This is a genomic window from Pseudomonas sp. AC172, assembly GCF_979258595.1.
On the sequence record NZ_OZ409868.1, the window covers coordinates 5,246,654 to 5,360,994 of the forward strand.

At 58.3% G+C, this 114,341-nt stretch carries 106 protein-coding genes (2 of these 106 running past the window's edge); 43 read left to right on the forward strand and 63 right to left on the reverse strand.

Features of this window, described 5'->3' with window-relative positions:
- Window positions 1–330, reverse strand: partial view of a putative bifunctional diguanylate cyclase/phosphodiesterase gene (locus ACZ0A4_RS23760; RefSeq protein ID WP_463576551.1) — the start only. Its footprint begins 2,541 nt before the window's first position; the window shows 330 of its 2,871 coding nt (coding positions 1–330); it begins with the start codon at window positions 328–330; its stop codon lies beyond the left edge, outside the window.
- Between the two features lie 257 nt (window positions 331–587).
- Here ACZ0A4_RS23760 and uvrD point away from each other — a divergent pair, with 257 nt between their 5' ends.
- From uvrD to ACZ0A4_RS23780, 4 genes are all read left to right on the forward strand, one after another.
- Complete coding sequence (gene uvrD / locus ACZ0A4_RS23765) at window positions 588–2,771, forward strand: DNA helicase II (protein WP_007912069.1); 2,184 nt, start codon at window positions 588–590, stop codon at window positions 2,769–2,771.
- A gap of 114 nt (window positions 2,772–2,885) precedes the next feature.
- Window positions 2,886–3,326: an EamA family transporter gene (locus ACZ0A4_RS23770; protein ID WP_123536736.1), complete on the forward strand. Its 441-nt coding sequence runs from the start codon at window positions 2,886–2,888 to the stop codon at window positions 3,324–3,326.
- Between the two features lie 176 nt (window positions 3,327–3,502).
- Window positions 3,503–4,378: a Tim44 domain-containing protein gene (locus ACZ0A4_RS23775; protein WP_463576552.1), complete on the forward strand. Its 876-nt coding sequence runs from the start codon at window positions 3,503–3,505 to the stop codon at window positions 4,376–4,378.
- Window positions 4,379–4,515: 137 nt separating this feature from the next.
- Complete coding sequence (locus tag ACZ0A4_RS23780) at window positions 4,516–4,923, forward strand: SMI1/KNR4 family protein (RefSeq protein WP_463576553.1); 408 nt, start codon at window positions 4,516–4,518, stop codon at window positions 4,921–4,923.
- Between the two features lie 21 nt (window positions 4,924–4,944).
- On the opposite strand, the gene ACZ0A4_RS23785 is transcribed toward ACZ0A4_RS23780, so the two are convergent.
- Window positions 4,945–6,708 carry a cation:proton antiporter gene (locus ACZ0A4_RS23785; RefSeq protein ID WP_463576554.1) on the reverse strand — a complete coding sequence of 588 codons (1,764 nt, stop codon included), beginning with the start codon at window positions 6,706–6,708 and terminating at the stop codon, window positions 4,945–4,947.
- 280 nt (window positions 6,709–6,988) lie between these two features.
- Between ACZ0A4_RS23785 and ACZ0A4_RS23790 the strand changes: the two genes are divergently transcribed.
- Complete coding sequence (locus ACZ0A4_RS23790; protein WP_003229693.1) at window positions 6,989–7,471, forward strand: acyl-CoA thioesterase; 483 nt, start codon at window positions 6,989–6,991, stop codon at window positions 7,469–7,471.
- Window positions 7,472–7,585: 114 nt separating this feature from the next.
- Here the strand turns inward: ACZ0A4_RS23790 and pdxY are convergent, their stop codons facing one another.
- Entirely contained in the window at window positions 7,586–8,458 is an 873-nt protein-coding gene (gene pdxY / locus ACZ0A4_RS23795; RefSeq protein ID WP_422608980.1) for a pyridoxal kinase PdxY, read from the reverse strand.
- A 117-nt stretch (window positions 8,459–8,575) separates the two neighbouring features.
- Between pdxY and ACZ0A4_RS23800 the strand changes: the two genes are divergently transcribed.
- Window positions 8,576–8,989, forward strand: coding sequence for a DUF3301 domain-containing protein (locus tag ACZ0A4_RS23800; RefSeq protein ID WP_026000521.1), 414 nt, complete (start codon window positions 8,576–8,578; stop codon window positions 8,987–8,989).
- 6 nt (window positions 8,990–8,995) lie between these two features.
- Here ACZ0A4_RS23800 and ACZ0A4_RS23805 read toward each other — a convergent pair whose 3' ends face one another.
- Complete coding sequence (locus tag ACZ0A4_RS23805; RefSeq protein WP_463576555.1) at window positions 8,996–9,961, reverse strand: CobW family GTP-binding protein; 966 nt, start codon at window positions 9,959–9,961, stop codon at window positions 8,996–8,998.
- A 30-nt stretch (window positions 9,962–9,991) separates the two neighbouring features.
- On the opposite strand from ACZ0A4_RS23805, the gene ACZ0A4_RS23810 reads away from it, so the two are divergent.
- Window positions 9,992–10,348 (forward strand): NADH:ubiquinone oxidoreductase, encoded by a 357-nt coding sequence (locus tag ACZ0A4_RS23810; RefSeq protein WP_463576556.1) that lies wholly within the window; start codon window positions 9,992–9,994, stop codon window positions 10,346–10,348.
- A 3-nt stretch (window positions 10,349–10,351) separates the two neighbouring features.
- Here the strand turns inward: ACZ0A4_RS23810 and ACZ0A4_RS23815 are convergent, their stop codons facing one another.
- Window positions 10,352–10,996, reverse strand: coding sequence for a DUF1826 domain-containing protein (locus ACZ0A4_RS23815; RefSeq protein WP_463576557.1), 645 nt, complete (start codon window positions 10,994–10,996; stop codon window positions 10,352–10,354).
- Window positions 10,996–12,201: a zinc metallochaperone GTPase ZigA gene (zigA, locus tag ACZ0A4_RS23820; protein ID WP_463576558.1), complete on the reverse strand. Its 1,206-nt coding sequence runs from the start codon at window positions 12,199–12,201 to the stop codon at window positions 10,996–10,998. The genes ACZ0A4_RS23815 and zigA overlap by 1 nt, the downstream gene beginning before the upstream one ends.
- Window positions 12,202–12,422: 221 nt before the next feature.
- On the opposite strand from zigA, the gene ACZ0A4_RS23825 reads away from it, so the two are divergent.
- Window positions 12,423–12,800: a glutamine synthetase gene (locus tag ACZ0A4_RS23825; RefSeq protein WP_463576559.1), complete on the forward strand. Its 378-nt coding sequence runs from the start codon at window positions 12,423–12,425 to the stop codon at window positions 12,798–12,800.
- Here ACZ0A4_RS23825 and ACZ0A4_RS23830 read toward each other — a convergent pair.
- Window positions 12,797–13,999, reverse strand: a complete 1,203-nt coding sequence (locus ACZ0A4_RS23830; protein ID WP_463576560.1) for an N-acetylmuramoyl-L-alanine amidase — start codon at window positions 13,997–13,999, stop codon at window positions 12,797–12,799. The genes ACZ0A4_RS23825 and ACZ0A4_RS23830 overlap by 4 nt on opposite strands.
- An 84-nt stretch (window positions 14,000–14,083) precedes the next feature.
- Here ACZ0A4_RS23830 and folE2 point away from each other — a divergent pair, with 84 nt between their 5' ends.
- From folE2 to ACZ0A4_RS23860, 6 genes are read left to right on the forward strand one after another with little or no spacing between them, the layout of a single operon-like run.
- A complete protein-coding gene (folE2, locus tag ACZ0A4_RS23835) occupies window positions 14,084–14,980 on the forward strand; it encodes a GTP cyclohydrolase FolE2 (RefSeq protein WP_463576561.1) in 897 nt (298 codons plus the stop codon).
- Complete coding sequence (locus ACZ0A4_RS23840; RefSeq protein ID WP_463576562.1) at window positions 14,977–15,645, forward strand: metal ABC transporter ATP-binding protein; 669 nt, start codon at window positions 14,977–14,979, stop codon at window positions 15,643–15,645. The genes folE2 and ACZ0A4_RS23840 overlap by 4 nt, the downstream gene beginning before the upstream one ends.
- Window positions 15,645–16,511, forward strand: a complete 867-nt coding sequence (locus tag ACZ0A4_RS23845) for a metal ABC transporter permease (RefSeq protein WP_463576563.1) — start codon at window positions 15,645–15,647, stop codon at window positions 16,509–16,511. Before ACZ0A4_RS23840 ends, ACZ0A4_RS23845 begins: the two co-directional genes overlap by 1 nt.
- 11 nt (window positions 16,512–16,522) lie before the next feature.
- Complete coding sequence (locus tag ACZ0A4_RS23850; protein WP_463576564.1) at window positions 16,523–17,398, forward strand: metal ABC transporter substrate-binding protein; 876 nt, start codon at window positions 16,523–16,525, stop codon at window positions 17,396–17,398.
- Entirely contained in the window at window positions 17,395–17,955 is a 561-nt protein-coding gene (locus ACZ0A4_RS23855; RefSeq protein WP_463576565.1) for a gamma carbonic anhydrase family protein, read from the forward strand. Before ACZ0A4_RS23850 ends, ACZ0A4_RS23855 begins: the two co-directional genes overlap by 4 nt.
- Before the next feature lie 3 nt (window positions 17,956–17,958).
- Complete coding sequence (locus ACZ0A4_RS23860) at window positions 17,959–19,290, forward strand: dihydroorotase (RefSeq protein ID WP_463576566.1); 1,332 nt, start codon at window positions 17,959–17,961, stop codon at window positions 19,288–19,290.
- Window positions 19,291–19,344: 54 nt separating this feature from the next.
- On the opposite strand, the gene ACZ0A4_RS23865 is transcribed toward ACZ0A4_RS23860, so the two are convergent.
- Entirely contained in the window at window positions 19,345–19,863 is a 519-nt protein-coding gene (locus ACZ0A4_RS23865; protein ID WP_034152149.1) for a DUF3617 domain-containing protein, read from the reverse strand.
- Window positions 19,864–19,994: 131 nt separating this feature from the next.
- Between ACZ0A4_RS23865 and cls the strand changes: the two genes are divergently transcribed.
- Window positions 19,995–21,434: a cardiolipin synthase gene (gene cls / locus ACZ0A4_RS23870; protein WP_463576567.1), complete on the forward strand. Its 1,440-nt coding sequence runs from the start codon at window positions 19,995–19,997 to the stop codon at window positions 21,432–21,434.
- Between the two features lie 49 nt (window positions 21,435–21,483).
- Here the strand turns inward: cls and cfaB are convergent, their stop codons facing one another.
- From cfaB to hflK (ACZ0A4_RS23910), 8 genes are all read right to left on the reverse strand, one after another.
- Window positions 21,484–22,671 (reverse strand): C17 cyclopropane fatty acid synthase CfaB, encoded by a 1,188-nt coding sequence (cfaB, locus tag ACZ0A4_RS23875; protein WP_463576568.1) that lies wholly within the window; start codon window positions 22,669–22,671, stop codon window positions 21,484–21,486.
- A gap of 85 nt (window positions 22,672–22,756) precedes the next feature.
- Window positions 22,757–23,545, reverse strand: coding sequence for an HvfC/BufC family peptide modification chaperone (locus ACZ0A4_RS23880; protein WP_463576569.1), 789 nt, complete (start codon window positions 23,543–23,545; stop codon window positions 22,757–22,759).
- Window positions 23,536–24,381, reverse strand: coding sequence for an MNIO family bufferin maturase (bufB, locus tag ACZ0A4_RS23885; protein WP_463576570.1), 846 nt, complete (start codon window positions 24,379–24,381; stop codon window positions 23,536–23,538). Before bufB ends, ACZ0A4_RS23880 begins: the two co-directional genes overlap by 10 nt.
- Window positions 24,382–24,446: 65 nt before the next feature.
- Complete coding sequence (gene bufA2, locus ACZ0A4_RS23890) at window positions 24,447–24,698, reverse strand: BufA2 family periplasmic bufferin-type metallophore (protein ID WP_141126001.1); 252 nt, start codon at window positions 24,696–24,698, stop codon at window positions 24,447–24,449.
- A gap of 110 nt (window positions 24,699–24,808) precedes the next feature.
- Complete coding sequence (locus ACZ0A4_RS23895; RefSeq protein WP_463576571.1) at window positions 24,809–26,716, reverse strand: heavy metal translocating P-type ATPase; 1,908 nt, start codon at window positions 26,714–26,716, stop codon at window positions 24,809–24,811.
- Window positions 26,713–27,762: a protease modulator HflK gene (gene hflK, locus ACZ0A4_RS23900; protein ID WP_463576572.1), complete on the reverse strand. Its 1,050-nt coding sequence runs from the start codon at window positions 27,760–27,762 to the stop codon at window positions 26,713–26,715. The genes ACZ0A4_RS23895 and hflK (ACZ0A4_RS23900) overlap by 4 nt, the downstream gene beginning before the upstream one ends.
- The gene (gene hflC, locus ACZ0A4_RS23905; RefSeq protein ID WP_463576573.1) at window positions 27,759–28,793 is read right to left on the reverse strand and encodes a protease modulator HflC; all 1,035 of its coding nucleotides are present in this window, start codon (window positions 28,791–28,793) and stop codon (window positions 27,759–27,761) included. The genes hflK (ACZ0A4_RS23900) and hflC overlap by 4 nt, the downstream gene beginning before the upstream one ends.
- The gene (gene hflK, locus ACZ0A4_RS23910; RefSeq protein ID WP_463576574.1) at window positions 28,790–30,751 is read right to left on the reverse strand and encodes a protease modulator HflK; all 1,962 of its coding nucleotides are present in this window, start codon (window positions 30,749–30,751) and stop codon (window positions 28,790–28,792) included. The genes hflC and hflK (ACZ0A4_RS23910) overlap by 4 nt, the downstream gene beginning before the upstream one ends.
- A gap of 211 nt (window positions 30,752–30,962) precedes the next feature.
- On the opposite strand from hflK (ACZ0A4_RS23910), the gene lpdA reads away from it, so the two are divergent.
- Window positions 30,963–32,363, forward strand: coding sequence for a dihydrolipoyl dehydrogenase (gene lpdA, locus ACZ0A4_RS23915; RefSeq protein ID WP_463576575.1), 1,401 nt, complete (start codon window positions 30,963–30,965; stop codon window positions 32,361–32,363).
- 129 nt (window positions 32,364–32,492) lie between these two features.
- Here the strand turns inward: lpdA and ACZ0A4_RS23920 are convergent, their stop codons facing one another.
- The gene (locus ACZ0A4_RS23920; protein WP_141126007.1) at window positions 32,493–32,966 is read right to left on the reverse strand and encodes an Lrp/AsnC family transcriptional regulator; all 474 of its coding nucleotides are present in this window, start codon (window positions 32,964–32,966) and stop codon (window positions 32,493–32,495) included.
- A gap of 144 nt (window positions 32,967–33,110) precedes the next feature.
- Here ACZ0A4_RS23920 and ACZ0A4_RS23925 point away from each other — a divergent pair, with 144 nt between their 5' ends.
- Window positions 33,111–33,740, forward strand: coding sequence for a LysE family translocator (locus ACZ0A4_RS23925; protein WP_463576576.1), 630 nt, complete (start codon window positions 33,111–33,113; stop codon window positions 33,738–33,740).
- Here ACZ0A4_RS23925 and ACZ0A4_RS23930 read toward each other — a convergent pair.
- From ACZ0A4_RS23930 to ACZ0A4_RS23955, 6 genes are all read right to left on the reverse strand, one after another.
- Entirely contained in the window at window positions 33,737–35,875 is a 2,139-nt protein-coding gene (locus ACZ0A4_RS23930) for a hypothetical protein (RefSeq protein ID WP_463576577.1), read from the reverse strand. The two genes, ACZ0A4_RS23925 and ACZ0A4_RS23930, sit on opposite strands and share 4 nt — an antisense overlap.
- On the reverse strand, window positions 35,862–37,046 hold the full coding sequence (locus tag ACZ0A4_RS23935) for a DUF3142 domain-containing protein (protein WP_463576578.1): 1,185 nt from the start codon (window positions 37,044–37,046) through the stop codon (window positions 35,862–35,864). The genes ACZ0A4_RS23930 and ACZ0A4_RS23935 overlap by 14 nt, the downstream gene beginning before the upstream one ends.
- Before the next feature lie 141 nt (window positions 37,047–37,187).
- Window positions 37,188–38,336 carry an acyltransferase family protein gene (locus tag ACZ0A4_RS23940; RefSeq protein WP_463576579.1) on the reverse strand — a complete coding sequence of 383 codons (1,149 nt, stop codon included), beginning with the start codon at window positions 38,334–38,336 and terminating at the stop codon, window positions 37,188–37,190.
- On the reverse strand, window positions 38,326–39,255 hold the full coding sequence (locus tag ACZ0A4_RS23945) for a class I SAM-dependent methyltransferase (protein WP_463576580.1): 930 nt from the start codon (window positions 39,253–39,255) through the stop codon (window positions 38,326–38,328). Before ACZ0A4_RS23945 ends, ACZ0A4_RS23940 begins: the two co-directional genes overlap by 11 nt.
- Window positions 39,252–40,556: a glycosyltransferase gene (locus ACZ0A4_RS23950; protein WP_463576581.1), complete on the reverse strand. Its 1,305-nt coding sequence runs from the start codon at window positions 40,554–40,556 to the stop codon at window positions 39,252–39,254. Before ACZ0A4_RS23950 ends, ACZ0A4_RS23945 begins: the two co-directional genes overlap by 4 nt.
- Window positions 40,550–42,130 (reverse strand): glycosyltransferase family 4 protein, encoded by a 1,581-nt coding sequence (locus tag ACZ0A4_RS23955; protein ID WP_463576582.1) that lies wholly within the window; start codon window positions 42,128–42,130, stop codon window positions 40,550–40,552. The genes ACZ0A4_RS23950 and ACZ0A4_RS23955 overlap by 7 nt, the downstream gene beginning before the upstream one ends.
- A gap of 416 nt (window positions 42,131–42,546) precedes the next feature.
- On the opposite strand from ACZ0A4_RS23955, the gene ACZ0A4_RS23960 reads away from it, so the two are divergent.
- Genes ACZ0A4_RS23960 through ACZ0A4_RS23995 form a run of 8 tightly spaced genes read left to right on the forward strand, consistent with a single transcriptional unit; the run spans window position 42,547 to window position 51,535 of the window.
- A complete protein-coding gene (locus ACZ0A4_RS23960; RefSeq protein WP_463576583.1) occupies window positions 42,547–43,461 on the forward strand; it encodes a GDP-mannose 4,6-dehydratase in 915 nt (304 codons plus the stop codon).
- The gene (gene gmd / locus ACZ0A4_RS23965) at window positions 43,458–44,429 is read left to right on the forward strand and encodes a GDP-mannose 4,6-dehydratase (protein ID WP_141126016.1); all 972 of its coding nucleotides are present in this window, start codon (window positions 43,458–43,460) and stop codon (window positions 44,427–44,429) included. The genes ACZ0A4_RS23960 and gmd overlap by 4 nt, the downstream gene beginning before the upstream one ends.
- A 3-nt stretch (window positions 44,430–44,432) precedes the next feature.
- Window positions 44,433–45,875: a mannose-1-phosphate guanylyltransferase/mannose-6-phosphate isomerase gene (locus ACZ0A4_RS23970; RefSeq protein WP_463576584.1), complete on the forward strand. Its 1,443-nt coding sequence runs from the start codon at window positions 44,433–44,435 to the stop codon at window positions 45,873–45,875.
- On the forward strand, window positions 45,876–46,673 hold the full coding sequence (locus ACZ0A4_RS23975) for an ABC transporter permease (RefSeq protein ID WP_463576585.1): 798 nt from the start codon (window positions 45,876–45,878) through the stop codon (window positions 46,671–46,673).
- Entirely contained in the window at window positions 46,673–47,926 is a 1,254-nt protein-coding gene (locus tag ACZ0A4_RS23980; RefSeq protein WP_463576586.1) for an ABC transporter ATP-binding protein, read from the forward strand. The genes ACZ0A4_RS23975 and ACZ0A4_RS23980 overlap by 1 nt, the downstream gene beginning before the upstream one ends.
- Window positions 47,923–49,290 carry a glycosyltransferase family 4 protein gene (locus ACZ0A4_RS23985; protein ID WP_463576587.1) on the forward strand — a complete coding sequence of 456 codons (1,368 nt, stop codon included), beginning with the start codon at window positions 47,923–47,925 and terminating at the stop codon, window positions 49,288–49,290. Before ACZ0A4_RS23980 ends, ACZ0A4_RS23985 begins: the two co-directional genes overlap by 4 nt.
- Window positions 49,274–50,404: a glycosyltransferase family 4 protein gene (locus tag ACZ0A4_RS23990; RefSeq protein ID WP_463576588.1), complete on the forward strand. Its 1,131-nt coding sequence runs from the start codon at window positions 49,274–49,276 to the stop codon at window positions 50,402–50,404. Before ACZ0A4_RS23985 ends, ACZ0A4_RS23990 begins: the two co-directional genes overlap by 17 nt.
- A complete protein-coding gene (locus ACZ0A4_RS23995) occupies window positions 50,405–51,535 on the forward strand; it encodes a glycosyltransferase family 4 protein (protein ID WP_463576589.1) in 1,131 nt (376 codons plus the stop codon). It begins immediately after the preceding gene.
- Window positions 51,536–51,599: 64 nt separating this feature from the next.
- On the opposite strand, the gene ACZ0A4_RS24000 is transcribed toward ACZ0A4_RS23995, so the two are convergent.
- From ACZ0A4_RS24000 to mnmG, 21 genes are all read right to left on the reverse strand, one after another.
- The gene (locus ACZ0A4_RS24000) at window positions 51,600–54,422 is read right to left on the reverse strand and encodes an HD domain-containing protein (RefSeq protein ID WP_463576590.1); all 2,823 of its coding nucleotides are present in this window, start codon (window positions 54,420–54,422) and stop codon (window positions 51,600–51,602) included.
- 133 nt (window positions 54,423–54,555) lie between these two features.
- Window positions 54,556–56,586 carry a pyridoxamine 5'-phosphate oxidase family protein gene (locus tag ACZ0A4_RS24005; protein ID WP_463576591.1) on the reverse strand — a complete coding sequence of 677 codons (2,031 nt, stop codon included), beginning with the start codon at window positions 56,584–56,586 and terminating at the stop codon, window positions 54,556–54,558.
- Between the two features lie 45 nt (window positions 56,587–56,631).
- Complete coding sequence (locus ACZ0A4_RS24010; protein ID WP_463576592.1) at window positions 56,632–57,258, reverse strand: glutathione S-transferase family protein; 627 nt, start codon at window positions 57,256–57,258, stop codon at window positions 56,632–56,634.
- 105 nt (window positions 57,259–57,363) lie between these two features.
- Window positions 57,364–58,290 (reverse strand): LysR family transcriptional regulator, encoded by a 927-nt coding sequence (locus ACZ0A4_RS24015; RefSeq protein WP_463576593.1) that lies wholly within the window; start codon window positions 58,288–58,290, stop codon window positions 57,364–57,366.
- Between the two features lie 10 nt (window positions 58,291–58,300).
- Window positions 58,301–59,500, reverse strand: coding sequence for a Fic family protein (locus ACZ0A4_RS24020; protein ID WP_463576594.1), 1,200 nt, complete (start codon window positions 59,498–59,500; stop codon window positions 58,301–58,303).
- A 212-nt stretch (window positions 59,501–59,712) separates the two neighbouring features.
- Window positions 59,713–61,545 carry a glutamine--fructose-6-phosphate transaminase (isomerizing) gene (glmS, locus tag ACZ0A4_RS24025; protein ID WP_463576595.1) on the reverse strand — a complete coding sequence of 611 codons (1,833 nt, stop codon included), beginning with the start codon at window positions 61,543–61,545 and terminating at the stop codon, window positions 59,713–59,715.
- A gap of 2 nt (window positions 61,546–61,547) precedes the next feature.
- Window positions 61,548–62,324, reverse strand: coding sequence for a DeoR/GlpR family DNA-binding transcription regulator (locus tag ACZ0A4_RS24030; RefSeq protein ID WP_110718201.1), 777 nt, complete (start codon window positions 62,322–62,324; stop codon window positions 61,548–61,550).
- A gap of 160 nt (window positions 62,325–62,484) precedes the next feature.
- Window positions 62,485–63,852, reverse strand: a complete 1,368-nt coding sequence (gene glmU, locus ACZ0A4_RS24035; RefSeq protein WP_463576596.1) for a bifunctional UDP-N-acetylglucosamine diphosphorylase/glucosamine-1-phosphate N-acetyltransferase GlmU — start codon at window positions 63,850–63,852, stop codon at window positions 62,485–62,487.
- A 118-nt stretch (window positions 63,853–63,970) separates the two neighbouring features.
- Window positions 63,971–64,396 carry a F0F1 ATP synthase subunit epsilon gene (locus ACZ0A4_RS24040; RefSeq protein WP_007911962.1) on the reverse strand — a complete coding sequence of 142 codons (426 nt, stop codon included), beginning with the start codon at window positions 64,394–64,396 and terminating at the stop codon, window positions 63,971–63,973.
- Between the two features lie 45 nt (window positions 64,397–64,441).
- Window positions 64,442–65,821: a F0F1 ATP synthase subunit beta gene (atpD, locus tag ACZ0A4_RS24045; RefSeq protein ID WP_016984062.1), complete on the reverse strand. Its 1,380-nt coding sequence runs from the start codon at window positions 65,819–65,821 to the stop codon at window positions 64,442–64,444.
- 27 nt (window positions 65,822–65,848) lie between these two features.
- Window positions 65,849–66,709 (reverse strand): F0F1 ATP synthase subunit gamma, encoded by an 861-nt coding sequence (atpG, locus tag ACZ0A4_RS24050; RefSeq protein WP_007911960.1) that lies wholly within the window; start codon window positions 66,707–66,709, stop codon window positions 65,849–65,851.
- Between the two features lie 50 nt (window positions 66,710–66,759).
- Entirely contained in the window at window positions 66,760–68,304 is a 1,545-nt protein-coding gene (gene atpA / locus ACZ0A4_RS24055) for a F0F1 ATP synthase subunit alpha (RefSeq protein WP_016984064.1), read from the reverse strand.
- Window positions 68,305–68,325: 21 nt separating this feature from the next.
- On the reverse strand, window positions 68,326–68,862 hold the full coding sequence (locus ACZ0A4_RS24060) for a F0F1 ATP synthase subunit delta (RefSeq protein ID WP_007911956.1): 537 nt from the start codon (window positions 68,860–68,862) through the stop codon (window positions 68,326–68,328).
- Between the two features lie 12 nt (window positions 68,863–68,874).
- Window positions 68,875–69,345, reverse strand: coding sequence for a F0F1 ATP synthase subunit B (locus ACZ0A4_RS24065; RefSeq protein WP_003229781.1), 471 nt, complete (start codon window positions 69,343–69,345; stop codon window positions 68,875–68,877).
- A gap of 59 nt (window positions 69,346–69,404) precedes the next feature.
- On the reverse strand, window positions 69,405–69,662 hold the full coding sequence (gene atpE / locus ACZ0A4_RS24070) for a F0F1 ATP synthase subunit C (RefSeq protein WP_003097235.1): 258 nt from the start codon (window positions 69,660–69,662) through the stop codon (window positions 69,405–69,407).
- A 133-nt stretch (window positions 69,663–69,795) separates the two neighbouring features.
- Window positions 69,796–70,665 carry a F0F1 ATP synthase subunit A gene (gene atpB, locus ACZ0A4_RS24075; protein WP_008084413.1) on the reverse strand — a complete coding sequence of 290 codons (870 nt, stop codon included), beginning with the start codon at window positions 70,663–70,665 and terminating at the stop codon, window positions 69,796–69,798.
- A 16-nt stretch (window positions 70,666–70,681) separates the two neighbouring features.
- Window positions 70,682–71,089 carry a F0F1 ATP synthase subunit I gene (locus ACZ0A4_RS24080; RefSeq protein WP_008084411.1) on the reverse strand — a complete coding sequence of 136 codons (408 nt, stop codon included), beginning with the start codon at window positions 71,087–71,089 and terminating at the stop codon, window positions 70,682–70,684.
- A 148-nt stretch (window positions 71,090–71,237) separates the two neighbouring features.
- Window positions 71,238–72,110 carry a ParB/RepB/Spo0J family partition protein gene (locus tag ACZ0A4_RS24085; RefSeq protein WP_034152184.1) on the reverse strand — a complete coding sequence of 291 codons (873 nt, stop codon included), beginning with the start codon at window positions 72,108–72,110 and terminating at the stop codon, window positions 71,238–71,240.
- A gap of 9 nt (window positions 72,111–72,119) precedes the next feature.
- Window positions 72,120–72,917, reverse strand: a complete 798-nt coding sequence (locus tag ACZ0A4_RS24090) for a ParA family protein (RefSeq protein WP_141126029.1) — start codon at window positions 72,915–72,917, stop codon at window positions 72,120–72,122.
- An 18-nt stretch (window positions 72,918–72,935) separates the two neighbouring features.
- On the reverse strand, window positions 72,936–73,580 hold the full coding sequence (rsmG, locus tag ACZ0A4_RS24095) for a 16S rRNA (guanine(527)-N(7))-methyltransferase RsmG (protein ID WP_463576597.1): 645 nt from the start codon (window positions 73,578–73,580) through the stop codon (window positions 72,936–72,938).
- Entirely contained in the window at window positions 73,577–75,475 is a 1,899-nt protein-coding gene (gene mnmG / locus ACZ0A4_RS24100; protein WP_008084400.1) for a tRNA uridine-5-carboxymethylaminomethyl(34) synthesis enzyme MnmG, read from the reverse strand. The genes rsmG and mnmG overlap by 4 nt, the downstream gene beginning before the upstream one ends.
- Window positions 75,476–76,047: 572 nt before the next feature.
- Here mnmG and ACZ0A4_RS24105 point away from each other — a divergent pair.
- The 3 genes from ACZ0A4_RS24105 to ACZ0A4_RS24115 all read left to right on the forward strand — a co-directional run bounded on the left by ACZ0A4_RS24105 (window position 76,048) and on the right by ACZ0A4_RS24115 (window position 80,055).
- Entirely contained in the window at window positions 76,048–76,554 is a 507-nt protein-coding gene (locus ACZ0A4_RS24105) for a sigma-70 family RNA polymerase sigma factor (protein WP_463576598.1), read from the forward strand.
- A complete protein-coding gene (locus ACZ0A4_RS24110; RefSeq protein WP_463576599.1) occupies window positions 76,554–77,501 on the forward strand; it encodes a FecR domain-containing protein in 948 nt (315 codons plus the stop codon). Before ACZ0A4_RS24105 ends, ACZ0A4_RS24110 begins: the two co-directional genes overlap by 1 nt.
- A 118-nt stretch (window positions 77,502–77,619) precedes the next feature.
- Window positions 77,620–80,055 carry a TonB-dependent siderophore receptor gene (locus ACZ0A4_RS24115; RefSeq protein ID WP_463576600.1) on the forward strand — a complete coding sequence of 812 codons (2,436 nt, stop codon included), beginning with the start codon at window positions 77,620–77,622 and terminating at the stop codon, window positions 80,053–80,055.
- A 43-nt stretch (window positions 80,056–80,098) separates the two neighbouring features.
- On the opposite strand, the gene mnmE is transcribed toward ACZ0A4_RS24115, so the two are convergent.
- The 5 genes from mnmE to rpmH form a co-directional block, all read right to left on the reverse strand.
- A complete protein-coding gene (mnmE, locus tag ACZ0A4_RS24120) occupies window positions 80,099–81,469 on the reverse strand; it encodes a tRNA uridine-5-carboxymethylaminomethyl(34) synthesis GTPase MnmE (RefSeq protein ID WP_463576601.1) in 1,371 nt (456 codons plus the stop codon).
- 79 nt (window positions 81,470–81,548) lie between these two features.
- Window positions 81,549–83,228 carry a membrane protein insertase YidC gene (gene yidC, locus ACZ0A4_RS24125; RefSeq protein ID WP_034152190.1) on the reverse strand — a complete coding sequence of 560 codons (1,680 nt, stop codon included), beginning with the start codon at window positions 83,226–83,228 and terminating at the stop codon, window positions 81,549–81,551.
- A 2-nt stretch (window positions 83,229–83,230) separates the two neighbouring features.
- Window positions 83,231–83,476 (reverse strand): membrane protein insertion efficiency factor YidD, encoded by a 246-nt coding sequence (gene yidD, locus ACZ0A4_RS24130; RefSeq protein ID WP_010465488.1) that lies wholly within the window; start codon window positions 83,474–83,476, stop codon window positions 83,231–83,233.
- Window positions 83,469–83,870: a ribonuclease P protein component gene (gene rnpA / locus ACZ0A4_RS24135; protein WP_463577626.1), complete on the reverse strand. Its 402-nt coding sequence runs from the start codon at window positions 83,868–83,870 to the stop codon at window positions 83,469–83,471. The genes yidD and rnpA overlap by 8 nt, the downstream gene beginning before the upstream one ends.
- Before the next feature lie 16 nt (window positions 83,871–83,886).
- Window positions 83,887–84,021, reverse strand: coding sequence for a 50S ribosomal protein L34 (gene rpmH / locus ACZ0A4_RS24140; protein ID WP_003213577.1), 135 nt, complete (start codon window positions 84,019–84,021; stop codon window positions 83,887–83,889).
- 566 nt (window positions 84,022–84,587) lie between these two features.
- Here rpmH and dnaA point away from each other — a divergent pair.
- The 4 genes from dnaA to gyrB are packed head-to-tail and all read left to right on the forward strand — an operon-like array spanning window position 84,588 to window position 90,798.
- Window positions 84,588–86,114 (forward strand): chromosomal replication initiator protein DnaA, encoded by a 1,527-nt coding sequence (gene dnaA, locus ACZ0A4_RS24145; protein ID WP_463576602.1) that lies wholly within the window; start codon window positions 84,588–84,590, stop codon window positions 86,112–86,114.
- 39 nt (window positions 86,115–86,153) lie between these two features.
- Window positions 86,154–87,257 carry a DNA polymerase III subunit beta gene (gene dnaN, locus ACZ0A4_RS24150; protein ID WP_007911887.1) on the forward strand — a complete coding sequence of 368 codons (1,104 nt, stop codon included), beginning with the start codon at window positions 86,154–86,156 and terminating at the stop codon, window positions 87,255–87,257.
- Window positions 87,258–87,271: 14 nt separating this feature from the next.
- Window positions 87,272–88,375 (forward strand): DNA replication/repair protein RecF, encoded by a 1,104-nt coding sequence (gene recF / locus ACZ0A4_RS24155; protein ID WP_003220208.1) that lies wholly within the window; start codon window positions 87,272–87,274, stop codon window positions 88,373–88,375.
- Window positions 88,376–88,380: 5 nt separating this feature from the next.
- The gene (gene gyrB, locus ACZ0A4_RS24160) at window positions 88,381–90,798 is read left to right on the forward strand and encodes a DNA topoisomerase (ATP-hydrolyzing) subunit B (RefSeq protein ID WP_007911885.1); all 2,418 of its coding nucleotides are present in this window, start codon (window positions 88,381–88,383) and stop codon (window positions 90,796–90,798) included.
- 183 nt (window positions 90,799–90,981) lie between these two features.
- Here the strand turns inward: gyrB and ACZ0A4_RS24165 are convergent, their stop codons facing one another.
- Together ACZ0A4_RS24165 and ACZ0A4_RS24170 are read right to left on the reverse strand one after the other, a co-directional pair.
- On the reverse strand, window positions 90,982–91,227 hold the full coding sequence (locus tag ACZ0A4_RS24165; RefSeq protein ID WP_463576603.1) for a hypothetical protein: 246 nt from the start codon (window positions 91,225–91,227) through the stop codon (window positions 90,982–90,984).
- A 55-nt stretch (window positions 91,228–91,282) separates the two neighbouring features.
- Window positions 91,283–91,669 (reverse strand): helix-turn-helix domain-containing protein, encoded by a 387-nt coding sequence (locus ACZ0A4_RS24170; RefSeq protein ID WP_463576604.1) that lies wholly within the window; start codon window positions 91,667–91,669, stop codon window positions 91,283–91,285.
- 198 nt (window positions 91,670–91,867) lie between these two features.
- Between ACZ0A4_RS24170 and ACZ0A4_RS24175 the strand changes: the two genes are divergently transcribed.
- Complete coding sequence (locus ACZ0A4_RS24175; protein WP_463576605.1) at window positions 91,868–92,293, forward strand: hypothetical protein; 426 nt, start codon at window positions 91,868–91,870, stop codon at window positions 92,291–92,293.
- A 43-nt stretch (window positions 92,294–92,336) separates the two neighbouring features.
- On the opposite strand, the gene ACZ0A4_RS24180 is transcribed toward ACZ0A4_RS24175, so the two are convergent.
- Window positions 92,337–93,056 (reverse strand): response regulator transcription factor, encoded by a 720-nt coding sequence (locus ACZ0A4_RS24180; protein WP_463576606.1) that lies wholly within the window; start codon window positions 93,054–93,056, stop codon window positions 92,337–92,339.
- Window positions 93,057–93,223: 167 nt separating this feature from the next.
- Between ACZ0A4_RS24180 and ACZ0A4_RS24185 the strand changes: the two genes are divergently transcribed.
- The gene (locus tag ACZ0A4_RS24185) at window positions 93,224–94,756 is read left to right on the forward strand and encodes a sensor histidine kinase (RefSeq protein ID WP_463576607.1); all 1,533 of its coding nucleotides are present in this window, start codon (window positions 93,224–93,226) and stop codon (window positions 94,754–94,756) included.
- A 167-nt stretch (window positions 94,757–94,923) separates the two neighbouring features.
- On the opposite strand, the gene ACZ0A4_RS24190 is transcribed toward ACZ0A4_RS24185, so the two are convergent.
- From ACZ0A4_RS24190 to glyQ, 4 genes are all read right to left on the reverse strand, one after another.
- Complete coding sequence (locus ACZ0A4_RS24190) at window positions 94,924–95,703, reverse strand: lysophospholipid acyltransferase family protein (protein WP_463576608.1); 780 nt, start codon at window positions 95,701–95,703, stop codon at window positions 94,924–94,926.
- A gap of 83 nt (window positions 95,704–95,786) precedes the next feature.
- Complete coding sequence (gene gmhB / locus ACZ0A4_RS24195; protein ID WP_463576609.1) at window positions 95,787–96,326, reverse strand: D-glycero-beta-D-manno-heptose 1,7-bisphosphate 7-phosphatase; 540 nt, start codon at window positions 96,324–96,326, stop codon at window positions 95,787–95,789.
- Window positions 96,327–96,330: 4 nt separating this feature from the next.
- A complete protein-coding gene (gene glyS, locus ACZ0A4_RS24200) occupies window positions 96,331–98,385 on the reverse strand; it encodes a glycine--tRNA ligase subunit beta (RefSeq protein ID WP_463576610.1) in 2,055 nt (684 codons plus the stop codon).
- Window positions 98,382–99,335 carry a glycine--tRNA ligase subunit alpha gene (gene glyQ, locus ACZ0A4_RS24205; RefSeq protein ID WP_025112261.1) on the reverse strand — a complete coding sequence of 318 codons (954 nt, stop codon included), beginning with the start codon at window positions 99,333–99,335 and terminating at the stop codon, window positions 98,382–98,384. Before glyQ ends, glyS begins: the two co-directional genes overlap by 4 nt.
- 81 nt (window positions 99,336–99,416) lie before the next feature.
- Between glyQ and ACZ0A4_RS24210 the strand changes: the two genes are divergently transcribed.
- The 3 genes from ACZ0A4_RS24210 to ACZ0A4_RS24220 all read left to right on the forward strand — a co-directional run bounded on the left by ACZ0A4_RS24210 (window position 99,417) and on the right by ACZ0A4_RS24220 (window position 101,215).
- On the forward strand, window positions 99,417–99,974 hold the full coding sequence (locus ACZ0A4_RS24210) for a DNA-3-methyladenine glycosylase I (RefSeq protein WP_158954107.1): 558 nt from the start codon (window positions 99,417–99,419) through the stop codon (window positions 99,972–99,974).
- Window positions 99,975–100,014: 40 nt separating this feature from the next.
- Window positions 100,015–100,902 carry a lysophospholipid acyltransferase gene (locus tag ACZ0A4_RS24215; protein WP_463576611.1) on the forward strand — a complete coding sequence of 296 codons (888 nt, stop codon included), beginning with the start codon at window positions 100,015–100,017 and terminating at the stop codon, window positions 100,900–100,902.
- Between the two features lie 73 nt (window positions 100,903–100,975).
- Window positions 100,976–101,215, forward strand: a complete 240-nt coding sequence (locus ACZ0A4_RS24220) for a PilZ domain-containing protein (protein WP_397483819.1) — start codon at window positions 100,976–100,978, stop codon at window positions 101,213–101,215.
- 1 nt (window position 101,216) lies between these two features.
- Here ACZ0A4_RS24220 and ACZ0A4_RS24225 read toward each other — a convergent pair whose 3' ends face one another.
- The 5 genes from ACZ0A4_RS24225 to def form a co-directional block, all read right to left on the reverse strand.
- Entirely contained in the window at window positions 101,217–101,531 is a 315-nt protein-coding gene (locus tag ACZ0A4_RS24225; RefSeq protein ID WP_463576612.1) for a tetratricopeptide repeat protein, read from the reverse strand.
- Between the two features lie 168 nt (window positions 101,532–101,699).
- Window positions 101,700–103,076: a Trk system potassium transporter TrkA gene (trkA, locus tag ACZ0A4_RS24230; RefSeq protein ID WP_077575169.1), complete on the reverse strand. Its 1,377-nt coding sequence runs from the start codon at window positions 103,074–103,076 to the stop codon at window positions 101,700–101,702.
- A gap of 22 nt (window positions 103,077–103,098) precedes the next feature.
- The gene (gene rsmB / locus ACZ0A4_RS24235) at window positions 103,099–104,409 is read right to left on the reverse strand and encodes a 16S rRNA (cytosine(967)-C(5))-methyltransferase RsmB (protein WP_463576613.1); all 1,311 of its coding nucleotides are present in this window, start codon (window positions 104,407–104,409) and stop codon (window positions 103,099–103,101) included.
- On the reverse strand, window positions 104,406–105,365 hold the full coding sequence (fmt, locus tag ACZ0A4_RS24240) for a methionyl-tRNA formyltransferase (RefSeq protein ID WP_463576614.1): 960 nt from the start codon (window positions 105,363–105,365) through the stop codon (window positions 104,406–104,408). The genes rsmB and fmt overlap by 4 nt, the downstream gene beginning before the upstream one ends.
- 58 nt (window positions 105,366–105,423) lie before the next feature.
- Window positions 105,424–105,930 carry a peptide deformylase gene (gene def / locus ACZ0A4_RS24245; RefSeq protein WP_122855361.1) on the reverse strand — a complete coding sequence of 169 codons (507 nt, stop codon included), beginning with the start codon at window positions 105,928–105,930 and terminating at the stop codon, window positions 105,424–105,426.
- Between the two features lie 160 nt (window positions 105,931–106,090).
- Between def and ACZ0A4_RS24250 the strand changes: the two genes are divergently transcribed.
- The 4 genes from ACZ0A4_RS24250 to ACZ0A4_RS24265 all read left to right on the forward strand — a co-directional run bounded on the left by ACZ0A4_RS24250 (window position 106,091) and on the right by ACZ0A4_RS24265 (window position 109,825).
- A complete protein-coding gene (locus ACZ0A4_RS24250) occupies window positions 106,091–107,116 on the forward strand; it encodes a LysM peptidoglycan-binding domain-containing protein (RefSeq protein ID WP_463576615.1) in 1,026 nt (341 codons plus the stop codon).
- Between the two features lie 80 nt (window positions 107,117–107,196).
- A complete protein-coding gene (gene dprA, locus ACZ0A4_RS24255; RefSeq protein ID WP_463576616.1) occupies window positions 107,197–108,297 on the forward strand; it encodes a DNA-processing protein DprA in 1,101 nt (366 codons plus the stop codon).
- A gap of 55 nt (window positions 108,298–108,352) precedes the next feature.
- Window positions 108,353–108,910, forward strand: a complete 558-nt coding sequence (gene tsaC / locus ACZ0A4_RS24260) for an L-threonylcarbamoyladenylate synthase type 1 TsaC (protein WP_038359601.1) — start codon at window positions 108,353–108,355, stop codon at window positions 108,908–108,910.
- 240 nt (window positions 108,911–109,150) lie between these two features.
- Window positions 109,151–109,825, forward strand: coding sequence for a hypothetical protein (locus ACZ0A4_RS24265; RefSeq protein WP_463576617.1), 675 nt, complete (start codon window positions 109,151–109,153; stop codon window positions 109,823–109,825).
- Between the two features lie 64 nt (window positions 109,826–109,889).
- Here ACZ0A4_RS24265 and ACZ0A4_RS24270 read toward each other — a convergent pair whose 3' ends face one another.
- Window positions 109,890–110,867 carry an NADPH:quinone reductase gene (locus ACZ0A4_RS24270; RefSeq protein ID WP_463576618.1) on the reverse strand — a complete coding sequence of 326 codons (978 nt, stop codon included), beginning with the start codon at window positions 110,865–110,867 and terminating at the stop codon, window positions 109,890–109,892.
- 150 nt (window positions 110,868–111,017) lie between these two features.
- Between ACZ0A4_RS24270 and hemF the strand changes: the two genes are divergently transcribed.
- Window positions 111,018–111,932, forward strand: a complete 915-nt coding sequence (gene hemF, locus ACZ0A4_RS24275) for an oxygen-dependent coproporphyrinogen oxidase (protein WP_463576619.1) — start codon at window positions 111,018–111,020, stop codon at window positions 111,930–111,932.
- A gap of 9 nt (window positions 111,933–111,941) precedes the next feature.
- The gene (gene aroE / locus ACZ0A4_RS24280) at window positions 111,942–112,763 is read left to right on the forward strand and encodes a shikimate dehydrogenase (protein ID WP_463576620.1); all 822 of its coding nucleotides are present in this window, start codon (window positions 111,942–111,944) and stop codon (window positions 112,761–112,763) included.
- A gap of 90 nt (window positions 112,764–112,853) precedes the next feature.
- Here aroE and ACZ0A4_RS24285 read toward each other — a convergent pair whose 3' ends face one another.
- Window positions 112,854–114,341: the 3' portion of a SulP family inorganic anion transporter gene (locus tag ACZ0A4_RS24285; RefSeq protein WP_463576621.1), read on the reverse strand. 81 nt of this gene lie beyond the right edge of the window; 1,488 of the gene's 1,569 nt are visible here — the last part of the coding sequence; its start codon lies beyond the right edge, outside the window; its stop codon occupies window positions 112,854–112,856.

A 114,341-nucleotide genomic window follows, 5' to 3' on the forward strand; every position in this document is an offset into this window, starting at 1 on the left:
GCCGGTCATGGTCGAGCCGAGCAGAAACATCCGCCGCCAGATCGGTTGTGCCTGCCGATCAGGGATTGCCGAGTCGAACGCTGCGACCTGAATCACCCGCAACGCGACCAGCGACAGCAACCACACCAGCCAGACGCTGACCACGAAATAGCGCTGCGGGCTCCATAGCAAAGCGGCGCAGACCAGACCATTGATCAACATGAAAAGTGTGGGCAGCAACGAGCCTTGATACAGCAGACGCGTGCGCTCGACCGCCATTTCGACGGCATAGTGCTTGCGGATAACCCGGGGTTCCACGGAGGGGCCCGACAGTTCGGAGCTGAGGGTCATGGGCAACGTTCTTGTTCTTATAAGGAGGGCGTGCGCCCGAAACGTGGACGGAGCATACACAAGCCGATCCCGTTGCCAAACTGCTCCAGATCATAATTTCAGCGAAACTTTTCCGTCCTTTGCCACCAGCCAAACCCTTGGAGCGCGGCGGGCCGATGCCTGTAGGCAGTGACCGACCGGTCGTCATCGACAGCAGTTTCATCGGCTAATGCAAAGCTCGGTTTGCCCGGGCCTGCGGCGCACCCTAGAATGCCCCGATGCGCGATGATCTCTCCCTTCTGCTGAACTCCCTCAACGATGCCCAACGCCAGGCCGTAGCAGCCCCCGTTGGCCGTCAGTTGGTCCTGGCCGGTGCTGGCTCCGGTAAAACCCGAGTGCTGGTGCACCGTATCGCCTGGTTGATCCAGGTCGAAAACGCCTCGCCCCACTCCATTCTGTCGGTGACCTTCACCAACAAGGCCGCTGCCGAGATGCGTCATCGCATCGAGCAGTTGCTGGGTATCAACCCGGCCGGCATGTGGGTCGGCACCTTCCACGGCCTGGCGCACCGCTTGCTGCGGGCACACTGGCAGGAAGCCGGCTTGAGCCAGACTTTCCAGATTCTCGACAGCGACGACCAGCAACGGCTGGTCAAGCGGGTGATCCGCGAGCTGGGCCTGGACGAGCAACGCTGGCCCGCGCGTCAGGCGCAGTGGTTCATCAACGGCCAGAAAGACGAAGGTCTGCGCCCGCAACACATTCAGGCCAGCGGCGATTTGTATCTGGCGACCATGCGCGGCATTTACGAAGCCTACGAGGCGGCGTGCCAGCGTGCCGGCGTCATCGACTTCTCCGAACTGCTCCTGCGCGCCCTCGACTTGTGGCGCGATCACCCGGGCCTGCTGGCGCATTATCAAAAGCGCTTCCGGCATATTCTGGTGGATGAGTTCCAGGACACCAACGCCGTGCAGTACGCCTGGTTGCGCCTGCTCGGCAAGGGCGGCGACAGCCTGATGGTGGTCGGCGACGATGACCAGTCGATTTACGGCTGGCGCGGCGCGAAGATCGAAAACATTCATCAGTACTCGTCCGACTTCGCCGACTCGGTGACCATTCGTCTGGAGCAGAATTACCGCTCCACCGCCGGCATCCTCAAAGCCGCCAACGCACTGATCGCCAACAACACCGGACGTCTCGGCAAAGAACTGTGGACCGACGGGGGTGATGGCGAAGCAATCAATCTGTACGCCGCGTTCAATGAACACGACGAAGCACGCTACGTTGTCGAAACCATCGAAAGCGCGCTGAAAACCGGCTTGGCTCGCAGCGATATTGCGATTTTGTATCGCTCCAACGCCCAATCGCGCGTTCTGGAAGAAGCCTTGCTGCGCGAGCGCATTCCGTACCGCATCTATGGTGGTCAGCGCTTCTTCGAGCGTGCGGAAATCAAGAACGCCATGGCATATCTGCGCTTGCTCGAAGGTCGCGGCAACGATGCGGCGCTGGAGCGGGTGATCAACGTGCCGGCCCGTGGCATTGGCGAAAAAACCGTCGAAGCGATCCGCGATCACGCACGCCACAGCGACGTGTCGATGTGGGAGGCGATGCGCCAACTGGTCGCCAACAAAGGCCTGACCGGTCGCGCGGCGGGTGCGCTGGGTGCGTTTATCGAGCTGATCGAGAACCTCGCCGCCAAGTGCATGGAAATGCCGCTGCACCTGATGACGCAAACCGTCATCGAGCAGTCCGGCCTCATTGCCTACCACGAAGCGGAAAAAGGTGAGAAAGGCCAGGCCCGGGTAGAAAACCTTGAGGAACTGGTCAGCGCCGCGCGCAACTTCGAGAACACCGAAGAAGACGAAGAACTGACGCCACTGGCGGCATTCCTCGGCCACGCTTCGCTGGAGGCTGGCGACACTCAGGCTGACGAACACGAAGACAGCATTCAGCTGATGACCCTGCACAGCGCCAAAGGCCTGGAATTCCCTTACGTGTTCCTCGTGGGTATGGAAGAAGGCCTGTTCCCGCACAAGATGAGTCTGGAAGAACCAGGACGTCTTGAGGAAGAGCGACGCCTGGCCTACGTCGGCATCACCCGGGCGATGCAGAATCTGGTGATGACCTATGCTGAAACCCGACGCCTGTACGGCAGCGAGACTTACAACAAAGTCTCTCGTTTCGTACGCGAGGTGCCGAAGGGTCTGATTCAGGAAGTGCGTTTGTCGAACAGCGTCAGCCGTCCGTTCGGCGGCAACCAGTCGATGAGCGGCAGCAACCTGTTCAGTGGCAGCGAAATCCCGGAAACGGGTTTCAGCCTCGGTCAGGCGGTGCGCCACTCGATCTTTGGTGACGGTGTGATCCTCAACTTCGAAGGTGCCGGCGCGCAGGCACGGGTGCAGGTCAACTTCAGCGAAGGCAGCAAGTGGCTGATGCTCGGTTACGCCAAGCTGGAAGCTATCTAAAAGCGAAAAAAGATCGCAGCCTTCGGCAGCTCCTACAGGGAATTGGGTGTATCTGTAGGAGCTGCCGGGGCTGCGATCTTTTGATCTAAACCCATCCGGAACAGGGCAGTGCAAATGGGCTCAGGCTTCTTTTCTTCCTGGACATTCTGGGCCCTGCTCTCGGCCACTTTCGCCGCATTGACGGCGATCTTCGCCAAAGTCGGCATCGAAAACGTCAATTCCGACTTCGCCACTCTGCTGCGCACCATCGTGGTACTGGTCAGTCTGGCCTTGATTTTGTACGCAACGGGCCAATATCAGTCATTAGGATCGATCTCCGCCAAGAGCTACCTGTTCCTGCTGTTGTCCGGACTGGGCACCGGCGCGTCGTGGCTATGCTACTTCCGCGCGTTGAAAGTCGGCCCGGCCTCGCTGGTCGCACCGGTGGATAAACTCAGCGTGGTGCTGGTGGCGGTGCTCGGCGTGATCCTGCTGGGCGAGAAACTTGATCTGCGCCAGTGGGGCGGTATCGGCCTTATCACCGCCGGTGTGGTGTTGCTGGCGTTTCGTCGCTAAACAGTTTTCGCACTGAATCTGACGCGATTTCCTACAGCCAAAAGTACATGGCCTTATTGCCCCGACCGAGCTGAACGTAACCTGTCAGGCAAAAGCCCGAAACACTCTCTCGCTAGCCAGTAACACTTCAGCTGTGCAACATGGCGCGCGTGTCTCCACAAACGGGAATTCCCTTTATGAAACGTTTTCTTAGCATCGCCATGGCGTTGTGCATCGGCCTGACGATGAGCCTCGACGCCAACGCCAAGCGCTTTGGTGGTGGCAAAAGCGCCGGCGCTGCGCCGACGCACCAGACCAGCCAGATGGCTCCTTCTTCTCCAGGTGTCGGCGGCGCTGCTGCGACCGCAGGTGCTGCCGGTGCCGCAGGCGCTGCCGCCAAGGCCGGCGGTGCTTCGAAATGGCTCGGCCCTCTGGCCGGTATCGCCGCCGGTGGCCTGCTGGCGTCCATGTTCATGGGCGGCGGCTTCCAGGGCATGCAGATCTTCGACATTCTGATCATGGCCGTGATCGCATTCGTGATCTTCCGCTTCATCGCCGCGCGTCGACGCAAGCAGCAGGAGCAATTCGCTCCGGCCGGCGCGCCGATGCAGCGTGAAGCGTTCGAGCACAAGCCTGCGGCCATGGGTTCGATCTTCGGTGGTTCGGCTGCACCTGCTGCCGCCCGTCCGGTGATCAACGCGCCGGCCTGGTTCAACGAGCAGAACTTCCTTGAAGCTGCACGCAGCCACTTCCAGTCGCTGCAGCAGCACTGGGATGCCAACGAAATGGACAAGATCGCCGAGTTCGTGACCCCGCAAATGCTCGAGTTCCTCAAGCGTGAGCGTGCGGATCTGGGCGACGCGTTCCAGTCGACCTACATCGACAACCTCCAGGTACAACTGGATGGCGTGGATGACCGTGCCGACAAGACCATCGCCACCCTGACCTTCAGCGGTGTGTCGAAGACCTCGCGCTTCGACCAGGGCGAAGTGTTCAGCGAAAGCTGGAACATGGAACGTCCGCAGGGCGACAACCAGCCTTGGCTGGTTGCCGGTATCCGCCAGAACGGCTGATCCCTCGCGCGCTTCACTTGCTGTAATAAAAACCCCAGCCTCGGCTGGGGTTTTCTATTTCGCGGTTGCATCTATAGCGAGCTACTGTATAAACCGGCCCATATAAACCGCGCCATTCAAGCAAGAGGATCCCGGACGTGGAAGAAATCATCGAACAACTGCGTGAAGCCAACGAACCCGTGCCGGTTCCTTTGGAATTGCCTGACGAAGACCAACTGGTGGAAGTCGAAGAAGAACTCTTCATCAACATTCCGTTCGTCTTCAAAGAGTTTTTGCTGACCGTCAGCGACGTGGTGTACGGCAGCCTGGAGCCGGTGACTGTCACCGACCCGCAATCGCACACCTATCTGCCGGAGGTTGCGGCCAATGCCTGGGACATCGGCGTACCGCGTGACCTGATCCCGATCTGCCAGGATGGTGAGAACTACTACTGCGTCGAGGAAGACGGCACTGTGGTGCTGTGGTCCGGCGAAGAAGAGCTGATCACCGAAGAGTCCTGGGAATCGGTGTGGCACTGGGCGCGGGACGTCTGGCTGGAAAGCTGATCGGCCAGCCGCCCCGGCAGGTCAGTGCCCCGACGACTCCTTGTGGTTGTCGAGGGTTTCCAGCAGCGCCACCTGCATCCGCGTGTGCACGCGGATGAACCAGCGCCAGAGCAGCGCCGCCACGGCGGCCGCGACCACGGCGATCAGGACCAGCAACTTGTTGGTTGGCAAGATACTGGCCGACAAGGCTGCCAACAGCAGGAAAATCACCAGCAGCGAGAGAATCGGGATCACTTCGGAGATCACCCGACGCACTCGCTGCGTGTGACGCCCGGCCATCTCTGGCTTCACCCCCATCTCCGCCAGCAGCATCGACAACGCCTTGAGCTTGCGATACGCCGCAATCAAAAACGGCAGAGAGACCAGCAACGCCCCGCCCCAGATCAACGCCTTCTGCCAGCTCGGATCGCTGATCCAGTCTTGCAGCGACATCGAGATGCGTTCGGCGAAATACGCGCCGGCGAAGAAGATCGCGATGACCAGCGCCAGATTGACCCCGACCTGCAGCAAGATTTTGCGAATGATTGAAGCCAGCATCGCGCCCTCGCCTTGCGGCTGGATACTGCGCAACCATTCGCCGTACATACCCAGCACGCGACCGAGACGCTTGGGCACGGCCGCCGACAACTTGATCGACAGCGGATCTGCCGCACGAATCAGATACGGTGTCAGTAGCGTCGTAATCACCGATACCGCGACGGCGACCGGATAGAGGAAGTTACTGGTGACCTGCAAGGTCATCCCCAGCGCGGCAATAATGAAGGAAAATTCGCCGATCTGTGACAGCCCCATCCCGACGCGCAGTGAGGTGCGTCCGTCATTGCCGGCGATAAAGGCCCCGAGGCCGCAGGACAACATCTTGCCGAGCACAACAGCGACGGTGATCACTGCAATCGGCCACGCGTATTGCAGCAGAATCAGCGGATCAAGCATCAGTCCGATGGCCACAAAGAAGATTGCGCTGAACAAGTCGCGAACCGGCTCGATCAGCCGCTCGATCTTCAGCAATTGCCGCGACTCGGCCATGATCGCACCGATCAGGAAGGCACCGAGGACCATGCTGTATTCGAGTTTGACCACCAGCAGGCAGAAGCCGAAACACAGGCCGAGCACGGTGATCAGCAGCATCTCGTTGCTTTCGAATTTGGCCACATAGGCCAGCAGGCGCGGCACCAGCAAAATGCCGATGACCAGCGCGACGATCATGAACAGCGACAGCTTGCCGACCGTGGAAAACACTTCACCGGAGCTGACGGTGCCACTCACTGCGATGCTCGACAGTAGCGCGATGATGCCGATGCCGAGGATGTCTTCGACGATCAGCACGCCGAAGATCAACTGCGCGAAACGCTCATTCTTCATCTTCAGGTCATTGAGTGCCTTGACGATGATAGTGGTCGAGGAGATCGCCAGAATTGCGCCGAGGAACAGCGAGTCCATGGTGTTCCAGTCGAACCAGCGGCCGATTTCGTAGCCGATCCAGATCATCAGGACGATTTCCAGGAACGCCGCAATAAACGCCGTGGCGCCGACCTTGAACAGCTTGCGCAGGCTGAACTCCAGGCCGAGGCAGAACATCAGGAAGATCACCCCGAGTTCGGCGAGGGTTTTGATGGTTTCTTCGTCGTGGATCAGGCCGAACGGCGGCGTATGCGGGCCGATGATAAAGCCGGCGACGATATAGCCAAGCACCACCGGCTGCTTGAAGCGATGAAACAACACGGTCACCACACCTGCGACCAACATGATCACTGCCAGGTCCTGAATAAAACTGATGGCATGCATGGCGTGGGCTCCCTGAATGACAAGGCTCGCGGGCAGACGTCAGAAAAGTCTGGGCGAGCTAGGTAAAAATCCGCTTTTGGTGTGGGAATTGCCCTTGAGGCGGGCTTTTGCAGGGTAACACCGCGACTTCCGCCTGGAAGGCGGTGCAATATATGGAAACAGATCGATTCCGGCGTGACGGCGGCCAGTCGCCCGGCGTCCCGATAACGGTGCTTTTGAAAAAGCGACCAGGCACCCGCAGAGGTGCTTCCAGCAACCAGCCTTGATCCGTGAGAACGTTATGGAACCCGGAAACGCCCAGCTGTCGATGACGGTACTGATGACCCCCGACATGGCCAACTTCTCTGGCAATGTCCACGGCGGCACCCTGCTCAAATACCTCGACGAAGTGGCTTATGCCTGCGCGAGCCGCTATGCCGGCCGCTACGTGGTGACCCTGTCGGTGGATCAGGTGATTTTCCGCGAGCCGATCCATGTCGGCGAACTGGTGACCTTCCTCGCTTCGGTCAACTACACCGGCAACACGTCGATGGAAGTCGGCATCAAAGTGGTGACCGAAAACATCCGCGAACGCTCGGTGCGCCACACCAACAGCTGCTTCTTCACCATGGTGGCGGTGGATGACCAACGCAAGCCGGCAGCGGTGCCGCCGCTGCAACCGCAGAACAGTGAAGACAAGCGTCGTTACATGCAGGCGCAGCAGCGTCGGCAGATTCGTCAGGAGCTGGAGAAGCGCTATCAGGAGATCAAGGGCGACGCCTGAGATTTTTAGCGCTCAGACCGCTTTCGCGAGCAGGCTCGCTCCCACATTGGTTCTGCGGCGTACACAAAACTAAATGTGGGAGTGAGCTTGCTCGCGAATGGGGGCAGCGCGGTCTTAAAGACTGATTGCAGTAGCCTCGAACTTCACCCGCGGATGCGCAATCCGATCCTGCGCCCGCACCAGTTGCAACTCATAACTGGCGCAGGCCTGAGTCTCCAGCAGCACCTCATGCACCGCCGCCGCCGTGAACTCAAACGCGGCCACCAGACTGTCGCCCAGCAGCACCCGCGCCAGAAACAGGCCGGACGTCAGGTCGCCCACACCGACTGGCTGACGCGGAAATGCCAGCAGCGGACGGCGCAAGTGCCAGCTGCCCTCGGCCGTCACCAGCAACATCTCAAAGCCATCGGCCGGTTTGCCCGGATAATCCAGATGCTTGACCAGCACCGCTTTCGGCCCACGTGCCAGCAACGCCCGCGCCATCGCCAGGCAATCGAACAGCGACTGCGGCTTGCGCCCGGAAAAGCTGTCCAGCTCCAACTGGTTGGGGCACATGATGTCCGCCACGGCCGCCGCCTCGTCCAGGAGGAAGTCGCTGACCTCGGTCGGCACGCTACAACCCTTCTCCGGGTGGCCCATCACCGGATCACACAGATACAGCGCTTTCGGATTGACCGATTTGATGCGCTCGACGCCGCTGAGAATTGCCCGGCCCTGCGCCGCGCTGCCGAGGTATCCGGACAGCACCGCATCGCAGTTGCCCAGCTCGCCAATCGCGGCGATGCCTTCGACCAGCTCGGGAATCTGCTGCGGCGCCAACACTTCGCCGGCCCATTGGCCGTACTGGGTGTGGTTGGAAAACTGCACGGTGTTGAGCGGCCAGACATTGACCCCGACCCGCTGCATCGGAAAAACCGCGGCGCTGTTGCCGGCGTGGCCGAACACCACGTGGGACTGAATGGCGAGCAGATGAGGCGTACGTTTCATTCGGGTCATTCCGTAAAACGATTGAAATTCAAGCCGCGCAGTATGCGACGAAACGCAGCCTGTACGACAGACCAGCGACGCAGTTAAGCTGACGCTATCTTTTGGAGTTCGATGTTGATGCTGACCCTGGAAAACATCTTCGTGCTGATACTGTTTGCCGCTGCCGGCGCATGGCTATGGCACAACCACGGCTTGCGCGAACGCGCGCTGGAGCGGGTCAAACAGCATTGTCTGAACGTGCGGGTCGAGCTGCTCGACGGCAACGTTGCACTGAAGAAGATCGGTTTCATCAAAGACGCCAACGGTCGCCGGCGACTGGCGCGGGTGTACAACTTCGAGTTCACCGTGACTGGCGAAACCCGTCATAACGGCACCATCACCCAGTTTGGCGCGCACAGTGCGCAGATCGAACTGGCACCCTACCCGGCACCGTTCGACGACACACCACCGGTGGTTGAAGTGCACAAGCCTCGAGCGGAAGTTATCGAGCTAAGCCAGTGGCGGCAGGAACACACCAAGTGGAAGCCTTGAGCTGACTCACTGAATCCGGCATAACGCCAAGCCCTTCTGCAATTCAGCGATATTGTGCAGATCGACGAAGATCAGCTCGATTCGCGAATCTTTCCGCCATTCGCTAGCCTGCCAAATCAGCTCTCTGTTATCCAAAGCATTCGCAGACACCCAGCCCTCCGAGCTGTGGATAACCAGTTTCGCCCGCTGCCAATTGAGGCTGGCTAGCCAGTCAGCCAAGCGCCGCTTGTCGAACGTCTGCCCCGGATGCCAACGCCAACCTATGCTCCAGCCCCCCTCCTGCGCCTGACTCAGGCAAATCGGCAGCGTCGGATCAGTCCAGACGGCCGGTATTTGTCCTGATCCCTTGGGTACAGCCAGGTTATCCACACCGTTGAGCGCTTTTGCGGCCAGGCCCGGCAATTCGCTAAGGCTCAATTGCGCCTCTCGAGTCCAGATCAACGGCACTGCCGGCAACTGGCTGGCGATTTTTTCCCTGGCCCTGTCATCAAGGTTTTCAGCCTTGTTCAACAACAGCAGACCAGCGGTTGCCAAGGCTCCCTGTTGCGCTGCGGGCAAGTCTTTCCCCGCTTCAAGCGCCTGAGCGTCCAGCACCAAAACACACGGCTGCACCGCCAGTACACCCAACCACGGCGCCTCATTCAATTGCTTGAGCAACTGTACTGGATGCCCCAGCCCGGACGGCTCGATAAACAGTCGGTGGGGCTTGGCCTTGCGCAACAAACGCCCCAGGCCAATCTGAAACGGCGCGCCATTGACGCAACACAGGCAGCCTCCGGCCACTTCGCCCAGTGCGATACCATCGGCATCACTCGTCAGCAGCGCGGCATCGAGGCCGATCTGGCCGAACTCGTTGATCAGCACCGCCCAGCGCTCGCCGGCCGGCCGCTGGGTCATCAACTGACGAATCAGGCTGGTCTTGCCGGCACCCAAAGGGCCAGCAATGACATGGGTAGGAATGTTCTGCAACATGGCCGGGAGCTTTCTTGGGAGATTCAAAAGATGCGTTGGATAGGATGGTCGTTGCTGTTGACGCTGCTGTCGAGCGAAGCGTGGGCTCAGGCCTGCGTAGTGCACAGTCAGGGCGAGCGGCTCGACGTCAAAGTCTGTCAGCAGAACCGCAATATTCCTGAAAAACTGTTCAACGACGGCTTCTGCCAGCCAACCCTGGCCGGGCAAAAAGTCGAGGTGCAATACGCCGATGAATGCCCGAGAGGCGCGTTTGGCGTGTGCAGCAACGCGCAAGTCGCCAATATGCCTTATCGCCAGGATATCCACTATTACGGCGTCGCCACGGATGCCGCGTATCTGAAGCCGTACTGCGAAGGCCAGAGCCAGGGTTCGTGGCTCAAGCCTTGAGCGTCAGCCGAGCCAGTCCAGGGTCAGTATCAAGCGACGCTCGCCTGCGGCCGGTTGCGGCGAACGGTGAATCAGACCGAAGCCTTCATTGCCGTGCCATTTCTCGCCTTTCAGTAAGGCGACGTCGCCGCTCTTGAGTTGCTGTATTTGCGCTTGGGGTTCGGCGTTGGCCTGCCCCAATTGACTGCGATCCATCGCGCCTTCCTTGAGCCATTGGCTGCCGGCGCCGGCGTAGGTCGTGATCAGCCGCACCGGCACATGATCAACGTGGAAGCGCGGGCACATGGCTTTATCCAGCACCCGCAGGCGCAGGCCGATTCGCCGCGCACCGAGCAAGCAGGCGAAGGCACTGACTAACCATTTCAGGTCGGCGATAAAGCCTTCGTAGCCCTCCAGATCGCGCAAGCCCAGAGCCAGACCGGCAAGATCAGGCTCCACGTCTTCATCTGGCAACTCCAGACACAGCGACTCCGCCAGAGGCTCGTTGAGCGACAGGAGCAAGTGGGCAAACTCGCTGATGTGCAAAGGCAGTTGACGCTGCCAGACAGCGAGGTTGGTGTCGTCTTCCAGAATCCGTGCCAGTGCTTTCGGCGTCGGATCTTGATGTTGATGGCGGTTACGGTTTTGCAGCAGTTTGAGTGCAAGCATCAGGCGGCCTCTTCGTGCCAAGGGCCGAATGGATCTGGCAACAATCGCCAGCCTTCGACACCTAGCGCCATTTCTTCATCGGTGAGCTGACAAGCATCGAGTTCGGCAGAGAGCTGCAGGAAATCAATGTTCTGCCCGATGAACACCAGTTCCTGGCGGCAGTCTCCTACGCTCGGCATCCAGTTTTCCATGATGGCTGCGGTGCTTTCCTGATCTTGTGGCCACTGATCCTTCGGTACAAAACGCCACCAGCGCCCGGCAAAACCGTGGCGCATCAGACCGCCGGCCTGCGACCAGCTGCCGGCATCGGTGGGCTTGCTCGCGAGCCAGAAGAAGCCTTTGGAGCGCAGCAACTTGCCGTTCAACCACGGACGGTCAATGAAGCTGAAGAAGCGTTGCGGATGAAACGGGCGACGCGCGCGGTACGCCGTTGAAGCGATGCCGTATTCGTCGGTTTCCGGCACGTGTTCACCTCGCAGCTCTTGCAGCCAACCCGGCGCTTGCGCGGCTCTTTCGAAGTCAAAACGACCGGTATTGAGGATCTTTTCCAGCGGCACCTCGCCCATCACCATCGGGATGATTTCGGCCTGAGCGTTGAGGCGCTTGAGGATGGCCGTCAGTTCTTCGCGCTGGCTTTGGCTGATCAGGTCGATTTTGCTGATCAACAGCACATCGGCGAATTCGATTTGTTCGATCAACAGATCGGTGATCGAGCGTTCGTCTTCTTCGCCGAGAATCTCGCCACGGGAGGCGAGACTCTCGGCCGCGTGGTAGTCCGGCAGGAAATTCAAGCCGTCGACTACAGTGACCATGGTGTCGAGACGCGCGATGTCGGAGAGGCTCTGGCCGTGTTCATCGCGGAAGGTAAAGGTTTCGGCCACGGGCAGTGGTTCGGAGATTCCGGTGGATTCGATCAACAAATAGTCGAAGCGGCCCTCACGGGCGAGTTTGCTGACCTCTTCAAGCAGGTCTTCGCGTAACGTACAGCAGATACAGCCGTTACTCATTTCTACAATTTTTTCTTCTGCGCGGTTTAAGCTGACATCACGCTGAACTTCGCTGCCATCGATATTGATCTCGCTCATATCATTGACGATGACGGCTACACGCAAACCCTTGCGATTACGTAGTACGTAATTCAAAAGTGTACTTTTTCCAGCGCCAAGAAATCCTGAAAGTACGGTAACGGGCAATTCGGCTGACATTGGATAATCCTCTTTAAATCGCAGCCGATTAGCGCTTTGCTGGCGCTTGGCGTTTTTGTGCTTCATGCGATGGTTTTCGCTGAAAGTAAACGCTTGGAATCGGCTTGCTCAGGCTCGGTCATCATTTATGTTATAGTATAACACCACTAATAAACCAGCCTTCCTCTTGTCTTGAGCGATAAACCGCAGGAAGCTGAGTCGATACCACTCCGGAATTCGTAATGAAGACTGCGCTGAAATGCTCGTTGTTGAGCCTTGGATTGTTGATGATCGGCCATGCATCGGCTCAGGTACCGGCGCTTGCGACCTGCACACGCAGCGCAAATCTGTTGGCCTGCGTCGATGTCGACGGCGACGCCTATAGCGTCAATACCGTCGGCAGCACCCTTTATCTGCGTGGGTTTGAAAAGGCTGGCCAGCGTTATTGGGCGCAAACCAATAGCCGTTTCGGCCAATTGACGTTCTTCACCGGCATCGCCTCTGACGGCGAAGCCTGGGTCGGCTACACACGACGCGTCGGTTGGACGACGATCAATCGCTTCTCCAGCTCGGGTGGTAGCAGCGCGAAGTTCACTTGCAGCCGGATTACCGGCTGTTAGACCTGCGCCTTATGCTGCTCTTGCTGCCAGGCAAGGTAGCTGTCAACGGGAGGATTCTTTTCAAAGTAGCGCTGTAACCCTTTGAACAACCCGTCTGCCACGGCTTGCTGATGCCGAGCGGTGACCAGACGCTGACTGTCGCGCACATTGGAAATGAAGCCGGTTTCCACCAGAATTGAAGGCACGTCCGGCGATTTCAGTACTGCGAATCCGGCCTGTTCCACGCGCTTCTGGTGCAGAGTCGTAATGTTGGCAAGGCTGCCCAGCACCGTGCTGCCGAGCTGCAAACTGGCAGCAATTGTCGCGTTCATCGACATATCGAGAATCACCCCGGCGAGCATCGGATCCTTATCTTTCAAATTGAGCAGGCTTGTCGCACCAAGCAGGTCCGCGCCGTTCTCTTGCTGCGCCATGAAGCGTGCAGTCGCCGACGTTGCGCCACCCTCAGAAAGGCAATATACCGATGCGCCAGATGCCGTCAGACGCGGCGCTGCATCGGCATGCACCGAGATAAAAATGTCGGCTTTGTGCTGACGGGCGATCGCCACGCGCTTGCGCAATGGAACGAAAAAGTCATCATTGCGTACCAGTTTTACGTCGAAGCCTTTCTCTTTTTTCAAACGCCTAGCCAGCATCTGCGCGATGGAAAGCACTACATCTTTTTCCCGTTCGCCCTTGGCGCCAACCGCGCCGGGATCCTTGCCGCCATGTCCCGGATCAACGACTACGATGATGTCGCGCTTCGGATGAGCGCTAATCTGCGGTGTTTCACGTGGAACCTTTGGGGCTACTGGCATCGGATTCGCGCTGACCAAATCCAATACCAAGCGATGACTTTGCCCGTCTTGCGGCGCCAAAAGGAAACTGTTCAGCAGCACGGGATTGCTTAGATCAAGAACAATCCGCGTATCACCCAGACCAAAAGGCCCGGATCGAATCGACCGTATAACCGAGCCATCCAGCGCTAACTGACTGAAATCGCCGCTCAAGCTAGCCCCACTCACATCAATGATTAGCCGTTCAGGCGCATTGAGTGTGAAGGTCCTGTAGCGAACCGGCCCGCTCAAGTCGAACACCAACTGGACTTTGTCCTCAGATCGCCAAAGTCGTGCCTGGCGAATTTGCGTAGCTGACACACTGAAGGGCAAAGCGAAAGCAGCGCTGGCCAAAATCAGATTGAGCACGTGACGTCTGTGCATATGAAAACCCGTTCATGAAAAAGACATCGTGATTCGCATTGTTATAATGTAACATTGAATTGAATCACCATGATGGTCCCGAACATGAATTCGCTTTCACTCCCGGATATCGCCGCGCAGACCGCTCGCCAAGTTCTGCCACTCGAATGGGTGGGCATGCACGGAATCGCATTACCTGTTTTATTGGAAGGCCAACACCTGAGTGCCAAGGCTGACGCCGGAGTGAGTCTGGATGACGGCGAGGCGCGCGGCATTCATATGTCGCGACTGTATTTGGCTCTGGAAGCGCTCGAACAGAAGCGCGTGACACCCGCTCTTCTGCACCAGGTGCTCAAGCGTTTTCTGGAAAGCCACGAAGGTTTATCCAGCCGTGCTTACCTGAATATTCACACTGATCTGCTGATGAAAAGGCCAGCGTTGATCAGTCCATTGGCTGGCTGGAAGTCCTATCCAGCGACGATTTTGGCCAGCCTGAAAAACAAAGTGTTCCACGTGGAACTCCAAATAGAAGTGCCCTACTCCTCGACTTGCCCGTGCTCCGCGGCACTGGCCCGGCAGTTGATCCAGCAGCAATTCATCGACGACTTTGCCAATAAAAGCCTTCATCACGCAGACGTTCTGGCCTGGCTCGGCTCCACCCATGGCATCGTCGCAACGCCTCACAGCCAGCGCAGCACCGCGCGACTGCATCTACATCTCGACGAGTTCATCGATGAGCTCCCATTGAGCGTGATTATCAATGACGCCGAAGCGGCCCTTGGCACCGCTGTACAAACCGCAGTAAAACGCGCGGACGAACAAGCCTTCGCCCTCGCTAACGGCCAGAACCTGATGTTCTGTGAAGATGCCGCGCGTCGGCTGAATCTGGCATTGCGTCGCACCCCAGGAGTCAGCGCATTCAACCTCCGAGTCATTCACGCCGAAAGCCTGCACGCCCACGATGCCGTCGCCGAAAGCCACTGGCAGCGTGAACAAGCATGATCCGCTGCCAATCCCTGAGTTGGGGCGCACCCGGCCAACCACTAACGACCCCGCTGAGTCTTGAGTTCGACAGTGGCAGCTTGACCGCCATTATCGGTGCCAATGGCTGCGGCAAGAGCAGCCTGTTGAAGGTCATCGCCGGATTGCAAAAACCTTTGGCAGGTAACGTTGCCCTCAGTGTTCCACGTCAAAGCGGATTGTCCTTCCTGCCCCAGCAACAGCATCTGGATCGCCAATTCCCCATCAGCCTCGAAGAACTGGTCGTCGCTGGTTTCTGGGGACGAAGACTATCGACTCAACTACGAAACCAGCGCTTCAAAGACGCACTGGAAAACTGGCACCTCAGCGGCCTTGAACAGCGTCCACTCATGGCCCTATCCGGCGGGGAACTACAACGTGCCCTACTCGCTCGTCTGAGTTTGACCGACGCTGCGGTGCTACTGCTCGACGAACCCCACGCAGCACTCGATGAGCTCGGCCAACAACTGCTTTGGCAGCACATCCATACCTGGCATGGCGAAGGTCGAACACTGGTCGTCGTGTGTCACGACCTCGCCGCCGTACGCCAGCACATCCCGCAAACCTTGCTGATCAAAAACCGCGAATGCGTGTTCGGAGCCAGCAACGAATTGATCCAGCAAACCCCTCACACGCAGGTGGCCTGATGCTCGCCGTCACTCACCTTTGGCAACCGTTCAACGAATTCGTGTTCATGCGTCGCGCCCTGCTCGGCGGTCTTGTATTAGCGTGCAGCACCGCGCCGCTCGGCGTGTTCTTGATCCTGCGACGGATGAGCCTGATCGGTGATGCAGTGGCCCACGGAATACTTCCCGGCGCTGCATTGGGTTTCTGGTTCGCCGGTCTGAGTCTGCCTGCACTGTCGCTCGGCGGTCTTGGGGCCGGCCTTAGCATGGCCGGCCTCGCCGCCTGGATCACCCGCCGCACAGGCCTGCGCGAAGACGCCAGTCTCGCTGCGATCTACCCCATTTCTCTCGCCAGCGGCGTACTGATTCTCGGCATCGCCGGCAAACGCCTTGATCTGTTGCATCTGCTGTTCGGCTCGGCGTTAGCCGTCGATGGCCCGACCCTCGCCGGCATGTTATGGGTTTCGGGATTCAGCCTGATCGCCATGGCGCTGATCTACAAGCCGCTGTTGCTCGACACCCTCGACCCGTTGTTCTTGAGAACGGTCAGCCGCCTCGGCCCTATCGCCCACGGCGTCTTTCTGACTCTGGTCGTACTCAATCTGGTGATCGGCTTTCAGGCCATCGGCGCTCTGATGGTGGTTGGACTGATGATGCTTCCCGCCGTCGCTTCGCGATTCTGGAGCCGCCGTCTGCCGATCCTGATTGCTATCGCGGCCGTCATAGGTTGCCTCTCGGTGTGGTTCGGCTTGCTGCTGTCGTTCTACTACTCGCTGCCCAGCGGCCCGGCCATCGTGCTGGTCGCGGGCCTCGGCTATCTGCTGTCCGTGGTGTTCGGGCCGGTTCACGGTTTGTTGCGCCGCCCGCCTTTGCTCACATCCCAATGAGGTGTTTCCCGATGCGCGCTCTACTCGTGTTGCTCAGCCTGATGCTGTCGATGTCCTTGTCGGCGGCGGAAAAATTACCGGTGGTCACCAGCTTCAGCATCCTCGCCGACATGGTGCATCAGGTCGGCGGCGAGCATATCCAGATCACCAACATGGTCGGCCCGGACGCTGACGCACACACCTACGAGCCGACACCGGACGATGCCAAAGCGTTGCTCGGCGCCAAACTGATCATCAAGAACGGCCTCGGGTTCGAGCCGTGGCTGGACCGGCTGGTAACCAGCACCGAGACCAAAGCCACAGTGGTCAGTGCCAGTCATGGCGTGATTCCCCGCTCACTGGATGAGGACGGCGAAACCGTTCCAGACCCGCACGCTTGGCATAATCTGGCGAACGCCGAGTTGTATATCGCCAATATCACCAAAGCACTCGTCGCTGCGGATCCTGCGAACAAAGCCGACTACGAACGCAACAGCAAAACTTACCTGAAGCAGATCTATGCCCTGCTCGCCGATGCCAAAGCCAAACTCGGGGCGCTGCCTCCGGGCAACCGCAAAATCGTCACCAGCCACGATGCCTTCGGTTATCTCGGTCAGGCGTACGGTATCGACTTCATGGCACCGCAAGGCCTTTCCACCGAACGCGAACCCTCGGCCGCCGAAGTCGCTGCGCTGATTACTCAGATTCGCCAAGCCCACGTCAAAGCCGTGTTCATGGAAAACATCAAAGACGCGCGCCTGCTCAAACAGATCGTCGACGAAAGCGGCGCACACATTGGTGGCACGCTCTACTCCGACGCCCTCGCCGCGAGTGGTCCGGCCAGCACCTTTACCGGTCTGTTCCAATACAACCTCAACACCCTCTACAACGCGCTGAGCCAACCATGATCCGCAAAAACCCATCAGGTGATTTGCCACAAATTGCCGAGTCAGCCTACGTCGACAATACCGCAATCATCTGCGGCAAAGTGGTGATCGGTGAGAACGTGTTCGTCGGTCCCTACGCGGTGATCCGCGCCGACGAAGTAGATGCCTCGGGTGAAATGGAGCCGATCACCATCGGTGCCAATTCGAATATCCAGGATGGCGTGGTCATCCATTCCAAGTCGGGCGCAGCAGTGACCATCGGTGAGTCCACGTCCATCGCCCACCGCTCGATCGTGCACGGCCCCTGCGTCGTTGGCGACCGCGTGTTCATCGGTTTCAACAGCGTGTTGTTCAACTGCGTCGTCGGCAATGGTTGCGTAGTGCGACACAACTCAGTGGTCGACGGCCGCGATTTGCCGGCCGCCTTCTATGTGCCCTCCACGACTCGCATCGGCCCGAATACCGACCTCTCGCAATTTCCACCGGTGAGTGTCAGCGCTTCGGAGTTTTCCGAAGACGTGGCGCGAACCAACGTCGATCTGGTGCGCGGCTACAAAGCCTTGCAGAACGAGTTCTGAACCATGAGCAGCGTGCTGATTCGCAATGCAAGGCTGGTCAATGAAGGACGTGAGTTCGACGGCGATCTATTGGTCAGCAACGGGCGCATCGTCAAGATTGCTCGCAGCATCGAAGGCGAAAGCGCCAAGGTGGAAATCGACGCGAATGGCCAATGGTTGTTGCCTGGGATGATTGACGACCAAGTGCACTTTCGTGAGCCTGGTGCGCCAGCCAAGGGCAGCATTCATAGCGAATCTCGGGCGGCGGTTGCCGGCGGCATCACCAGTTTCATGGACATGCCCAATACCAACCCGGCCACCCTCACCCTCGAAGCGCTGGCCGACAAAAAGCGCCGGGCGGCGCTCGGTTCGGTGGCCAATTACGGCTTTCACTTTGGCGTGAGTCAGGACAACCTCGACGCGGTTGCGGCTCTCAATCCCTGCGAAGTGGCCGGGGTGAAAGTGTTTATGGGCGCGTCCACCGGCAATATGTTGGTGGATGATCCGCAAATTCTTGAGCGACTGTTCGCCGAGGTGCCAACGATCCTGTTGGCCCACTGCGAACACACCCCGAGTATCGACGCAAATGCGGCCAACCTGCGTGAGCTGTTCGGCGAACGAATCCCGCCCGGTGCTCACCCGCTCATTCGCAATACCGAGGCGTGTTATCGCTCCTCTTCACTGGCGGTCCAGTTAGCCAAACGGCACGGTACTCGGCTCCATGTTTTGCACCTGACCACAGCGCGTGAACTGGCGTTGTTCGAGGACAAAGCGCTGGCGCAAAAACGCATCAGCGCTGAAGTCTGTCTGCATCATTTGCTGTTTGATGATCGCGATTACCCAAGCCTCGGGAACTTGATCAAGTGCAACCCGGCGATCAAGACTCAGACCGATCGCGATGCGTTGCGCGCGGCCCTGAACAGCAATCTACTGGACGTGATCGGCAGTGACCACGCGCCACATACCTGGGAAGAAAAGCAGCGAGCTTATGCGCAGGCACCTTCTGGATTACCGCTGGTACAACATGCGTTGCCAGCGTTAATGGAGCTGGTGGCGGATGGGGTTTTGCCAATCACCACACTGGTGGCGAAGACCAGCCATCGCGTCGCGGATCTGTTTGCGATTCCGGATCGGGGTTATTTACGGGAAGGGTATTGGGCGGATCTGGTGCTGGCTGAACGGCAAACGCTGGAGGTCGATCGACAACCGATTCTGTCGCAGTGTGGATGGACACCGTTTGCCGGGCGCAGTTTTCGGCATCGGGTGAATGCGACGATTGTTTCGGGGCAGATTGCCTGGCGGGAGGGCCGGGTGAATGAGGGTTGTCGCGGGTTGGCGCTGAGGTTTATGCGCTGAACGTTATGATGCCTTCGCGAGCAGGTCGAATCGTCGCACCTGCTCGCGAAGCTTTTAAGCCCTAGGCTTCACAGCGCCGCAATCCTGGCCCAGCCAAACTGCGCGAGTCTCCAGACTGCCCTTCTGATTGATCCCGATCGCGTTGAACGTGCCGTTGGCCACGGTGGTGAACTCACGATCACTGAGGAACGTTGCCACTCCGGTGCCCTGCGCTTTCGGGCAACTGAAACGGAATTTCCACTGGTTGCCCGTGCGATCGGTGATCTGCTGTTTGCAACCCGATTGCGGGTCGGCCAACGGGATATCATTGGTCGCCACTTGCTCCGGCGTCAGACACGCGCGGATGCCTTTGCCGCCGATATTGATCCCGTTCTTTTCCAGCGCCGCGCGTTGCTGCGGGGTCATCTGACCTTGCAGCTGGCCAAGGATTGATTGCACATCCATCGGCTGGTCATCGACCTTGACGTTGCTCGATGTCATTTCCCACAGCCCCGGCTGCAGCATCTGCGCCTGCGCAACCACCGGCAATGCCAAACCCAGGCCCAGCGCCAAACCCAGCAGACGAACGTTCATCGAAAAACTCCTGATCAGTAGTGGCCGTTAGACGTCGGCCGATTGCTTCGGTTCATGCACCAATTAAATAGCGACATTCGCGACAGAACATGGTCTGTTAAGCATTGAATCTTCCGGAGCAAGGCTGCCCCATGGATTATTTTGGACCGCACATTTTCGGTTATCTGATCGCCCTGATACACACCCTCGGCTTGATCGCAGCCGTTCACGCGGTGCTCACCGTACGCACGGCTCAAGGCTCGATCGCCTGGGCATTGTCGCTGATCTTCATTCCCTACCTCACGCTTATTCCGTACCTGGTGTTCGGCCGCAGCACTTTTGATGGTTACATCAAGGCGCGGCGTCAGGCCAACGAACAGATGCGTCAGGCGATCTCCGAACTGAACTGGCGCCCGTGGGTGGAAGAAGCCCTGACCGCGCGCGCCTCGAATGCCTACGCCTCGTTACGCGCGATGCCCAAACTGGGACGTATGCCGTGCCTGGCGAACAATGAAGTGCAATTGCTGATAAACGGCACGGCCACCTTCGAGGCGATTTTCCAGGCCATCGATCAGGCGAAAGAAGCGGTGCTGATCCAGTTTTTCATCATTCACGATGATCGACTCGGCCAACGTCTGCGCGACCTGCTGCTGAAGAAAGCCGCCGAAGGTGTGTCGATCCATCTGCTCTACGACCGCATCGGCAGTCATGCCCTGCCCCACAACTATGTGCAGGCATTGCGCGATGGCGGCGTTGAGGTCAAAGCCTTCGCCACGCGCAGCGGCTGGCTCAATCGCTTTCAGGTCAACTTCCGTAACCACCGCAAGATCGTCGTGGTCGATGGCGTGGTCGGCTTTGTCGGAGGGCATAACGTCGGCGATGAGTACATGGGTGAAAAACCACCGCTGGCACCGTGGCGCGATACCCATGTGAAAGTACGTGGACCGGTGGTCGCATGCATGCAGGAGTCGTTTGCCGAGGACTGGTTCTGGGCTGCGCGTACCCTGCCGCCGCTGATACTGCCGGATGAATACCCGGATGACGGCGTGCTCTGCCAATTGCTCGCCAGCGGCCCTGCTGATGCCTATGAAACCTGCTCGCTGTTTTTTGTTGAAGCGATCCATGCGGCGACCGAACGGGTGTGGATCACCAGCCCGTATTTCATCCCCGATGAGGCGGTATTCGCAGCGTTAAGATTGGCGGTCTTACGCGGTGTCGATGTGCGATTACTGCTGCCGTCGCGTCCCGATCACCGCATCGTTTACGCCGCTTCCAGCCTCTACGCCTTCGAAGCCGTGCGCGCCGGTGTGCGGGTGTTCCGTTACGAACCCGGTTTCCTGCATCAGAAAGTGGTGTTGATCGACAGCGAAATCAGCGCCATTGGCAGTGCCAATCTGGACAACCGTTCGTTCCGCCTGAATTTTGAAGTGATGCTGCTGACCGTCGACAGCGACTTCGCCGCCAGCGTGGAAAGCATGCTTATTGCCGATTTCGAACAAGCCTACGAAGTTGCCAAAGAAGAAAGCCGGGAGATCCACCGCCTGCAACAGGTCGGCATGCGGATCGCCCGGCTGATTTCGCCGATTCTCTAAAAACCCCTCACCCTGACCCTCTCCCAGAGGGAGAGGGGATTATTCAGTGTCAAGGGTTATAGATATCGTCGCGCGTCCATGGCAGTTCATGGCTGCCATCCGGATGCGCCTTCACCGCGAGGATCTGGTGCAAATTGATCCAGCCCCGGGCAAATGCATAAGCACAGCCGGCAAGGTACAGCCGCCAGATGCGCAGCGCCTGATCCGGCACCAGTTTGCCAGCAGCTTCAAGGTTGTCCTCCAGCCGCTCGCTCCAGTGATCCAGCGTACGCGCGTAGTGCAAGCGCAGACTTTCGACGTCGACAATCTCCAGGCCCGCTTCGCTGATCTCGGCCGAGATCATCGCCAGGTGCGGCAACTCGCCGTTGGGGAAGACGTATTTCTCGATGAAATCCCCGGCACCGCGTCCCACCGGTCGGCCATCGGTGTGTTTGGCGGTGATGCCGTGATTCATCACCAGACCGCCCTCCTTCACCGCGCCGAACAGGGTTTTGCAGTACTCGGCGAGATTGGCGTGACCAACGTGCTCGAACATGCCGACGCTGACTACCTTGTCGAAACGCCCGTCCTGCGGCAGATCGCGATAGTCGAGCAACTGCAGTTCGACCTGGTCTTCCAGGCCTTCGGCTTTTACGCGCTCACGCGCCAATTCCAGTTGTTCCTTGCTCAGGGTGATGCCAAAGACTTTGGCACCGAATTCCCGCGCGGCATACCGCGCCAGCCCACCCCAGCCGCAACCGACGTCCAGCAGATAGTCACCCGGCTGCAAACGCAGCTTGCGGCACAGGTGGCGGAATTTGGCTTGTTGCGCCTGTTCGAGGGTTTCGCTGCCCGTTTCGAAATACGCGCAGGAATACGCCATGTCGCTGTCCAGCCATAGCTGGTAGAACGCATTGGACAGGTCGTAGTGGTAGGAAATGGCTTTAGCGTCCGTTTCCTTGTCGTGCACCGAACGTACTGGCTGGCTGTCGTCATCTTCACCGAGCAAAGCGTTGCTCAATTCGTCGCAGACCCGGATGACTTCGCTGATCGAGCCCTCCAGTTCAAGTTTGCCTTCAACGAAAGCCGCTCCGAGCGCATCCAGGCTTGGATGGGTGAACTGGCTGACCATCTGCGGGTCCTTGACCACGATGGTGACGCTGGGCGCCGGCCCCAGATTAAACTCATGGCCATCCCAGAGTCGCAGGCGAAGCGGAAGCTGCAAATTCTGTAAGGCCGGTGGAAGTTGCGCGAGCATGGAAAATCCCCCCTTGTTTCAGACGTCAGATCTGAGGGTAGACCATCCCGGAAAAATAGCAGGCTATCGATTTGATTAGCCTTGACTATCGTTGCAGACGCTCCAGCAAACCTTCCTGAATCCACTGTTTTAGCCAGGTAACGGCTTGAAGTGGCGCGCCCTCACCATAAGTGACTGCCAACTCGGCGCACAGTTCGGCGAAACTCCAGCCTTCGTTGAGCAAGCCATCGAGGGCCGTGGCTTGCGCCGGATCGAGGCTGCGGTAACTGCAGATCAACTGGTTGCGCCAGATCAGACAGGTCTGTGGGATGTCGAGCTCCATGCTGTCAGGGAATTCCGACTCCTCCTTTACCGAACGCCATAGCGAAAGACTGTTGAAGCGGCATTCCAGGCACTGCAGCGATGGCGTTGGCTTCACCCGCAGCTCAGGCCATTCCTCTGGGGCCAGCGTCGCCATTGATTCCAGCGTCAACGGCTGCCCAGCCGGCGCATCGAACGCCAGTGTAAACGCCCATTCAAGCGAGGCCAGTTCGGCAAGTGGCGCGCTTTGTTCCGGCACCAGATGCTCACGGATAAAGCCTTCGAAGCCTTTGCCCAGCCAGCGCAAACTGTAATGCCCTGACGGGTAATGGCGGATGTAAGAACTGGCGAGCCGATCGAATTCGTCGTCACCCATCCAGTGCAAGATCGCTACGAAGTCATTGCGCAAAACTTCGAGCAGACGCGCCTTGTAAGCGTTGTAATAGATCGCCAGTCCCGTGCCGACATCGAGTGTCGGGCCACCGATCAGGCTTTTGCCCAAGCCCGGATTCGCCGTAGCGTCGTCGTCGAGCAGAAACGACTCGAATGCCAGTTGCCATTCTTTCAGGCGCATTGCTGCCTCCCGGCCAGAACCTTGTTACCCAGCTCACGTGCCTTTTGCAGTTCATCGAGCAATTCGTCGAAGGGCGGAAAATGATCGTCACGCTCCAGCAATGTGGCCAAGGGGCCGAAGTGTTCGAGTGTGCGTTGGTAAAGCGCCCAGACCGGATCGCTCACCGGATGGTCGTGGGTGTCGATCACGTAATCGCCGTAATCGCTGTGCCCCGCCAGATGCAGTTGGCGGACTTTATCGACGGGCAGGCTACTGATAAAGGCCCACGGATCGAAGCCATGATTGCGTGAACTGACGTAGACATTGTTCACGTCGAGTAGCACTTCGCAGCCGCTCACGCGACTAAGCAAAGCGAGAAATTCCCACTCAGTGAAATCATCCGAGGCGGCACGGACATAACTGGAGACGTTCTCCAGCACCAGCGGACGCTGCAAAATATCCTGAACCTGCATCACCCGAGCGGCAATGTAATCCAGGCTTTCTTCGGTGTAAGGCAGCGGCAGCAGATCATGTAAATGATGGGCATTGCCACGGCTCCAGCACAAATGGTCGGAGATCCATGCCGGTTTGACCCGTTCGGCCAATTGCTTGAGTTGTTTGAGATAGTCCCGATCGAGGGCATGCGGCCCGCCGATGGACAGGGATACGCCGTGCATCACCAGCGGGTAGCGCTCGGCGATAGCGTCGAGGTAATACAGGGCCTTACCGCCCTGCACCATGAAATTTTCCGAGACCACTTCGAACCAGTCGACGTCTGGCGACTGCTCAAGGATCTGCTGATAATAAGCGCTGCGCAAACCCAGGCCATAACCCAGGAAAGCAATAGAAGCAGACATGCGCGGACTCCTGATAAAAAGTGGCCGCAGTGGCGCCAACCACTGCGGCGACACTTGCCGGTCAGTTATTCGCCGACCTTGCCACCGGCTTTTTCGCATGCCGCTTGAGTCATCGCCTTGAAGCCCTGGCCTTTGCAGGAACCCATGCCTTTGCAGGCGTGGTCTTTGGTCTTGCAGTCGTTCTGACCTTTGCAAGCGTTCACGCCGTAGCAGTGAACATTGGCATCGGCAGCCATCGCGTTTGTGGCAACACCGGCAAACATCGTGGCGGCAGCCAACGCGAGAGCGGCACCGGCAGCAGCGGATTTGATCGTCATTTTTTTATCCTCGGTCATCGTCAGGGGTGTCGGCTGGAAGGTTTGTTCAGTCCCGACATAGCACTAGAGAGAGCCGCCCCAACGGCGTTACAGCGGATCGAAAAATAATTTCAAAGGTCTTTCTTGAGCTTCAGTAGCGGCTCTTGAAAGCGCAGCAACCGCCCGGCATTTCCGAGTACCAGCAAGGTACTGAGGTTATGCAGCAGCGCGGCAATCATCGCCCCTGCTGCACCCAACCAGCCGAATGCGGCAAACACCACAATGGCCAGCGTCCAGCCCAGACCGATGATCACGTTGACCTGCAACGTCCGGCGGCACTGGCGGCTGAGGCGCACGCAGGTGCCGAGTCGGCGCAGGTCGCTGCCAATCAAGACGATGTCCGCCGAGGCCAGCGCAATGTCTGCACCACCGGCGCCCATTGCCACACCGACCACCCCCGCCTTCAGCGCGAGCGAATCATTAATGCCGTCACCGACCACCATCGGCCGGAAACCATTGTCGATTTCCTTGAGCACGCGATTGAGTTTGTCCTCGGGCAAGGCCTGGGCTTCGACCTGATGCAAACCGACCTCTTTGGCCAGCGATTGAGCCACGCTGTGTCGATCTCCCGTGAGCAACAGTTGTCGTCCAAGGCCCAACTCACGCAATTCACTGAGGGCAAATCGGGCTTCCGGTTTGACGCTGTCAGCAAGCAACAGCCAGGCGAGGAATTCACCGTTCAGCGCCAGACCGGCGATGGGGCCGTCATGATCGGGAACCTGGGTCGTGGCAATGCCCAATTGCGCGAACAATTCTGGTCGACCGAGCGCCGCTTCGCCCTGCCCGGTCGTGGCGACTACACCGAGCCCCTGACGCTCGTGAATATCACTCAGTGTTAGATATTGATCCTGACTGACCAACCCTGCGAGTGCACGACTGACAGGATGACTACTCGCCGCGCCGAGGCTGGCGGCAAGCGCCATGACCGCAGACGACTCTGCTTGCGGGCTGTTGATCGCCTGCAAACGCAAGGTGCCGTAAGTCAGCGTCCCTGTCTTGTCGACGACCAGCGATGTCAGGTCAGCCAGTTCTTCGAGAAACGCCGAACTGCGGATAAGAATCCCGTGACGCGCTGCCACCGCGACACCGGCAATCGCCGTCGCCGGAGCAGACAACACCAACGCGCACGGACAAGCTGCGACCAACACCGCGAGCATTGCCTGCGCATCGTTGGTGATAAACCAGGTCACCGCCGCCAGCAACAACACCAGCACCATGTAACTGCCGGCATAACGTTCGAGCAATCGCGTGATCGGTGGCTTCGAGCGCTCGGCGTTCTGCATCAGCGCGATGACTTTGCCGAGGGTCGACTCATCGCCAGTGCGGGTCACTTCTATGCGCAACAAACCGTCGAGATTGATCGCACCGCCGAACACCGTCATGCCCACACCCGCCTCGACTGGCACTGATTCACCGGTAATCGAAGCCGTATCGAGACTGGCTTGACCAGACAAAACCCGACCGTCCGCCGGCACCCGGTCACCTGCTCGCACCTCAACGGTGTCGCCCGCTTTCAACGTGCCGTTGTCCACCTCGATGATCGTGCCGTCGGCCTGAATCTTGCGCGCATGGCTGCGGGTCAATTGGCCTAGGGCGTGAATCGCTTCCTGCGAACCGATGACGCTGCGCTCCTCCAGGACATGACCGAAGATCATGATGATCGGCAGCAATGCCGCCGTCAGCAGATCGCCAGTCGCCCATGCACCGAGCATCGCCAAGGCAATCAGCTGATCGGTGATGCCATGCAGGCTCGGATAACGCAGGCTGTACCACGCCGAACGCATCACCGGCACCGCGACCAACAAAGACGCAACACCCAACAGTAACTGGCTGACCCCGGTTTGCTCCGGGACCCGCCAACGCCAGATCAAACCCAGACCCAGAAGACCCAACGCAAGCATCGCCAAAGTCAGTTGCCGTGCGGCGCGGCGTTGTTCGGCCGAGGACAACAGGCTCGGTGCAGCGGTCGTCGCATTCATTTACTGGCTCCCTGAATGATCAGGCGGGAATCGTCTTTCGGGTCGACCGTTGTGACCGATCCGGCTTGGCCGAGGATCTTTGGCATACGCTCGCGGTAAAGGCGCAGGAGCATTTGCGGGTCGGCACTTTTTGCCAGACTCGTCACCGTGGCAGTATCGGCAGAGGCTTTGGCCAAGCGCTCACCGGCCTGCGCGTGAGCGACTTGCAGTGTGCGGTCGGCCTGTTCGTTGGCGGTCTGTGTGAGTTTCTCGGCGTCGGTACGCGCATTGGCCACGGCTTTTTCGGCCTGCTGACTGGCGGTCAATACCGCGTTAAATGCACTGACCGCAGGATTGGGCAGACTCGATTGCACATCGACCCGTGCCACTTCAATCCCGATGCCCTGCCCGCTTGCCTTCAACTCGGCCAAGCGCTTGTTGATGCCCTGCACCAGGTCACCACGGAGCTTTTCACGACGTTCGGCAGCCTGATTGTCGGTGCCGATCAACTCCGGACGAGCGACCAGAATGGTGTCCAGATCCCTGGCAGCGGTCAGTGCCACGGCGCTACGAGTGACCAATCGATCGAGCGCCGGCAGCACATGATCGGCCTGCAACACGAAGTCGTAAGGGTCAGTGACTTTGTAGAACACCCGCACATCCAGCTGCACGACGCCGGCATCACCGGTCAATAAATAACCAGATCCCGCCAGCGCATCGCTGATTGGTGCGGCAAAGGAAGCGACCCGATCAGCCTTGAGGGCCTCATCGCTGCGCAACAGGTTTTCCACCCGCCGCTCGATCACCCGATCCGCAGCTGGCAATAAAACCACCTGTTCGAACGGCTGAGGCCAAGCCAGCAACAGCCCCGCGTTCTGCACGCGATCCAGTGCACCAAAGTGCAAAACCACAGCACGATTCTGCGGATCGATTTGTCGCACATTGGAAAAAGCCCAAGCCAATGCGGCCAACACTGTCACCGCGTACAGGGCGAGAAATGCCAAACGACCGGCCTGAATCCACGGACTGTTCAGTGAATGTGTTCCACGTGGAACTTCTTCATTCATGGCTGCGATCCGGATTTACTGTCGAGTGTTGGCGGGCCGTCGACCAGCACGCGGAATGGCGCCGCGTCAGTGCGCAAGATCAGTTTGGTGTCCGGTGTGACGATGGTGCCAAGGGTGTCCAGCGAGCGCAGCAAGTTGTAGAGCTGCGGCGAACTGGCGTAAGCACGGCCATAAATCTGCGCCGCTTCGACGCGAGACTGCGCCTCGATTTCTGCTGCTTTCACAGTCGCATCAGCCTGCACGATTCGCGCATCGCGTTCAGCAGCGGAACGGATCTGCGCAGCCTCACGTTTTCCGATCGCCGTACGTTCGGTAGCGATTGTTTCACGCTCGGCGCGCATGCGATCGACCGTAGCGGTGAGTGTTACAGACGGCAAGGTCAAACGCTCAATGCCGACTTGCACAACGCGCACGCCATAGGTGGCGAGCAATTGCTGATCGATCTGCTGACGCAACTGCGCTTCGAATTCAGCGATATGCACCTGACTGGCATCGGTGTTCACCAGGTTCGCCAGATCGAAACTGCTCGCGGTGGTTTCCAACGCCGAACCGACAAATGTACGAATCTGCCGCGCCGCTTCGTCCGGCTGGTTCTGTACCGCGCGCATGAAGCGCTGCACATTGTCTGGATCACCTTGCACCTGCCACGCCACATAGGCCTGCACGATAATGCGTAAACCGTCGCGGGTGCCGACATCCTGCAAGCCGCTGGAGGTGGTGCGCAAACGCAGATCCACCGGGATCGCAGCTTCGAACGGCGCTGGCCAACGCCAGCTCAAACCCGGATCAAGCAGTACCCGCGATGGATTACCGAAGCGGGTAATCACAGTAGCTTCACCCGAGCGCACTTGCACCAGGCTCGCTGCCGCGATGGCAAAGGCCACCAGCAACACTGCCCAGCCCATGCGTCTCCACGGGAAAGGCCCCGCCTCTTCCGGCGCGCCGTGGTGATGGTGATGATGGTGATGTCCGCCGTGGCCATGATCGTGGCCGCTGTGATCATGCGGTTCGTGAGTATGCGACTGGCTCAATGGGCGACTCCTGGTTGAGCAATGGTGCGCGCGGGCGTCGGGTCAGCCGGCAGCGTGAAGGTCCGCAGGTCGATGGTCGGCGCATTGCTGCTGCCACCGAGACGATGATCGAGCACCAGCAATTTGGCTTTACTCAGGCCTTGGCCGAGCTGATCGAAATATTGCTCGAGCACGAAAGCCTGACCGGCACTGGCGTAAGCTTTTTGTTCGGCCGTGAACTTCAGATCCGCCGCCTGCGCGGTGGCACTGGTTTCCCGGGCATTGGCGCTGGCCTGATCGCGAGCAAGGCTGGCCTGCAATTGCGCCTGATTGCTCGCTTCGGCCGCCGCACCACGCTCCCGGGAAATCAACGCCTGGGCGCCGATCTGCGCGGCTTGCACGCTGTGATAGGCATTGGCGGCACCGGCCGGCGGGTGGATGGCTTCGACCACCGTGGCGAGAATTTCCACGCCACTGTTGAGTTGTTGCAGATCACTTTGCACCGCGCGACCGATCTCCTCGCCCAGCCCGACCCGATCTTCACCGAGCAAACCGTCGAGCGTGCGCGAGGCAAAGTCGTGCACCAGGATCCGGCTCGCCGTGCTGCGGATCAGCGTTGGCACATCGGCACTGTTATAGGTAGCGGCCAGCGCGGCCTGATCGGTCAAGCCAATGCGATAGACGAAACGCACGTCCATGTTGACGATCTGAAAGCTCTGTTGAGCGCCATGGCTGCTGGCGATGACTTGCGACTTGTCGTTGACATGGCTGGCGTCCCACAAGCGGTTGGCTGTAATCGGCGCCGGGCCCTCGGCGGGATCAACTTGCAGCGGCGCCGGGTTTTCGCCAACGCTGGTGGCCAATTCGCGCACCACGCCGTTTTCGACGATCAATACTCGGCCCAACGGCCACGGCAAACCTGTGTGCAATCCCGGGCCGAACACCTGCACCGGTTCGCCGAAACGCTCATAAATACCGCGACCCTGTAGGGGGATTTCATGGATACCGGTGAGCAACCAACCCACCGCTGCGACGAGCGCCAGCACTGGCAGAAACGCTCGGCGCATGTAGCTGAACGCCCAGATCTGGCGCAGATCGATGCCAAAGCGGTTGTGCAATTCGTGCTGCAACGCGAGTAAAGGCTGAGGTGGCCAACGCAGCATGTCGGCAACAAAACTGCGCGCCAGCAACGTTGGCTCAAGCTGGTCGCGACGAGGGCTGAAGACTGAAAGAACAGCGCGCAATAGCAACTCGATCGCGACCAATCCCGGCAAGATACCCATCAGTACAGAAACGCGAACTGGCCAAACGGCATTCTCGCCAGCGAACAACAAACACAGCGCGCCGAGCACCAGACTGATGATCGCCACGCGCGTCAGTTGCGCCAACGCGCCTGCTCCCGGCCATTGCGCCGGGTTTTCCTGAGCCAGTTGTCGCTCCAGCACCAACAAGCCGAACGCCAGCAGCAACGCCAACGCTGCGCCCACAGTGGCAGACAATCCAACGGCTGCGGCGGGCAGCGCCAGGCTCCATACCTGTTCGATGCTCAGTGCCACCAACAACGCCCAGCCACCTAACCACAGCGTCGCTGCACCGATCTGGCCAAGCACATGCAAACCACGCTGGCTGAGGCGATCCAGCAGGCGCTCGTACCACCCATCCGGCGCAGAGAACTCCTCATCGACGTTCGGCGCCAGCACAACAGGATTTATCACCCGCGCGCGCCATTGAGTCACCCACCACGCTGATTGCAACCCGGCGACCAACACCAGCAGCGCCGCGCTCTGATTAACCAGCAGCGGTAGCCACAATGATTGCGGCGCGAACAGCCCGACAAAAAACGCCATCACCCAGCCAGCCCCGGCCAATGAGCCGAGGCCCAAAGCCCAGCGCCGCAGACGTCTGCCCTGCGTGGCCGCCTGCTGAAAACGCGGCAGTGCGGTCACTTGCGTGCCTTCCACCTCCAGATCAACTTGCATATCACCCCAATATCATTGGCTCGCGGTTCATATCGTTACGATATAACGGAAAACGTGAAATATTCGTACACAATTACGCGTATTCAAAGATGCCCAACCTGTCGCTTGCCTGAAGCCTTGACCGAAATGCCTGGAAACGCACATATTACGTTCGTAATTTTTATTCAGAACTACTTTTAGCGATCCGCATTCATCCATCAGGAGCCAGTGCATGAGCAACTATGACCTAGTGATTCTGGGCGGCGGCCCCGGCGGCTATAACGCGGCGATCCGCGCGGGGCAGTTGGGCCTCAAGGCCGCCTGCGTGGAAGGTCGTGCGACCCTTGGCGGCACCTGCCTGAACGTCGGTTGCATGCCATCCAAAGCGTTGTTGCATGCTTCAGAGCTGTACGAGGCGGCGACGGGTGCGGAATTCGCCAACCTCGGCATCGAAGTCAAACCGACGCTGAACCTCGCGCAAATGATGAAACAGAAAGACGAGAGCGTGGTCGGCCTGACCAAAGGCATCGAGTTTCTCTTTCGCAAGAACAAGGTCGACTGGATCAAGGGCTGGGGCCACATCGACGGCCCGGGCAAGGTCACGGTGACCGACGATCAGGGCGGCAAAGTCGAACTGACCGCCAAGGACATCATCATCGCCACCGGTTCCGAGCCCACTCCACTTCCCGGCGTCGAGATCGACAACAAACGTATCCTTGATTCGACCGGTGCGCTTTCCCTCAGTGAAGTACCCAAACACTTGGTCGTGATCGGCGCCGGCGTCATCGGCCTTGAACTGGGCTCGGTATGGCGGCGCCTGGGCGCGCAGGTCACCGTGGTCGAATACCTCGACCGCATCTGCCCCGGCGTCGATGGCGAGGCCGGCAAGACCCTGCAACGCTCACTGAGCAAACAGGGCATTGCGTTCAAGTTGAGCTCGAAAGTCACCGGCGCCACCTCTTCCGCCAATGGTGTGCAACTCAGCGTCGAGCCGGCCGCTGGCGGTACGGCCGAGTTGCTTGAAGCCGATTACGTGCTGGTCGCTATAGGTCGTCGCCCGTACACCCAAGGCCTCGGTCTGGAAAACGTCGGTCTGAGCACGGACAAGCGCGGCATGCTCGCCAACAGACAGCACCGCACCGAAGCCGCCGGGGTCTGGGTGATTGGCGACGTGACCTCCGGGCCGATGCTCGCGCACAAGGCTGAAGATGAAGCGATGGCGTGCGTCGAGCAGATCCATGGCAAGGCTGGCGAGGTCAACTACGACTTGATCCCCAACGTCATCTACACCAGACCGGAGCTGGCCAGCGTCGGCAAGACAGAAGAGCAACTCAAGACCGAGGGCCGTGCCTACAAGGTCGGCAAGTTTCCCTTCACCGCCAATAGCCGGGCGAAGATCAACCATGAGACCGAGGGTTTCGCCAAAGTCCTCGCTGATGAACGCACCGATGAAGTCCTCGGCGTACACCTGGTCGGCCCGAGCGTGAGTGAAATGATTGGCGAGTTTTGTGTGGCAATGGAGTTCAGCGCGTCGGCTGAGGACATTGCGTTGACGTGCCATCCGCATCCAACGCGGTCGGAGGCGTTGCGTCAGGCGGCGATGAATGTCGAGGGGATGGCGACGCAGATGTAGGCTTCTGAAATCTTTATTGACCGGACTGCCGCTTTCGCGAGCAAGCTCGCTCCCACATTTGACCGTGATACGCCTGAAAGAGCGCGGTCACTGTGGGAGCGAGCTTGCTCGCGAAGGATGCGACTCGGTCTATAGAGGAAGATGTCCGAGCGGCAACGCCCCCGGCGTCTTCACCGTATGAATCGCAAAATTGCTGCGAATGTCACTCACCCCCGGCAGCTTCAGCAGGCATCCGCTGAGAAAACGGTCGTACGCACGCAAATCCGGCACCACCACTTGCAGCAGAAAGTCCGATTCTCCCGACACCAGAAACGCCGAGATCACTTCCGGCAACGCCGTCACTGCGGTGTAAAACGCCTCGGCCTGTTCATCGTTGTGGCGCTCGACCTTGACCCCCACAAACACCGTCAGTCCCAGCCCGACTTCATCGCGATCGAGATTGGCCTGATAGCCGCGAATCACCCCGGCCTCTTCCAGCATCCGCACCCGGCGCAGACACGGCGAGGCCGACAGGCCGATTTCATCCGCCAGCTCGACATTGCTCAGACGCCCGTTACGTTGCAGGGCCGCGAGAATCTTGCGATCAAAGGCGTCAAGTTTCATGTTTGGCAGATCCTGATAGTTGTTACATCGAAAGCCAGCAGGTTATGCCAAAACAGCAGGCTTTTGAAGCGGACTACGCAAGCACCTACCTCACCTTTCGGCCCTAGACTTGGCTCACCGAATCGACAACGAAAGGGGTGTAGCGTGGCGAGTCTCTGGCTGTTTTTCCTGGCGTTGGCGGTGGTCTATCTGCTGCCCGGCCCGGATATGATCCTGCTTTTGCAAACCGGTGCCCGGCAAGGCCGCGGCGCGGCGCTGGCCACCGCAGTCGGCCTAGGCGTTGCCCGTGGTTGTCACGTGGCGCTGGCGGCATTGGGGCTGGCCGCGCTGTTCAGAGCCGCGCCGTGGACATTCGAGGTGGTGCGATTGGCGGGGGCAGCGTACCTGTTGTGGATCGGCGTTCAATGCCTGCGCAGCACCCTGCTGCCGAACCTGAATGCTGGCGAGCCTGGCGATTCCCGCGGGCAATGGCGCGAAGCGATCCGCCGCGGATTGCTGACTAACCTTCTCAATCCCAAAGCGTTGTTGTTCTGTTCGGTGCTGCTGCCGCAATTCATCGTCAATGATGGTGCGCCGGTGTTAAGCCAGTTTGCCGTGCTGGGCATGCTGCTGGTCGGCGTTGGCCTGCTGTTCGACAGTGCTTACGCCTTGACCGGCGCAGCGCTGGGTCGTTGGCTGCAACACAGTCCAACGGCCCAACGCTTACAACAATGGCTGTTCGGCAGTCTGTTGATCGGTTTTGCCGTACGCCTGACCTTCGTCCAGCAGGCTTAGCTTTTGCGGGCCTTGCGCTGGCGACGGCTGATCAAGAGCAAGGCAGCGGCGGAGACCAGCACACCGGCACCGATCTGCACCGGCCACTTGTACGGCCTCAGCGACGAGCGCACAGCATCGGTGACTTGGGTAACGTAACGCTTGTCGGCGTTTTCGAAATCCGGGTACGGGCACTGATTGCCGAAGTCCACCGCCCACGGTACGAAGGGGCCTTCCTTGATGTAACGCTGATACAGCGCACTCTGATCTTCCAGGCTGCTGTTCCAGCCGGCAGCGTTGCACAGCACAGCCGCAAACGCCTGACTGGTATGCGGCAGGTTGTCAGCGGCGCGCCCGGCAAGCTCGGTCGCGACGAAACGGTAGTGATAGCGCTGATCCGGCTTCGCTGCACTGGCGCCCTGCCGTTGCACTTCGGCCTCGCTCACTAGCGGACCGACTTTCAACTCAACACTTTCCAGGCTGTAGTTGCCACCGAACGTGGCGTAGTCCGGCGCCATCTCGTAACCGAGAATGTCCATGCCCCACTCGCGAGCTGTCCACGCGGCGTTGTACAGCGCACTCGCACGTTTGGTCGGCCACCACGCGGCATCGGCCTTCAGCCGTTGTTCGCCGTAAAGTCGGGCCTTGTTTTGCAGGTCGGGATTATCGAAATAAGCGACCGCATCGGCGTAATGCCCTTCGCGCAGCAAACGCCGGCCGAGCAGATTGCGCAGGCTCGCGGCGACCGGCAACGGTACGTAGTTGTCACGCTCCTGCTGAGTCAACGCGGGCGGAGCCGGGACGTTTTCGTCGACGTATTTTTTCAGCTCATCGACCGTCAGCACACGCTCGGCCACGGTCGCGGCATCGAACCAATAGACACTGTTGCTGCGATACAACTGCACGAACGCTTGCAGATATTCGCCGCGCTGCAAGGCGAGAATCGCACTTTCGCCCTCGACCCGACACTTCGGCTGAACAGTTTCAAACGCCCAGTCCGGCGTACGCCGATAACCCCAGTCTTCGCTCTGCGGGAAAGCTTGCGCGGCTTTCGAATAGGCTGCGGCGGCGGTATTTTTATCACCGTCACGCACCGCCAGTTTCGCCCGCAGCCACCACGCCAGCCCGCCGTCACCGGCGTTCTCGAGGAAAGCCTTGGCGCCGGCGTAATCGCCTTGTTGATAACTCATCGCCGCCAGACGATCCGCGTTTTCCAGACTGCCACGGGTGCTGTTTTGCAGCAGCTTGACCAGTTTCTTTTCGTTCGGCGGCTCGTCGCCAAACGACCAGCCTTGACGGCTCACCAGCGATGCCGTGACCAATTGCTGCACGGCTTTGTGCTGCAGCAACCCGGCGAGCTCGGCCTCGGGCAACTGCGCCAGTTCATTCATCAATTGCTTGAGCGAGGTGTAACCCACGGCCGAGCCGTGCAGGTTCTGCGCTTCATACAATTCAATGGCGCCGTTCCAGTCGCCAGCCGTGCGCAATGCCCGCGCCTCTTCACCGAGGCTGGCAACGCCCAACTCCAGCGGATCGCTAAAACCGTCGATGCTCATCTGCCGGGCCTGCCGGAATGCATCACGCGATCGCTCCAGCGCCACGACTGAATCCCCGGCCCCACTGCTCATGGCGAACAAGGTACGCCCGAGAGAATACGCCGCCCACGTACTGCGCAACGGACGCTGCGCCGCCGGCAACGCCAGCAGCTTGTCGAAATACGCGACGGCGAGTTGATGATCGCCCGTGGCAAACGCCACCGCACCCGCCACATACAAGCGGATTTCCGCCGGCAGACTGGCCCCTTGCACCTCGACCTGACGCGCATCGGTCAGGCCGCGCAGTTGTTTGACCAACGCTTGCTGCTCGGCGCTCAGTCCAACCTGCTCGGCTTTCTCCCGTGCCTCGACGGCCGCATTTTCTTCACCGTACATATCGTTCGGATTGTGCGTTGCAGCGGTGACGTTCTTCAGCCCGGCGATGGCTTTGCCGAGGCGACTGAGTTCGAAGTTGAAGTTGCCCTCAGGCAGATCCGCCAGGGTCTGCCCGCGATTGTCGAGCAGGCGCATCGGGAAATCCGGTCCGCAGGCCAGCACCGAACCGAGTGGCAAACAGAGGCTCAGGCAGAGCAGATGGCGGGGCCAGTTACGGGTCAACATGCGAACCTCCTTGATCAATATTGGCGCAACGCGCCCAACCGATAGCGCGTTGGCCGCCCGCCGGCAAACGGCCGTCGCGCAGGCGGGTGAAGGTAAGCAGATCCGGGCTTTGTTGCAATGAGTAACCGGCGAGCGCATCGGCGCCTTCACAGCTTTGTGCCTTCAGCGTGATCCGCGCTGGCCAGGCACTGTCGAGGTTGCCCGGGTTGTCGAGTTTGATGTCGTAGAGACCGCTGTGTTCGCTGAACATCATACCGAGCTGACTGCTGAGTTGATCACCCCGGGCCACCGCACGCAGGGTGGTCAGACTCCAGGCGCGACGATCATTGACCAGCGGCAGGCGAAACCAGATCAATCCGGCCAGATGCGCCGGCGGGTCTTCGCGCAAGGCCTGACCGAGCTGGCTCAGTTGCAGCGGATCAGCCAGCAGCTCCCGGCGCTGCCCACCCCGCTCAAGTTGCACTTCGCTTTCCACCACCGGCGCCCCGCCATCATCGGGCAACAGCGCAACGCCGTATGCCGGCAGCGCCAGATAGAACGGTTTGTCAGTGACACGCGCCCAGGCCTTGGCCCATTTCAACGCCTGATCAGGATCGAACAAACCGCGGCGCGGATCGCTGACGGCGTGCACTTGCAGCACGCTGCTGTCGACGGTTTGCAGGAGTGTTGGCAATTGCGCACTGCCGAGCCAGGCCGGCAGTGCCGTGATGCTCAAAGGCAGATTCGTCGGTAAGGCCGAGCGCAGATGTCTGAGAAATTCAGCGTACGCCGGCAACCGCGCATTACCCGCGTCGTGGTCGATTTCGACACCGCTCAACGTAAGGCCTTGCGTTTGCCAATCGGCAAGCACCTGCAGAATCTGCACAGTGACCTGATCCTGATCCAGCGACTTGAGCTGGCCGTCGAGACGAATCACCGCAATCAACGGACGACCATCGGCTTTCAATAATTGCGCATCGATCCGCGCCCGGTTCCATCGCGCATTGGGAAAGGCCTGCAGCGCCAGCACGCGCAGCGTCGAGAAGTCATCGCGGCTGTCACGCAGCGACGCCGCGTGGGCCGGCGTCCATTGGCGTTGCCAGACGTAGAGTTGTTGCTCGAGGGGTGGCGCGTCCTGCGGCTTGCAAGCAGACAGCACCATCAAAGCCAACAGACCGACAATAAACCGCATACCTTCCAGATCCCAGACACCACCAGGCTGCAAGGTTACACAAATCCATGTGCGAGCGAGCCTGCTCGCGAAGGCGCTGTATCAGCCGAAAGCCCTGCTACTGACACAGCCTCTTCGCGAGCAAGCTCGCTCCCACCTCGATCAGGACGTCACTTCAGAAGACGCTACGTTCGCTCGCGACGTCCCGAGCCGTTGCACCAGCGCGGCACCGCGAATCCGCATAGGCATTTCAATGAAGCGATAATTCAGCTCGCTGAGCAAAACAATCAGGCCGGCGGCAAACAGCAAAGTAACGACCGGGTGTCCCGCCGGACTCGGCAGGCCTGCCCCCTGCAAACGGAAAATCACTTCACGCACCAGGAAATACACCGGAATGTGGATCAGGTAGATGCCGTAGGAACGATTGCCCACCCACGCCATTGCCCGCTGCAAGCGCCCGGCCGGTAACAGATAATCGCCGTTGTAGGAGGCGATCCATACCAGTACGGCACTGAGAATGGCGATGGCGCCGATGCGATAGGGCGCCGTAGTAAAGCGCTCGGCGCCCAGGTAACTCAGCAGCAGGCCGACAATGACCAGCAATGAAATCCCGGCCCATGGACGGCGCAGAAACGTCGGCTGCCAGCGTCGATAACCCGGTTGCACACTCCACATGGCCAACAAAACACCCAAGGCAAGCGCGTCGGTTCGAACGGACATCAACAGCGACGTACGCACCATGAATAGTTGCACCGCTACCAGCGCCAGTAACACCCACACCAAGTGTTTGCGGCAGAGCAGGATCAGCAGCGGAAACAGCAGGTAAAACTGTTCCTCCAGCGCCAGACTCCAGTAGACGAAACTGCTGCCGTACTCGTAATTGAAAATAGCATCGGCAAAGCGGAAATTGGCGTACTGGAATACCCCCGCAAGCGTGGCCTGCACGTTGGCCTGCACCGTGCCGAACGCCCCGGAGCGATTAAAGAAAACGCACAGCAGCAGCATCAGTGCCAGCCACAACCAGGCCGATGGCAGCAGGCGAAAGGCTCGCCGCAACCAGAAATTACGCGTTTGCTCCCAGTACTCCTGACGGTTGCGGCAACTGCGCAGCGCAGGAATCAGACTGCGGGCAATGACGAATCCGGAAATCGCGAAAAAAAGATCCACCCCCCACCACAGCCCTACCCAGTCACGCATGACTCCGATCAGGGGTACGGGGTCGCTGAACAGCCCTTGCAAGTGATGAAACAGCACCCCAAGCACTGCAATGGCGCGCAGCACCTCGATATCCATGATTCGCTTACTGCCCATCCCGCGCCCCTGTATCCAGCGGTTTACGGGCAATGATCACCTGACTCTTGGGCATGAACTGGTCGAGTATCTGTTTGATCGCCAGTCCGTCGGGCCGGTCGAGCATCTCTTCCCAGGTTCGGGCCCACCCACCCATCAAATGCGGGAACGGCGCGTGAATGCGATCGCGCACCGCACCGCCCGGATCCTTGCCGGCAGCCTTTTCGCTGGCCCAGAAAAAAATCATCCCCATCACCCAGAAAAACCCGGTGGCTTGCCGATGTTCGATGACCAACCCGGCATCCTCGACCATCGCCTCGAAGCGCTCCGGGGTGAAAATCTGTACATGGTTGGGTGACTGGTAATAACTCGCAGGGGCGATGCCTTTCTGCAAATGCTCGCCAACCGGTGCCGGCACACTGAGCAGATACAACGCACCGGGACGCCCCATACGTGCCAGTTCGGCCATGAACGGCTCGGGTTCATCGACGTGCTCCAACACCTCCATGCACACCACCCTGCTCGCGCAGCCATCGGCCAAAGGCAATGGCAGGCTGTTGCTGACCAGCCCCAGACTCGGCCTGGAGCTTGTGGCTTCAACCTGACGCGCCAGCTCGCTCACTTTGTCGTGCTCGCTGTCGGTGAAGATCACGGATGCGCCCTGACGTACCGCAAACAAGGTCGCGGCACCCTCGCCGCAACCGACATCGAGCAAGGTGTCGTCCGGCGTTATCGCAAAGCCTTTGAGCAATTCGCCGCTGTCATTGAGAAACCAGCCGTCCAGGACTGCATCACGCAAGCCGACATCGCGCGGTGACCAGGTGAACAAGGGTTCAGGTTCAGATTCGGGTGTCTGCTCAACCACCGGTTCGATGACCGGTTCAATGGCAAGCGGCGGTTGCGGTTCGGCTAAAAAGCGCTGGAGCAGTCGACGTATCATGCTCCGCTCACCTCCCTGGTTGATTCAGTACGCCGCTCGAGCAGTTGCGCAAAAAACACCTGCAAGCGCTGTTCGGCCACGGCTTGACTGCAAAATCCTTGCAGACTCTGCACAGCCTTCGCCGACATTTGCGCATAACGCTGTGGATCGTTTTTGGCCACCTCGTAGCTGGCTCGATAGGCCATGCAAATCGAGGCCCAATTGGCCGCGTAGCGCAGGGTCCGGTAAGCCGAGCGTGGATCGTGCGGCCAGGCCGTAAACTCCTCGGTCGACTCGATCAGGAACGCATTATCAGCATTCAGATAGTCGATCATCGCCGTCGTGCATGGCGCCACGGCCGGTTTGCCGCAAGACATGAACTCCATCAGCGGCAGGCACTGGCCTTCGCCATAGGACGTGTTGACGACGTAGCGGGTCGCCTGCACCAGCCGTTCGTAATCCGCGTCCGCCAGATAGCCATAGACCAGCACGACGCGGCAGTGATAGGGCTGGTTTTTGTACAGATGATGCAGGATGTCGGTGAGCGCTTCTTCGGCGTCGTGGTGAGTGAGTTTAAGCACCAGCGTTGCGTCATCGTTCTCGCGGAAAGTCGCGCAGAAGGCACTGATCATGTCCTCCCAGTTCTTGCGGCCGTCGCGCGGATTGAACACTGAGGTGTAGACCACGCCTTCGAGCAACAACGTCTGCTCGGTGACCGGTGCGAGGAAGTCGATGCCCGCGCCACTGCGCAGATGAACCGGGCCGAAGGCATCCAGATCAATCTCACGACTGTCGACCACCAGGCCTTTGATCGTCAATCGTACCGAATCGACCGCCGGTTGCCCTTGCAACTGAACGCCACGCGCGGCAAATCGATCCCAGACGGGGGCGGGTACGGCGACAACCGGGTAATCGGTGGTCATCGCTTCGCGCACCGCATCGACCGTGTAGCTGGAGTGGGTGATCGCGGCTCCACAGGCGTTGAGTACCGTGCGCCAGTCGTTCAACGGATCGCCGGCGAACGGCTCGTTGGGGATGGTGCTGAATTCCCAGGCAAAGACAGGCAACGTCGGGCAGGCCAGATGCACCGGGGTGCGGTGCGGTGGCGAGAACGACAGAAACACACAAGGCTCGCCTCGGGACTGGCAATCCGCGTACAGCGCATCGACTTCAGTGTTCGGGTCCATGACTTCGATCACCCGCCCAAGTCGCTCCAGGACCGGCCGATATTCTTTGAGAACGAAGTAATAGCTGTACTCCGAACGCCCGAGGTTGCGGCTGATGGTGTGCTGGTTGGTTTCCGAATGGATGATGATCAGCATGAGGCGTTATCCGTAATCGGGGCAACGTTTTCGACCGGTGATGCCAGCCCGAAAAAATCGGCGACACGCTTTTGCAACGCCGGTTGCGCGCAGTAATCGTGCATGCGTTCGACCGCCGCCAGCGACATGCGCTGATACTCCCGGGGTTGTGTCTTGGCCATCCGGTAACTGTTTTCGTAGGCCTTCTTCAATGACCCCCAGTCCGGTCGATGCCGTTGTGCGCGAAAGAGCATTCGCGGGTCATGGGGCCAGGTGCAAGCCTCTAGGCTGGAGCCGACCACGAACGCCACAGACGCGTCGATGTAATCCTGCATCGCCGTGTGATCGGGAGCGATCACCGGTTTGCCGCACGCCATGAACTCCATCAGTGGCAGGCACAGACCTTCACAGTGCGAAGCGTTGACGTAAAAACTCGCGGCCTGATAAAGCCGCGCATATTCGGCATCGTCCAGATAGCCGTGAATCATCACGACCCGGCAGGAGAACGGTGCCAGTTGCGCCAGCGGTGTCATCAGGTGTGCGTAGACGGCCTCCAGATCGCTCTGGGTAAATTTCATCACCAGTGTGGCGTCGGGGGTGTCACGAAACGCTGCGCAAAAAGCCGTCAGGATCTGTAGCCAGTTCTTGCGCCCGTCATCGGGGCGGAACACCGTCACATAGACCACACCGTCCACACGGGTCTGCACCGTTAATGAACTGTCCGGCATATCTCGGGGTGGCGGTTGGACCGCTACCGGTAAAGGCTGTGGGCCTGCGATGTTTGGCAGACGTTTGCCGAGCCAGTCATGCAAAGTCTCTGGAACCAGATCGCGAATCCCTTCCCAGTACCAGTTCTGCAGAAACCTCACGCGTGGCACTGGTGGTTCCTGCTCGTGACCCGGATTAAGCAACCATAACCGCAGGAAATGCCGGGCAATGACAAAGCGCCGCTTCAAGGTCAGCGGTGGTGGACGCGAGGCCTCCAGCTGTGCCTCGATTTCGGCCAGTTCTTCAGGGGTCAGCGGCTCGGGCAGCAGGTTATCCGGATGCAGGTTCATCTGGCGAGAATCAAAGATGCAACCTTTGACCGTCAATGTCGTACCCGCATTGACCGGCGCGTTGACGTGTTGCTCGCGAATCGCTGCAAAGTGCTCCCACAGCGGCGCCGGCAAGACTAGCACCGGGAAGTCTTCGCCCATGGTGCGACGGATCGCCCGGGCACTATGGCTGGACAGTGTGATCACGCGGCCATGTTTGGCCAGCATGCGTGTCCAGTCTTGGCGTGGATCATTGCCCCACTGCTCGTTGGGGATGGAATCGTACTCCCACGTCACAACACAAACGGTCGGGCACTGGAGATCCGTCAGGGCTTTCTGTGGTCGGGTGAACGAGAGGAAAACACTCTCCTGACCGGCGGTGAGCAATTGCCGGAAGAGCGGGTCCACTTCTGTGACAGTCGCCACCACGTGGACTTGCCCGAGCGTTTCGAGCAAAGGCCGATAAGCCTTCAGAACAAAATAATAACTGGAGTCTGGATGCCCCAGATTCCGGCTGATGGAAAGGTCGTTGATGTCCGAGTAAAGAATGAAATTCATGGCATTCCACGATGAAACTGCCATCCCGGCAGCCTCACACTATGACGGCCAAGCGTTGAATCGGATCGGTGTCCGTCCTTCGTCTTCGGTCCCGTCTTGTTCTTGTTTTAGTGGTCAGTTTCACCTTTTTTCACGACGAACCCGACGAACCCGGCCAATCGTGACAAGGCGCATTCTAAACACATCCGCAAAGGGTTCGTGAACCGCTCGGCGAGAATAAACCGGACTACGCTGACGAGAACTGACCGGTCACGGTTTGGCCTGTTGAAATTGCCGAGCAATTGGCACAGATTGGCAACAAACAACTACAACAACTGACTTCGCCTGTCTTTTCACTGGTTTTTCTACCGATCTGACAGACCTTCCCTCAAAGCCTGTGGGAAAGTGGCGCAAGTTCAAGACCAAGGGGTCGCTGTTTGAAAAAGCGTCTGTTCGTCACGGGTCTCAGTGGATTCGTGGGACAACATATCCAGTCGCGTCTGGCATTGCCGGATTTGTCGTGGGAGCTGCTGCCTGCCGCTGTGCCCTACGACCTCACCGATGCGCGCAGCCTCACCGACCTGTGGCCGCAATTGCCAGATGCTGTCATTCATCTGGCCGGGCAGACTTTCGTTCCCGAAGCCTTCCGCGATCCGGCACGCACACTCGAAACCAATCTGCTCGGTACGCTCAACCTGTTGCAAGCCCTCAAGGCGCGCGGTTTTGCCGGTACGTTCCTGTATGTCAGTTCTGGCGATGTTTACGGCCAGGTGGGCGAAAGTGATCTGCCCATCACCGAACAACAACCGCCCTGCCCGCGTAACCCCTACGCGGTGAGCAAGCTTTCGGCGGAATTTCTCAGCCTGCAATGGGGCCTGAGCGAAGGTTGGCCAATACTGGTCGCACGACCGTTCAATCACATGGGCAGCGGACAGAACCCAGGCTTTGTGATTGCCAGTGCCGCGCGCCAGATCAATCGCATCAAACAGGGCCTGCAAACACCGCAACTGGAAGTTGGCGATATCGACGTAACGCGGGATTTCCTCGATGTCGGCGATGTGATTTCGGCCTACCTGGCGCTGCTGGAGAAAGGTACTCCGGGACAGGTCTACAACATCTGCTCGGGCCGAGAGCAAAGCATTCGCAGCCTGATCGAGCAGCTCGGCGAGCTGGCCGAGGTCGAAATGCAACTGGTTCAGGACCCTGCGCGCCTGCGCCGCGCCGATCAGCGTCGCGTTTGCGGCAGCCATGCCAGGCTGACCCGGACCACAGGATGGACGCCTGAAATCACTACACAACAATCCCTGCGGGCGATCCTGTCCGACTGGGAGACGCGAGTAAGACAAGAATGACAAAAAGTGCACTGATCACAGGGATCACCGGCCAGGACGGCGCGTATCTGGCCAAGCTGTTGCTCGACAAGGGCTACAAGGTTCATGGCCTCGTTGCACGGCGCAGCAGCGATTCGCGCTGGCGCCTGCGTGAGATGGGGGTCGAAGCCGACATCGTCTATCTGGACGGTGACATGGCCGATGCCTGTTCGGTACAGCGTGCAGTCATTCAATCGGCGCCGGACGAGGTCTATAACCTCGCGGCGCAGAGCTTTGTCGCCGCCTCCTGGAGTCAACCGGTGACCACCGGGATCGTCGACGGCCTGGGCGTTACCCACCTGCTCGAAGCGATCCGCCAGTTCAGCCCGCACACCCGGTTTTATCAGGCATCGACCAGCGAAATGTTCGGTCTGATCCAGGCCGAGCAGCAGGACGAGAACACCCCGTTCTACCCGCGTAGCCCTTACGGTGTGGCCAAACTGTACGGTCACTGGATCACCGTCAACTACCGCGAAAGTTTCAACCTGCACGCCAGTAGCGGCATCCTCTTCAACCACGAATCACCGCTGCGCGGCATCGAATTCGTGACCCGCAAGGTCACCGACGCTGCCGCACGCATCAAGCAAGGCAAACAGCAGGAGCTGGCCTTGGGCAACATCGATGCGAAACGCGATTGGGGGTTTGCCGGCGATTACGTCGAAGCCATGTGGCTGATGCTGCAGCAGGACAAGCCTGACGACTTTGTGGTCGCCACCGGCGTTACCACCACCGTGCGGGAAATGTGCCGCATCGCCTTCGATCACGTCGGCCTCAACTACCGCGACTACGTGAAGATCGACCCGGCGTTTTTCCGCCCGGCCGAAGTTGAAGTGCTGCTCGGCAATCCGGCCAAGGCTCAGCGCGTGCTGGGCTGGAAGCCGAAAACCGACCTGGATACCTTGATCCGCATGATGATGGATGCGGACATGAAACGCGTCGCCAAGGAGTAGGCCATGCTGATCCCCGTGATTCTGTCCGGCGGTGCCGGCACCCGTTTGTGGCCGGTGTCCCGCGAGGGCCATCCGAAACCGTTCATGAGTTTGCCCGACGGCCAGTCGCTGCTGGGCAAGACCTACCAGCGTGCCGCAGCGTTGCTCGACGGCTGGGGCGATATCGTCACGGTGACCAACCGCGAGTACTACTTCCAGAGCAAGGATCACTATTGCGCCGCTCATGTGTCACGCCATCGCGGGCACTTTCTGCTGGAGCCTACCGGACGCAACACCGCACCGGCCATTGCTGCAGCCGCGTTGTCGCTGCAAGCGCTGCACGGTGACGACGCGATCATGGTGGTGATGCCCGCCGACCATTTGATCGTCAATCAGGACGCGCTGAAAACGGCCGTCGAGCACGCGGTCAATCTGGCCAAAGACGGTTATCTGGTGACCTTCGGCGTAATCCCGACGGCGCCGGAAACCGGCTTTGGCTACATCGAAACCGGTGCCCCGCTGGATGCCAGAGGCGCGGCGAAAGTGCAGCGCTTCGTCGAGAAACCCGATCTGCAAACCGCTACGCATTATCTGGAGAGCGGCAAGTTCCTGTGGAATTCGGGAATGTTCTGCTTCACCACCGCCACCGTGATTGCCGAGCTGCAACTGCACGCACCTGAACTGCTGGAGCAGACCCGTGCCTGCATGGCTGCCAGTGCGCCTGTCGAAACGGTTGGTTGCCTGCAACAGGAACTGTCACCGGCGCTGTTCGCTGAAATTACCGACATATCCATCGACTACGCGTTGATGGAGCGTTCGGAAAAAGTCGTCGTCGTGCCCGCCGGTTTCGACTGGAGCGACATCGGTTCGTGGGGCGCCGTCGCGGCACTGGTGCCGGCCGACGCCGACAACAACCGCGCCAGCGGCGAAGCGATATTCATCGACAGCCACAACAACTTCGTCCAGAGCGAAGGTCGCCTGGTGGCGACGGTGGGTGTGGATAACCTGATCGTGGTCGACACTGCCGACGCGGTACTGGTGGCCCATGCCGACCGTGCGCAAGACGTACGCCGGGTGGCCAAGCAACTCAAGGACAAATCCCACGAAGCCTATCGCCTGCACCGTACCGTCAGCCGTCCTTGGGGCACTTACACCGTGCTCGAAGAAGGGCCGCGCTTCAAGATCAAACGCATCGTGGTCAAGCCTGGCGGCAAGTTGTCGCTGCAAATGCACCACCACCGCAATGAACACTGGGTGGTGGTCGAGGGCATGGCCAAGGTCACCAACAATGGCTCCGGCACGACGCTGGTGGCCAAGAACGAATCGACCTTCATTGCCGCGGGCCACAAACATCGCCTGGAAAATCCCGGAGTGATCGATCTGGTGATCATCGAAGTGCAAAGCGGCGAATACCTGGGAGAGGACGACATCGTCCGCTTCGAAGACCAGTACGGCAGGACGGTTTAGATGCTGCTTTCCCTGTGCCGCTCACTGCATGAATACCGGGGTTTCATCCTCGGCAGCGTGCAACGAGAGTTTCAAGCGCGTTATCGCAATTCGCTGTTTGGCGCGCTGTGGCCGATATTCAATCCGCTGTCGATGATCATCGTTTACACCGTGATCTTTTCCCACATCATGCGCGCCCGCTTGCCCGGTGTGGATGACGGCATGGCCTACAGTATTTACCTGTGCGCCGGCCTGCTGGCGTGGGGGCTGTTTTCGGAAATCACGTTGCGCAGCCAGAACATGTTTCTGGACAACGCGAACCTGCTGAAGAAAATCAGTTTCCCGAGAGTCTGTCTGCCGGTGATCGTGTTGATCAATGCCGGGATAAATTTCGCCATCATCATCGGCTTGTTTCTCGGTTTTCTACTCGTCACCGGACGCTGGCCGGGTATGGCATTGCTGGCGCTGGTGCCACTGGTCGCCCTGCAAATGATGCTCTGCGCAGGCCTTGGCATGGTGCTGGGCGTTCTCAACGTATTCTTCCGGGATGTCGGTCAACTCTTTGGTATTTGCCTGCAATTCTGGTTCTGGCTGACACCCATCGTTTACCCCATCAGCATATTGCCGGAGTGGCTGCAGAACCTGCTGCAATTCAACCCGCTGACCAACCTGATCGCCAGCTACCAGAACGTGTTCCTCTACGGTCAATGGCCACTCTGGAGTTCGCTGCTGCCGGCATTCGTGATCGGAGCAGTGTTCTGCGTCACAGGTCTGCGCCTGTTCCGCCAACGGGTCGGTGAAATGGTGGATGAGCTCTGATGGGACATATCCGTGTTACCGGGCTGGGCAAAGCCTATAAACAATACCCCAGCCGCTGGAGTCGCCTGGCCGAATGGCTGATTCCTTTTGCAGCTCTGCGTCACCGCCAGCATTGGGTACTCAAGGACCTCACGTTCGAGATCCCGGCCGGCGAGGCTGTGGGCATCGTCGGGGTCAATGGCGCAGGCAAGAGCACGCTGCTGAAGATGATCACCGGCACCAGCCGACAGACGTGCGGCAGCATTGAGCTATCGGGCCGGGTCGCCGCGTTGCTGGAACTGGGCATGGGCTTTCACCCGGACTTCACCGGCCGGCAAAACGCCGTGATGGCCGGGCAACTGCTCGGCATGCAACTCGATGAAATCAACGCATTGATGCCCCAGATCGAGACCTTCGCTGAAATCGGCGAGGCGATTGATCATCCGGTGCGCACCTACTCCAGTGGCATGCAGATGCGTTTGGCATTCAGCGTCGCCACCGCACGCCGCCCCGATATTCTGATCGTCGACGAAGCCTTGTCAGTCGGTGATGCCTACTTCCAGCATAAAAGCTTCGAACGCATCCGTGGCTTCCGCGCGGCCGGCACCACCCTGCTGATCGTGTCCCACGACCGCTCGGCGATTCAATCGATCTGCGATTCAGCGATTCTGCTTGATGGCGGCCGCATGGCCATGCACGACAGGCCTGAAGCGGTGCTGGACTACTACAACGCCTTGCTCGCCGAACGTGAAGGCCAGACGGTGCGCCAGGAAATGCTCAGCGACGGCCAGGTGCAAACCGTGTCGGGCACCGGTGAGGCCGGCATTCTGCGCGTGCGCCTGCTGGACGAGTCCGAACGCTCCATCGAAGCCGCCGAAGTCGGCCAGTCTGTGGTGCTGGCCGTGGACGTCGAGGTTCGTCAGGACATCGAACGGCTGGTACTGGGGTTCATGATCAAGGATCGCCTCGGCCAGCCCATGTATGGAATCAACACCCATCGCCAGAACCAGGCACTGGAAAACCTGCGAGCCGGCGAGCGCATCACCTATCGCTTTGCGTTCGTCATGGGGCTGGGCAAAGGCAATTACTCTGTGGCCCTGAGCCTGTCGCGGCTGGACTCGCACCTGGATCGAAATTATGAATGGCGTGATCTCGGGCTGGTGTTTCATGTCATCAACAATCGACGCGAAGATTTCGTCGGTTGCGCATGGCTGAACGCACAGACCACGGTCAGCCGTGATACCGAAGTCGTCCATGTCGAGCGCACACCATGACCCGCTTGCTGGTGGAATGCACCCATGTGTTTAAACACCCGGCGGTCAACTCGGGCATTCAGCGCGTGGTACGCAATGTCATCAAGCAACTGCCCGCCAGTGCGGAAGGCGCCGATTGCATGCCGGTGGTGGTGCTTGATGGCGAACTCTATCGAGTGTTGCAACTGGCACCGCTCGATACACCTTTTTTCAACAGGCTGGAAACCTTCGGTGGACGCCTGGAGCGCCTCGCCCATCGCTTCTGGCAGTGGCATCAGCGTCGTGATGCGCAACTCACCTCGAAACTGGCGCGGCGGATTTTGTATGTCGGCTACCGACTGACCGTCTTCGGTGCGTTCGGCCTGCCGATCCGCCTGATCCGGCGGATCAACCGTACGCAATTGCTCAAGCGTTGTTCGCCACTGCAGCATCAGCCGGGCGATCAACTGGTACTGCTGGATTCGTCCTGGCATTCGGATTTTTTCGCCCACGTCGAACGGCTCAAACGCGACGGCGTCAGCATCATCGCGGTGATTTACGACCTGATTCCACTGACTCATCCGCAGTTTTACGACACGCGCCTGGTCGAGGTGTTCAGCGAGTGGTTCGACTGGATCACCCGCACGGCCGATGGCTACATGGCGATTTCCGCCACAGTGCGCGATCAGGTGCGTGAAGAATTGCAGCGCCGAATGGGTGCCGAACAAACCGACCAGCGGTGGTTCGATTTCTTTCATCTGGGTTCCGAACTGGATCTGCACAACGCCGAGGCAACGATTGATCCGCGCCTGAAGCAATTGTTCACGACAACAGACCCTGTTTACCTGATGGTCAGCACCATCGAGCCACGCAAGAACCATGCGTATCTGCTCGATGCCTTCGAACACGCCTGGGCAACAGGCTCGACCGCACGGCTGTGTATCGCCGGGCGGGTCGGCTGGAAATGTGACGCCCTCCTCGCTCGGGTGCGCAATCATCCCGAACTGAATCAGCGTCTGTTCATGTTCAACGACCTCAGCGACACCAGCCTTGAACACGCTTACGCTCACGCCAGTGCGCTGGTGTTCCCCTCGTTCGTCGAAGGCTTTGGTTTGCCCTTGGTGGAAGCCATGCAGCGTGGTTTGCCGGCGATGGGCAGCGATATCGCGGTGTTCCGCGAAATCGGCGGCGAGTTCATGGCGTACTTTGATCTGCAGGATCCGCAATGCCTTGCCGACTTGATCAACCAATTCCAGCGCAGCGGCCAGTTCCCCGCTGCTCGCGATGTCGCGGACTGGCAGTGGATCGGCTGGCGCGAAGCCAGTCTGCAACTGGCCGAACGCAGTGTGCGGAATGTTCTGCAAGCGCCGGCGGCGCCAGCGAGGCAGCATGCGCATAGCGCTTAACGCTCGCATTCTCCAGGCGCCGCGCACCGGCATCGGCCATTACGTTGCCGAGCTGGTCAACGCTTTGCGCAGCGAGCCCGACGTTGATGTGACGTTGTTCCACGGCTGGGGCTGGAGCTCGGCACTGCCAGAAGCGGCCATGCCCGGTTACTCGCGCCTGACGCCGCTATTGCGGCAGATACCCGGGGCCTATCAGGCACGTCGCTGGCTGGAGCAGAAACGCTTCGATCAAGGCCGCGCGCAAGGTATCGACCTCTATCACGAACCGAGCCTGTGGCCGCTGGCCTTCGACGGCCCGACCGTGATCACCCTGCACGACCTGACTCACCTGCATTTCCCCGAAACCCAGCCCCCGGCGCGGCTCAAGGAAATCGAGCGCCGGTTGGCCGTGGGTGTGCAGCAGGCGCAGGTCATTCTCACCGACTCGCAAGCCATTGCCGAGGAAGCTCAAACCTATTTCGGTCTGCCTGCCGAGCGTTTTGTCGTCGCGCCACTGGGGGTCGCCGAGCGCTTTCATCCGCGCGAGGCGAGTGCCATTGACGCGGTGCTCAAGGCGCACGCGGTTGAGGCGCGGGAGTATTTTCTATGCGTCGGTACGCTGGAGCCCCGCAAGAACCTTGGGCTGGCCCTGCGCGCCCATGCCCTGTTACCCGAAGCCGTGCGCCAGAGTTTTCCGCTGCTGATAGTCGGCATGGCCGGGTGGGAGCGCGAGCAGTTCAGCGAACCTTTGCGTCAGGCGCTGGCCAGCGGTCATGTGTGCCTGCTCGGTTATTTGCCCGATGACCAGGTCGCGCAACTACTGGCCGGCGCGCGGGCGCTGATTTTTCCGTCGTTATATGAAGGTTTTGGCCTGCCGGTGCTGGAGGCCATGGCCAGCGGCACACCGGTGGTGCTCACGCGGTCTTCGGCGATGCCGGAAGTCGCGGGCGCAGCGGGCAACTATATTGAAGCTGACGATGCAGAAGGCCTGCGTGATGCGCTGAGCCGACTGATCGACGATCAAGTGCATTGGCAGGCATGCCAAGAAGCCGGGTTGCAGCAGTCACGGCTTTTTTCCTGGGAGCGTTGTGCACAGGCCACGGCCAGTGCCTACCGCCAGGCCATGGGAGGTTGAATGCGAGTTCTTCATTTTTTCAAGACGTACCTGCCTGACTCGGTCGGCGGCATTGAGCAAGTGATCTTCCAACTGTGCGAAAGCGGCGCCCAGCACGGGATCGACGGCCAGGTGCTGACGCTTAGCGCGGATCCGACGCCAGCGGTGGTGAAATTGGGTCAGCACGAAGTGCACCGGGCCAGACTCGACATCCAGTTTGCCTCCACCGGTTTTTCCTGGAGCGTGTTCAAACAGTTTCGCGAGATGGCAGCCGAGGCCGACGTGGTCAATTACCACTTCCCGTGGCCGTTCATGGACCTGGTGCATTTCGCCAGCGCCAGGAACAAGCCCACTGTGGTGACCTACCACTCGGACATCATTCGCCAAAAGCACCTGCTCAAACTCTATCGGCCACTGATGAACCGCTTCCTCGCCAGCGCCGACCGCATCGTTGCCGCTTCGCCGAACTACCTGCACACCAGCGATGTGCTACAGCAGTTCCAGGACAAGACCCGAGTGATTCCCTACGGTTTGAACAAGGCCGGTTATCCACAGCCGGATGCCGAGCGGATGAATCGCTGGCGCCAGCAGCTTGGGGATAAGTTTTTCCTGTTTGTCGGCGTGATGCGTTATTACAAAGGCCTGCACATTTTGCTGGAGGCCTTGAAAGACGTGGACTACCCCGTAGTCATTGTCGGCGCCGGGCCGCTGGAACTGGAACTGCACGCTCAGGCGCAGGCGTTGGGCCTGCGCAACATTCATTTCCTAGGGCGCCTGGGTGACGAGGATAAGGTCGCGCTGCTGCAACTGAGCTACGCCATCGTCTTCCCTTCGCACCTGCGCTCGGAAGCTTTCGGCATTTCTTTGCTGGAGGGTGCGATGTACGGCAAACCGATGATTTCCAGCGAGATTGGCACTGGCACCAGTTACATCAATATCCACAACGAAACCGGGCTGGTGGTCCCACCCAGTCATCCACAGGCATTTCGCGAGGCGATGCGCACGCTGTGGGAAGACCCGGTGCGCGCCGCCGCCATGGGTGTCAAAGCCGAAGCGCGCTATCGGCAGTTATTCACAGCCGATGACATGGGGCGCAAGTGGACGGAGCTGTATCAGGAATTGCTCGAAGAAAAAGACCTGTCCTACGCCTGAAAAATTTAAACCAAAAGGATTACAGGGTCATTGATCAATGACCCTGTAATTTAAAAAGACAATCTTAAGAAAGTACTGCTTTCATATGAGCAGCAAGCTTAGCAAGAAGCTCCCCCAATTCATCATATGTAACTTCTTTATTCTTCAAGTTTAGATAAACCCAAGAAACAAACCTATCGCTCAAGTCAACCTCCCAAGGATCGTCTCCAACGCCAAACTTAGCAGGTAGAACCATAAAAGACTGACCAGGGCATTCAGTTCTAACAACCCGAGCCCAATGGATTAACTTATTTATTTCCAACTTCCGGTACTCGCCCCAAACTGGGAACAGGACGCGATTGCCAATTTCCCAGAATACGCTTGCTTCGCCAGTCAAAACATTTTTAAAATAGTCATCATCCACAGGGCAAACGTCCTCTTGATAAAAGGAGTAAACCATTGAAGAAATTCCTTTTTCCTGAGGAGTACTTGCCTGCAATCTAATACCAACTTCACTTGCCAGCTTTAATATTATTCGTAAGCTAGCTCGCTCGGCCCCACCAAACAGAACATACATTGCCCCATCATATTCTCTCTCGATTTTTTGTTGAGAGAGATTTGTCATTACACTTCTTATCGTGCCGTCTTCAATTAAGCCAAGAACATCAGCCATTTTTATTGGCTCGACTTTTTCAAAGCTAACAAGGTAATCCATCACATAACTTTTATACCTGTTTTTAGTATTTTCATCAGATTGGTTGAGCGTGTAGAAAAGTGCAGCGAACGATTTCTCTTCCTGGGAGAGCTTCGAAAAGTGAAGATCAACATACTCCAATAGACTGCCGAGGAGATCCTCGACAGCTTTTTCTTTAGCCTCTGCTAAAATTTTTTCTCTATTATAAGAAAGAAAATCGCTTGCTTGGTAACCGTAATAATCAACACAACATCCAACCATTGAAATAGAAGGATGCAAGTCTTCAAACTTCTGACCTCTAAAAAGAGTCTTGCATCTAGCAGCATCATTATCAAAGAATACAACTTGCGACAGAACCGTGTTGTACCTTTTGCTAAAGTACTCAACACTTTCCACTCTATTCAGAACTTCATTGGAAGAAACTATCTTTATGGGGCTTCCTTTACTGAACTCATGAACTGCACGAAAAAGATTTATTTCTTCATATCCGCTTAAATCCGTTTCTTCATCAGTAAAATCATAGACATTTAGTTTCCGCAGTAGCTGTTCTCCTTCTGTTCCATACGGAATACTCATCCTAGATGGAAAAGGTAGAACATCTATATCGACGGCTACCGTTGCGCCATAATCTATGGCATGAGCAGGCAAATCCTCAATTACTACAGGATTATCAGTTGATTTAGAAAAACTAATTCTGATTGCCTCATGCGTAAAAATACTTTTCGTAGTAATCGAGAAGCTATCAGACAGCAAATATAAACTTTGCAAACCAATACCAAAATTCCCTGAAGGTCTAAACCACAGCGGCATGTCCCTAACTAAATCGTATTTTATTTTATTCTTCGTCGATCCACCAACCTTCAAAATGGCTTTAAGTTCACTTTTGCTAATGCCAGCACCCATATCTTTTACAAACAAACTTAAAACTTTATTTTCATCATTAATAGAAAAATTCACATCTATTTTCTTTGCGTCATAAATCTCACGTAAAGACTCTGAAACGGGAGTCGAGCAATTAATAAAGTCCTTATGCTTCACCCAAATAGATAAAAGTGTTGAATCAACAGCATTTTGTAAAACCTCCCGCACACTTTCAAACCTTGAAGAATACAGCCCTGTACTCCGTAAGAGCTTCAATATCTCTTCTTGGTCAACGTTGAACGCTGGTTTCTTTCCTTTCTCCAGAACGACATAGGGATTTACCAATGAGACGTCAGGTGGCGAAAGCGTGGGCAATCTACCAAGTTTTTTTGATGGTACGATTTTGTGCCATCTTTGAGATTGTTTGTGATACTCACTCTCCAGCCACTGAAACCACTCATGCGCAATTACATATGATTCTGGAGTGGGGCACACCGCCTCAATTTCTATCCTTTCTGAATTCAATCTAAAATGGCGAATACTTTTATGTTTCTCTAAATGGTTATAACTAATAGATGGCAGTCTTTCTCCACTCATTCGCATCATAACAGGGCAAAATCGATTATCATCAATATCAAGCAAATCACCCATTCTCAGAAGTGCTGCCACATATCTAGGGTGACAGTCTTCTGTAGCCATACCCGCCTCAGCGAACGGAAGCTTCATCATATCTTCAAAACTTTGTCCATGTGCTTTGCAAATAGAAGCAAGCGTACCAAACAACCGGTTAGGCAACAGTTCATTACGCGGAGAATCAAGACCTATTTCATAAAAAGGATCATTAACTACATTAGCGGAGTTTTCGGGGTGCTTCCGTCGATACCACTCTGCAATAAGTTGAATATATTCATTAAAAAATCTATGCGCGGCAGTCCCATTAGGCAATACCGCCGTTTCATCAAGCCATTTCTCGGCAAACTGGTGAAGTGGATTGTCTTTTTGTTCGGCAATATCTTTAACAAATTCCGCGAATGCTGGAGTCTCCATATCCTGAATTTGTTTATGTGTTACAACCATCCCAATATCATGATTATAAGCTGCCTCCAAAATCAACCACATATCTGTTGCGCTAAGATATTCAATTTTGTCGCCAAGCAAACGTTCAATATTTACGATAATCTGTTTGGAATGCGATGCGTCATGACGACTATAATGAGGAAATATACTGCTAATATTTTGCAGAGCCTTAGAGATAAGTTCTTTATCAAACCGCCACTGAGACTCTAAAAGCTTGAGATGTGGATGCCGACGACAAGATTTCCTAAAAGCAGCTTCCAAGCTTATAATTCGCATTATTTCATGCACTCCTCGAATGTTTCCTCTATATTGGCATAAAATAATTTTAGGACAAAGCCACTATCGTACTTAAAAATACGAGTTTTAAATAAGCGACGCTCGTTACGTTTTTTCTCCAGTTAATACGGGGTTATAGATCCAATATCAACGGTTGGGTACTCTGTGCCGGAACCGCGCAGCAAATCAGCACATGCCCCGCTTCCGGGATATCCGCCGGCACCTGTGGATAATTCACCGCACCGCTGACCAGCCGGGTCTTGCAGGTACCGCACGAACCGCCACGGCAGCTGAACTCGGGGCGCAATCCGCGGCTTTCCGCCAGCTCCAGCAAACTCCCGCCATCGGGCTGCCAGCGCGCCTCTTTCGCCGAGCGCTCGAACACTACCGGCACCGATGTGGTCGCTGCGGGCGGTTGTTCGATCACGATCGCGTCCGGATCGGCCTGACGCTTCAGCGTCGACGGACCAAAGGTTTCCGCATGAATCTGTGCGTCGCGCACATCCAGTTCGCGCAGGGTGTCGTACAAACCCTGGGTAAATCCACCGGGGCCGCAAAGGACAAAGTCGAGCTGGTCGAAATCCTCGCCATCCAGCACGTTTCTTAGCACTTGCGCGTCGATACGCCCCGGCAGATCGAAATCCTCACCTTCATGCAGGTCGGCTTCCGGCTGGCTGAGCAACCGCAGAACTCGCACAGAGTCGCCCGCCGTTTCGAGCAACCGATCCAGCTCCTTGCGAAATGGCTGGTCCGCCAGACTGCGCGAACTCTGCAACAACAATGTCGGACGAATTCCCCGCGTCCGCAGGCCTTGGTAGACCACCTCGCGAAGCATCGACAGCAACGGCGTGATGCCTACCCCGGCGGCCAATAAAACCAACGGCCTGTGTTCCAGTGGCGCGACGGTGAAATGCCCTTGCGGCGCCCGCGCTTCAAGAACGTCGCCAAGGCGAATCTGCTCATGCAGATGCGACGAAATCAGTCCTTCGCGCTTCACGCTGATGCGGTAGAAACCATCCGATGGCGCGCTTGAAAGGCTGTAAGTACGAATATGCACCTCGCCACCGAGCGTGAAACGCAGCGGCAAATGCTGACCCGCGAGAAATACCGGCAAACCGGCGCCATCGGCCGGCTCCAGGTAGATCGAGCGGATATGGCGACTTTCCGCTTCGATCTTCGCCACCCGCAGCGGCCGCCATTGATTGCCCAGCGCCTGCGCCTGCAAACGCGCATCGGCCTCGGCCCAGTTACCGGTCAACAGACTGGTCGGCGACATGCCATCGAAGCGCCAGCGCAACGCCAGGGCTGCCGGGCGCCGCACCAGTTTTTCCACCTCAAATGTCCACAGCCGTTCCGCCCCTTGAAAGGCTTCGATCTGCGGGTCTTCGAGAAGAATCTCGGTACGCCCGCTGAGTTGCAGCAGATCACCCGTGGAAAAGTCGATGAACAGCAAGCCGGCCTTGGGATTGAGCAGCAGATTGCCCAAGGTGTTGAAATGCAGATTGCCGGCGAAATCGGGGATGGTCAGACGATTGCCTTCCACCCGCACGAAACCGGCCTGCCCGCCACGGTGAGAAACATCCACCGCACGCTGGCCCTCGACATCCACATAACTGGCGACAAAAAACGTGTCGGCGCCAGCGATCAACGCCGTAGCGGTGTCATCGAGACCGTTCAGATGCTCGGCCGGACGAGTCTTCGGATCCGTCAGCGGCACACGTTGAAACTGGCGCAACTGAATGTACTGCGGGCAATTGCCGAAAGCCTGATCCACGCTCACGTCGAACCCGTCGGCCGTCAGATTGCCAACATGACCGTTAAGGCGATTGCGCCGACGGGTGTGCAACTCGATACCGAGCAAACCGATCGGCTCGCCGTTACGCAGTTGCGCGGGATCATCGGCAGCGGGTTGGCTGGCGAAATGCAGATGTTCAGGATCGGGCGAATGGGCAAACCCCGGCGCGCCTTCGAGCACGCTGGCCCATGGACGTCCATCCGCATCGACTGCGCCGTACAGCATGAAGGGCAGTTGCTGATAGAACTCACGGTGCTGATCCGGCATCCAGCTGCGAATCACCTTGCGCCCAAAGCCTTCCATGCGTTCGGCAACGCCGACATGGGCCTGCAATTGCTGTTCGCCAGCGTGCCACGGTGAACGTTCCATCACGACCTCTCCCCTGCACCGTCGGCACAGTGTGGATTACGAAAATCAGGCAGTGGTTTGCAGACCGGCAACCGTGCGCGGCATGCCGACGAAACCCGGCAGTGCTTCAACTCGGGCCAGCCAGGCGCGAACGTTGCCGTAGTCGTCCAGCGACACATTGCCTTCCGGTGCGTGGGCGATGTAACTGTAGGCGGAAACGTCGGCAATGGTCGGTTCGGTGCCGGCCAGATAAGGCGTTTTGCCTAATTCGGCGTCCATCACTTTGAGCAGGTTGTGCGCACGGGTAATCGCTTCTTCTGCATTCAGTTGGGCACCAAACACCGTGACCAGGCGCGCAGCGGCGGGGCCGAAAGCAATCGGCCCCGCGGCAGCCGACAACCAGCGCTGCACCCGTGCGGCGCCGACAGGATCGGTTGGCAGCCAACGACCGTGGCCGTATTTCTGCGCCAGATACACCAGAATTGCGTTGGAGTCGGCGAGCACCACACCGTCGTCATCGATGGCCGGCACCTGGCCGAAACTGTTGATCGCGAGATATGCCGGCTGCTTGTGCGCACCTTTGGCCAGATCGACGAAGATCAGCTCGGTCGGCAATTGCAGCAGGGACAACATCAGCTCGACACGGTGGGCGTGGCCGGAGCGTGGAAAGTTGTAGAGTTTGATCGCTTGCATGGTCGACTCCGCTGAACAGGGGCGCCGCTGCGGGGATGAGCGCGCCGATGGAGGCCATCTTGCGCCGATCGCGAAAACAACAGAATCACCAGCAAATACAATCGATTATTTCACTGGGTGCAATAACGCTGCATTTTTCAACGCTGGAAGTTCGCGCAAAGCCTCCGCCGTAAAATCGACAAAACTGCGGATCCGCGCTGGAGCCTTTCGCCCCCCCTGATACACGACATGGATCGGCAGCGGCGGCAGTTCGAATTCCGCGAGGACGATTTCCAGTGCACCGGCGGCAACCTGGCTCGCCACTTGATAGGACAACACTCGAGTCAAACCCAAGCCCGTGCAAGCTGCTGTAATCGCAGCCTGATTGGCGGTAACGATCAAACGCGGCTCGGGACGCACACTCAGCGGTTCGCCATCATCGAGAAACGGCCAACTGCGTTGCTGACCAATCGCTGAAGTCGCCACCACTGGCGCCCCCGCCAACGCGTGGGGGTGAAGCGGTCGACCATGCTCGGCAAAGTATTTCGGCGAGCCGCAAATGACCCGACGCACCTCACCGACCCGAATCGCATGCTGATTGCTGTCCGGCAGATCACCGATGCGCACCGCGACATCAATGCCCTCCTCAACCATGTTGACGATCCTATCGACTAGTACGGCGTTGATCGTGACATCCGGATACTGCGCGAGATAACTCGCCATCACCGGCGTCACAAACAAATCACCGAACAACACCGGCGCCGTCACCGTCAGTTGCCCACGCGGCTGGGCATGGCTGCCCGCCGCCGAATCCTCGGCCTCCTGCACCTCGGCGAGAATCCGCCGGCAATCTTCCAGATACCGCTGCCCCGCTTCGCTCAAATGCACACTGCGCGTAGTACGAATCAGCAACTGCGTACCGATGCGCTGCTCCAGCGCCGCCACCGCCCGCGTTACACTGGCCGCTGACAAACCCAGACGCCGCGCCGCCGCTGAGAAGCCTTGCTCCTGGGCGACAGTGGTGAAGATGTGCATTTCCTGGAAGCGGTCCATTCCTTGACTCCTACGTCGCAGCGTTCATCCGCTGGTGCAAATCCGGGAACAACAACTGAGCAAACCAGATCGGTAAACCTGGATAAAGATCACGCGCTTTCGGTGTCGCACTTTCGACCAAACCCAACTGAACCAAGCCTTTCAACTGATCCGTGGCTAGGCGATCCGACAGTCCGGTGAAAATCTTGAAGTCGGCTCGACTCAACGTTCCCTGAGTCAGCAGAACATGCAATGCCCGCGCAGCCTCAGGCTTGATTCCGGCGATTTTGATTCGCTCGTGCCACACAAAAATGCTGTGCAACCTTTCGCGCATATTCGATATGTTCAGCGCCCGTTCGGTATAACGCATCTGGTCGAGACAGGTTTCCAACATGAAGCCGACAAACTCGAACAAGCCTGCTTGAGTCAGCTGACCACGACCGTCAAGATCTCCGCGGCGGGATTTGTCGGCATTGGCTAATCGGGCGTAATACGTTCCCTGCTGTCGAGCGAGACCGCGAGATAACGACCAGAGAGGTGAGACCAGCCCAAGTTTTTGCAGTTGAAGATGAGTAAGTAACCTGATGGTTCGCCCGTTGCCATCGATAAATGGATGTACCCAAGCCAGTCGATGGTGATACGCCATCACCGAAAGCAATCGACTCCGCGCATCCGGCAAACGCCCGTACACGTTCTGCATTCGAGCGAGCATCGGACCCACGGATTGGCAGGGTGGTGCAGCATGATCGCCGACCAGAACGTCTCGTCCGCTCACATCGCGCAATTCGCCGGGCACCAAGTGGCTACCGTCGCTCAACATCAATTGATCTTCGAGGGTTCCGTAGAAGAGTCTTTTGTGCAAACGCGTAACGAACGCCGGACTGAAGAGAGCTTCCCAAGAAAGACTCTTATGCATTGACAACGCGCGCTCGAAAGCCTGCTGCGTACCGATGTGCGTCATCGCCAGTTCGGTCAGTTCCTTGCGTTGCCGTTTGGGAGACGTCGGGGCGAGAGTCACCGGCTCGGTGAACTGGCCTTCAATCAAGTTACTGTAAAAACTGCTGGTTACCCGAAGTAACCCGCCGACCCGCTGCAGCATAGGGGGAGAAACCATCGCACTGAGCTTCCCAGCCTGAAACGGCACCTGCTCAGCCAAATGCAGTATTTCATTCGGAAATACCGGCATAAGCGGCTCAAGCCAATGGGTTCCCAAGACTGTTTCAGCACACATCCAACCTCCTGAATCGCGGATTTATCTGCGGATTCAAGAATACGCTCAAGGCCTATATTTACCTAGCCTTTAGTCCTGTAGGAGGTTTCTCGTACTGAGGTAATTCGCGGATTATTTTTCGAATTTTTTGCCAGAAGAAAACGCAGAAGTGAGAGTCTGATTCCAATGTCCTACACGAGAGCGCGAAATCTCGCGCTCTCGTGCAAAAACCGTTACTCCACCGTGACCGACTTCGCCAAATTACGTGGCTGATCCACATCCGTGCCTTTAAGCACAGCCACGTAGTACGACAGCAACTGCAGCGGGATCGTGTAGAGGATCGGCGAGAGGATGTCGTGGATGTGCGGCATCTGCACCACGTGGGTGCCTTCGCCGTTGGTCATGCCGGCTTTCTCGTCGGCGAACACGATCAGTTCGCCGCCACGGGCGCGGACTTCCTGCAGGTTGGATTTGAGCTTTTCCAGCAGTTCGTTGTTCGGCGCCACGGTGACGACTGGCATGTCGTTATCCACAAGTGCCAGCGGGCCGTGTTTCAGTTCACCGGCCGGGTAGGCTTCGGCGTGGATGTAGGAGATTTCCTTGAGTTTCAGGGCGCCTTCCATTGCCACCGGGAATTGCGCGCCACGACCGAGGAACAGGGTGTGGTTCTTTTCGGCGAACAGCTCGGCGATTTTCTCCACGGTGCTGTCCATGGCCAGTGCTTCACCGAGACGGGTTGGCAGGCGACGCAGTTCTTCCACCAGACGTGCTTCGACGCCGTCGGCCAAGGTGCCCCGCACCTGGCCCAGCGACAGGGTCAGCAGCAATAGACCGACCAATTGCGTGGTGAAGGCTTTGGTTGAGGCGACGCCGATTTCACGGCCGGCCTGAGTCAGCAGGGTCAGGTCGGATTCGCGCACCAGCGAGCTGATGCCGACGTTGCAAATGGCCAGACTGGCGAGGAAGCCGAGTTCCTTGGCGTTGCGCAGGGCAGCCAGGGTGTCGGCGGTTTCGCCGGACTGCGAGATGGTCACGAACAAGGTGTCCGGCTGCACCACCACTTTGCGATAGCGGAATTCACTGGCGACTTCGACCTGGCACGGGATCCCGGCCAGTTCTTCCAGCCAGTAACGCGCAACCATACCGGCGTGATAACTGGTGCCGCAGGCGACGATCTGTACATTGCGCACCTTGGCGAACAGCTCGGCCGCTTGTGGGCCGAACGCTTGCACCAGCACCTGATCATTGCTGAGGCGACCTTCAAGGGTGCGCTGAACTACGGCCGGTTGCTCGTGGATTTCCTTGAGCATGTAGTGGCGGTATTCACCTTTGTCGGCAGCTTCGGCACCGTCGCTGTACTGTACGGTCTGGCGCTCGACGGCATTGCCGTTGACGTCCCAGATCTGCACGTTATCGCGGCGAATTTCGGCGATATCGCCTTCTTCCAGGTACATAAAGCGGTCGGTGACCTGACGCAACGCCAACTGGTCAGATGCGAGGAAGTTCTCGCCCAGACCCAGGCCAATCACCAACGGACTGCCACTGCGTGCGGCCACCAGACGATCCGGTTGTTTGGCGTTGATCACCGCTAGACCATAAGCACCGTGCAGTTCCTTGACGGTCGCTTTAAGCGCAACGCTCAGGTCCGGCTGGCCCTTGAGTTTGTGATTGAGCAGGTGGGCGATGACTTCGGTATCGGTGTCCGAAGTAAACACATAACCCAGCGCTTTCAGTTGTTCGCGCAGGGCTTCGTGGTTTTCGATGATGCCGTTGTGCACCACCGCGATATCGCCGGAGAAATGTGGGTGGGCGTTACGCTCACAAGGCGCGCCGTGGGTGGCCCAACGGGTGTGAGCAATGCCGAGACGGCCAACCAGCGGATGCTCGGCCAATGCGGCTTCGAGCTCGCTGACTTTGCCCGGGCGGCGCATGCGCTCGAGGGTTTCGTCGTTGGTGTACACCGCGACACCGGCGCTGTCATAGCCGCGGTATTCAAGGCGCTTGAGGCCTTCGAGCAGGATGGCGGTGATATTACGTTCAGCAACTGCGCCGACAATTCCACACATGCTTATTTCTCCTGACTGACAGCCGCGCAAATCACGGTGATACCGCGGGCCTGAATCTGATCGCGTGCCTCGCTAGGCAGGCGATCATCGGTAATTAGGGTATGGACGCTGCTCCATGGCAGCTCCAGGTTGGGAATCTTGCGGCCGATCTTGTCGGCTTCGACCATGACGATAACTTCCCGCGCCACTTCCGCCATCACTCTGCTCAGACCGAGCAGTTCATTGAAGGTGGTGGTGCCGCGCACCAGATCTATGCCATCGGCGCCAATGAACAACTGGTCGAAGTCGTAAGAGCGTAGTACCTGCTCGGCCACCTGGCCCTGAAAGGATTCCGAATGCGGATCCCAGGTGCCACCGGTCATCAACAGCACCGGTTCGTGTTCGAGTTCGCTCAAGGCGTTGGCGACGTGCAGGGAGTTGGTCATCACCACCAGACCGGGCTGTTGGCCAAGTTCCGGGATCATCGCGGCGGTGGTGCTGCCGCTGTCGATGATAATCCGCGCATGCTCGCGGATGCGTTTCACTGCCGCGCGGGCAATCGCCTGTTTGTATTTGGAAACGCTCTGCGCGGTTTCCGCGACCAGTTCCTGCGGCATGGTGATCGCCCCGCCGTAGCGGCGCAGCAACAGACCATGACTTTCCAGCGCAGCCAGATCCTTGCGAATCGTAACTTCAGAGGTTTCGAAGCGCTTGGCCAGTTCATCCACACTGACTTCGCCCTGCTCGTTGAGCAAGGCGAGAATGTTGTGACGGCGTTGCGGCGTGTTGCGTTTCGACATGGCGATTTAAGTTTCGATTCGAAAGATAACGGAAGCAATCAAAACCTATCGGCCCTAAATCGTCAAGCAGTCACCCAAAAAAAATCGCAGCCCTCAACAGTCCTGTAGGAGCTGCCGAAGGCTGCGATCTCTTGATCTTCAAGAAGCCGCTGTGGATAACTCAGCTCTTCTTGATCTTCTCCGGCCGCTTCCAGCCGTCGATGTTCTTCTGCCGCGCACGGCCGACGGCCAACTGCGCGTTATCCACGTTCTGTGTAATGGTCGAACCGGCTGCCGTGGTCGCACCGGCAGAGATATCCACAGGCGCGACAAGCGAATTATTGGAACCGATGAACACGTCCGCACCCAACACGGTTTTCCACTTATTGGCGCCGTCGTAGTTGCAGGTGATGGTGCCTGCGCCGATGTTGGTGCGCGCACCGATCTCGGCATCGCCCAGATACGTGAGGTGACCGGCCTTGGCGCCTTCGCCCATGTGGGCATTTTTCAATTCAACAAAGTTACCCACATGTGCACGAGCTTCGAGCACGGTGCCTGGACGCAGACGCGCGAACGGGCCGGCATCGCTACCCTCGCCCAGAACGGCGCCTTCAATATGCGAGTTGGCCTTGATCACCACACCTTTGCGCAGGGTGCTGTCCTTGATCACGCAGTTCGGACCGATCTCCACATCATCTTCGATGACCACGTTGCCTTCGAGGATCACGTTGATGTCGATCAGCACGTCACGGCCCACGGTGACTTCGCCTCGCACATCGAAACGCGCTGGGTCACGCAGAGTCACGCCTTGCGCCATCAACCGGCGGCCGACGCGCAACTGGTAGTGACGCTCCAGCTCGGACAACTGCTTGCGATCATTGGCGCCCTGCACTTCCATCGGATCGTGCGGTTGTTCGGTGGCGACAACCAGGCCATCGCTGACCGCCATTTCGATCACGTCGGTCAGGTAATACTCGCCCTGAGCGTTGTTGTTCGACAGACGGCTCATCCAGTCGGCCAGACGATTGGCCGGCACCGCGAGGATGCCGGTGTTGCCTTCGGTAATCGCGCGTTGCGCTTCGCTGGCATCTTTGTGCTCAACGATGGCAGCGACCTTGCCGTCGGCATCGCGCACGATGCGGCCATAACCGGTCGGGTCGTCCAGCTCGACGGTGAGCAAACCCATCTGCCCCGGCACGACATGCTTGAGCAGCCGTTGCAGGGTTTCGACTTCGATCAGCGGCACGTCACCGTAGAGGATCAACACGGTGTCGGCGGTAATGAAGGGCACAGCCTGGGCGGTGGCGTGGCCGGTGCCGAGTTGCTTGTCCTGCAGGACGAAATTCAGATCCTCAGCGGCCAGGCGTTCACGCACCACGTCGGCGCCATGGCCGATCACCACATGAATGCGTTGTGGATCAAGTTGCCGGGCGCTGTGGATAACATGACCCAGCATGGAGTTGCCGGCAATCGGATGCAGCACTTTCGGCAGCGCCGAACGCATACGGGTGCCTTGACCGGCCGCGAGGATAACGATTTCAAGAGACATGACTGGCTACCAATCCTGGGTGGTCAGCAACTGCGACCGGGTTTTGGGAATTCAGAAAAGAAAAAAGGGTAGCCGAGGCTACCCTTTTTTATCAATCGCACAACAAGTGGCTGACGGATTAACCGCCAAACTTCTTGCGGATCTGCTGGACGGTGCGCAGCTGAGCTGCAGCCTCGGCCAGACGTGCTGACGCAGCGCTGTAGTCGAAATCAGCGCCTTTTTCATGCAGAGCATGCTCGGCAGCCTTGAGAGCTGCTTGAGCCTGAGCTTCATCCAGATCGGCGGCACGTTGCACGGTATCGGCAAGCACCTTGACCATGTTCGGCTGAACCTCGAGGAAACCACCAGAGATGTAGAACACCTCGGGCTCCCCGCCTTGCTTGATCAGGCGGATCGGACCTGGCTTCAGATTAGTGATCAGCGGCGCGTGTCCCAGAGCGATACCAAGATCACCCAGTGCACCGTGCGCAATCACCATCTCGACCAGGCCGGAAAAGATTTCTCCTTCCGCGCTGACGATATCGCAATGGACTGTCATAGCCATCTGATTGCCTCAACCTAAATGAGCGCCCGTTGCCGGGCGCCGGGATTACAGTTTCTTGGCTTTCTCGATCGCTTCTTCGATGCCGCCAACCATGTAGAACGCTTGTTCTGGCAGGTGGTCGTAGTCACCGTTGAGGATGCCTTTGAAGCCAGCAATGGTGTCTTTCAGGGAAACGTATTTACCCGAAGCACCGGTGAAGACTTCAGCCACGAAGAACGGCTGCGACAAGAAGCGCTGGATCTTACGAGCACGGTTTACCAACTGCTTGTCGGCTTCCGACAGCTCGTCCATACCCAGGATCGCGATGATGTCCTTCAGCTCTTTGTAACGTTGCAGAACGTACTGAACGCCGCGAGCGGTGTCGTAGTGGTCCTGGCCGATTACGTTCGGGTCCAGCTGGCGCGAAGTCGAATCCAGTGGATCTACCGCTGGGTAGATACCCAGGGAAGCGATGTCACGGGACAGAACGACGGTGGCGTCCAAGTGGGCGAAGGTGGTCGCTGGCGACGGGTCGGTCAAGTCATCCGCAGGTACGTATACCGCTTGGATCGAGGTGATCGAACCTTCCTTGGTCGAAGTGATACGTTCTTGCAGAACGCCCATCTCTTCAGCCAGGGTCGGCTGGTAACCTACTGCCGAAGGCATACGGCCCAGCAGTGCGGATACTTCAGTACCGGCCAGGGTGTAACGATAGATGTTGTCGACGAACAGCAGAACGTCGTTACCTTCGTCACGGAACTTCTCGGCCATGGTCAGGCCGGTCAGTGCTACGCGCAGACGGTTACCCGGCGGCTCGTTCATCTGACCGTAAACCAGTGCCACTTTGTCCAGAACGTTGGAGTCCTTCATCTCGTGGTAGAAGTCGTTACCCTCACGGGTACGCTCACCCACACCGGCGAACACGGAATAACCGCTGTGCTCGATGGCGATGTTACGGATCAGTTCCATCATGTTTACGGTTTTGCCTACACCGGCACCACCGAACAGACCAACTTTACCGCCTTTGGCAAACGGGCAAACCAGGTCGATAACCTTGATGCCGGTTTCCAGCAGGTCGTTGCCGCCTGCCTGTTCAGCGAACGAAGGCGCTGGACGGTGAATGCCCCAACGCTCTTCGGTGTCGATCGGGCCAGCTTCGTCGATCGGGTTACCGAGGACGTCCATGATCCGGCCCAGGGTCGCTTTACCGACCGGTACGGAGATGGCTGCGCCAGAATCGGTAACTTCCAGACCGCGCTTCAAGCCCTCGGTGGAACCCATCGCAATGGTACGAACCACGCCGTCGCCCAGCTGCTGCTGAACTTCCAGAGTGGTGCCGGCATCGCTTTTGACTTTCAAAGCGTTGTAGATGCTCGGTACGCTGTCGCGTGGAAATTCCACGTCGATAACGGCGCCGATGATTTGAACGATACGTCCGCTACTCATAGCTGGATCCTCTGAATATTTGAACCGTTAAACCGCGGCAGCGCCGCCGACGATTTCCGAGATCTCTTGGGTGATCGCAGCCTGACGCGCCTTGTTGTAGATCAGCTGCAAATCGCTGATCAAATCACCGGCGTTGTCGGTAGCGTTCTTCATCGCGATCATCCGCGCAGCTTGTTCAGCCGCGTTGTTCTCGACCACCGCCTGGTAGACCTGCGACTCAACGTAGCGGACCATCAAGCCGTCAAGCAGCTCTTTGGCATCCGGTTCGTAGAGATAGTCCCAGTGGTGCTTGAGATCCTGATCCGGGGTGGCCACCAGTGGAATCAATTGCTCCACGGTAGGCTGTTGCGTCATGGTGTTGATGAACTTGTTGGACACCACGGACAGGCGGTCAATACGGCCGTCCAGGTAGGCATCCAGCATCACCTTGACGCTGCCGATCAGATCATTGATCGACGGCTCTTCACCCAGGTGGCTGATAGCTGCAACGACGTTACCGCCGAAGTTGCGGAAAAAGGCCGCACCCTTGCTACCAACAACACACAGATCAATCTCGACGCCGTTTTCGCGGTTTACCGCCATGTCCTTGACCAGGGCCTTGAACAGGTTGGTATTCAAGCCGCCGCACAGACCACGGTCACTGCTCACCACAACATAACCAACGCGCTTGATTTCGCGGTCGATCATGAACGGGTGGCGGTATTCCGGGTTGGCGTTGGCCAGATGCCCAATAACCTGGCGGATACGCTCCGCATAAGGACGGCTAGCAGCCATGCGCATTTGTGCCTTGCGCATTTTGCTGACCGCCACTTTTTCCATGGCGCTGGTAATCTTTTGCGTGCTTTTGATGCTCGCAATCTTACTGCGAATCTCTTTTGCGCCTGCCATGTAACACCTATCAGGTTAGCAAGCGGGAGCCTCGCGGCTCCCGCTGCGGCTTACCAGGTTTGGGTGGCCTTGAACTTCTCGATACCGGCTTTCATGCCAGCGTCGATTTCGTCATTGAAGTCACCTTTAACGTTGATCTTGGCCATCAAATCGGCGTGATCGCGGTTGAAGAAAGCGATCAGCGCTTGTTCGAAGCTGCCGATCTTGGCGATTTCAATGTCAGTCAGGAACCCACGCTCAGCGGCATACAGCGACAGCGCCATGTCAGCGATCGACATTGGTGCGTATTGCTTCTGCTTCATCAGCTCGGTAACGCGCTGACCATGCTCAAGTTGCTTACGGGTCGCTTCGTCCAGGTCAGAAGCGAACTGGGCGAATGCCGCCAGTTCACGGTACTGAGCCAGAGCGGTACGGATACCACCGGACAGCTTCTTGATGATCTTGGTCTGAGCGGCACCACCCACACGGGATACCGAAACACCGGCGTTCACTGCAGGGCGGATGCCCGAGTTGAACATGGCCGATTCCAGGAAGATCTGACCGTCGGTGATGGAAATCACGTTGGTCGGAACGAACGCGGAAACGTCGCCAGCCTGGGTTTCGATGATCGGCAGTGCGGTCAGGGAACCGGTTTTGCCGGTCACTGCGCCGTTGGTGAACTTCTCTACGTATTCTTCCGAAACGCGGGATGCGCGCTCCAGCAGACGGGAGTGGAGATAGAACACGTCGCCTGGGTAAGCTTCACGGCCTGGTGGACGGCGCAGCAGCAGGGAAATCTGGCGGTAAGCCACTGCTTGCTTGGACAGATCGTCATAAACGATCAGCGCGTCTTCACCGCGGTCGCGGAAGAATTCACCCATGGTGCAACCGGAGTACGGTGCCAGGAATTGCAGCGCAGGAGATTCCGAAGCACTGGCAGCCACGATGATCGTGTTGGCCAGAGCGCCGTTTTCTTCCAGCTTGCGAACCACGTTGGCGATGGTCGATTGTTTCTGACCAATAGCTACGTAGACGCAGAAAATGCCGCTGTCTTTCTGGTTGATGATCGCGTCGATCGCCAGAGCGGTTTTACCGATCTGACGGTCACCGATGATCAGCTCACGCTGGCCACGGCCGACAGGGATCATGGCATCGACAGCCTTGTAGCCAGTCTGTACAGGCTGGTCTACCGACTTACGCCAGATCACGCCCGGAGCAACTTTCTCGACCGCGTCGGTCTCGGTGTTGCCCAGTGGACCTTTGCCGTCAACAGGGTTACCCAGTGCGTCGACTACGCGACCCAGCAGTTCCTTACCAACAGGAACTTCGAGGATGCGGCCAGTGCACTTGGCGCTCATGCCTTCAGCCAGAGACTGGTAAGCGCCCAATACAACGGCACCTACGGAGTCTTGCTCCAGGTTGAGGGCCATACCGTAGACGCCGCCCGGAAACTCGATCATCTCGCCGTACATGACGTCGGCCAGACCGTGAATCCGCACGATGCCGTCAGATACGCTGACGACAGTGCCTTCGTTACGGGCTTGGGAGGTCACATCGAGCTTGTCGATGCGGCCCTTGATAATTTCACTTATTTCGGAAGGATTGAGTTGCTGCATTGCTCTGCTGCCCCTTCAAACTCAAGATTTCAATGCTTCGGCAAGTTTCGCGATTTTGCCGCGAATCGAGCCATCGATAACCAGGTCGCCGGCGCGGATAACGACACCACCTATAAGGGCAGCATCCTCCGCAACTTGCAGGCGCACTTCCCGGTTGAGTCGTGCACTGAGAACCTTGGCGAGTTTGTCTTGCTGTTCTTGGTTCAATGCAAAAGCACTGGTCACTTCAACGTCTACCGACTTCTCTTGTTCGGCCTTGTACAGGTCGAAAAGAGCGGCAATCTCCGGCAGAAGCGGGAGACGGTCGTTTTCGGCAACGACATTGATGAAGTTCTGTGCCTTGGCATCAAACTTGTCGCCGCACACGTCAATAAACGTGGCGGCCTTTTCTGCGCTCGTCAGTCGCGGGGCCTTGAGCACGCGCTGCATGGTGTCGTCTTGCGACACCGCTGCAGCCAGGCCGAGCATGGCTGACCAATTGGCCAGTTGCTGGTGGGCCTGAGCGTGCTCGAAGGCCGCCTTAGCGTAAGGTCGGGCCAACGTGGTCAGTTCTGCCATGATCGCCCTCGCTTAGATTTCAGCAGCCAGTTGGTTAACCAGCTCTGCGTGCGCGTTTTGATCGATTGTGGCACCCAGGATCTTCTCGGCGCCGCCGACAGCCAGCAAACCCACTTGGGCGCGCAGCTTGTCTTTGACACTGTTCAGTTCCTGTTCGATCTCGGCTTGAGCCTGAACCTTCACACGGTCAGCGTCGACACGGGCCTTTTCAACGGCCTCTTCGACAATCTGGTTACCGCGTTTCTTGGCTTGCTCGATGATTTCAGCTGCCTGAGCTTTCGCTTCGCGCAGTTGCTGACCCGCTTTTTCTTGGGCCAACTCCAGGTCGCGAGCTGCACGGCTGGCAGCGTCCAGACCATCAGCGATCTTCTTTTGACGTTCGTGCAGTGCAGCGATGACCGGAGGCCATACATACTTCATGCAGAACAGTACAAAAATCAGGAACGCAACGGACTGGCCAATCAGGGTCGCATTAATGTTCACGCCAACACCTCGCAGTTACGTTGTCCATCACATCAAATTACTCGGAAGAATCCGGGTAATTAGCCAGCGATCTGACCAACGAACGGGTTCGCAAAGGTGAAGAACAGAGCGATACCAACACCGATCATGGTTACGGCGTCGAGCAGACCGGCAACGATGAACATTTTAACTTGCAGCATTGGAACCATTTCTGGCTGACGCGCTGCGCCTTCCAGGAACTTGCCGCCCAGCAGGCCGAAACCAATTGCGGTACCCAGTGCGCCCAGGCCGATCAACAGTGCAACAGCGATAGCGGTTAGACCAACTACAGTTTCCATCTTTCCTCCCGACTTTTACGTCGTATGGTTTAGGTTTTTTAGATTAAAGCGGTAAAACAAATCGTTTCAGGTGCCCTGTGAAGAGCCCCTTCCCGTTTGACCGGGAAGGACATCAGACTAGTCGAGACTGGCCTTAATGGTTTTCTTCGTGCGCCATCGACAAGTAGACGATGGTCAGCATCATGAAGATGAACGCCTGCAGGGTGATGATCAGGATGTGGAACACAGCCCACGCCCACTGCAGAACAACGCCCAGGCCACTCAGCCAGAGCAGACCGCTGCCGAACATCACAGCGATCAGAATGAACACCAGCTCACCGGCATACATGTTGCCGAACAGACGCAGAGCCAGAGAGATCGGTTTAGCGATCAGGGTCACGAATTCGAGCAGGAAGTTCACCGGGATCAGCAGCGCCTGAACAAAGATGTTCTTGCTACCAAACGGGTGCAGGGTCAGTTCGCCGATGAAGCCGCCGATGCCCTTGACCTTGATGCTGTAGAAAATGATCAGTGCGAAAACCGACAACGCCATGCCCAGAGTCGCGTTCGGGTCGGTAGTCGACACGGCGCGGAACGGGATGTGGTGATCACCGGTGATCAGGATGGCCAGCTGAGGAATCCAGTCGACCGGGATCAGGTCGACGGCGTTCATCAGAAACACCCAGACGAAGATGGTCAGTGCCAGCGGCGCAATCACCGGGCTACGGCCATGGAAGCTGTCTTTCACGCTGCCATCGACGAATTCGACCAATACTTCAACGAAGTTCTGCAAAGCACCCGGCTGACCCGAAGTCGCTTTCTTTGCCGCCATGCGGAAAAGAAATACGAAGATCAGACCCAACGCGACCGACCAGCCGAGGGTATCGACGTGGAAAGCCCAGAAGCCCATTTCTTTGGCTTCTGCTGCGGTATGGGCAAAGCCCCAGCCGCCGTTAGGTAGCTGACCGAAGGTCAGGTTCTGCAAGTGGTGCTGGATATAGCCCGAAGCGGTTGTTTCTGCCATGGTTGCCTCAAACGCCCTAAGGTCTCGAAAGTCTTGTTCTCATCAGCAGGGGAGCGAACCAGCTGACCGACTGAGTCAGCACGAACACGCCGAATACTGCTATCGGCGCCAGTGGCTTCACACCTGCAAACACCAGCGCAAAAAGCACTGCTGTCAAAATCAGTTTGCCTGCCTCGCCGGCATAAAAAGACCGGACGATGGACTGGGCTGCTCGGGCGCCGGAAAACCGAAATGCCTTGTGAGCGAAATAAACATTGGGCAGCAAGGCTATCAGGCCTCCGCAAAGTCCCGAGTATCCGGCAACGACTCCATGCCACTGCCAGAGCGCCAAAGCGGCAATGAGCAAAATGACAAATTGAGCCATCAACACCGGAAAAACCGCCAGGCGATGGAACGGCAGGCGGTTTGGCTTGCGGGTTTCCATCACTATTGCTCTCCAATGGTCGGCTGCCAGAATTCAATAACTTGGCATAATTTGTGCCGACAAAATGCGCGCAGAGTATAGGGGCGGTTCTGCCCCTATTCAACTGTCAGGTAGTGATTTCCGACTGCGCGCTACATGAGGAAATGTTTCAGCGGATGTGTGCGAGCACACCTTGAAGCTCATCGAGGGAGTTGTAACCAATCACCAACTGACCCTTTCCCTTCTTGCCGTGGCGAATCTGCACCGCAGAGCCTAGGCGCTCGGCCAGACGCTGTTCGAGACGGGCGATATCCGGGTCGGGTTTGGTCGCTTCCACAGGCTCCGGTTTGCCACTCAACCACTGGCGAACCAGTGCCTCAGTTTGGCGCACGGTGAGACCGCGTGCGACAACATGTCGCGCCCCTTCAACCTGTTGATTGTCCGGCAGACCGAGCAAAGCACGGGCATGGCCCATTTCCAGGTCGCCGTGAGACAACATGGTCTTGATGACTTCCGGCAATGCAATAAGCCGCAACAGGTTAGCCACAGTGACACGGGACTTACCCACAGCCTCGGCGACCTGTTGCTGGGTCAGCTGGAATTCCTGCTGCAGACGCTGCAGGGCCACCGCTTCTTCGATGGGATTGAGGTCTTCGCGCTGGATGTTCTCGATCAGCGCAATGGCGATCGCGGTTTCATCCGGCACATCGCGGACCATTGCCGGAATGGTTTCCTGCCCGGCTTGCTGGCTCGCACGCCAGCGACGTTCACCGGCGATGATCTCGAAGCGGCCACCGCCAATCGGGCGCACCACGATCGGCTGCATCACGCCTTGCGCCTTGATCGAGGCCGCCAGTTCTTCCAGCGCCTGCGGGTCCATGTCCCGGCGCGGCTGGTATTTACCGCGCTGCAGCAGGTCCAGCGGCAAGTGTTGCAATTCACGGGTGTCAGCTTGCGCGGCTTGTTCTTCCAGCGCGCTGACGGTCGGACCACTCAGCAGTGCATCCAGTCCACGTCCGAGACCTCGTTTCTTGACGGCCATGGGGATTCCTTAAGTTGCCTGAGCGGCGGCGATGCGTGAATTTTTGCGCTGACGGCGAACCATCTCGCCGGCCAGGGCCAGATAAGCCAGGGCGCCACGCGATTGCTTGTCGTAGGCCAGCGCCGGCATGCCGTAGCTTGGCGCTTCGGCCAGACGGATGTTGCGCGGAATCACCGTGTCATAGAGCTGCTCGCCGAAGTGTTCCTTGAGCTGCGCCGAAACGTCGTTCATCAGGCTCAGGCGCGGGTCGTACATCGTGCGCAGCAAACCTTCGACTTTCAGGTTCGGGTTCAGCAGTTCAGCGATGCGCTTGATGTTATCCACAAGGTCGCTCAAGCCTTCGAGCGCAAAGTACTCGCACTGCATGGGGATAATCACCCCGTCAGCGGCGACCAGTGCGTTCAGCGTGAGCATCGACAGCGACGGCGGGCAGTCGATCAGGATGTAATCGTAATTTTCACGGATCGGCGCCAGCGCGCTGCGCAGACGGCTTTCCTTCATCTGCATTTCCAGCAGCACCACTTCGGCCGCGGTCAAATCGCGGTTGGCCGGCAGCAGTTGATAACCGCCGTGCTCCGAATAGTGCATGGCCTCGGCCAGATCGCATTCGCCGATCAGCAGGTCGTAGACCGAGTTTTCCAGGCCGTGTTTATCCACACCGCTACCCATGGTGGCGTTGCCCTGTGGATCGAGATCGATCAACAGCACCCGGCGCTTGGTCGCGACCAGGGATGCTGCGAGGTTGATGCAGGTGGTGGTCTTGCCCACACCACCCTTTTGGTTCGCTATCGCGAATACCTTAGCCATTCTTGCTTGTGTTCCCAATCATGCCGTGCGGCGCAGTATCAGCAGATGGCGTTGGCCTTGGCAACCGGGTACGGCCAGGGCGTGTTCGCTATCGAGTTTGAAGTCTGCCGGCAATGCTACCAGCTCATCGGCCGGATGAACGCCCTTCATTGCCAGCCAGCGTGTATCGGCATCGCCGAGGTGGCGAGTCCAGTTGGTGAAGTTCTCCATGCTGCTGAACGCCCGGGAAATGATCCCGTTGAACGGCTGCGCAGGCTGGAAGGCTTCGACACGACTGTGGATAACTTGCAGGTTATCCAGTTTGAGTTCGAGTTTGACCTGAGTCAGGAAGCGGGTTTTCTTGCCGTTGCTGTCCAGGCAGGTCACTTGCGAATCCGGGTACAGGATCGCTAACGGGATCCCCGGCATGCCGCCGCCACTGCCGACGTCGAGCCAGCGACCGTTTTCGATGAACGACATGACGCTGAGACTATCGAGCAAGTGCCGCGAAACCATTTCGTCCGGATCGCGCACGGCGGTCAGGTTGTAAGCCTGGTTCCATTTGATCAACAGAGCCAGATAACCCAGCAGCAATTCGTGCTGGATTTCAGTGAGGTTGACACCGAGCTCGCGGGCTCCTGTGGATAACTCTTCGGCGTGTTGCGAAGTGACCTTAGAACTCAAGCGCTTTGCTCCAACTGACGGCCCGCGCCGCGTTTTTTCAAATGAATCATCAACAGCGAAATCGCTGCCGGGGTCACACCCGGGATCCGCGAAGCCTGGCCAAGCGTCTCTGGACGAGTCGCGCCGAGCTTGCTCTGGATCTCCTTGGAGAGACCGGAAATGTTGGTGTAATCGATATCCACAGGCAATTTCGTGTCTTCACTGGCGCGCAGACGGGCGATTTCGTCCTGTTGACGATCGATGTAACCGGCGTATTTGGTCTTGATTTCAACCTGCTCGGCGACCTGTGGATCTTCCGCGCCATTGCCGGTCACTTCGACCAGACCAGCGTAGTCGATTTCCGGACGGCTCAAGAGGTTGAGCAAGTTGTATTCGTGGGTCAGCGGTGTGCCGAATTTCTCGGCAATCGCATCGCCCTGCTGCGTATTCGGACGAACCCAAGTGCTTTTCAGGCGTTGTTCTTCGAGTTCGATGCTTTCGCGTTTCTTGCAGAAGGCCGCCCAACGCGCGTCATCGACCAGACCCAGCTCGCGACCTTTTTCGGTCAGACGCAGGTCGGCGTTGTCCTCACGCAGAATCAGGCGGTACTCGGCACGGGAAGTGAACATGCGGTACGGCTCTTGGGTGCCGAGGGTGATCAGGTCGTCGACCAACACACCGATGTACGCTTCATCGCGACGCGGACACCAGGCTTCTTTGCCCTTGGCGCGCAGTGCGGCGTTGGCGCCAGCGAGCAAACCCTGGGCGCCGGCTTCTTCGTAACCGGTGGTGCCGTTGATTTGCCCGGCGAAGAACAGACCGCCGATGACTTTGGTTTCCAGGCTGTACTTCAGGTCGCGCGGATCGAAGTAGTCGTACTCGATCGCATAACCCGGACGCACGATGTGCGCGTTTTCCATGCCGCGGATCGATTGCACGATCTGCAATTGCACGTCGAACGGCAAGCTGGTGGATATCCCGTTGGGATACAGCTCGTGGGTAGTCAAACCTTCCGGTTCGATAAACACCTGATGGCTTTCCTTGTCGGCAAAGCGGTGGATCTTGTCTTCGATCGACGGGCAATAACGCGGGCCGATGCCCTCGATTTCACCGGCAGCCGAATACATCGGCGAACGATCGAGGTTCGCTGCGATGATTTCATGAGTGCGGGCGTTGGTGTGAGTAATCCAGCAGCTGACCTGGCGTGGATGCTGTTCTTTGTTGCCCATGAACGACATCACCGGGATCGGCGTATCGCCTGGTTGCTCGGTCATTACTGAGAAATCCACAGACTTGCCATCGATACGCGGCGGTGTACCGGTTTTCAGGCGACCGACACGCAGTGGCATTTCACGCAAACGGTGAGCCAAGGCGATCGACGGCGGATCACCGGCGCGACCGCCGGAAAAATTCTGCAAACCGATGTGGATAAGTCCGCCAAGGAAGGTACCGGTGGTCAACACCACGGAATCGGCGAAGAACCGCAGACCCATTTGCGTGACAACACCACGGACTTGTTCCTGCTCGACGATCAGGTCATCAGCGGCTTGTTGAAATATCCACAGGTTCGGCTGGTTTTCCAGTATTTCGCGGACAGCGGCTTTGTAAAGAATACGGTCGGCCTGAGCGCGGGTAGCACGCACGGCCGGGCCTTTACGGCTGTTCAACACACGAAACTGGATGCCTCCCAAATCGGTAGCCGTGGCCATCGCGCCGCCGAGGGCATCGATTTCCTTGACCAGATGGCTTTTGCCAATGCCACCGATGGCAGGGTTGCAACTCATGGCACCGAGGGTTTCCACGTTATGCGTCAGCAACAGGGTTTTTGCCCCCATACGTGCTGAGGCCAGTGCTGCCTCGGTACCGGCATGACCGCCGCCGATGACGATCACTTCAAAACGGGAAGGGAAATCCACCACGCACCTCGTGCCTGCTTAAGTAGGTAATTCAGGAATAGTTTGAGATCAGGTTTCTGGACCTGGTCGACAAGTATAGGGACTTCGCCCTTCCTAAAGAACCCTTTGCACAAAATTTAACCAGCTGTGGAGAACTCGAGGTTAAAAGAATAAAAAAGAGAGAAATTTATAAAACCTTTGTTTTTATGTTTATTCTTACTGAGCCACCTTTCTGTGGATAGATTGCTACAGGCCTTTATATTCAATATGTACAGAGTTTCAAAACCCTGTGCTCATGTGCCAATAAGGCCCTTGGATAACCGGTGTAAGCCTGTGGATGAAAGGGGTGGTTATCCACAGATAGGGTTATATCCAGTTTTGAGGCCCTGTTATCAACCGACCTCAGTGGCAGTTATTCACAGAGTTTAATCCACAGAAAATCGACCAAATGGCTTTTTCAGGGCACAGAAAAAAGCGCCACCGAAAGATCGGTGACGACCAGGAAGCCGATGGAGGGATGTGAACGGGCTATTGTGAGAGAACGTAACAGAGGCTAATAATAGCTATTATCATTAACTCGCCAGTTTTCCCCCATGTCCCTACCCGCCCATAACGCTGCGATCGAGCAAATCTACGAGCAACACCATTCGTGGCTATATGGATGGCTCAAGGGAAAATTGCATGACGCCTGCGATGCTGCCGATGTGGCGCATGACACGTTTGTGCGAATTCTGGCTGCGCGTAACGCTGCACAGATCCGTGAGCCGCGGGATTATCTGACCACCGTTGCACGCGGATTGGTCATAGATCGGTATAGAAGGCGCGCCATAGAAAGCGCGTATCTGCAAACGCTTGCGGCCAGACCCGAGGCGACGGCCATCAGCGAAGAAGACAAAGCGCTGATCATCGAAACCCTGGTTGCTGTGGATAAAGCCCTGGCCGCTCTTGGCCCGCGAACCCGGGAGATCTTCATGCTTTCGCAGATCGACGGCCTGACTTATCAACAGATCGCTGTGCAGTTGAAGGTTTCCCTGACCACAGTAAAGAAGCACATGATCCGCGCTTTGACGGAATGTGCCCTGATCATGGCGCAGCGCTGATGGCCATAGCCCCCAACCGCAAAGTTTTCGAAGCCGCTGCCGGTTGGTACGTGCAGTTTCAGGCCGATTCGCCGACGCCAGCCGAACAGAAAGCCTGGCAGCTGTGGATAGATAGCGATCCAGCGCACTTGGCGGCGTGGAACCAGATGGAACAATTGCAGCGTCATCTCGGCACTCTGCCGCAGGATTTGAAACGTCGCGCGCTGAATACCGGCCACCAACGGCGCCAGGTACTGAAGCTGTTGCTGCTCGCGACCGGGACAGGGTTCTTGGGTTGGAACGCTCAGCAACATACATCCTTGGGGAATGTCTGGGCCGACTACAAAACCAGCGTTGGCCAGCGTCGTAGCATTTCATTGGCAGATGGCAGCCAGATCCGGCTCAACACCGACACCGCCATTGATGTGTCCTTCGATGCGGTGCAGCGCCTGATTCGCTTGCGCTCGGGTGAGATCCTCATTCAAACCGGCAAGCTTGGCGATCAGCGGCCGTTTTTTGTCGAGACCCACGATGGCCGGATTCAAGCGTTGGGCACGCGTTTTTCCGTGCATCAGCTGTCGGGCTCAACGCGGGTCGGCGTGCTGGAAGATCGGGTCAGCGTGCAACCCGCTGATCCATCAACGCCCGCGATGATCTTGAAAGCAGGCGAAGGCGCTGACTTTGATAGGCGGCATATCGGTCGCCTTCATCCCTATAAATCCTCGGCAGTGGCGTGGACCAACGGCCAGCTGATTGTGCTCGATGCACGGTTGGGCGAGGTGATCGAAGAGCTGGGGCGTTATCGCAGCGGTGTTCTGCACTGCGATAGCCGCGTCCGGGATCTGCGGGTATCCGGCACTTTTCGACTCGATTCCACCGATGCAGTGCTGGCCAATCTCCAGGCCTCGTTACCGATCAACGTCCGCTACTTCACCCGTTACTGGGTCTCGATCAGCCACAACGTCTGATCGAAAACCACCTGGGGAAAATAAATCGAAAACAGGGTTATCTTTTTTTGCCCTGACCCGGCCCTACAGGTAATCGCGATAAACGCGGCTCTTCGCCACCTTCAGGGCTTATTCACACATGCGTCTTCCCACGTTCCGTCAGCGTTTTTCCCACCACTGCATTGCATACAGCTTACTGATGACCAGCGCCGCATCCTGCCTGATCATGAGCAACAGCGCCTTCGCTGCGACGGCAACCCAGCGTTACGACATCGCTGCCGGCCCGCTGGATATCGCTTTGAGCCAGTTCGCCTCGGCCGCGAACGTGATTTTGTCGTTCTCACCACAACAGACCAGCCGCTTGCGTAGCACCGGGCTGAACGGCAGCTTCACCGTCGAACAAGGCTTCGCCCAACTGCTGCAAGGTTCGGGGTTGCAAGCCGTGCCGCAGGCGCCGGGCAGTTACATTCTGCAGGCGCTACCCAATGGTGACTCACTGGAACTGGCCCCGACCAATATCAACGGTCAGTTGGCGAACCCGATGAACCTCGTTTACGCCGCCGACGTTGGATACAAGGCGCAAAACAGCCGGATCGGTACGAAAACCAGCACACCGTTGTCGGAAACGCCCCGCTCGGTGTCAGTTGTAACCGCGCAACGCATGAAAGATCAGAAATCTCAGACGCTGACCGAGGTGCTTGGCTACGTGCCGGGGATCTTCGCCCCACCGTTTGCCGCCGGCGACAGTCTGGCCGGGGACCTGTTTTATATTCGCGGTTTCAACGCCACCGATTATGGCTACGGTCTGTTGCGCGATGGGCTGCGTGTACAAGGCAACCGCTATGACACCAGCACCGAGCCTTATGGACTTGAGCGGGTGGAGATTTTCCGTGGCCCGTCCTCACTGCTCTATGGGGAAAACGCGCCGGGCGGTCTGGTCAATCTGGTCAGCAAACGGCCAACCGCGGCACCGCAAGGCGAAGTGCAATTGGGTTATGGCTCGAACAACCGCCGGCAGATCGGCGTCGATGTTTCCGGCCCGCTCAATGACAGCGGCAACGTGCTCGGACGCGTGGTGATGCTTGGCCGCAAGTCCGACACCCAGACCGATCACGTTCCGGACGACCGTATCTACATCGCGCCATCGCTGACCCTGAATTTCGACGATTACAACACACTGACCCTACTGGCCAACTACCAGAAGGATCACACCAACATGGAACTTGGCCTACCCGCTGCAGGGACTTTGCTGACAAACCCCAATGGCAAGTTATCCAAAGGCACCATGCTCGGCGACCCGGACTGGAACACTTTCGAACGGGAAACCTGGAGCACCGGTTACGAGTTCAGCCACTCGTTCAACGACGACTGGCAGTTCCGCCAGAACTCGCGCTACATGCAGTCGCGCATTACCCGCCACGAAACCTGGCCGGGCAACCTCAACAACGCCGGGTTTGGCACACGCCTGAACATGACGGCGTACGATCGCTTCAACAAGTCGATGGTGTACTCGCTGGATAACCAACTGGAAGGCAAATTCCAGGTCGGCGGTCTGGAGAACACCGTGTTGTTCGGCGCCAGCTACGATCGCACCTCTTTTAATCAGGACTGGAACGCCGGCATCGTCGGGCCGATCGATGTGTATAACCCGGTGTACCTGCGCGATCCGACCACACCGATTGCGGTGCAAAACACCTTGCTTGAGCAACAGATGAAAGGGGTTTATGCACAGATCCAGAGCAAGTACGACCATTGGCTGTTCCTGCTCGGTGGCCGCCAGGATTGGGTCGACAGTGATTTTCGCGACAAGGTCGCCCAGTCGAGCGACATCAGCTCCGAGGACAAGAAATTCACCTATCAGGGCGGCGTGATGTACCAGTTCGACAACGGCATGACGCCGTATGTCAGCTATTCCACCTCATTCGTGCCGGTACAGCAGATCTCCAATGCCGGCGCGCCACTCGACCCCATCACCAGCAGCCAATATGAAGTGGGCCTGAAGTACGAACCGATCGGCTGGGACACTGCTTTCACTGCATCGGTGTACGACCTGCGTAAAAAAGACGACACCTACTTCGACGCCACTACATCGAGCTACCGCCAGGTGGGCGAAAGCCGTTCCAAGGGTGTGGAACTGGAACTCAACAGCAACCTGACGCAGAACCTCAACGTGACTGCGGCTTATACCTACACCGACGCGCGAATCACCAAGGATGCCGCGACGTCATTGGTCAAAGGCCATCAAATGACCGGCGTGCCACGTAATCAGGCTTCGGTCTGGGCGAAATACCGTTTCCTCGATGGCGACTTGAAAGGTTTGTATGTGGGCGGTGGTGTGCGTTACTTCGACAGTGCCTTCGCTTACACCTCGCCTTCTCTCTACGGAAAGCTGGATGCCGGCGACGTTACCTTGGTGGATGCGGCCATCGGTTATCAGATCGATACGCACTGGAGCGTCGACCTAAATGCGAAGAACCTGTTCGACAAGGAATATGTGTCGGGTTGCAACGACGCGGGTCGCTGCTATTGGGGTGAAGATCGCACCCTTCTCGGTACGGTTTCCTACAACTGGTAAAACGAAAAAGGGGCTGTGGATAAATTGTCCACAGCCCCTTTTGTCATTTGCCGATACAGAAACTGGAAAAGATTCGTCCCAACAGATCATCAGAGCTGAAAGCCCCGGTGATTTCGCCGAGAGAATGCTGGGCCTGGCGCAAATCCTCGGCCAGCAACTCTCCGGCGCCAGCCAAGGTCAGCTGAGCGCGGCCGTGTTCCAGTGCCGCACTGGCGTGGCGCAAGGCCTCCAGATGCCGGCGACGTGCACTGAAACTGCTTTCCGACGTCTGCTCGTAACCCATGCAGGCTTTGAGATGATCGCGCAACAGATCCAGACCTTCACCGGCCGATTTGGCGCTGAGACTGATCGTCACGTGCCCGTCTTCGCTGGTTTCCAAAACAATGGCTTCGCCCGTTAGATCGGCCTTGTTGCGGATCAAAGTAACTTTGGCCGGATCTGGTCGGGTTTCGAGGAATTCAGGCCACAAGGCAAACGGATCCAGCGCTTCCGGAGCGGTCGCATCGACCACCAGCAGTACCCGATCGGCTTCGCCAATGGCTTTCAATGCCCGTTCAACACCTATCTTTTCCACCTGATCATCGGTATCGCGCAGTCCAGCCGTATCGACAACGTGCAACGGCATGCCGTCGATGTGGATATGTTCACGGAGGATGTCGCGGGTGGTGCCGGCAATCTCGGTAACGATTGCCGCTTCGCGACCGGCCAACGCATTCAACAGGCTGGATTTGCCAGCATTCGGACGGCCGGCGATCACTACGGTCATGCCATCGCGCAGCAACGCGCCCTGCCCGGCTTCGCGCAGCACTGTAGATAATTCATCGCGCACTTTGTCGAGCATGCTCAGCACATGGCCATCGGCGAGGAAGTCGATTTCTTCTTCCGGAAAGTCGATGGCGGCTTCAACGTAGATACGCAAACCGATCAACTGCTCGGTCAAGTTATGCACACGCTGGGAAAACGCGCCTTGTAATGAGCGCAACGCATTACGCGCAGCCTGTGCAGAACTGGCTTCGATCAAATCGGCAATCGCCTCGGCCTGGGCCAGGTCGAGTTTGTCATTGAGGAAGGCGCGTTCGCTGAATTCACCAGGACGGGCCAAGCGACATCCCAGTTCCAGGCAGCGTTTGAGCAACATATCCAGAACGATTGGGCCGCCGTGGCCTTGCAGTTCCAGCACGTCTTCACCGGTGAACGAATTCGGCCCCGGGAAATACAGCGCCAGACCTTCATCAAGCACTTGTTGTTCGTCGCTGAAAAACGGCCCGTAATGGGCGTAACGCGGTTTCAGTTCGCGGCCGCTGATGGCTTTTGCCGCGACACTGGCCAATGGCCCGGAAATACGGACGATGCCGACACCACCGCGACCTTGAGCGGTGGCGACAGCGGCGATGGTTTCACGAGGTACGCTCATTAACCGGAATCCAGACAAAAATGACAGATAGCAAAACGCCCCACTAGGGGGCGTTTTGAGTGGTTATCCACAGTGTAAATCAAGCGGCTGCTTTGGTAGCCCGTTCGATCTTACGTGTGATGTACCACTGTTGGGTGATGGACAGGCAGTTGTTCACAACCCAGTACAGCACCAGACCAGCCGGGAACCACAGGAAGAAGAAGGTGAAGATGATTGGCATCATTTTCATGACCTTCGCCTGCATCGGATCCGGAGGAGTCGGGTTCAACTGCTGCTGGATGAACATGGTTGCGCCCATGATGATCGGCAGAATGAAGAACGGATCCTTGATCGACAGGTCTGTGATCCACAGCATGAACGGCGCTTGGCGCATTTCCACGCTTTCCAGCAGAACCCAGTACAGCGAAAGGAAAACCGGCATCTGCACGAGGATTGGCAAGCAACCACCCAGCGGATTGATCTTCTCTTTCTTGTACAGCTCCATCATGGCTTGCGACATTTTCTGCCGGTCATCGCCATGTTGCTCTTTCAGAGCAGCCAGTTTCGGTGCAACGGCACGCATGCGCGCCATCGATTTGTAGCTGGCAGCCGACAGAGGGAAGAAGAGACCCTTGATCAGCATGGTCAGGAAGATGATCGACCAGCCCCAGTTACCGACAATGGCGTGGATATGTTGCAGCAACCAGAAGATTGGCTGGGCAATGAACCACAGAATGCCGTAGTCGACGGTCAGTTCCAGACCTGGGGACAACTCTTTCAGCACAGCCTGGCTTTTCGGACCGGCATATAGCACAGCGCTGGTTTCAACTTTGGCACCTGGCGCAGCGGTCAATGTAGGACCGGTGTAACCGATGATGTAGTTGCCTTTGCTGTCTTTACGGGTCTGGACGACGTTGTTTTCGCCCTTCGCCGGAATCCACGCGGTCACGAAGTAGTGTTGCAGCCAGGCTACCCAACCACCGGTGACGGTTTCTTTCAGCTGCGCCTTGTCCATGTCCTTCATGGACACTTTCTTGTACGGCTCCGAACTTGTCCACAGGGCAGCGCCCAGGTAAGTCGCGGTGCCAGTAGCAGTAGTGGACGAAGGATCGGCACTGTTGTCGCGCTTCAACTGAGCAAACATTGCGCCGTTCCAGGGCTGAGCGCTCTGGTTATCCACAATGTAGGAAACGGCTACGTCATACAGGCCGCGTTTCAGGGTGAAACGCTTGATGTAATTGACGCCGTCCTTGCTGAACTTCAGGTCGACGACCAGTTGGTCCTGACCGTCAGCCAGTTGATAAGTCTTCTTCTCCGAGGAGTAGACCGGACGACCGGCAGGATTTGCATCCGGGCCGTTGGTGCCGATCAGACCGCTTTGGGCCAGATAAACACGTTCGCCGCCGTTATCGAACAGCTGGAACGGAACATCAGGACGATCCTGACGACGTGGATACAGAGGCAAGGTCAGTTGAGCGACATCGCCACCTTGTGGATCGATCGCGAGATCGAGCACGTCGGTTTTGATCTGGATCAGGTCCTTGCTGGCGGCTACCGGCGTTTCGGCAGGTGCGCTGGTATCGCTAGCGGCGCGCGGAATATCGTCACTGGCGGCAGCATTATTGCCAGTGGCGGTATCCGGCAAACCGGATGTAGTCGTACTGGAAGCAACATTCTGAGTCGGCAGGGCAGCCTGACCATAGTCCTGGTTCCATTTAAGGACCATAACGTAGGCCACGATTGCCAGGGCGACGATCAGGATCGTGCGTTTGATATCCATGATTACTCGGCCATCGAAGAAGAACGGGAGGTAGGGATAGGTGGAACCGGGTCATAACCACCGGGATTCCACGGATGACAGCGACCTAAACGACGAAAGGTCAGCCAGCCACCGCGCAGAAGGCCATGATTTTCGATGGCTTCATACGCGTAGCAGGAACAACTGGGGTAGAAACGACAGTGACTGGCCATCAAAGGACTAATGGCATAGCGATAAAACTGGATCGGAACGAGGGCCAGTTTACGCATCGGTACTGTCTACCCCTACAGTTTCGGTTTTGACTTCTGGAACTGGCTTGCTGCGTGCCAGACGCTTCCAGAGCTTGCCGAAATGCTGAATCAATTCGGGGTTTTCTACATCGCCCAGACCTTTGCGCGCGACGATAACGATGTCCCAGCCGCCCAGTGAATCCTGGTGCAGACGGAACGATTCGCGCATCAAACGTTTGAGGCGATTGCGCTCAACGGAGAGCTTTACGCTCTTTTTCCCGATAACCAGCCCGAGACGGGGGTGATCAAGATCGTTGTTGCGTGCAAGGAGCAGGAGATTTTTCCCCGGAACCTTGCCGGTAGGGGAGTCAAAGACTGCCTTGAAATGCCGGGGAGTAAGCAGACGCTTTTCCCGACTGAAGTCCTGACTCACCTCCAGTACCGGATTATCAAACTGCCAGACGCGCACGACCTTTGGCGCGGCGACGCGACAGGACTGCACGGCCGTTCTTGGTAGCCATGCGAGCACGGAAACCGTGGGTACGGGCGCGTTTGATAGTGCTTGGTTGGAAAGTACGTTTCATGTCGTGTTACCTGGTTCGTCCACAACGGGCCGGAATGGCCCCCGTTTTAAGAGACCGGGGATTCTAGAGAAAGCAAGCCTTCAGGTCAATTTCCAACCAGCGTTTCCTTATAAATAGATATCGGGGCTCTCTCTGCCTGAAAGCTTGTCTGCCAAATATAAAAATAAAGAAGGGAATTATTTAAAGCTTTTCTGTAAAGCTTATAAAAGCTAGGCACGACCTCTTCTGTGGATAAGTGACATCAGCCCATGTTTTACCTGATGTACAGAGAATGACAACTACGGTGGAAAACCGTGTTCAGCCTGTGCTGCGCTATCGGATAACCTGTGCGTGGAATGGGCTGTTATCCACAGGCAGGTTATCCACCGAGTTCAACCCCCAGTTGTCCAGTGCCCTTAGAGGCGGTTATCCACAGAGCTTATTCACACACCGTTGGTCGCCTTTTTCTGATTTAACGCATTGATAAATCATGGTCACCGGGCAACCTGCATGTGGATAAGTGGACGGCTCGCCGCTACAATGGCCGCTTGTTTTTGCCTCACCGGCTTTCAACTTAGGGGATATCCGTGTCAGTGGAACTTTGGCAGCAGTGCGTGGAGCTTTTGCGCGAGGAGCTGCCTGCCCAACAATTCAACACCTGGATCCGTCCACTACAGGTCGAAGCCGAAGGCGACGAGTTGCGCGTCTACGCACCAAACCGTTTTGTGCTGGACTGGGTCAACGAAAAGTACCTGGGACGGGTCCTTGAGCTGCTGGATGAGCACGGCAACGGCATGGCGCCTGCGCTTTCCTTATTAATAGGCAGCAAACGCAGTTCCGCTCCGCGTGCCGCACCGAATGCGCCGCTGGCCGCCGCACAGGTTTCTCAGGCTCAGGCCAATGCCGCGCCTGCGAACACGCCGGCACCCTCGCAGACGCCTGCACCGACGGCCAAGCGTTCGACGCAGAAAAGCCCTGAAGTCAGCGATGAACCGTCTCGCGACAGTTTCGACCCGATGTCCGGTGCCGCTTCGCAGCAAGCCCCGGTCCGCGCCGAACAGCGCACCGTGCAGGTCGAAGGCGCGCTCAAGCACACCAGTTACCTGAACCGCACTTTCACCTTCGAAAACTTCGTCGAAGGTAAATCCAACCAGCTCGCCCGCGCGGCGGCCTGGCAAGTGGCGGACAACCCCAAGCATGGCTACAACCCACTGTTCCTTTATGGTGGCGTTGGTCTGGGTAAAACCCACTTGATGCACGCGGTGGGTAACCATCTATTAAAGAAGAACCCGAATGCCAAGGTCGTGTACCTGCATTCCGAGCGTTTCGTGGCCGACATGGTCAAGGCCCTGCAACTGAACGCGATCAACGAGTTCAAGCGTTTCTACCGTTCGGTGGATGCTTTGCTGATCGACGACATTCAGTTCTTCGCCCGCAAAGAGCGCTCGCAGGAAGAGTTTTTCCACACCTTCAACGCCCTGCTTGAAGGTGGTCAGCAGGTCATTCTTACCAGTGACCGCTACCCGAAAGAAATCGAAGGCCTTGAAGAGCGCCTTAAATCCCGCTTCGGCTGGGGCCTGACGGTTGCCGTCGAGCCGCCCGAACTGGAAACCCGCGTGGCGATCTTGATGAAGAAGGCCGACCAGGCCAAAGTCGACTTGCCGCACGACGCCGCGTTCTTTATCGCCCAGCGTATTCGCTCCAACGTCCGCGAGCTGGAAGGCGCGCTGAAACGCGTGATCGCCCACTCGCACTTCATGGGCCGCGACATCACCATCGAGCTGATTCGCGAATCCCTGAAAGACCTGCTGGCGTTGCAGGACAAACTGGTCTCTGTGGATAACATTCAGCGCACCGTCGCCGAGTACTACAAGATCAAGATCTCGGATCTGCTGTCCAAGCGCCGTTCGCGCTCGGTTGCGCGTCCGCGTCAGGTGGCCATGGCGTTGTCCAAGGAACTGACCAACCACAGCCTGCCGGAAATCGGCGATGTGTTTGGCGGCCGTGACCACACCACCGTGTTGCACGCCTGCCGCAAGATCAACGAACTTAAGGAATCCGACGCGGACATCCGCGAGGACTACAAGAACCTGCTGCGTACACTGACCACTTGATGAACACCAGCGCAGCTTATTAAGGCAAGGGACTAGACCATGCATTTCACCATTCAACGCGAAGCCCTGTTGAAACCCCTGCAACTGGTCGCAGGCGTCGTCGAGCGCCGACAGACCTTGCCGGTACTCTCCAACGTGCTGCTGGTTGTCGAAGGCCAGCAGTTGTCGCTGACCGGTACCGACCTGGAAGTCGAGCTGGTCGGTCGTGTGCAACTTGAAGAGCCGGCTGAAACAGGTTCCATCACCGTGCCTGCGCGCAAGCTGATGGATATCTGCAAAAGCTTGCCCAACGATGCGCTGATAGACATCAAGGTCGACGAGCAGAAGCTGGTCGTGAAGGCTGGTCGTAGCCGTTTCACTCTGTCGACTTTGCCAGCCAACGATTTCCCGACCGTTGAAGAAGGTCCAGGCTCGCTGACTTGCAGCCTCGAGCAAAGCAAACTGCGTCGCCTGATCGAGCGCACCAGCTTCGCCATGGCTCAGCAGGACGTGCGTTACTACCTCAACGGTATGCTGCTGGAAGTGTCCGAGGGCATCATTCGCGCCGTGGCCACCGACGGTCACCGCCTTGCCATGTGCTCGATGAAGGCCGATATCGGCCAGCCGGATCGCCATCAAGTGATCGTGCCCCGCAAAGGTATCCTTGAACTGGCACGTCTGCTCACCGAGCCGGACGGCAACGTCAGTATCGTATTGGGCCAGCACCACATCCGCGCCACTACCGGCGAATTCACCTTCACCTCGAAACTGGTCGACGGCAAGTTTCCGGACTACGAGCGCGTTCTGCCGAAGGGCGGCGACAAGTTGGTACTGGGCGATCGTCAGGCTCTGCGTGAAGCATTCAGCCGCACCGCGATTCTGTCCAACGAGAAGTACCGTGGTATTCGTCTGCAACTGGCCAGCGGTCAGTTGAAGATCCAGGCCAACAACCCGGAGCAGGAAGAAGCGGAAGAAGAAGTGGGCGTTGAATACAACGGCGGTTCGCTGGAAATCGGCTTCAACGTGAGCTATTTGCTCGACGTGCTGGGCGTGATGACCACCGAGCAGGTTCGTCTGATCCTGTCCGACTCCAACAGCAGTGCGCTGGTGCAAGAGTCCGACAACGACGATTCGGCTTACGTTGTCATGCCGATGCGTCTGTAATCAGCTGACCCTGGATGTCCTTAAGTCGTGTTTCGGTCACCGCGGTGCGCAATCTGCACCCGGTGACCTTCTCCCCCTCCCCCCGCATCAACATTCTTTACGGCGCCAACGGCAGCGGCAAAACCAGTGTTCTGGAAGCCATTCATCTGCTGGGGCTTGCCCGTTCGTTTCGTAGCACGCGGCTGTTGCCGGTCATCCAGTACGAACAGCTCGCCTGTACCGTGTTCGGTCAGGTCGAACTGGCCGAGGGTGGGCACAGCGCTTTGGGTATCTCGCGCGATCGTCAGGGCGAGTTCCAGATCCGCATCGACGGCCAGAACGCCCGCAGCGCTGCGCAACTGGCGGAGATCCTGCCACTGCAGTTGATCAACCCCGACAGCTTCCGCCTGCTTGAAGGCGCGCCGAAGATTCGCCGGCAGTTTCTCGACTGGGGCGTGTTCCACGTCGAGCCACGGTTCATGGCCACTTGGCAGCGTTTGCAGAAGGCCTTGCGCCAGAGAAACTCATGGCTGCGGCATGGTACACTTGACGCCGTTTCGCAAGCGGTTTGGGACAGGGAACTGTGCCAGGCCAGCGCTGAAATCGATGAATACCGCCGCGCTTACATCAAAGCCTTGAAACCAGTCTTTGAACAAACCTTGAGCGAACTGGTTGAGCTCGAAGGTTTGACGCTCAGCTATTACCGAGGCTGGGACAAAGACCGGGAGTTGAGCGCCGTACTGGCCGGTTCCGTGCAACGGGACCAGCAAATGGGTCATACCCAGGCAGGACCGCAACGGGCTGATTTGCGTCTTAGATTGGGCGCACACAACGCCGCGGACATTTTGTCCCGAGGTCAGCAGAAGTTGGTGGTCTGTGCACTGCGGATTGCCCAAGGGCATCTAGTCAGCCAGGCCCGACGCGGTCAGTGTATTTATCTGGTGGATGACTTGCCGTCCGAGCTGGACGAGAGCCATCGTCGCGCGCTGTGCCGCTTGCTGGAAGACTTACGCTGCCAGGTGTTTATCACCTGTGTAGATCACGAATTATTGAGGGAAGGCTGGCAGACGGAAACGCCAGTCGCTTTGTTCCACGTGGAACAGGGCCGTATCACCCAGACCCACGACCATCGGGAGTGAAGGCATTGAGCGAAGAAAATACGTACGACTCAACGAGCATTAAAGTGCTGAAAGGCCTGGATGCCGTACGCAAACGTCCCGGTATGTACATTGGTGACACCGACGATGGCAGCGGTCTGCACCACATGGTGTTCGAGGTGGTCGACAACTCGATCGACGAAGCCCTCGCCGGCCACTGCGACGACATCAGCATCATCATCCACCCGGATGAGTCCATCACCGTTAAAGACAACGGCCGTGGCATCCCGGTAGACGTGCACAAAGAGGAAGGCGTTTCCGCCGCCGAGGTCATCATGACCGTCCTCCACGCTGGCGGTAAGTTCGACGACAACTCCTACAAAGTATCCGGCGGTCTGCACGGTGTAGGTGTGTCGGTAGTGAACGCACTGTCCGAAGAACTGGTTCTGACCGTTCGCCGCAGCGGCAAGATCTGGGAACAGACCTACGTCCACGGCGTACCTCAGGCGCCGATGGCCATCGTTGGCGACAGCGAAACCACCGGTACCCAGATTCATTTCAAGGCGTCCAGCGAAACCTTCAAGAACATTCACTTCAGCTGGGACATCCTGGCCAAGCGCATTCGTGAACTGTCCTTCCTCAACTCCGGTGTCGGCATCGTCCTCAAGGATGAGCGCAGCGGCAAGGAAGAGCTGTTCAAGTACGAAGGCGGTTTGCGTGCGTTCGTTGAATACCTGAACACCAACAAGACTGCGGTCAACCAGGTGTTCCACTTCAACATCCAGCGTGAAGACGGCATCGGCGTGGAAATCGCCCTGCAGTGGAACGACAGCTTCAACGAGAACCTGTTGTGCTTCACCAACAACATTCCGCAGCGCGATGGCGGCACTCACTTGGTGGGCTTCCGTTCAGCACTCACGCGTAACCTGAACAACTACATCGAGCAGGAAGGTCTGGCGAAGAAGCACAAAGTCGCGACCACCGGTGACGATGCCCGTGAAGGCCTGACCGCGATCATCTCGGTGAAAGTACCGGATCCGAAGTTCAGCTCGCAGACCAAAGACAAGCTGGTCTCTTCCGAAGTGAAGACCGCGGTCGAACAGGAAATGGGCAAGTACTTCTCCGACTTCCTCCTGGAAAACCCGAACGAAGCCAAGCTGGTCGTCGGCAAGATGATCGACGCTGCCCGTGCCCGTGAAGCGGCGCGCAAGGCCCGTGAGATGACCCGCCGCAAAGGCGCGCTGGACATCGCCGGCCTGCCGGGCAAGCTCGCTGATTGCCAGGAAAAAGACCCTGCACTCTCCGAACTGTACCTGGTGGAAGGTGACTCCGCGGGCGGCTCTGCCAAGCAGGGACGTAACCGCAAGACCCAGGCGATCCTGCCGTTGAAGGGCAAGATCCTCAACGTCGAGAAAGCGCGTTTCGACAAGATGATCTCTTCCCAGGAGGTGGGCACCTTGATCACCGCACTGGGCTGCGGTATCGGTCGCGACGAGTACAACATCGACAAACTGCGTTATCACAACATCATCATCATGACCGATGCTGACGTCGACGGTTCGCACATCCGTACTCTGCTGCTGACCTTCTTCTTCCGTCAGTTGCCGGAGCTGATCGAGCGCGGCTACATCTATATCGCCCAGCCGCCGCTGTACAAAGTCAAGAAAGGCAAGCAAGAGCAATACATCAAAGACGACGACGCCATGGAAGAGTACATGACGCAGTCGGCCCTGGAAGACGCGAGCCTGCACCTGAACGAAGAAGCCCCGGGCATTTCCGGTGAAGCGCTGGAACGTCTGGTGAACGACTTCCGCATGGTAATGAAGACCCTCAAGCGTCTGTCGCGCTTGTACCCGCAGGAATTGACCGAGCACTTCATCTATCTGCCGGCCGTGAGCCTGGAAAAGCTCGGCGACCACGCCGCGATGCAGGAGTGGCTGGCCCAGTACGAAGCGCGTCTGCGTACCGTGGAAAAATCCGGTCTGGTCTACAAGGCCAGCCTGCGTGAAGATCGTGAACGTGGTGTGTGGCTGCCAGAGGTCGAACTGATCTCCCACGGCCTGTCGAACTACGTCACCTTCAACCGCGACTTCTTCGGCAGCAACGACTACAAAACCGTCGTCACCCTCGGCGCTCAGCTGAGCACCCTGCTCGACGAAGGCGCGTACATCCAGCGTGGCGAGCGCAAGAAAGCGGTCACCGAGTTCAAGGAAGCACTGGACTGGTTGATGGCTGAAAGCACCAAGCGCCACACCATTCAGCGATACAAAGGTCTGGGCGAAATGAACCCGGATCAGCTGTGGGAAACCACCATGGACCCAAGCGTGCGCCGCATGCTGAAAGTCACCATCGAAGACGCCATTGGCGCAGACCAGATCTTCAACACCCTGATGGGTGATGCGGTCGAACCTCGCCGTGACTTCATCGAGAGCAATGCGCTGGCGGTTTCGAACCTGGATTTCTGATTCAGGTATCAACAACCATCAGGATATAAATGGCCGGGTTACTACCGCCCTTTAAAACAAAACCCCGGCCTAATGCCGGGGTTTTTGTTTTTGTGGGATCTCGCGTTTTATCCCAGCGCATCTGAGCGCTTACGCCGATTCAGACGCTTTCGCGCAGGCACCAAAAGATCACTGCGCAAAGCTTCAAATGGAAGATTTTTTGTAAACGGCGATGCGTCCCGCCATTCGCGCAAACACCAATCCATAGCGCTCGGGATTGGCACGTACATGTTTTCCGAAGCGATGCCGTGTAGTGCGAAACAGTGGCGCCCAAGGCTCTTCGCCAATGATCTCGCGAATTTTACGTTCTTGACCAAGCGGCATGGCCTTTACGTTTTGCATCAGCGTTTCTGAAATCTTGTTCCATTCGATAATCTGCAAGGTATTCATCCCTCTCACCTTAAAAGTTGCAACTTTCATGTTAGTCGATGTCGCTGATTCGAAACTATCCATGAATAGTGATTTCGATGTTATCGATGTCCACGCCAAAAGTGAGCGCCAGTCCCGCTTTGGCTTGCGCCAACGTCAGTGCTGCAACCCCTCCACCTTCAGGGGTTTTACGGGTATTTCCACCGTTGGAATCAAGAGGCGTTTGCACTAGCGATGCCAGTAACTCAGCTGGAATTTCGTACCCGAGTGCTTTGTTCAAAGCAATCCAGGTGGTATCGACTCGAGGTCGAGCGAACTCTCCGCAGTCAGGTTCTTCGTAGCGACGTGGCATGACCACATGGATGTTGGCTTCTCGGGCCAACGCTGAGCGGCTCATGCCCAACGACTCTCGGCGGGCTTTCAGGGCTGCCGGAAACTCCGGAGAAGATGGGTTGGGAAGCATGATGATTCCTTTTGAAATGGCGGTGACAGGAATCAAAGTATCTTTTCAGTGGTAACTTGTCAATAAAAGTGCAACTTAAAGGTTTTGCTCATCGTGCAAAATTGCATTTTACGTCGCTGTTGCGATGTTTGTGTGGTCATGCGAATATAAAGGCAGGTCAAGGACGCTCCTTGGCGCCTTTTCCGGGAGTATGGCTCGATGATTGATTCAGTGAAAAAAGGTGATTTAGCGCGTAAAGCGCGCATGGTCATAGGTGCCAGCACGGCTGAAGCAGCCCAATTGGTACATGTCGCCAAGCGCACCTGGGAAATCTGGGAGTCCGGTCAACGCGAAATGCCAGATGCGGCTCTCGAGCTTTTTACCCATAAAATCACACAAGGCATCACTGCAACGGAAGATCGGGAACTGGTCGTTGTGGTTGGCGACAACCAGATGGCTCTGGACGTCATTTCGAGTGACACCTTCCTTCACCTCAAGGATGCCGGTGATGGCTTCGCTGAAATCAGTTCCATGGCGGTTAGTCGGGCAACAGGTCGCCAGTACATTCATCGCACTTCATTCAAAATCAAGCCGCACAATGCGCATGTTCTGATATTCGCTGACAAGTACTGTCAGTGGAGCTGACTCGGCAAGAGGCCCGCGTAAGCGGGCTTTTTTTTGAGCGTACTTATTCGCTCACCGTTGCCACACTCTCCAACCGATACCCATACCCATAAATCGTCAGCAACTGCCAACCCCGATCCGCCGTCAGCCCGAGCTTGTTCCGCAACCGGTAGATATGCGTATCCAAAGGTCGCGACGACGCCATCTCTTCATGCGGCCAGAATCGCTCATATAGATAATCCCGCGACAACGGCCGGCCCAGATTGCTGAACAGACACCGCGCCAGTCGATACTCACGTTCTGTCATGACAATGGGATTGCCCTCCCGGGTGACGGTCAGTTCGGCGTCATCGAAGGTCAAGTCGTTAAAAATCAGCACTTCGGTAGCAGCCGCACGTTGCTGGCTATGCCGACGCAGCACCGCAGCAACGCGCGCTTTCAGTTCATTCGGCCGGAATGGCTTGCTGACGTAATCATCGGCCCCGGCATTCAACGCCTGAACAATATCGCTCTCACCATCGCGACTGGTCAGCATGATCGCCGCGGGTGGCGCTTCCATATGCTCGCGAGTCCAGCGCAGCAGGGCCAGTCCGGTGAGGTCGGGCAGTTGCCAGTCGAGGATCAGCAGGTCGAAGGTTTCCCGACGCAATTGCCGCAGCAGATCCTCACCGCGTTCGAAGCTGTGCAGTGACCACGGCTGTTCGCCGGCATCGGCCATTTGCTGCAGGGTTTGCTCCACCCGGCGCAGTTCGGCGGGTTCGTCGTCCAGTATCGCAACGCGCATACGCGGTGATTCCTTGTTGCTTGGGCAGTTGGCGGACAACCATAGTCGCTCGGCCCTCGCTATGAAAGTAAGCAGCCCCCGTCGGTCGACGTCCGCTATGATTCTTCGGTCTACGTCTCAGACCTGTGGCCTATGAAACCATTCACACTGCCCTGCCCTTTTTCCACATGAACCATGATCGTCGGCGTGAAAGCCGAGAGCCGAGCCAAGTGCAACGCCTGTTTCGTCAGTTGGTGCGCGAATGGTTGTGGATAAGTCTAGTGCTGTTGCCGCTGACTGCGCTGTTGTCTTATCGCGCACAGATCAACTTGCACGATTCGTCTGCGGCCATGGGCGCCTTGTTGTCGGTAGCCTTGGTGGCCGGCAGTCTTGGCCTGCTGTTGTGGCGTCCGCGCTGGGCGCTGTGGGTCACGTTGATCGGCATGGCGTGCGCGCTGTTGGCCAGTGCAGGTTTAGCGGAGATGCGTCGTTGGTGGTCGCCGACGCCAGCGGTGCTGGGGATGTTGTTTGGTTATCTGATCTGGAACTGGCGGCGCCTGAGTGTGGTGCTGACTTATTTTGGGTGGGAATTGGCACGGCTGGACAGCGAACCGAAGGTTTTCCCCGAACGCCGTCGCTCGCAATTCACGGGTACTGATCGCTTACAGGGCCAGATCATGGCGCTTGAGCAGGCCATGAGCCGTACCCGCGATACCCGACGGTTCATCGCCGATGGCCTGGAATACCTGCCCGTCGCTACGCTGATCAGTGATCCCAAGGGGCAGATCCTGCTGGGTAACCGCAAGGCCCGCGCGCTGTTTGATCATGTTCTTGTGGGGGATGACGTGCTTGATCAGCTGGAGCGCCTGGGTTATCCGGAATTATCCACCGACGTGCGACCGACGTTGTCCGCCCTGCCGCTGTTGGAGTTTCGCGATAGCAAGGAACGCAGCCTGCGCCTCGAGCGTGCCGCGTTGCTGCCGGTGGACGGCGACACCCCGATAGGCTGGTTGCTCAGCCTGACCGACCTCAGCGCCGAACGCGCCGCCGAGGAGCAACGCGGAGTTTTGCTGCGGTTCCTCTCGCACGATCTGCGTGCCCCACACTCGGCGATCCTTGCCTTGCTCGATGTCCACCGGCACCAGGCTGGCGCCGATACACCGCTGTTCGAACAGATCGAACGTCAGGTACGTCGCGCGTTGGACCTCACCGACGGTTTCGTTTTACTGGCGAGGGCCGAATCCGAGGCGTATCAGTTCCAGCCAAGTCTGTTCGCGATGTTGGTGCTGGACGTGCTGGACCAGGCTCTGCCCATCGCCCAGCAGAAACGCATTGAGCTGCTCCACAACATGGATGAGGAATCCCAAGAGCGGCTGATCTCGGCTGACCAAGGCTTGCTGACCCGTGCACTGTTCAACTTGCTGGAAAACGCCATCAAGTACAGTCCGTCAGACACCACTGTCCAGTTGCATGTGAGCTGTGAGGAGGAATGGTTACGTTGCGAACTGTCGGATCAAGGCAAGGGCATCGCCGCCGATGAATTGCCCGACCTTTTCACCCAGTACCGGCGTTTTTCCTCCGCTCAAGGCATCGATGGCGTGGGCTTGGGACTGTCGATGGTCAAAGCAGTGATCGATCACCATGGCGGGAAAATCGAATGCTTGAGTGTGGTCGATCAAGGCACCACGTTCCTGCTCGAATTACCGCTGATCCCCGAGTGAACAGGCACAAAAAAACCGGCTATATCAGCCGGTTTTTTTACATCCGAAAAAACTTATGCACGTTTTACAAGATTTTATGAGCTTGAGAAATATATAAGCAGATCAATCACTTAAGATAAAAATTCAAGCCTTTTCAACAAAACCGTACACAGGTTATCCACAAAATGTCAGGCCGGCACTTGCTCATCTGCAACGGGGGCCTGCGGGGCCGGTGGCAGCGAGCCCATTTCACGCTGAGTCTTCTCGTTCCAGGCTTGTACCCGGTCGTTCAACTCGGCGATGGCGCGCGGGCCCGTGCCTTCGGCATACATCGGCTCACCGATGACGACGGTGATCACCCCGGACTTCTTGCCCCAGCCTATTTTCGGCCAGAACTTGCCGGCATTGTGTGCAATCGGCAGCACCGGAAGCGCCGCATTCACCGCCAAAGCGCTACCACTGCGGGAGAACTTGCCGACAGTGCCAAACGGAACGCGTGTGCCTTCCGGGAAGATCAGCACCCAAACGTTGTCCTTGAGCAGCTCATCACCCTTGGCGGCGACTTGTTTCAATGCAGCTTTCGGGTTGTCGCGGTCAATCGCGATAGGCCGCAACATGGCCATGGCCCAGCCGAAGAACGGTACATACAGCAGTTCGCGTTTGAGCACTTGGCTCAGCGGAGAGAAATAAGCGGAGAGAAAGAACGTCTCCCAGGTGCTCTGGTGGTTCGACTGAATCACGCAGGGCCGGTCAGGCACGTTTTGCGCACCTTTGATTTCGTAACGGATACCGAGGAACACCTTGGTCAACCACAAGGCGCAACGGCACCAGTACACGTTGATAAAACGATAACGCGCCTTGAATGGCAAAAACGGCGCGATAAAAAAACTCAAGCTGCACCACAGCAGGGAGGTGGTGCCCAGCAGCAGGTAAAAGAGAAAAATCCTGATGGCCCGCAGTATCGACATAGTGACGTTTACCGTTACGGGGCAATGCCCGACTGTTCAAGCGCACTCCCGATCAATCCCTGGTCAGGAACTTCAGAAGTACTCTAGTTGTGGATAAGTTCTGCGGCAATCGCCGCCAGATCGTCAAAAATCAGAGTGCCAACCGGCAGGGTTTTGCCCTGAGTCTTTGCGCCTTTTCCGGTCTTTACCAAAACTGGCTGTGAATCGACGGCTTTGGCGGCCTCCAGGTCACCAAGGCTGTCGCCGACGAACCAGACATTGGTCAGCTCGACGTTGTAATGCGCAGCGATGGTTTTCAACATCCCCGGTTTCGGCTTGCGGCAATCGCAACCTTCGTCCGGCCCATGCGGGCAATACACGATCAGCCCGACTTCACCGCCCTGCTCCGCTACCAGTTCGCGCAGGCGCGCATGCATGGCATCCAGGGTGGCGAGGTCGTAGTAGCCGCGAGCAATGCCCGACTGGTTAGTGGCGACCGCCACCGTCCAGCCGGCCTTGCTCAACTGCGCAATCGCTTCGATCGAGCCGGGCAACGGCATCCACTCCGCCACGGACTTGATGTAAGCGTCGGAGTCGTAATTGATCACTCCGTCCCGATCGAGAATCAGCAGTTTCAACAGCAATCCCTCAACCCAGCAGCGAAATGTCGGCAACACCGAGGAACAGACCACGCAGACGCGCCAGCAGCGCGTAACGGTTGGCCCGCACATTGGCGTCGTCGGCATTGACCATCACCGCGTCGAAGAACGCATCCACCGGTTCACGCAATGCCGCCAGGCGTGCCAGTGATTCGTTGTACTGACGCGCTGCAGCCATTGGCTGAACCGCTTGATCCGCTTGCTGGATCGCCGAGTACAGCGAGAACTCGTTGGCGTTGTCGAAGTACTTGGCTTGCACCTCGGTCGGTACCGCGCCTTCGAGTTTGCTCAACAAGTTCGACACACGCTTGTTCACCGCCGCCAGCGCTGCCGCTTCCGGCAGTTTGCGGAAGGCCTGAACCGCTTGCACACGCTGATCGAAATCCAGCGCCGAACCGGGCTTCAGGGCACGTACCGACAGGTAAGTGGCCACTTCAACGCCTTCGTCTTCGTAACGCGCACGCAGACGGTCGAAGATGAATTCCAGCACCGCTTCGTTGAGACCGGCTGCCTTGACCTTGGCACCGAACGCATTCACCGCGAATGCGACAGCGTCGTTCAGATCCAGATCGAGTTTCTTCTCGATCAGGATACGCAGCACACCGAGTGCCGCGCGGCGCAGGGCATACGGGTCTTTGCTGCCGGTTGGCAGCATGCCGATACCGAAGATACCGACCAGGGTGTCAAGCTTGTCAGCGATGGCAACGGCCGCACCGGTCAGGGTGGCTGGCAGTTCTGCACCGGCACCGCGTGGCATGTACTGCTCGTTGAGCGCCAGCGCGACGTCTTCCGGCTCGCCGTCATTGAGGGCGTAGTAGTAACCGGCGACACCTTGCATTTCCGGGAACTCGCCGACCATTTCGGTGGCCAGGTCGCATTTCGACAGCAGGCCTGCACGGGCAGCCCAAGAAGCGTTGCCGCCAATGCGCGCGGCGATGTACGCAGCCAGTTTCGATACGCGTTCGGCCTTGTCGTAGACGCTGCCGAGTTTTTCCTGGAACACCACGTTCTTCAGGCGATCGTTGAACGCTTCGAGTTTCTGCTTCTTGTCTTGCTTGAAGAAGAACTCGGCGTCGGTCAGGCGTGGGCGAACCACTTTCTCGTTACCGGCGATGATCTGCTGCGGATCTTTGCTTTCGATGTTGGCCACAGTGATGAAGCGTGGCAGCAACTTGCCGTCGGCATCCAGCAGGCAGAAGTACTTCTGGTTGTCCTGCATGGTGGTGATCAGCGCTTCTTGCGGCACGTCGAGGAAGCGTTCCTCGAACGAGCACACCAGCGGCACCGGCCATTCAACCAGCGCGGTCACTTCGTCGAGCAGTGCCGGCGGCACGATGGCCGTGCCTTCCTGACGGGTGGCCAGCTCTTCGGTGCGCTTGCTGATGATCTCGCGACGCTCGTTGGCGTCGGCCAGTACGTAGGCGGCGCGCAGGTCAGCCAGGTAGCTCGACGGCGAACCGATGCGCACGCTTTCCGGGTGATGGAAGCGGTGACCACGGGAATCACGGCCAGCTTTTTGCGCGAGGATGGTGCAGTCGATGACCTGGTCACCGAGCAGCATCACCAGCCATTGGGTCGGACGCACGAACTCTTCCTTGCGCGCACCCCAACGCATGCGTTTCGGGATCGGCAGGTCGTTCAGCGAATCTTCGACGATGGTCGGCAGCAGGCTCGCGGTCGGCTTGCCAGCGATGCTCTGGCTGTAGCGCAGTTTCGGGCCGCTCTGATCAATTTCGCTCAGATCGACGCCGCACTTCTTGGCGAAGCCCAGTGCTGCTTGCGTTGGATTGCCTTCAGCGTCGAACGCCGCCTGACGCGGCGGGCCGTCGAGGTTGATGCTGCGATCCGGTTGCTGGGTAGCCAGCGCGGTGATCAGCACAGCCAGACGACGCGGTGCGGCGTAAACGGTTTTGGTCTCGTAGCTCAGGCCAGCGGCTTGCAGGCCCTTGTCGATACCGGCGAGGAACGCCTCAGCCAAGGTGTTCAGGGCTTTCGGTGGCAGTTCTTCGGTGCCCAGTTCAACCAGAAAATCTTGCGCACTCATTGTGCTGCCTCCAGCTTGGCCAGTACTTCGTCACGCAGGTCCGGGGTCGCCATCGGGAAGCCCAGCTTGGCGCGTGCCAGCAGGTAGGCTTGCGCAACGGAACGCGCCAGGGTGCGTACGCGCAGAATGTATTGCTGACGCGCGGTCACCGAGATCGCCCGGCGTGCATCCAGCAGGTTGAAGGTGTGCGAGGCCTTCAACACCATTTCGTAGCTCGGTAACGGCAGCGGCTGATCGAGTTCGATCAGGCGCTTGGCTTCGCTTTCATAGAAGTCGAACAGTTCGAACAGCTTGTCGACGTTGGCATGTTCGAAGTTGTAAGTGGACTGCTCCACTTCGTTCTGGTGGAACACGTCGCCGTAGGTGACTTTGCCCATCGGGCCGTCAGCCCAGACCAGGTCGTAGACCGAATCCACGCCCTGCAGGTACATGGCCAGACGCTCAAGACCGTAAGTGATCTCGCCGGTCACCGGGTAGCATTCGATGCCGCCCGCCTGCTGGAAGTAGGTGAACTGAGTCACTTCCATGCCGTTCAGCCAGACTTCCCAGCCCAGACCCCAGGCGCCGAGGGTCGGCGATTCCCAGTTGTCTTCGACGAAGCGAATGTCGTGAACCAACGGGTCCAGGCCGACATGCTTGAGGGAGCCCAGGTACAGTTCCTGGAAGTTGTCCGGGTTCGGCTTCAGCACGACCTGGAACTGATAGTAGTGCTGCAGACGGTTCGGGTTTTCGCCGTAACGGCCGTCAGTCGGACGGCGGCTTGGCTGCACGTAAGCGGCGTTCCAGGTTTCCGGGCCGATGGCACGGAGGAAGGTCGCGGTGTGGAAAGTGCCGGCGCCTACTTCCATATCGTAGGGCTGAAGTACCACGCAACCTTGCTCGGCCCAGTATTGCTGGAGCGCGAGGATCAAGTCTTGGAAGGTACGCACGGCTGGCGTAGGCTGGCTCACGAAATTCACCTGTTTCTTGGGCTGCGATTTAAAGAGCGGGAGTATACCCGATTCATTGCTGCGCACGCCCCCTGGAGCCTTATGCCACGCTGCTTTTGGTGTACCGAAGATCCGCTGTACATGGCTTATCACGACCAGGAGTGGGGCACGCCGCTACGCGATGCGCAGGGTTTGTTCGAGTTGCTTTTGCTCGAAGGGTTCCAGGCCGGGCTGTCGTGGATCACCGTGCTGCGCAAACGCGAGCGTTATCGCGAAGTGTTATTCGGCTTCGACGTACAGCGCGTGGCGCAGATGAGCGACGCTGAAATCGACGAATTGATGCTTGATCCGGGGATCATTCGCAACCGCCTCAAACTCAACGCCGCCCGCCGTAACGCCCAGGCCTGGCTGGCGCTGGAGGATCCGGTGGCGTTTCTCTGGTCGTTTGTAAACGACCAACCGATCATCAATCATTTCAAGGATCGCAGCGAAGTCCCGGCGATCACCCCCGAAGCGCTGGCGATGAGCAAAGCCCTGAAAAAGGCCGGGTTCACGTTCGTCGGCCCGACCATTTGCTACGCGCTGATGCAGGCCTCGGGCATGGTCATGGACCACACCCAGGACTGCGACCGCTACGCGCAGCTCGCCATCGGCGGTTAGAATGGCCGCCTCGCGCACCGCACAAGATCAGGAGTGACCTGTGGAAAAGTTTAAAGGCGCCTTGCTGGTAGGCGCTCTGCGGCTGTTTGCCCTGCTGCCATGGCGGGCCGTGCAGGCCGTGGGTTCGGCGATCGGCTGGATCATGTGGAAAACCCCCAACCGCTCCCGCGACGTGGTGCGGATCAACCTCGCCAAATGTTTTCCACAGATGGATCCGGCCGAGCGTGAGCGTTTGGTCGGGCAGAGCCTGAAAGACATCGGCAAATCGCTGACCGAAAGCGCCTGCGCGTGGATCTGGCCGGCGCAGCGTTCGATCGACCTGGTACGCGAAGTCGAAGGACTCGACGTGCTAAAAGACGCCTTGGCCTCGGGCAAGGGCGTGGTTGGCATCACCAGCCACCTCGGCAACTGGGAAGTGCTCAACCACTTCTATTGCAGCCAGTGCAAACCGATCATTTTCTACCGCCCGCCGAAGCTCAAGGCTGTGGATGAATTGCTGCGCAAACAGCGCGTGCAACTGGGCAACAAAGTCGCTGCTTCCACCAAGGAAGGCATCCTCAGCGTGATCAAGGAAGTGCGCAAAGGTGGTGCAGTGGGCATTCCCGCTGACCCGGAACCGGCCGAATCCGCCGGGGTCTTTGTGCCGTTCTTCGCGACTCAAGCGCTGACCAGCAAATTCGTGCCGAATATGCTCGCCGGTGGCAAAGCCGTCGGCGTGTTCCTGCATGCGCTGCGCCTGCCCGACGGTTCTGGCTACAAAGTGATCCTGGAAGCCGCGCCCGAAGCCATGTACAGCACCGATACTGCCGAGTCCTGCGCGGCGATGAGCAAAGTCGTCGAGCGTTATGTCGCGGCGTATCCGAGCCAGTACATGTGGAGCATGAAGCGCTTCAAGAAACGTCCGCCGGGCGAAGAGCGCTGGTACTGAGCTGATTGGCATGATCTGTGGATAACCTCACTAGTGAAGTTATCCACAACCGTTCATCAAAGGGCGCAACAAGATGTCCGAACAACGCAAATCCTTCCGCATAAAAATCACCCACGACAGCTTTGGCGAATGCCTCGGGCAGACTCGCAACCTGTCGCCTACCGGGGTGTTCGTGCAGCATCCGACCTTGGCATCGTTGCCCAAAGGCGCGGTGGTCTATGGCCAGGTACAGGGTTTACCCACAGGCGCACCCAGCGTACGAATGGAAGTGGTGACGGTGGATGCCGACGGGATCGGCCTTCGTTACCTCTGAATCACTGCGCCTGACGATCGAGCTTCTTCAGAAACACCGTCATTTCCTTCTCGGCCTGCTTGTCGCCATGGGCACGGGCTGTTTCCAGACCTTGTTCCCACGCATTACGCGCGGCGACGGTGTCGCCCAGCGCCAGCTGCGCCTTGCCCAACAATTTCCACGCCGCCGAATACTTCGGGTCGAAACCGACACAGCGCTGGAAATGCTCGGCGGCCTTGGCGTTTTCGCCCAGATCCAGATAGCCCTTGCCCAGACCGAAGCGCAAAAGGGAGTTATCCACACCCTTGGCGAGCATTTTTTCCAGGGATTCGAGCATTGGTGGATTCCTTTTCGGGTGTGTCAGGGGAAACTCGTGGCGCCGCCATCGCTGGCAAGCCAGCTCCCACAGGGTTTTGGGTTGTTCACAAATGTGATGTACACCGAAGATCCATGTGGGAGCTGGCTTGCCAGCGATGAGGCCATAACAGACACAGAAAATTCCGCATCAGAAGAAGCTCAACCCCACATGGAACAGCTTCTCCACATCGCGAATATGCTTTTTATCCACAAGGAACAGAATCACATGGTCGCCCGCTTCGATCACCGTGTCATCGTGGGCGATGATCACTTGTTCATTGCGGATCACCGCACCAATCGTGGTGCCCGGCGGCAGGCCGATTTTCTCGATGGGCTTGCCGATGACCTTGCTCGACTTCGCATCACCGTGGGCAATTGCCTCGATCGCCTCCGCCGCACCGCGACGCAGTGAGTGCACGCTGACGATATCGCCACGCCGTACGTGGGCCAGCAGGGTGCCGATGGTCGCCAGTTGCGGGCTGATGGCGATGTCGATGTCGCCGCCCTGAATCAGGTCGACATAGGCCGGGTTATTGATGATCGTCATGACCTTCTTCGCCCCCAGCCGTTTGGCCAGCAACGACGACATGATGTTGGCTTCGTCATCGTTGGTCAGGGCGAGGAAGATGTCGGCGTCGGCGATGTTCTCTTCCAGCAGCAGATCACGGTCGGAGGCGCTGCCCTGCAACACTACGGTGCTGTCGAGGGTGTCGGAGAGATAACGGCAACGCGCCGGGTTCATCTCGATGATCTTCACCTGATAACGGCTTTCGATGGCCTCGGCCAGCCGTTCACCGATCTGCCCGCCGCCAGCGATGACGATGCGTTTGTAGGTTTCGTCGAGACGGCGCATTTCGCTCATGACCGCGCGAATATTCTCACGGGCGGCGATGAAAAAGACTTCGTCATCCGCCTCGATCACCGTATCGCCTTGGGGCAGGATCGGACGGTCACGGCGGAAAATCGCTGCAACGCGGGTCTCGACATTCGGCATGTGCTCACGCAACTGGCGCAGTTGCTGACCCACCAGCGGCCCGCCGTAATAGGCACGCACCGCCACCAGTTGCGCCGCGCCTTCGGCGAAGTCGATCACCTGCAGGGCACCGGGATGCTGGATCAGACGCTTGATGTAGTTGGTCACCACTTGCTCGGGGCTGATCAGCACGTCGACCGGAATCGCTTCGTTCTGGAACAGCTGTTCTTCGCGATGGAGGTAGGACGCTTCGCGCACCCGGGCGATCTTGGTCGGGGTGTGGAACAACGTGTGGGCAACCTGGCAGGCGACCATGTTGGTCTCGTCGCTGTTGGTTACCGCGACCAGCATGTCGGCGTCGTCGGCACCGGCCTGACGCAGCACCGACGGCAGCGAACCACGGCCCTGCACGGTACGAATATCGAGCCGATCGCCGAGGTCGCGCAGGCGCTCGCCGTCGGTGTCGACCACCGTGATGTCGTTGGCTTCACTGGCCAAATGCTCGGCCAGCGAACCGCCGACCTGTCCCGCACCGAGGATGATGATTTTCATCCAGTCACTCCGTTGAATCCGTTTAGCCGCGCGCGGCAGCGATCTTGATCAGCTTGGCGTAGTAGAACCCGTCATGCCCGCCCTGCTGGGCCAGCAATTGGCGACCATGCGGCTGTTTGATCCCGGCCGTGGTGGCCAGATCCAGTTCACGGGCGCCGGGTGTGCGCTCAAGGAACGCGGCGATGACCTCGGTATTCTCGGTCGGCAACGTCGAGCAGGTGGCGTACAGCAGGATGCCGCCGACTTCGAGGGTTTTCCACATGGCGTCGAGCAACTCGCCTTGTAGTTGCGCGAGGGCAACGATGTCGTCCGGCTGACGGGTCAGCTTGATGTCCGGATGGCGGCGGATCACGCCAGTGGCCGAGCAAGGCGCGTCGAGCAGAATGCGCTGGAACGGTTTGCCGTCCCACCACGTTTCTGTATCGCGCCCGTCGGCGGCGATCAGGTCGGCGTTTAGACCGAGGCGTTCAAGGTTTTCCTTAACGCGCACCAGTCTTTTGGCTTCCAGATCCACCGCCACTACGCCGGCCAGCGCCGGTTCGGCTTCGAGGATGTGGCAGGTCTTGCCACCGGGGGCGCAGCAGGCGTCGAGCACGCGTTGCCCCGGCGCCAGATCGAGCAGGTCGGCGGCCAGTTGCGCGGCTTCGTCCTGCACGCTGATCCAGCCTTCGGCGAAACCCGGCAGGCTGCGCACGTCGGCAGCGGCTTCGAGAATGATGCCGTCGCGGCTGTAAATGCACGGTGTTGCGGCAATCCCGGCTTCTGTGAGCAGACCAAGGTAGGCGTCGCGGTTGTGGTGGCGGCGATTGACCCGCAGGATCATCGGCGGATGCGCGTTGTTCGCTTCGCAGATGGCTTCCCACTGCTCAGGCCAGAAAGCTTTGAGGGATTTTTGCAGCCAGCGCGGGTGAGCAGTGCGCACCACCGGATCACGTTCCAGCTCAGCGAAAATTGTTTCGCTTTCGCGCTGGGCGTTGCGTAACACGGCGTTGAGCAGGCCTTTGGCCCACGGCTTTTTCAGCTTGTCGGCGCAACCCACGGTTTCGCCGATGGCGGCGTGGGCTGGCACGCGGGTGTAGAGCAATTGGTAGAGACCGACCAGCAGCAGCGCTTCGACATCGGCGTCGGCAGCCTTGAACGGTTTCTGCAGGAGTTTCTCGGCCAGCGCCGACAGGCGTGGCTGCCAGCGCGCGGTGCCAAAGGCCAGATCCTGAGTGAAACCGCGATCGCGATCCTCGACCTTGTCCAGTTGCGTCGGCAAGGAGCTGTTCAGCGAGGCTTTGCCGCTGAGGACGGCGGCGAGTGCCTTGGCGGCGGCCAAACGCGGGTTCATTGTGCGTCCACCGCTGCGCCGAGCACCGTGCCGACAGCGAATTTCTCCCGACGGCTGTTGAACAGGTCGCTGAAGTTCAGCGCCTTGCCGCCGGGGAGTTGCAAGCGGGTCAGGCACAGGGCTTGTTCGCCGCAGGCGACGATCAGGCCGTCCTTGCTGGCGCTGAGGATTTCACCCGGCGCGCCTTTACCGTCGGCGAGTGTTGCCGCCAGCACTTTCAGCGCTTCACCGTTGAGGGTGCTGTGAGTGACCGGCCATGGATTGAAGGCGCGCACCAGACGTTCCAGCTCAACCGCCGGGCGGCTCCAGTCAATGCGTGCTTCGTCTTTGTTCAGCTTATGCGCGTAAGTGGCGAGCTCATCGTTTTGCACTTCGCCTTCCAGCGTGCCAGCAGCCAGACCGGCAATCGCTTGCACCACGGCCGGTGGGCCCATTTCGGCGAGGCGGTCATGCAGACTGCCGCCAGTGTCTTCAGCGCTGATCGGGGTGACGACCTTGAGCAGCATCGGCCCGGTGTCGAGGCCGGCTTCCATGCGCATCACGGTCACGCCGCTTTCAGCATCACCGTGTTCCACAGCGCGTTGAATCGGTGCCGCACCGCGCCAGCGTGGCAGCAGGGACGCGTGACTGTTGATGCAGCCCAGACGCGGAATATCCAGCACCACTTGCGGCAGGATCAAGCCGTAGGCGACCACGACCAGCAAGTCCGGCTTCAACGCGGCCAGCTCGGCTTGAGCGTCAGCGTTGCGCAACGTCGGCGGCTGCAACACCTGGATATTGTTTTCCAGCGCGAGCTGTTTGACCGGGCTCGGCATCAGTTTTTGCCCGCGACCGGCCGGACGATCCGGTTGGGTGTAGACCGCAACGATCTCGTAGGGGCTGTTCAGCAGGGCCTTGAGGTGTTCGGCGGCGAATTCCGGGGTGCCGGCAAAAACGATGCGCAGTGGCTCAGTCATGAAGGGCGTCTCTTGAAAAGAAAAAGGCTTGCCGCAGCAAGCCTTTGAAGGAGGGGCATCAAGCGTTCTGGCGGTGCTGCTTTTCCAGTTTCTTCTTGATCCGGTCGCGTTTGAGCGTGGACAGGTAATCGACGAACAATTTGCCGTTGAGGTGGTCGCATTCGTGCTGGATGCACACCGCGAGCAGGCCTTCGGCGATCAGTTCATAGGGCTTGCCGTCACGGTCCAGCGCCTTGATCCTGACCTTTTGCGGGCGATCGACGTTTTCGTAGAAACCCGGTACCGAGAGGCAACCTTCCTGGTATTGCTCCATTTCCTCGGTCAGCGATTCGAACTCGGGGTTGATGAACACCCGCGGTTCGGTACGGTCTTCGGAAAGGTCCATCACGACGATACGTTTGTGCACGTTGACCTGGGTCGCGGCAAGGCCGATGCCCGGCGCTTCATACATTGTTTCAAACATGTCATCGACCAACTGACGCACTTCGTCGTCCACTACAGCCACAGGCTTGGCGATAGTGCGCAGACGCGGGTCCGGGAATTCGAGGATGTTTAAAATGGCCATAGGCTTTGATTGCTGCACACGTTGAGTAAAGTCGGGCGATGGCCTGGCAGGTCCGAAGATGCAGGCTACCGTTGTGAAGCGTAGCTTGTGCATTTTGCACAAGCGAGCCACGGGGGCTCTGACGGTTCACGCGAATGCACATGATAAAGGGATTCACCGCATGAGGAAAACACTACTCGCCCTGCTGCTGTTGGCTTCGGCCGGCGTGGCGCAAGGGCAAGTGCAACTCAGGGATGGTTTTCCACAGCAATACACGGTGGTTTCGGGGGATACGCTCTGGGACATTTCCGGCAAATACCTGCGCGAGCCCTGGCAGTGGCCACAACTGTGGCGGGCCAATCCGCAAATTGAAAACCCCAACCTGATCTATCCCGGCGACACGCTGACGCTCAGCTACGTCAACGGCCAGCCACAACTGATGCTCAATCGAGGCGAATCGCGCGGCACCATCAAGCTCTCGCCACGGATCCGCACCAGCCCGGTGGCCGAGGCGATTCCGAGCATTCCGCTGAAATCCATCAACAGCTTTCTGCTGAGCAACCGCATCGTCGACAAGGTCGAGGATTTCGACAAGGCACCGTACATCGTCGCCGGCGATGCCGAACGCGTGCTCAGCGGCACCGGTGACCGCATCTTCGCGCGCGGCCATTTCGACCCGAATCAACCGGTCTACGGCATCTTCCGTCAGGGCAAGGTCTACACCGATCCGCAGACCAAGGAGTTTCTCGGGATCAACGCCGACGACATCGGCGGCGGTGAAATCATCGCCACCGAAGGTGACGTTGCCACCCTCGCTCTGCAACGCACCACTCAGGAAGTGCGCCTCGGCGACCGCTTGTTCAGCGGCGAAGAGCGTTCGATCAACTCGACCTTCATGCCCAGCGCACCGACCACCAGTATCAACGGCGTGATCATCGATGTGCCGCGCGGCGTCACCCAGATTGGCGTGATGGACGTGGTCACATTAAACAAAGGCAAGCGCGATGGTCTCGCCGAAGGCAATGTTTTGGTGGTGATGAAAACCGGCGAAACCGTGCGTGACCGCATTACCGGGCAGCCACTGAAAATTCCCGACGAACGCGCCGGGTTGCTGATGGTGTTCCGCACCTACGACAAACTCAGTTATGGCCTCGTTCTCAACGCATCGCGCTCGCTGGCGGTGCTCGACAAGGTGCGAAATCCGTAAGCTTGCTTCACAAGTTACCAACAGAGTTATCCACAGCTTGTTCCGAATGGTTCGGGGCTTATAACGATCAAGGATGATCCATGATGCTGTCTGTCTGCACGTCGGTTTCGCCGGCGGAACTGGAAGCGCGTCTGCGCCTGCACCGCTTGCCGGATGTCGGCCCGAAACGCTTTGCCAAATTGCTCGAGGCCTTTGGCTCGGCCTCCAAAGCCATCAGCGCGCCGGCCAGCGCCTGGCGTTCTCTGGGTTTACCGGCGGCGAGCGCCGAAGCGCGGCGCTGCCCCGAAGTTCGCGATGGCGCCAGCCACGCAATGCGCTGGCTAGAGCGGCCGGAGCATCATCTGCTGATGTGGGATCAGCCGGATTACCCGGCGCTGCTGGCGCAGATTCCTGATCCGCCGCCGTTGCTGTTTGTCGCGGGTGATCCGCTGATTCTGGAAAAACCGCAGTTGGCGATGGTCGGCAGTCGCCGCGCTTCTCGTCCGGGATTGGATACGGCGATCGCGTTTTCCCGCAGCCTCGCCGGGGCCGGTTTTGTCATCACCAGCGGTTTGGCGTTGGGTATCGATGCCGCTGCGCATCAGGCTGCTCTGGATGTTGGCGGGCTGACCGTGGGCGTACTCGGCACGGGGCTGGAAAACTTTTATCCACAGCGCAATCAACGTCTGGCGGATGCAATGATTGCGTCCGGCAGCGCGGTGCTTTCGGAGTTTCCACTGGATGCTGGGCCAACCGCGAGCAACTTCCCGCGACGCAACCGCATCATCAGTGGATTGTCCCTTGGCGTTCTGGTAGTCGAGGCGAGCGTTGCCAGCGGCTCTTTGATTACCGCACGGCTGGCAGCGGAACAGGGGCGCGAGGTTTACGCGATTCCCGGTTCGATCCATCACCCCGGTGCGCGCGGCTGCCACCAGTTGATTCGCGACGGAGCGGTGCTGGTGGAAACCATCGAACACATACTCGAAGCCCTGCGCGGTTGGCAGCATCTGCCGCTATCCACCGACACGGCGAAAGTCGATCACCCGTTGCTCGCCCTGCTCCACGCCGCTCCGCACACCAGTGAAGGATTGGCCGACAGTAGCGGCTGGGCGTTGCCCAAGGTGCTGGCGGCGCTCACCGAACTGGAAATGGACGGCCGCGCGGTATGCGAAAACGGTCGCTGGTTGGCCAGGACGCGCTAGGTTTTACAAGGAAGATCGGTAAACTGCGCGAAACCTGATTGCGGAGAGTTTTTTCATGGTCAACAGTTGGCGTGTGCAACAAGCCGCACGAGAGATTCGCGCCGGGGCGGTGATTGCCTATCCAACCGAAGCCGTCTGGGGGCTGGGTTGCGACCCGTGGAACGAAGAGGCAGTGGATCGATTGCTGGCGATCAAGAATCGATCGGTGGTCAAAGGGCTGATTCTGGTTGCCGACAACATTCGCCAGTTCGACTTCCTGTTCGAAGACTTCCCGCAAGAATGGATCGACCGCATGGCCAGCACCTGGCCAGGGCCGAACACCTGGCTGGTGCCACATCAGGGCTTGTTGCCGGAATGGGTGACGGGGGTGCACGACACCGTGGCGCTGCGGGTCAGCGATCATCCGCAAGTGCGCGATCTGTGCTCGATGGTCGGGCCGTTGATTTCGACTTCGGCCAACCCGCAGGGCCGCCCGGCGGCGCGCACGCGATTGCGTGTCGAACAATATTTCCGTGGGCAGATCGATCTGATACTGGGCGGGCAACTGGGTGGGCGCAAGAACCCCAGCGTGATCCGTGATCTGGCGACTGGCAAAGTCATTCGTCCCGACTGATCCAGCCTCGAACATTTGTAATGTGAATACTCCTCGCCTTGACGGCAAGGGGTACTACGCATGCCTGCGATTTATCCTGCACTGGTGCTGCTTGTTGCGTCGGAAAAGTCGCCAACTGCCGGGATTAACTGAATTTTCCCACCTGATTCTCAGACCTCGTTTCGTGGCGGTATCGCCAAAAGCAACCATCCTTTCCCTGCACTCGGAACACTTCGATAAGTTAAGGTCTGCGGAGAAAGAATGGACACTACGGATTTGCAACTCACGGATTACCTGCAGACGCTTCAGGTGACGTTAAACAGTCATCATGAGGGCTGTCGTATCGTGATGCTTGAAGCGGGGTCGGATACCCAAGTGTTCGATCGGTTTATCGATCGGCAATTTCGGCTTCGGCTGCAGCACTACATGCTGACGTCCAGGGCGCGGATGCTCGAAACGCAACTGGCGACAAGGTCACGCAGTACCCACTTTCTGTTGTATCGGCACGAGCAGTTGCTGGCGGTATTGAGGGCCACTCCGGCGCCGTTCGAGTGGGCATCGCTGGCGCGGCAACATGTTTCACCCACGGTGGCGTTGTCACGCCATGTCGAACTCAGTCGCTTGATCTCGCAGGTGCCCGGTCAACAGCCCATTGCCGTCAACAGTCTGCTGGCGGCCGCTGCCGAGTGGGCGATAAAACAGGGCTATCAAGGTGTCACAGCGTTGTGCAGGGCATCGCAGTTGCGCTTGTACCAGCGTTTCGGTTTGATGCCGGTCGCCTCCAATCCCTTGCAGATTGAACAGCGCGCACACGGTGATTACTGGGTGTTGTCAGCCGAGTGGCGGCAAATCCTCGCAGCGGTTCAACAGCCTGATCACACGACTATCGGCCACTGGGCGCAAAAACCATTGGCGAGTCATCTACCGAGGTTCTGAACGCGCCCGAAGCGTCCTGCCAGTCGTGGTTGTGAAACCCTGACTGGCCGGACGCCGGAAGGTATCAGGGCAGCAGAACGGTGGAGCCGGTGGTGCGTCGCGCCGAGAGTTCGGTTTGCGCCTTCGCCGCATCAGCCAGTGAGTAACGCTGGCTGATGTCTACCTTCAACTTGCCGCTGATGATCATCTCGAACAATTCATCGGCCATCCGCTGCAGGTTTTCGGCGTTGTTGGCATAAGTCGCCAGCGTCGGTCGGGTCACGTACAGCGAGCCCTTGGCGGAGAGAATCCCCAGATTCACGCCGTCCACCGCACCAGAGGCATTACCGAAGCTCACGACCAGGCCACGCGGCGACACGCTGTCGAGGGACGTCAGCCAGGTGTCCTTGCCGACACCGTCATAAACCACCGGGACTTTCTTGCCGTCGGTCAATTCCAGCACGCGTTGCGCAACATTTTCGTGGCTGTAATCGATCGTCGCCCAGGCGCCGTTGGCCTTGGCCAGTTCAGCTTTTTCTTTGGAGCTGACGGTGCCGATCAGCTTCACGCCCAAGGCCTTTGCCCACTGACAGGCCAGCGAACCAACACCACCGGCTGCCGCGTGGAACAGAATGGTTTCGCCACTCTTGAGTTCATAGGTCTGGCGCAACAGGTATTGGACGGTCAGGCCTTTGAGCATGACCCCGGCAGCGGCTTCGAAACTGATTTCGTCGGGAAGGTGCACCAGATTGTCCTGGGGCAACACGTGCAATTCGCTGTAAGCCCCCAACGGGCCGCTGCCGTACGCCACGCGATCACCGACTTTGAACCGGGTGACGTCGCTGCCCACGGCATCGACGATGCCCGCACCTTCAGCGCCCAGGCCGGATGGCAAGGTTGGCGGCGCGTACAGGCCGCTACGGAAATAGGTGTCGATGAAGTTCAGGCCAATCGCCTTGTTGGCCACGCGCACTTGATTCGGGCCGGGTGCGGCGGGTTGGTAATCAACATATTCGAGCACTTCGGGGCCGCCATGGGCGCGGAACTGGATACGCTTTGCCATCTGCCTGCTCTCCTTGGGTCTTTTGTGAGCCCCCTATCCAACTCCCATGCTTGATCTTCGTCAACTGCGGCGCGTCGTTGTGCGGTGGTATGCTACGCGCCCATTTGCGTCGCCCGTCTGCCGGGGCGCCGCCCGATTCAAGGTGAAGCCATGACGACCCGCACCGACGCCGTAAAGGCCTATCTGCTCGATCTGCAAGACCGCATCTGCGCGGCTCTTGAAACCGAAGACGGCGGCACGCGCTTCGTCGAAGACGCCTGGGCCCGGCCCGCCGGCGGTGGCGGTCGCACCCGGGTGATCGAGAACGGCACGCTGATCGAAAAGGGCGGCGTCAACTTTTCCCACGTCTTTGGCAGTGGTTTGCCGCCGTCAGCCAGCGCTCACCGTCCTGAACTGGCCGGTCGCGGTTTTGAAGCCCTCGGCGTGTCGCTGGTGATTCACCCACACAACCCGCATGTGCCGACCTCCCATGCCAATGTGCGCTTTTTCATCGCCGAGAAAGAAGGTGAAGAGCCGGTCTGGTGGTTTGGTGGCGGCTTCGACCTGACCCCGTATTACGGCAACGAAGAAGACTGCATTCATTGGCACCGCGTTGCCGAGCAGGCTTGCGCGCCGTTCGGCCCTGACGTCTACCCGCGTTACAAGGCCTGGTGCGACACCTACTTCCATATCAAGCATCGCCACGAGCCGCGTGGCATTGGCGGTTTGTTCTTCGATGACCTGAACGAGTGGGACTTCGATACCAGCTTCGCCTTCTTGCGGGCCATCGGCGATGCTTACATTGATGCGTATCTGCCAATCGTGCAGCGCCGCAAGAACGATGCATTTACCGCTCAGCAGCGTGAATTCCAGGAGTTCCGTCGTGGCCGCTACGTCGAGTTCAACCTGGTGTACGACCGTGGCACGCTGTTCGGCCTGCAATCGGGCGGTCGTACCGAGTCGATTCTGATGTCGCTGCCGCCACAAGTGCGCTGGGGTTATGATTGGAAGGCCGAGCCTGGCAGCGAAGAAGCACGCCTGACCGAGTACTTCCTGCAAGACCGCGACTGGCTGGCTCAGGACTGAGGATTTCTGATGGATCGTTACGTCGTTTTCGGTAACCCGATCGGTCATAGCAAATCGCCGATGATTCACAAGTTGTTTGCCGAACAGACCGGCCAGCACCTCGACTACAGCACCCTGCTGGCTCCGCTTGATGATTTCGCTGGCTGCGCCACAGCGTTTTTCCAGGAAGGTCGCGGCGCCAACGTCACCGTGCCGTTCAAGGAAGACGCTTACCGTTTGGCCAACAGCCTGACCGCGCGCGCACAACGGGCCGGCGCGGTGAACACCTTGAGCAAACTGGCCGATGGCTCGCTGCTCGGTGACAACACCGACGGCGCCGGGCTGGTGCGAGATCTGACGGTGAACGCCGGGTTCAGCCTGAGCGGCAAACGCATCCTGCTGCTGGGTGCCGGTGGCGCAGTGCGCGGTGCGTTGGAACCGTTGTTGGCGGAGAAACCGGCGTCGGTGATCATCGCCAATCGCACAGTGGACAAGGCTGAGTTGCTGGCGGAGTTGTTCTGCGACCTGGGGCCAGTGTCGGCCAGTGGTTTTGACTGGTTGCGTGAGCCGGTGGACGTGATCATCAACGCCACGTCGGCTAGCCTGACCGGTGAAGTGCCGCCGATTGCGCCGAGCCTGATCGAGCCGGGCAAGACCCTGTGCTACGACATGATGTACGGCAAGGAGCCGACAGCGTTCTGCCGCTGGGCCAGTGAACAGGGCGCGGCGGTGGCGATGGATGGCTTGGGAATGCTCGCCGAGCAGGCCGCCGAGGCGTTCTTTTTGTGGCGCGGTGTGCGCCCAGACACGGCGCCTGTGCTCACAGAGATGCGTCGACAACTGGCCCTTTAAAAGCTTCGCGAGCAAGCTCGCTCCCACAGTGGAAGGCGATCAAATGTGGGAGCGAGCTTGCTCGCGAATGGCCGCACTGCCGGTCTTTGATCAATCCTCAAACCGGATCGGGCATTTCTCCGGCCCCTCAAGCTTCCTTAACTCCTCCACCACCTGCGGCCGCGCCCGGCGCATGGTCAGGCTGCGATCCTGGCTCAGCAAGCGCCGCGCCTCCTGATGCAGCATCTCCACTCCCGAATAATCGATGAAGTTGATCTGCTGCGCCTCGATCACCACCCGCGCGCCTTGCATGCGTTGCAGACGCACCTGAAGGTAATGGCTGGCGCCGAAAAAGATCGACCCGCCGACGCGCAAAACATCGTCCTCGCCATCGCGCCAGTGCTGGACCCGCGGTTGCGAGGTGCGTTTGAGGTAGAAGAACAACGAGGCCAGCACACCGGCATAAATCGCTGTCTGCAACTCCAGCAGCAACGTCGCCAGGCAAGTCAGGGCCATCACCACGAATTCGGCACGGCTGACCCGCAGCAAGGCGCGAATTGCGCGATGATCAACCAGGCCCCAGGCAATCAAAAGAATGCTGCCCGCCATCGCCGGAATCGGAATGTGCGAAATCAGCCCCGCGCCGAAAATGGCAAACAACGCCACCCATATCGCCGAAAAAATCCCGGCCAGCGGCGAGCAGGCGCCTGCCTCGTAACTCAAACCGGAACGGGTAAACGATCCGGCCGACAACGACCCGGAAAAGAACGCCCCGACGATATTCGACAAGCCCTGCGCGCGGACTTCCTGATTGGCGTCGAGCAATTGCTGCGAGCGCGCGGAAATCGAACGGGCGATCGACAGGCTGGTAACTAGCCCGAGCATGCCTACCGCCACGGCGCTGGGCAGCAAGCGCAGGATCAAATCCAGATCCAGTGGCAATTCGCTGAATGGCGGCAATCGCCCGACAAACGCGCTGACCAGGTGCACATGGCCGAACATCGCCGGCCAAAGCCACACCAGCAGGCTGGCCAATGCGAGGGTTATCAACAGCGTCGGCCAGCGCGGCAACAATTGTTTCAACACGACACCGACGACCACCGTGGCCAAACCCAATGCCAGCGAAGGCTTATCCACAGTCCAGAGGTGTTGCAGCAGATCCATCAGACTCGCCAGCGCCGTAGCCTTGGCCGGCAGATCCAGCCCTAGCAGATTCGGCAATTGCCCGATGGCAATCACCACGGCCGCGCCGAGGGTGAACCCCAGCACCACCGAGTGCGAGACGAAATTCACCAAAGCGCCGAAGCGCAGCAGGCCGAGCAGCCACTGGAAAATCCCGGCGAGGAAAGTCAGTAGCAGAATCAGTGTGATGTAGTCCTGTGATGCGGGTACGGCCAAAGGGCTGACGCTGGCGTACAGCACGATCGAAATGGCCGCTGTCGGGCCGCAGATCAGATGCCACGATGAACCCCACAGGCAAGCGATCAATACCGGAATGATTGCGGCGTAGAGACCATATTCGGGTGGCAGGCCGGCGATCAGTGCGTAGGCAATCGACTGAGGTAACGCGAGAATCGCACCGCTGAGGCCGACGATCAG

Coding starts and splice junctions, on each gene's coding strand:
- uvrD (WP_007912069.1), top strand. CDS start 588: ATGCGCGATGATCTCTCCCTTCTGCTGAACTCCCTCAACGATGCCCAA.
- ACZ0A4_RS23770 (WP_123536736.1), top strand. CDS start 2,886: ATGGGCTCAGGCTTCTTTTCTTCCTGGACATTCTGGGCCCTGCTCTCG.
- ACZ0A4_RS23775 (WP_463576552.1), top strand. CDS start 3,503: ATGAAACGTTTTCTTAGCATCGCCATGGCGTTGTGCATCGGCCTGACG.
- ACZ0A4_RS23785 (WP_463576554.1), bottom strand. CDS start 6,708: ATGCATGCCATCAGTTTTATTCAGGACCTGGCAGTGATCATGTTGGTC.
- ACZ0A4_RS23790 (WP_003229693.1), top strand. CDS start 6,989: ATGGAACCCGGAAACGCCCAGCTGTCGATGACGGTACTGATGACCCCC.
- pdxY (WP_422608980.1), bottom strand. CDS start 8,458: ATGAAACGTACGCCTCATCTGCTCGCCATTCAGTCCCACGTGGTGTTC.
- ACZ0A4_RS23800 (WP_026000521.1), top strand. CDS start 8,576: ATGCTGACCCTGGAAAACATCTTCGTGCTGATACTGTTTGCCGCTGCC.
- ACZ0A4_RS23805 (WP_463576555.1), bottom strand. CDS start 9,961: ATGTTGCAGAACATTCCTACCCATGTCATTGCTGGCCCTTTGGGTGCC.
- ACZ0A4_RS23810 (WP_463576556.1), top strand. CDS start 9,992: ATGCGTTGGATAGGATGGTCGTTGCTGTTGACGCTGCTGTCGAGCGAA.
- ACZ0A4_RS23815 (WP_463576557.1), bottom strand. CDS start 10,996: ATGCTTGCACTCAAACTGCTGCAAAACCGTAACCGCCATCAACATCAA.
- zigA (WP_463576558.1), bottom strand. CDS start 12,201: ATGTCAGCCGAATTGCCCGTTACCGTACTTTCAGGATTTCTTGGCGCT.
- ACZ0A4_RS23825 (WP_463576559.1), top strand. CDS start 12,423: ATGAAGACTGCGCTGAAATGCTCGTTGTTGAGCCTTGGATTGTTGATG.
- ACZ0A4_RS23830 (WP_463576560.1), bottom strand. CDS start 13,999: ATGCACAGACGTCACGTGCTCAATCTGATTTTGGCCAGCGCTGCTTTC.
- folE2 (WP_463576561.1), top strand. CDS start 14,084: ATGAATTCGCTTTCACTCCCGGATATCGCCGCGCAGACCGCTCGCCAA.
- ACZ0A4_RS23840 (WP_463576562.1), top strand. CDS start 14,977: ATGATCCGCTGCCAATCCCTGAGTTGGGGCGCACCCGGCCAACCACTA.
- ACZ0A4_RS23845 (WP_463576563.1), top strand. CDS start 15,645: ATGCTCGCCGTCACTCACCTTTGGCAACCGTTCAACGAATTCGTGTTC.
- ACZ0A4_RS23850 (WP_463576564.1), top strand. CDS start 16,523: ATGCGCGCTCTACTCGTGTTGCTCAGCCTGATGCTGTCGATGTCCTTG.
- ACZ0A4_RS23855 (WP_463576565.1), top strand. CDS start 17,395: ATGATCCGCAAAAACCCATCAGGTGATTTGCCACAAATTGCCGAGTCA.
- ACZ0A4_RS23860 (WP_463576566.1), top strand. CDS start 17,959: ATGAGCAGCGTGCTGATTCGCAATGCAAGGCTGGTCAATGAAGGACGT.
- ACZ0A4_RS23865 (WP_034152149.1), bottom strand. CDS start 19,863: ATGAACGTTCGTCTGCTGGGTTTGGCGCTGGGCCTGGGTTTGGCATTG.
- cls (WP_463576567.1), top strand. CDS start 19,995: ATGGATTATTTTGGACCGCACATTTTCGGTTATCTGATCGCCCTGATA.
- cfaB (WP_463576568.1), bottom strand. CDS start 22,671: ATGCTCGCGCAACTTCCACCGGCCTTACAGAATTTGCAGCTTCCGCTT.
- ACZ0A4_RS23880 (WP_463576569.1), bottom strand. CDS start 23,545: ATGCGCCTGAAAGAATGGCAACTGGCATTCGAGTCGTTTCTGCTCGAC.
- bufB (WP_463576570.1), bottom strand. CDS start 24,381: ATGTCTGCTTCTATTGCTTTCCTGGGTTATGGCCTGGGTTTGCGCAGC.
- bufA2 (WP_141126001.1), bottom strand. CDS start 24,698: ATGACGATCAAATCCGCTGCTGCCGGTGCCGCTCTCGCGTTGGCTGCC.
- ACZ0A4_RS23895 (WP_463576571.1), bottom strand. CDS start 26,716: ATGAATGCGACGACCGCTGCACCGAGCCTGTTGTCCTCGGCCGAACAA.
- hflK (WP_463576572.1), bottom strand. CDS start 27,762: ATGAATGAAGAAGTTCCACGTGGAACACATTCACTGAACAGTCCGTGG.
- hflK (WP_463576574.1), bottom strand. CDS start 30,751: ATGCAAGTTGATCTGGAGGTGGAAGGCACGCAAGTGACCGCACTGCCG.
- lpdA (WP_463576575.1), top strand. CDS start 30,963: ATGAGCAACTATGACCTAGTGATTCTGGGCGGCGGCCCCGGCGGCTAT.
- ACZ0A4_RS23920 (WP_141126007.1), bottom strand. CDS start 32,966: ATGAAACTTGACGCCTTTGATCGCAAGATTCTCGCGGCCCTGCAACGT.
- ACZ0A4_RS23930 (WP_463576577.1), bottom strand. CDS start 35,875: ATGTTGACCCGTAACTGGCCCCGCCATCTGCTCTGCCTGAGCCTCTGT.
- ACZ0A4_RS23935 (WP_463576578.1), bottom strand. CDS start 37,046: ATGCGGTTTATTGTCGGTCTGTTGGCTTTGATGGTGCTGTCTGCTTGC.
- ACZ0A4_RS23940 (WP_463576579.1), bottom strand. CDS start 38,336: ATGGGCAGTAAGCGAATCATGGATATCGAGGTGCTGCGCGCCATTGCA.
- ACZ0A4_RS23945 (WP_463576580.1), bottom strand. CDS start 39,255: ATGATACGTCGACTGCTCCAGCGCTTTTTAGCCGAACCGCAACCGCCG.
- ACZ0A4_RS23950 (WP_463576581.1), bottom strand. CDS start 40,556: ATGCTGATCATCATCCATTCGGAAACCAACCAGCACACCATCAGCCGC.
- ACZ0A4_RS23955 (WP_463576582.1), bottom strand. CDS start 42,130: ATGAATTTCATTCTTTACTCGGACATCAACGACCTTTCCATCAGCCGG.
- gmd (WP_141126016.1), top strand. CDS start 43,458: ATGACAAAAAGTGCACTGATCACAGGGATCACCGGCCAGGACGGCGCG.
- ACZ0A4_RS23970 (WP_463576584.1), top strand. CDS start 44,433: ATGCTGATCCCCGTGATTCTGTCCGGCGGTGCCGGCACCCGTTTGTGG.
- ACZ0A4_RS23975 (WP_463576585.1), top strand. CDS start 45,876: ATGCTGCTTTCCCTGTGCCGCTCACTGCATGAATACCGGGGTTTCATC.
- ACZ0A4_RS23980 (WP_463576586.1), top strand. CDS start 46,673: ATGGGACATATCCGTGTTACCGGGCTGGGCAAAGCCTATAAACAATAC.
- ACZ0A4_RS23985 (WP_463576587.1), top strand. CDS start 47,923: ATGACCCGCTTGCTGGTGGAATGCACCCATGTGTTTAAACACCCGGCG.
- ACZ0A4_RS23990 (WP_463576588.1), top strand. CDS start 49,274: ATGCGCATAGCGCTTAACGCTCGCATTCTCCAGGCGCCGCGCACCGGC.
- ACZ0A4_RS23995 (WP_463576589.1), top strand. CDS start 50,405: ATGCGAGTTCTTCATTTTTTCAAGACGTACCTGCCTGACTCGGTCGGC.
- ACZ0A4_RS24000 (WP_463576590.1), bottom strand. CDS start 54,422: ATGCGAATTATAAGCTTGGAAGCTGCTTTTAGGAAATCTTGTCGTCGG.
- ACZ0A4_RS24005 (WP_463576591.1), bottom strand. CDS start 56,586: ATGGAACGTTCACCGTGGCACGCTGGCGAACAGCAATTGCAGGCCCAT.
- ACZ0A4_RS24010 (WP_463576592.1), bottom strand. CDS start 57,258: ATGCAAGCGATCAAACTCTACAACTTTCCACGCTCCGGCCACGCCCAC.
- ACZ0A4_RS24015 (WP_463576593.1), bottom strand. CDS start 58,290: ATGGACCGCTTCCAGGAAATGCACATCTTCACCACTGTCGCCCAGGAG.
- ACZ0A4_RS24020 (WP_463576594.1), bottom strand. CDS start 59,500: ATGTGTGCTGAAACAGTCTTGGGAACCCATTGGCTTGAGCCGCTTATG.
- glmS (WP_463576595.1), bottom strand. CDS start 61,545: ATGTGTGGAATTGTCGGCGCAGTTGCTGAACGTAATATCACCGCCATC.
- ACZ0A4_RS24030 (WP_110718201.1), bottom strand. CDS start 62,324: ATGTCGAAACGCAACACGCCGCAACGCCGTCACAACATTCTCGCCTTG.
- glmU (WP_463576596.1), bottom strand. CDS start 63,852: ATGTCTCTTGAAATCGTTATCCTCGCGGCCGGTCAAGGCACCCGTATG.
- ACZ0A4_RS24040 (WP_007911962.1), bottom strand. CDS start 64,396: ATGGCTATGACAGTCCATTGCGATATCGTCAGCGCGGAAGGAGAAATC.
- atpD (WP_016984062.1), bottom strand. CDS start 65,821: ATGAGTAGCGGACGTATCGTTCAAATCATCGGCGCCGTTATCGACGTG.
- atpG (WP_007911960.1), bottom strand. CDS start 66,709: ATGGCAGGCGCAAAAGAGATTCGCAGTAAGATTGCGAGCATCAAAAGC.
- atpA (WP_016984064.1), bottom strand. CDS start 68,304: ATGCAGCAACTCAATCCTTCCGAAATAAGTGAAATTATCAAGGGCCGC.
- ACZ0A4_RS24060 (WP_007911956.1), bottom strand. CDS start 68,862: ATGGCAGAACTGACCACGTTGGCCCGACCTTACGCTAAGGCGGCCTTC.
- atpE (WP_003097235.1), bottom strand. CDS start 69,662: ATGGAAACTGTAGTTGGTCTAACCGCTATCGCTGTTGCACTGTTGATC.
- atpB (WP_008084413.1), bottom strand. CDS start 70,665: ATGGCAGAAACAACCGCTTCGGGCTATATCCAGCACCACTTGCAGAAC.
- ACZ0A4_RS24080 (WP_008084411.1), bottom strand. CDS start 71,089: ATGGAAACCCGCAAGCCAAACCGCCTGCCGTTCCATCGCCTGGCGGTT.
- ACZ0A4_RS24085 (WP_034152184.1), bottom strand. CDS start 72,110: ATGGCCGTCAAGAAACGAGGTCTCGGACGTGGACTGGATGCACTGCTG.
- ACZ0A4_RS24090 (WP_141126029.1), bottom strand. CDS start 72,917: ATGGCTAAGGTATTCGCGATAGCGAACCAAAAGGGTGGTGTGGGCAAG.
- ACZ0A4_RS24105 (WP_463576598.1), top strand. CDS start 76,048: ATGTCCCTACCCGCCCATAACGCTGCGATCGAGCAAATCTACGAGCAA.
- ACZ0A4_RS24110 (WP_463576599.1), top strand. CDS start 76,554: ATGGCCATAGCCCCCAACCGCAAAGTTTTCGAAGCCGCTGCCGGTTGG.
- ACZ0A4_RS24115 (WP_463576600.1), top strand. CDS start 77,620: ATGCGTCTTCCCACGTTCCGTCAGCGTTTTTCCCACCACTGCATTGCA.
- mnmE (WP_463576601.1), bottom strand. CDS start 81,469: ATGAGCGTACCTCGTGAAACCATCGCCGCTGTCGCCACCGCTCAAGGT.
- yidC (WP_034152190.1), bottom strand. CDS start 83,228: ATGGATATCAAACGCACGATCCTGATCGTCGCCCTGGCAATCGTGGCC.
- yidD (WP_010465488.1), bottom strand. CDS start 83,476: ATGCGTAAACTGGCCCTCGTTCCGATCCAGTTTTATCGCTATGCCATT.
- rpmH (WP_003213577.1), bottom strand. CDS start 84,021: ATGAAACGTACTTTCCAACCAAGCACTATCAAACGCGCCCGTACCCAC.
- dnaN (WP_007911887.1), top strand. CDS start 86,154: ATGCATTTCACCATTCAACGCGAAGCCCTGTTGAAACCCCTGCAACTG.
- recF (WP_003220208.1), top strand. CDS start 87,272: ATGTCCTTAAGTCGTGTTTCGGTCACCGCGGTGCGCAATCTGCACCCG.
- ACZ0A4_RS24165 (WP_463576603.1), bottom strand. CDS start 91,227: ATGAATACCTTGCAGATTATCGAATGGAACAAGATTTCAGAAACGCTG.
- ACZ0A4_RS24170 (WP_463576604.1), bottom strand. CDS start 91,669: ATGCTTCCCAACCCATCTTCTCCGGAGTTTCCGGCAGCCCTGAAAGCC.
- ACZ0A4_RS24175 (WP_463576605.1), top strand. CDS start 91,868: ATGATTGATTCAGTGAAAAAAGGTGATTTAGCGCGTAAAGCGCGCATG.
- ACZ0A4_RS24180 (WP_463576606.1), bottom strand. CDS start 93,056: ATGCGCGTTGCGATACTGGACGACGAACCCGCCGAACTGCGCCGGGTG.
- ACZ0A4_RS24185 (WP_463576607.1), top strand. CDS start 93,224: ATGAACCATGATCGTCGGCGTGAAAGCCGAGAGCCGAGCCAAGTGCAA.
- ACZ0A4_RS24190 (WP_463576608.1), bottom strand. CDS start 95,703: ATGTCGATACTGCGGGCCATCAGGATTTTTCTCTTTTACCTGCTGCTG.
- glyS (WP_463576610.1), bottom strand. CDS start 98,385: ATGAGTGCGCAAGATTTTCTGGTTGAACTGGGCACCGAAGAACTGCCA.
- ACZ0A4_RS24210 (WP_158954107.1), top strand. CDS start 99,417: ATGCCACGCTGCTTTTGGTGTACCGAAGATCCGCTGTACATGGCTTAT.
- ACZ0A4_RS24220 (WP_397483819.1), top strand. CDS start 100,976: ATGTCCGAACAACGCAAATCCTTCCGCATAAAAATCACCCACGACAGC.
- ACZ0A4_RS24225 (WP_463576612.1), bottom strand. CDS start 101,531: ATGCTCGAATCCCTGGAAAAAATGCTCGCCAAGGGTGTGGATAACTCC.
- trkA (WP_077575169.1), bottom strand. CDS start 103,076: ATGAAAATCATCATCCTCGGTGCGGGACAGGTCGGCGGTTCGCTGGCC.
- rsmB (WP_463576613.1), bottom strand. CDS start 104,409: ATGAACCCGCGTTTGGCCGCCGCCAAGGCACTCGCCGCCGTCCTCAGC.
- fmt (WP_463576614.1), bottom strand. CDS start 105,365: ATGACTGAGCCACTGCGCATCGTTTTTGCCGGCACCCCGGAATTCGCC.
- def (WP_122855361.1), bottom strand. CDS start 105,930: ATGGCCATTTTAAACATCCTCGAATTCCCGGACCCGCGTCTGCGCACT.
- ACZ0A4_RS24250 (WP_463576615.1), top strand. CDS start 106,091: ATGAGGAAAACACTACTCGCCCTGCTGCTGTTGGCTTCGGCCGGCGTG.
- dprA (WP_463576616.1), top strand. CDS start 107,197: ATGATGCTGTCTGTCTGCACGTCGGTTTCGCCGGCGGAACTGGAAGCG.
- tsaC (WP_038359601.1), top strand. CDS start 108,353: ATGGTCAACAGTTGGCGTGTGCAACAAGCCGCACGAGAGATTCGCGCC.
- ACZ0A4_RS24265 (WP_463576617.1), top strand. CDS start 109,151: ATGGACACTACGGATTTGCAACTCACGGATTACCTGCAGACGCTTCAG.
- ACZ0A4_RS24270 (WP_463576618.1), bottom strand. CDS start 110,867: ATGGCAAAGCGTATCCAGTTCCGCGCCCATGGCGGCCCCGAAGTGCTC.
- hemF (WP_463576619.1), top strand. CDS start 111,018: ATGACGACCCGCACCGACGCCGTAAAGGCCTATCTGCTCGATCTGCAA.
- aroE (WP_463576620.1), top strand. CDS start 111,942: ATGGATCGTTACGTCGTTTTCGGTAACCCGATCGGTCATAGCAAATCG.